The sequence below is a fragment of the Streptomyces sp. WAC04114 genome (assembly GCF_019733245.1).
Taxonomy (GTDB): domain Bacteria; phylum Actinomycetota; class Actinomycetes; order Streptomycetales; family Streptomycetaceae; genus Streptomyces; species Streptomyces massasporeus_A.
In genome coordinates, this window is the sequence record NZ_JAIGQA010000002.1 from 1 (window position 1) to 111,653 (window position 111,653).

Below are 111,653 nucleotides of genomic sequence, written 5' to 3' on the forward strand. Positions count from 1 at the left end.
CGCCTGGTCCGGTACCGGGGGCTGGTGCCTGCGGGCCAAGGAGAGCGACGACGTGCCCGGTCCGGTCGGTCCGCGCAGGATCCGCTGGAGGGCGGAGCCGGCCGCGGTCGCGGTCGCGACAGGCGTGTCCGGTACGGCCGAGGCGGCAGCTGTGGCGACAGGCGTGTCCGGTACGGCGGAGACGGCCGCGGGGGGCGGTGGCGGGCTGGAGATCGGGACCGGCGGGTGCAGTGCGGCGAGGAACCGCAGGGCCGTCGGCGGGACGGGAGCATGGTGCACCACCGGCATGGCCGCGTCCGGCACGGTTGCGGGCGGCGTCGGTTGCTGCTCAGGGGGTGATGATCCGAGGGGCCCGGAGTCGGGCATCGGCGGCTCCTTGCTGCGGTGGGGTGGGCGCTCCGTTGCGCGCGGAGGTGACCGGAGGTGGACCTGGCACGCGGATCAGGGCTTCAGTGAGGCCTGGGGGCGATCTGGACGTTCTCCATCACGCCGAGTGCGTCGGGCAGGAGCACCGCGGCGGAGTAGTAGGTGGTGACGAGGTAGGAGATGATCGCCTGTTCGTTGATGCCCATGTACCGCACGGCAAGACCCGGTTCGTACTCGTCCTGCAGCCCGGTCTTGCGCAGGCCGATGACGCCCTGGTTCTTCTCGCCGGTGCGCATCGCGATGATGGAGCTGGTCTGCTCCTTGCTGATGGGGATCTTGTTGCAGGGCAGGATGGGGACCCCGCGCCAGGCGGGGACGGACTGTCCGCCGAGGTCGACGTGGTCGGGGTAGAGGCCGCAGGCGTTGAAGCCACGTCCGATCGCGGCGATGGTCCTGGGGTGGGCGAGGAACATCTTGGTGCCGCGTCGGCGGCAGAGCAGATTGTCCATGTCGTCCGGGGTGGGCGGGCCGGAGTGGGGCTGGATGCGCTGCTTGAAGTCGGCATTGTGCAGCAGCCCGAACTCGCGGTTGTTGATCAGCTCGTGTTCCTGACGCTCCCGCAAGGCCTCGACGGTGAGCCTGAGTTGCTCCTCCGTCTGGTTCATCGGACCGTTGTAGAGGTCGGCGACCCTCGAGTGGATCCTCAGAACGGTCTGGGCCACGGAGAGTTCGTATTCGCGCGGCTCGAGTTCGTAGTCGACGAAGGTGCCCGGCAGGTCCGCCTCGCCGACATGGCCTGCCGACATCGCGATCTCGGCCTCGCCGTGCTTGTTCTGCCGGTGGCGCGCGCGGGAGCGGTAGGTGTCGACGTGAGCCTGCAGGATGGGCGCGGAGGCCTGGACGGCGGCGAAGTCGGCGCGGGAGAGGGTGAGAAGGGTGCCGGAGGTCTGGGCGGTGACCGTGCTCTCGTGGCGGGCGTCGGGGTCCAGCAGGGCGTTCTCACCGAAGCGGTCACCGTCCGCGAGCACCCCGAGGGCGATCTCGCCGCCGTACTTGCCCTCGGAGGTCTGGCTGAGCCGGCCGTGGGCGATCAGGTGGATCCGGTCCGCGGGACCGCCGCGCTCGGCGAGGACGTCGCCGGCCGCGAAGTCGTGCTGTGTGCAGCGGTCGGCGAGTGCGGTGAGGACGTCCGTGTCCTCGAACCCGCGCAGCAGGGCGAGTTCGCCGAGTTCCCTGGGGATCACGCGGACCGTGGCGCCCTCCTGGACGAACTCGATGCACCCGTCGCCGACGGTGTGTCGCAGCCGCCGGTTGACCCGGTAGGCGCCGCCGTCGGCCTCGACCCAGGGCAGCATCCGCAGCAGCCAGCGGGAGGTGATCTCCTGCATCTGCGGGACGGACTTGGTGGTGGTGGCGAGGTTGCGGGCGGCGGCGGTGCTCAGGGACTGCTGCGGCGCGGCGCGGATGGTCTCGGCTTCCGGGATGCTGTCGACGGTCATCGGAGGTGGTTCTCCTCGCACAACGGGGCGCCCGACGCACACGGGTGCGCCGACCGGGAGACTAGGGAGGGGTGGGCAACTAGCGGGAGGAACCACGCGGATCCGCCCACCTGCAGAAGCTATCCACTGGGTGGGCCGTATCCACCGGGGAGACGAGATGCTTACCTCGAAGCAGTGACAATTTGTTGAATGCGGTTTATCGGCGTGTGCGGTGAGATCACCGCCTTCTCGCTCGCGAGGCGCTTGAGTCTCCGGCGACTGGAAGGTCCAGGGTTTCCCCATGGATGACGAACACCCCGACGTGCTCACCATCGGCCGGCTCGCGCGCCGCACCGGACTTTCGGTGCGCACCCTGCGCTTCTGGTCGGACGAGGGAGCGGTGCCTCCCGTGGCCCGCTCCGCGAGCGGCTACCGGCTGTACGACGCCGGGTCCGTGGCCCGCGTCGAGCTGGTCCGCACCCTTCGGGAGCTGGGCCTCGGGCTCGACGAGGTGTGCCGGGTGCTGAGCGGCCGGACCACGGTCGCGGAGGTCGCCGACGCGCATGTGGCGGCGCTCGACGCGCAGATCCGCTCCCTGAAGGTGAGCCGGGCCGTCCTGTCCACCGTGGCGACACGTGGTTCCACCGCCGAGGAGACCGCACTGATGAACCGGTTGGCGCGGCTTTCGGCCGCCGAACGCAAGCAGGTCGTCGACGAGTTCAAGGAGGAGGTGTTCGGCGGTCTCGACGTCGAGCCGCGCGTGCGCGACCGCCTCCGCGCCTACAGCGTCGACCTGCCCGACGATCCGACCCCCGAGCAGGTGGACGCCTGGATCGAACTGGCCGAGCTGGTGCGGGACCCCGGCTTCCGCGCCCGGCTGCGCACCTGGATGGAGCTCAACACGCCCGTACCGGGGCAGGGTCGTCCTCCCGGGGCGTCCATCTGGTGGGCCCGGCTGGTCGTGCAGACCGTCGCGGCAGCCCGAAGGCGCGGGGTCGCCCCCGACGGTCCGGAGGCGGCCGGCATGTTGTCCGAGCTGTTCGGAGACGCCGACCGGGCCGCCGTACTGCGCAGCTTGGAGGCCGGGACCGCGGCAGGAGCGGAGCGCTACCGCACGCTCGTCGCCCGGGTGCGCGGGCAGGGCGCGTCGCCCGACGCGACCGAGGAGTTGGCGTGGCTGAAGCGGGCCTTGCGCACAGCAGATCCGGCCTGACCGGCTGCGGCGCGCGGCGGACTCGGGTCAGCCTGCGGCGCGCCACCATGCGGGAGACACGCTGAGGCTCCAGACCTCACCCGCCTGCCTCCCGGCGTGTTCCTCCGCGCGGACGAAGATCCTCACGCCCGACTCGGGCACCCGGTAGCGGCGCATGTCTTCCGGCGTGCCGTCCTCGTCCGGCTCGGGTTGGAGCGAGCAGCCGAGCCCGGCGATCGCGGCGGCCAGGTCCTCGAAGCGCGTCGAGGGCGCGAAGACGCCGTACGCTCCGCGCAGGCCCGCCGGTACGGACGCCTCGGTGTCCCGCCGCAAGCGGTGCACCTGCACACTCACCCCGAAGCAGGACCAGGCTCCGGCCTCCTCCTGGAAGGACAGTTCCACGAGCCCGTAGTCCCGGCGCAGCAGGCTTCCGTCCTCGGCATCGAGGAAGTCGGTGCCGAGCTTGGCCTCCCATGCGGCGGGCTGCGTGCCGATGCCCAGGCCCAACACGTGGCCGCGGGTGGCGACGCGGGCGTAGAAGTCCAGGTCGGACATCTGCGTCCTCCCTCTTGTTCTCCCTCTTGTTTCGCTCAGCACCCTGGCATCACCGTCCGGACATTACCGAGCGGTAGCTTATCGCCCCGATGTGCCCGGTGCGCAGCGGGAACGCCCCCTCCCGCCGGGGTGCGTAACATGCTCCGTATGCAGGTGCCCAGTACATCCATGCGTGGCGAGATCGTCATACGCAGGGCGGTCGCCCGAGACGTCAAGCGGCTCACGCGGCTCGTGCGCGGCTCGCGTGCCTACGAGGGACAGTACGCGGCGATGGTCGCGGGCTACCGCGTCGGGCCCGACTACGTCGAGGCGCATCGGGTGTTCGTGGCCGTCGACGCCGATGACGCGGGCCGGGTGCTTGGCTTCTACTCGTTGGTCCTCGTGCCGCCGGAACTGGACCTGCTCTTCGTGGCGGACGGGATGCAGGGCCGTGGCATCGGGCGGCTGCTCGTCGAGCACATGAAGTCCGAGGCGCGCGCGGCAGGCCTGGACCGTGTCCGGGTGGTGTCACATCCCCCGGCCGAGGGCTTCTACCGCAGTGTGGGCGCGCTCCCCACCGGGACCGTCTCCGCGAACCCGCCCGCCGTGGCCTGGGACCGGCCCGAGCTGGAATTCTTGATTCAGTAGTCGCCGACCGAAGCCTGGCCGTGGGGCGCTCCCACTCCGAGCACATCGAGCATCGCCCGCCGGCCGTCGCCGTCGTCGGCGACGGCGACGGCGTCGGCGAACTCGAGGCTCCTGGGGTCGACCAGCACGTCACCGTCGTCCACCACGGCGAACGTCCGTCAGCGTGAGACGGGCTTCTTGCCCTTCTGCTTCACGCGCGCGTGCCCCGGTCGTTGGTCGTGGCCCTTTGCTCCGCCCTTCCCCACTGCCTGGCCCACGGGGTGGGTGGTGGGCGGTGAGCTGTCAACGGGCCGATTTTCACGGAACGTTGGTGCGGCGTCCCGCAGCGGCTGAGCGGAGGCGGAGGGGCTGCGCGAAGGCCCGGTGGCCGGGGCGGAAGGCCGGTCGTCGTCGTGAGCCGTGGTGCCCGGGCGCGTGGAAGGGGCGACCGGATCAGGGGCGGACCGGGCCGCTTCACCCGTGGTGTCCTGGTGTGAAAAGCCCTCGGTGACCACCAGGCCGGCGGCGGCGAGGGCGGCCAGCGCGGCCGCCGCCCCTCGGGTTCGAAGGCGGCCGCGGAGGGAGGCGGAGCGGGGCAGGTCCTGACGGAGACCTGCTGAGGCGTGCGAGGCAGCGGGCGCCTTCGCGGCCGGCGACAAGCTCCGGTGTGTGCGGTCGGCGGAATCCGCGGTCGTGGGAGGCACGGCGCTGAGCGCCGGCCGGGCCACGGACGCGACAGGGTTTGCCGGACTCGTTCCGGCAAGACGGGTCAGGGCTCGGGCGCACGCGCGGGCCGTGGGGCGCTCCTGCTCCTCCAGGCTGGTCATGTCCCGCAGCAGGCCGGCGAAACCGTCGGACAGGGAATCCGGGAGGACCGGCGGGCGGTGGAGGCGCGCTATGGCGGCCTCGAGAGGGCCGCCGTCGTACTCGAGTCGGCCGGTGAGGCATTCGAGGAGGACCAGGCCGAGGGCGTAGACGTCGGCGGGCCGGCCCACCGGTCGGCCCAGCACCTGTTCGGGAGAGAGGTAGGCCGCGGTGCCGGTCATGGTTTCGGTGGCGGTGCGCGTGGTCGCGTCCAGGAGCCGGGAGATGCCGAAGTCCGTGAGATGGGGGCGGCCTGAGGAGTCGAGAATGATGTTGGACGGTTTGACGTCCCGGTGGACGATCCCCACCTCGTGGGTGTGAGCCAGCGCTTCGGCCAATCCGGCACCGAGCGCCGCCGCCGCTTCGCACGACAGGGGCCCCTCGGCGATGCGGGACTTCAGGGTGCGTCCGTCGATCAGCTGCATGACCAGGAAGGCGTCGCCGTCGTGGTGTCCGGCGTCGAAAGCGGTCACCAGTCCCGGATGCTGCAATCGGGCGAGGATCTCGGCCTCGCTGCGGAAGATCTCCTCCGTGTCGAAGCCGGTGCCGGGGCGGAACATCTTCACCGCGACCGGCCGCCGCAGTCGCAGGTCGAACCCCCGGTGCACGTCGGCCGCCCCACCCGAACCGATCAACGCGTCCAGACGGTAGCGGCCCGCCAGGATCCGGGCACAGCCCCGAACAGCCCGGGTGTCCCGCACCTCGCACAATGCCACGACGATCTCCCCACTCCGCACACTCGCACCACCCAGCCCCCCGATGCCGAAGGGCCGCCGCACGCAAGTACCCACCCGTCCGGCGTTTGCACCCTCTCCGTGGTTCCTCCATGCCGCCGCATCCTGCCCTGCCGTCGCGCCGCCGGACCCTCCCCCGACGCACGGAGCCATCTTCGCGCGCGGGCTGCGGGAGTTGGTGCGGCTGTCCCTCGTGGCGCCAGGGTGGCGGGACGCTCCCGGGCGGACGGACGGGAGCGCCCGGGCCGTCGCCGACGAGTACCGGGACGACGTACCCGACTTCGACAGGCGAAGGGACCGTGGGGCCCGGGCTCTTGGTCTCGACCCGGTCCGAATGCCGTCCGCGGCGACGGCCCTGGCCCGGCTCGTGGAACTCAGCCGGGGGCCCGTGGCCGCGGAACATCTGGTCGTCGGGTACGACGGAGATCCGCTCGGCCCTCTCTTGTCCCGCACCCTTGGTGTCTCGCCCTCACCATCCTCCCGCTCGACGACGGCGTCCCCGGGTCAGCTCGACAACTCCAGAAGGCGCTGCATCAGGTGCTGTTCCTTGTCCGCGGCCTCGTGTACGAGTTTTGACGCGCTGTGGAGGGATTCCCGTGACGACGCGACTCCCGCCTCGTTCAGGAGGCCGGCTACCTCGGTCCACTTCTTCGAGACCTCGCGGTACGCGTCCGAGACCTCCTGGTACTCGCCGGTGCCGGTGATCTCGGCGGTCTCCGCGAGGAACTCCGCCCACATCGTGCGGAACAGGCCGCCGCCGGTGCCTGCGTCCTCCATGATCGTGCAGATCTCGGGAAGGCTGTCGGCGGGCGAGTCGAGGTCGTCGAGCCATTGCGGCATGAGGTCCGCGACTTTGTGCATGCCCTTGTATCCGAAGTTGGAGATCGGCGGGTTCAGAAATTCTTCCGCCGACTTCTTGATGCCCTTGCGTGCGGCTTTCCCCAGATCGGGAAGGCCGCCCTTCGGGAGATCGAGGGTGAAGGCACGATTGCGGGAACTCATCGGCCCCCGGGCGTTCCGCGCTTTCGCGAGGGATTCCCCGGAGCCCCATTGCAGGCCGAGCGGCCGGGTTTCGACCAGTGCGAAACGGTCGTCGTCATGGCCGACGCAGGCGACATAGTGGGCCGCGAACCGGAAGTCGTCGGTGGAGTAGTCGAGGAAGTAGCGGTCGAGCTTGAGCCCGACGATGGTTCCGGATTCAAGCTCGGCCAGCAGATGTTCCTTCGCCCGCTTCACCGACGACGTCTCATGTACGGACAGGCGCAGTTTCAGCGCAGTCGCGAGATTCTCCGTCAGCGTGTCGGGCTTGATCCGGCCACCGATGAACGGGGTCGGCATCTGCTTCGTCCGCCAGTAGATGAACGACAAACCACCGGCGAGTCCGAAGATGAGCGATTCCGACAAGTCGACCTCTCGCTGCCGCAAGAGATTCACGAGGGTGGTCGACTCGCAATGATTGCCGACGTACGGATCTTCTTCTAAAAGCGACACTTGTTCTCGTCTCCCTTCCTTCGCGTAGAGCGTAGCGCAAGCCCCTGAAGTGCGATTGCGGACGCCGGAATCAGGGAGGTCTTCACTCGTTCAGATTCGCGAAACGAGGAAGTTACCGAGGAACAGATGATCCATCTCGGTCTTGAGGAAGCAGGACAGGGCATCCGTCGGCGAGCAGACGATGGGTTCGCCGGCGACGTTGAACGAGGTGTTGATCAGGCAGGGAATCCCGGTCAGCTCGGTGAACTCCCTCAGCAGCCGGGCGAGCAGGGGGTTGCTCTGCTCGGTGACCGTCTGGATCCGTGAGGTGGCGTCGACGTGGCAGGCGCCCTGGATCTTTTCCTGGTACTCGGGCCGCACCGGAACCACGAAGGTCATGTACGGCGAGGACGTCTTCTTGCCGAGCTCGAAGACCTCGGGCGCCAGGTGCTCCAGGACCACGGGGGCGAAGGGCCGGAACTGCTCGCGGTGCTTGATGCGTTCGTTGATGATGTCCTTGATGTCGGGGAACTTGGGGTTGGCCAGGATGCTGCGGTTGCCCAGGGCGCGCGGACCGTACTCCATACGCCCCTGGAACCATCCGATGACGCAGCGCTCCTGCATCAGGGTGGCGGCCTCCCGGGGCACGTCCGCGGGGTCCAGCTCTCGCCAGACGACCTGGTCGGCGTACTGCTGGAGGGCCGTCTGGATCTCCTGGCCGTCGTAGCTCGGGCCCAGGTAGGGCGAGGTGTCGACCCGGGGCGGTGTGCCCGCCTGGCCACTGGCGAACAGCGCCGCGCCGATGGCCACGCCGACGTCGCTGGCACCGAAGCTGACATCCATCTGGGTGAAGCGTGAACACTCCAGCAGTTTGCTGTTGTTGACGCAGTTCAGGGCGAGTCCGCCCTCGAAGATCACGCGCGGCAGGTCGCTCCGGGCTTCCAGCGTCCGGATCTGGCCGGCGGTCACGGTCTCCAGCATGTGCTGGGCCGCACTGGCCACGCGGACCCGGTAGTCGAACTCCTCCCGGTCCTCGGCGCTGCCGCCGAAGATGCGGTCGAAAAGCTCGTAGTAGGCGGGTACGGCGTTCGCCGGATAGGGAATCCTGTACGTACCGTCGGGGCACATCTCGACCACGTGCTCCAGGAACGGGTTCGGCTCGGGCGGCGGGCCGTAGCCGGCCAATCCCATCACCTTGTACTCGTCGTTGTTCGGGACGAATCCGAGGTAGCGCGTCACCACGGAGAAGAGCATCGCCAGGGAGTGCCGCGAGTCGATGGTCATGTCGTCGAAGATCTTCACCTCGCCGTCGCGCACCTCCCCCATGATCGCCGACAGCCATTCGGCGCGACCGTCGCTGACCAGGAAGGCCGCGTCCGAGCCACCCGACAGGTGGTATCCGGTCATCAGATGCGCGATGTGATGCGGGACCCGGACGAGCTTCTCGGGGCTCAGCCGATGGCCCGTGTACTCGAGGAAGTCCGCCTGGGTCGCGGCCTCGCTGAACATCGCCTCATGGGTCTCCGCCAGACGCCGCAACCGCGCGAACTTCTGCTCGACGGACGCCTCGCGGTCTTCGGTGATCTCGGTGATCATCTTGTTCAGCACGTCCTGCGAGAACTGCCAGGAGAAGGCGAACGTGTCGACGTCGTCGAAGGTTATGCCGGCCGAATCCAGGCACCAGCGCATCGCGTTGACCGGGAAGCTCGACGTCTTCTTCTCCCGGTTGAGCCGTTCCTCCTCGACGGCGGCGACCAGCTTCCCGTCGATGACGAGCGCGGCGGACGAGTCATGGCCGTACAGCAGGTGGCGGTCGATGCCGGTGGCGCGAAAGAGGCGTCCGAAGATTTCCGCAGACTTGCCGAATCCGTTGTAGCCCAGAACGATCATGAGGAGCTCCTTTCGCTATGGCCAGATCGTGAGGTAGTCCGAGATCACGGTGGATCGCCGGAAACCCGCGTCGAGCACCGCGCCGGTCAGATCGGCACCGCTGAGGTCCGCGCCGTCCAGGTTCGCCCCCACGAGGCGGCAGCCGTTCAGCTCGGCCAGAATGAGGTACGCCTCGCACAGATCGGCGCCTTCGAGATTCGCGCCCCTGAGGTCCGCGGACATCAGATACGACTCGGTCAGCACGGCGTCCGTGAAGTCCGCGTCGGCGAGTTCGGCGCCCTGCAGGTCGGCGCCGTGCAGCCGCGCCTTGCGCAGGTCGGGGCGGAAGGGGCCCTGCGCCCGGCGCCGGCGGGCGTGCTCGTTCCAGCGTCGGGGGCCCTGGAGCAGTACGGTCTCGTCCTCGGTGGGCATGTCTGTCGACCTCGCGTCTACAGGGTGGTGAGCGCGGTGAGCGCCCGCTTCTCGACGTCCATCGCGGACCGGGCCGTGTCCGCCACGGCGTCCACCAGCGTCTTGAGATCGTCGCGGGCGGTGGCGGCCCCCGCTGCCAGCAGGGCGGATCCCAGGTTCGACCAGAGCCGGCCGCTGTCGAGGAACCGATCGGCCGCGTCGGCGTAGCGCGTGTCGCCGGTGCTCTCGGCGACCCTCGTCAGGTAGCGGCCGATCATCGGGCGGAACAGCCCGCCGCCCGTGCCGAAGGATTCGATCTGCCGCCCCAGGTGCAGCAGTTGACGCGCCAGCGCGTCGGTCCGCACCACGTGGCCGGACAGGTCCACGTCCTCGACCTCGCCGTGCTTGGACTGCGGCCAGGACGCCGCCGTCGTGGCCAGCAGTTTCATCCCGGGGATGCCCAGGTTCCGGCTGCCCGGCTTGAGCACCTCGCGGCACAGGGTGCGCACGGCCACCGGGCCGACGCGGTCCAGCTGTGGGGTTCGCCGCGGCGCGCCGAGGACGTACACCTTCCAGTCCGGGTTCAGTGGCGGCGAGTTGCGGCTGGACCGGGCCGCCTGCAGCTCGGCCGCGCTCACGGTGACGGGTTCGTCGAACGCCGGATCCGACACCTCGAACGCGTCGGTGCCCAGTGGGCGGACCACGTTGACGAAGTATCCGCCGAAGGAGGTTCGGCCCTCCAGACCCCAGTACGGGAGCATGCCGAGGTCCACCCGGGTGATGACGGCGGGTGCCGATGCGAGCAGCCTGGCCAGGCCGTCACCGGACTTCGGCGTGTGCGCGGCGACCTCGACGCCCATCAGCCGGGCCGCCCGGAGCGGCATGATCGCCTGTTTGCCGACGACGATGTCCGGCGCGTTGCCGTTCGCCGGGAAGAACGAGAAGCCGAAGCCTCCGTCCAGCCCGAACACGATCTCCTCGTCGACGTCGTAGCCACCGGCCGCGAGGACGGCGCATTGGCAGGCCGACTCGCAGTGGATGCCCCGCCGGTGGGCGTAGCGGCCGGACTCGTTCATCGCGTCACCCCTGTCCCAGTGCCATCAAGGACCGGCGCAGCGGCGGGTCCATCTTCTCCACCGCGTACCGGAACGTGTCGCGGGGCATCTCGGTGTGCCAGGTGCGCAGGAACTCGGCCACCTCGTCGGGGTGGACCTCGGCGGTGACCTTGAGCAGCCAGCCCGAGCCCTTCTGCACATAGGTGTCGTCGTCGTGCATCAGCCGGACGCAGTTGTCGAGGACGTGCGACAGCGGCAGTTCGAAGACCGTACGGCCCACTGTGCGCCGGACGAACTTCACGACGGCCACGTTCGCGGCGCGTCTGGCCCACGGGGAGGCGGACTCGGCCCAGCTCCGGGTCCGTGGGATCAGCTCCAGGTGCCCGAGGAAGAACGGGTAGAGCAGCTTCAGGCACATGTCGTCGCACTGAGCCCAGTTGGACACATACGTCTCCAGCCAGTGCCGGCAGCGGTCCAGCAACTCCTCGCCCAGTCCGGTCCTGGCGACCTTGTGCAGGACCGCGAAGCCCAGAAGCACCTCCTCGTGGTACTCGGCGTGCGCCAGCAGCTCCTCGGCGAGGAGCAGCCGGGTCGCCGCGGGAGTGTCGCGCCGGTCCCGGAACCAGTCGGTCGCGATCTCGACGACCGCGGCGTTGCCCACCCCGAGGGCCCGGATCTCGTGCGGGAAGTAGCGCTGCATGCGCACCGCGAAGTCCGGGTCGGCCTTGGCCGCGAGGGTCTTCGACAGCTCGTGCGCGGCGGTTGGAACATTGATCACTTGGTGCCGATCGTGAGTTTGAGCGGCTGGGCGGTCGGCTTCGGCGCGCGTTCCAGCCGGGGCTTGCCTTGCATGACGTACTCGTATTCCTGGTGCATGTCGGCGACGGCCTGAACGGTTTCCGTCGAACGGTCCGTCAGGTTCTGCCCGCCCAGGCCCCACCACAGGTACCAGTTCTTGTGGCTCAGGTAGGCGTCGCGGACGAAGTCGAGCGTGTCCCGGTCGGCGAGAATCGCCGGCTCCACGTAGAAGGCGGGGACGAACGTGCCCTGGCCCTCCCGCAGGATGCCGGCCTTGACGGCCTGGCGCTGCAGCTTGGTGCCGCTGAGGATCCGGATGCCGAGGTTGGCGTAGATCTGGGCCGGGTTCAGGTACCGCTCGGTGAAGCGGATCGACTCCCTCAGTGCCTGCGGGGTCTCCCCCGGCCCGCCGAGGAACACGCAGTGGGTGTGTTCGATCGGGCTGGCCGTGAAGAGGCGGTCGATCTCGAGGACGCGGGCCATGTCGAAGCCCTTCATCAGGTCCGCCAGGGCCTCGTCGGTGAGGGCGTCGGTGCCGAGGTCCACCCGGATGCAGCCGGCCGCGTGCAGCAGCTTGACGAACTCCGGTGTGATCGCGTTGGGCGTCAGCTGGCAGTACCAGGGCACGTCGAGCTTGGCGCGGATCATCTCCTCGCACACCTCGGCCGCGTACTCCATCGGGTAGTTGAAGGTCGCGTCGACGATCTCGAACTCCCGCACGGCCGGGTTCTCCGCCATCGCCCGCTGGATCTCGCCGACGACCTCGGCCGGTTCCTTGAACCGGTCGCCCTTGCCCTCGGTCTTGCGGATGATGCAGTAGGAGCAGAACAGCTTGCAGCCCCGTTTGGTCTGCAGGGTCTCGATGGCCGGCTGGTGGTCGCGGGTGAGGTCGGAGGCCGCCGAGACGCCCTCCTCGAAGTACCGGGGGTCGTACACGGACCGGTCGGGTTCGAGCGCGCCCAGGTCGAACGCCTGACTCGACTGGTTCTGGCAGAACTTGCCGTTGTCGTCGAGGTAGCAGAGCCCCGATATCGACTCCGGCCGCCCGCCGGACTCCAGGTAGTCCAGCAGCTGGACGATTCCGGCCTCGCCCTCACCGGCGATGCCGTAGTCCGGCTGGGCGTACTCGAAGAACGACAGCGGCTCGACCGAGAAGCCGGAGCCGCCGAGGACGACGGTGGCGTTGGTGTACTTGCGCACGCACTGGACGATCTTCTCGGTCATGGGGCCGAAGAAGACCGGGTCGATGAACGTCAGGTTGTCCAGGTTGCGCACAGCGATGCCGACCACGTCGTAGGTCCCGGTGGTCAGCTTCTCCCGGACCGCCTTGAGCTCCCGGGACTCCCAGAGCAGGTCGAGGACGTCGACCTGGTGTCCGGCGTGCTTGAGCGCGGCGCTGATGTAGGCCATGCCGATGGGCAGCGCCGGCCGCGGTACCCGGATCTTGTTGGTGGAGATGAGCAGTACGCGCATGGGCCTTCACTCTCGTCAGGACTGCCAGTACGTCGCCGGCTGCAGGTCGCCGCTCAGGGTGGCTTTGGTGCGGTAGCGGCGCATACGGTCCAGGTCGACCTCGACGACTCCGACGCCGGGCTCCTTGCCGAGGTCCACCATCCGTTCGTCGCCGTCGACGAAGTCGAATCGCTCGGCCTCCAGGAACAGCGGGTCCGCCAGGACCTGGCTGCGCCCCATGTAGCCGAATCCGGCGTACAGGTTGTTGCCGATGCCGGACGCGAACGCCACGACGCACTCGGCGTCCACGGCCCTGACCGGCAGGCGCATGTTCGCCACGTAGGCGAACATCTCGGGTACCAGTGCGGAGCACACGATGATGTCGACGCCGCGGCGGCAGTACTCCCGCGCGACCTCCGGGAAGTTGATGTCGTAGCCCTGCATCAGCCCGATCCGCCCGAACTCGACGTCGAAGACGGGGTATTCGGATCCGCCGCTGAGGTAGCGGGCCTCCAGTTCGTGGCAGTGCACGCGCCGGTAGTGGCCGAGCAGGGTTCCCTCGGGGCCGCACAGCACCGAGGTGCTGTAGTACTTGCCGTCGTCGCCGCGCTCCAGCAGGCCGGCCACGATGTGCACGCCGGCCTGCTTCGCCTGCTCGCGCAGGAAGTCGGTCTCGGGTCCCGGTATGGTCACCGACACGTCCGCGACCTCCAGGATGTTGCCGGAGGTGGAGAACGCCTCGGGCAGGCAGATCAGGTCCGCTCCCTGCGCGACGGCCTCGCCGATGTAGTGCTCGGCGCGGCGCAGGTTCTGCGCCGGCTTGCCGAGCTTGGACTCCATCTGGACGACGGCGATCTTCGTCCCGGGCATCAGGTGCTCACCGGTTCGAGGGGACGCGAGGAGATCACCAGGCCGAGGTCCTCCTCGACCACCTGCCAGTCCGCGAGGCCGGCCTCCTGGAGCAGCTCGGCCGCCTCGTCCCGGGTGTAGGCGGCCTGCAAGGAGCGCATGAACTCGTCGCCGCCCTCCTTCACGAACTGCAGGATGAAGGTGATGTGCCCTTCCTCGGCGTGCCGGTTCATGTCCTCGATGATCACGACACCGTCGGGCTTGCAGATCCGGGCGCACTCCTTCAGCGTCTCGACCGGCCGGCGCCAGCGGTGCAGCGAGGAGAACGAGAACACGATGTCGGCGGAGTCGTCCGGGAAGGGCAGCCGGTTCAGCTTGGCCATCTCGAACTCCACGTCGCCGGCGCTGTTGGCCCATACGGCGAGTGTCAGGTTGTCCTCGGCGACGTCGACGAGGTTCTGGTTCTCCTCCACCCCGGACACCGCCAGGTCGGGCAGCTTGCCCGCCACGTGGAGGGACAGCAGGCCGGTGTTGAAGCCGACTTCAACGAGGTCGGTCATCCCGTCGCGGACGTTGGCCATGATGCGGTCGCTCGGCCGCTTGTACGCCATCAGCGCGGAGCGGCGCATGCCGAGGTCGTAGAAGCGGACCTTGTCGATGTCGTCGTGCGGGGACGGCTGGGGCACCCGGTCGGTCAGGTTCAGCAGTCGGGCCTCAGTGGTGGTCACAGCCGGCCTCCTCGTCCTTGGGCCGCGTGGTGATCTGCAGGGGAATCGGCTGGCTGGAGATGAAGTTGGAGATGTCCGCTCCCAGGTGCTGCGGGTAGCGCCGGAATTCCGGCGAGTAGAACGCCTTGGAGATGTTGTCGAGGTAGTACCAGCCCTTGGGGCCGGTGACCTCGATGCCGTTCTCGTCGGCGGTGATGAGTTCCTTCTCGATCAGGTCGTCGATCTCGGCGCGGAACATCTCCATGAAGTCGACGCCGTGGATGCGGCGGAATCGCTCCCGGTTGACCCGGCCGGCCTTGACGCCCAGCACCATCGACCGCCGGATCGACTCAGACTTGGTGATGTGCTTGCCCATGGAGATCGGCAGCCGGCCCTCCATCACGGTCTGGATGTAGCGGCCGATGTCGGGCTCGTTGAAGTACCAGTGGTCGCGCAGGTGGCCGGTGGCGGTGGGGCCGAGGGGGATGATGGGGATGTCCTCGCTCCACGACGTCTCGCCGTACTTGGGCTGGAAGCCGGGCTTGGCGAAGCAGTCGCCGTAGTAGCCGAGGAAGCCGGCCTTGGAGAGCTTCTCGGCGGCGAACAGGAACATGTCGTCGACCACGGCCTTCTCCGGGACCGGCGGCAGCTTCCTGCGCTTGGTGGAGATCTGCGCGAACTCCATGTACGTGTAGAAGGAGATGCAGGTGACCCCGAGTTCGATGGCGACGTCGAGGCTGTGCTCCCAGCTCTCCATCGTCTGCCCGTTGATGCCGTGCATCAGGTCGATGTTGATGTTCTCGAATCCGCACCGGCGCAGCAGCCGGATGCTCTCCTTGAGCATCTCCGGGTCGTTCGGGCGGCCGATGTTCTTCAGTTCCTCCGGGACGAAGGTCTGCACCCCGAGGCTGATGCGCCGGATGCCGCGTTCCAGCAGGACGGTGGCCTTGCGCTCACTGATGTCGACCGGTGTGGTCTCGATGGAGAAGTCCGCGCCCTCCTCGACGTCGAAGCTGCTGAACATGTGGCCGAGCAGATCGTCGAGTTGCGGGGCGGTGAGCGCGGTCGGGGTTCCGCCGCCGATGTAGCCGAGGGTGATGACGTGGTCCTGGATGTAGGGCCGCTCGGCGTAGTTGGTGATCTCCGTCTTCAGCGCGTCCAGATAGGTGCGGGTCAGGTCGCGGTCGGTCTGGTGCTTGATGTACGGGCAGCTGAAGCAGAGCCGGTTGCAGAAGGGGATGTGGACGTACACGCCCATGGGCTTGCGCGTGAACACCTCCTCCTCGTTCACCGGCACGTGCTTGGTGGGGTACTGCCGCACCCACTCGCTGTCGCGCTCCGGGTACTCCTTCCAGAACGGCATGCTCGTGGTCGTGGTGGTGATGCTCATGCGATGTCCTCCGGTTCGACTTGGTCGACGATGGAACGGACGACGTCCGCCAGAGTGGGCTGGAAGTAGGACGCGGAGCGCAGGGCGAGGCCTGCGGCGTGGGCCCGGGCGACCACCTCGGCCAGAGTGCCTTGGTGGTCACCGTCGGTCAGGTCGAGCCGCACGCCCTGGTCGACGGTGCGGACGGAACGGACGGCGCCGCCGGCCTGCGCCTCCTGCCCGGCCCAGTCCTGCAGCCGTTCGAGGTGGGACTCGGTGAAGGCCTCCAGGATCAGGCTGGAGCGCTCGCCCCACCGGGTGACGGCGTCGAGCGAGGCGTCCTTGATCTGGCGGCCCTGGTGGAGCACCACGACGGAGTCGGCCAGCGCGAGCAGTTCGTCGCGGTGATGGCTGGCGAACAGCACGCCGACGCCGTCCTTCTTCAGGCTCCCCAGCAGCTCCAGCAGCGTCTCGCGGGCCGTCGGGTCCAGGCCCGTGGTCGGCTCGTCGAGGATCAGCAGGTCGGGGCGGTGCGCCACGGCGCAGATGACGTGCAGCTTGCGCTGGCTGCCGCCGGAGAGGCTGCGCACGTACTGGTGGCGGTAGCGCTCCAGGTCGGCCAGGGCGATCAGCTCCTCGTAGCGGCCGGGGTCGGCCCGCCGGAGCTTGAGCTGATGTTTGACATACGTCTCGACGCTGACGCCGTCCGGGAGGTCCTTGGCCTGCTGGACGTATCCGATGTGGCGGCCGACCTGCCCCCAGCGGCGGGGCGGGGTGCCGCAGATGCGGACCTCGCCGCCCGACGGGCGCAGCAGCCCGGCGACGAGGCGGATCAGTGTGGTCTTGCCGGCGCCGTTGGTGCCGATGATGGCCACGCCCTCGCCGGCGTTCACCGAGAAGGTGAGGGAGCGCAGGGCGAAGTCGGGGCTCACGCGGTGGTCGAGCCGGGAGACCGACAGGACCGGCGCTGCGGTGCTCGGGGTGTCAGCCATGGCCGATCCTCCTGCGGAAGGCCCAGGCGGCGATGGAGAGGGCCAGGAACGAGTAGGCGACCGCCAGCACCGATGCCCCGGTGGCCGAGACGTCGGGCGAGGTGGCGGCGCGGAAGATGTCGACGTGCACGGAGAGGGGGAGCCGGGCGAAGACGTCGCCGAGCGTCCCGAGGTTTTCGAGGGGGAAGAAGATCCCGGCGAAGTACATGAGCGGGATGACGATGATGTTCACGACGGCCGGGAAGGAGATCTCGTTGGTGTACGTCGCGATGAGGATCCCGAGTCCGGCGAAGGCCGTGCAGGCGGTGAAGAAGCCCAGGACGAACAGCGGCACCGACTCGATCCGGGCGTCGAAGACCCCGACGCCGAGCAGCAGCACCAGGACGAACTGGAACAGGCACTTGAGCACGACCCCGACGATCCGGGCGAGCAGGAACCCGGAGTACGACAGGGGCGAGAGGATCAGGTCCTCGATCGTGCGGCGGTTGCGGTCGATGATGACCGTGTAGCCGACGGTGTAGGTGCAGCTGAACATGATGCCGGCGCCGATGATGCCGGGGAAGACGAAGCCGAAGTAGTTGGCGGCCGTCGGCGCCGGGCTCACCATCTGGTCGGTGGCGGCCCCGAAGGCCAGCACCATCGACACCGACGTCAGCAGCGTCGACACCGCGAACAGGCGGTTGTCGAAGAACTGCCGCATGTCCATCACGACCAGCCCGAGCACGTCGCCGAGCCAGCCGGACTCCGGCTGCATACGCGTTGCCCTCATCAGGCGGGCCCCCCGTGGTTCGTGGTCCAGGTCGAGCGCAGGTCGTCGTGGAACGGCAGTCCGGCGCGGACCTTGCGCCGCTGCCGCCAGTGCACGTCCGCGTGGATCACGGCTTCCTGGCTGCCCGGGTCGGCCTCGGCGAGGATGTCGGCGTCCCGGTCCTCGCGGGCGTCCTGCACCAGACCGTCGACGATCATGCTGCGGCCGACGTAGCTCATGTTCGCGAAGCGGTTCTCCCCCACCCCGCTGGCGAAGACCAGCGCGCACTCGTTGTCGGCGGCCCGGGCGCGGCACAGGGAGCGCACCGGGTGCGAGAACGGCCCGAAGAGGTTGGCCACGCAGACGACGAGGTCGGCGTCCTGGGCGAGGTACTGCCGGCTCGCCTCCGGGAACCGCAGGTCGTAGCTGACCTGGAGGCCGATCCGTCCGACGGGTGTGTCGATCACTTCGCCGGGCGAGCCGGTGGAGATGTACTCGGACTCGCCCACCCATACGCAGGCGCGGTGGTACCAGCCGAGCGGGTCGCCGCCGGGGCCGACGAGCACGGCCGCGTCGAAGACGTCCCGTCCGGCCGACAGCAGCACACCCGCGGCGATGTGCATCCCGAGGGTGCGGGCCTGCTCGGCGAGGAACTCGACGACCGGGCCGTCCTCGGTGGTCGCGTCGGTGCGCAGCGTCGGGAAGTTCAGGCCGGTGGCGAACGTCGCCGGCAGGCACGCCAGGTCGGCCTCGCGTTCTCGTGCGGTGGACAGCAGTTTGGCGGCTCTCGCCAGGTTCTCGTCCCGCTGTCCGGGCTCGATCCGCAGCTGCAGGGCGGCGAGCCGGGTGCGGGCGCCACGGAAGAGGCTCATCGCGGCGCCACCTCGGCCGTGGCTTCCTTGCACGCCCGTTCCAGCACCGGAAGGAACTCGTCCACCATCGCGGGTGTCACGTGCCGGGTGACGACCAGCCGCAGGGTTTCGCCGAATCGCTTCGACGTGGAGACGATCCAGCCCTTCGACTCCAGCAGCTGCGAGATGCGGACCGCGTGCGGCATCCGGACCACCACGATGTTCAGCTGCGGTTCGGCGAACAACTCGTGCCCGGCGGCGCGCAATCCGTCCACCAGGTACTTCGTCACCTCGAAGTTGGTCCGCGTGAGGTCGCGGAAGCCGTCGCGCCCGAGGTGCTCCAGCACCGCGTAGGTGGACACCGCGGCGGCGCCCGGCCGGGTGCCGAGCAGGGTGTTGTGCACCGGCGTGTCGATGAAGAACGAGTCGACGGCGAAGCGTCCGGCGTCCTGGGCGCCGCGGAACAGGATCGCCCCGGCGGGGACGTTGGCCAGTCCGTACTTGTGCGGGTCGATGGTGATCGAGTCGACGCCGTCCACGGTGAAGTCGAACTGGGGCAGGTCGTGGCCGAGTTCACGGGCGAAGGGGATGATGAAGCCGCCGGTGGCCGCGTCCACGTGCAGGTGCACGCCGCGTCCCGCCACCACGGGTCCGATCTCGTCGACCGCGTCGACCACACCGAACTCGCTGCTGCCCGCCGTCGCGACGACCGCGACGGTGTGCTCGCCGATGCGCCGGGCCACCTCGGCGGCCGGCAACCGCAGGGAGTCGTCGACCGGCACGATGACCGGGGTCAGCCCCAGCAGGCCGAAGACCTTGGTGAAGGAGAAGTGCACGGTGCTGCTGACGACGACTTCGGGCCGGTCGGTCAGCCGTCCCCGGGCGCGCGCCGACTCGCGGGCCACCAGCATCGCGATCAGGTTCGCCTCGGTGCCACCGGACACCAGACTTCCCGACCCGCCGGGGTTGCCCATCAGATCGAGCAGCAGTGCGACGACCTTGCGCTCGATCCGCTTGGTGCCGCGGAAGATGCGCACGTCGCCGAGGTTGGTGTGGGCCGCGGCGGACGCCATCTCGACGCCCAGCGGATGGGGTTCGGTGCAGATGGAGTTGAGCACCCTGCTCCAGGGCACGTCGTCCGCCATCTCCGTCGCGATCCGCCGTCGGACGTCGGAGGCGGAGGCACCGGCGTTGCGCATCTCAACTCACCTGCGCCGTCAGGTCCGCGTACAGCTCCGTGCGGCGCGCCCACAGCCCGAACCAGAGGGTCTGCTGGAAGCGCAGGTCGGGTTCGCGCAGGTGCCGGATCCTCTCGACGTCCCAGGGCGCCTCGATGACACCCTCGTCGGTGCCCGCCTCGGCGACGAAGCCCTCGGGTGCCGCCACGGCACTGCCCCCGCCGCAGCGTTCGCTCAGCGAACCGGCGAAGGCGACGGCGACGGTGTTCAGGGTCGCGATGCCCCACACGGCGGCGCGCTGCGACGCCTGCTGCCTGCCGTCGAGGGACCCGGCGACCAGCAGCAGCTCCGCACCGGCCAGGCATTCGATGCGTGGCGGTTCGACCAGCCAGAAGTCGGGGCCGAGGAGCACCCCGACGTGTCCGTACGGCGTTTCGACGACGGGGAAGTCGTCACCGGTGCCGGTCGTCCCGTCGGGCAGGACGGGCCGTTCCACCCGGGCGCACTCCGAGCCGCTCGGGTCCAGCAGCCTGGCCACCTGCGCCAGCCCGCCGCCCGGCCGGGTCTCCGCCCACGATCCGGTGAGCACGTAGGTGCCCCGGGTCCGCGCCAGGGTCGCCAGCCGGTCCAGGCACCGTTCGTGCAGGGGCCTGGGCAGCGCCTGGACGTCGCCTGCGGTCGTGAACGCGTTCTCGGGGAGGACGACGAACGACGCCTCGTCGGTCACCCGGCGCTCGAGATCGTCGAGTACGGCGGAGGCCGTCGCCTCGGGGGTCGCCCGGCGGGCGTGCTGCGCTACGAAGATGGTCACGAACGAGTCCCCTCATGTGTGCTGGTCCCGGCGGCGGGCCGGCCCCGGTCCGGGCCGCCGCCCCCGGACAGGCTGGCCCGCAGTTCGGCGGCGAGGTCCCGGTCCGCTCCGGCGTACGGGGTGAGCAGCGCCCGGTAGGCGTCGGGCCTGCGGAGTTGCTGCCAGCGGCGGCCGTCGCCGTCCGCGGGCTCGTCGATGTCGACGACGAGGGTCTCCGGCTCGTCGCTGCCGGCCTGGGCGAGCACGCCCTCCGGGCTCGCGACCAGACTGGTGCCGGCGAAGTGGATCTCCACGAGCCGGTCGCCCCGTTTGCCGCGGACGACTCCGACCGAGCTCGCGTAGACGATGTTGACGTCGTTCAGATACGCCGCCGTGCGCAGGGCGTTCACCATGAGCGGCTGGTTCTGCCCGAGTGTCCCGCCCGGGACGAAGATCGTCCGTGCGCCGGCGAGCGCCAGCAGCCGGACGACCTCGGGGATCCAGAAGTCCGAGCACACGGCGATGCCGATCTGCCCGAACTCGGTCGACAGCACGCCGAGTGCGTCCGTCTGGCGGCACACCACCATCTCGTTGCCGAAGGGGTGTGCCTTGATGGCGCGTCCGGTGATGACGCCCTGCCGGCCGATCAGCAGGGACGTGTTCCGGTACATGCCGTCCTGCAGGTCCTCGACGAGCGACCCCAGCAGGATGTGCGTGTTGAGTTTGCGGGCCAGGGACTGGAAGCCGTCGACGATCGGCCCCGGGATCGGGGTGTCGGTGAGTCCCTTCAGCCCGTCCTGCCCGGGCATGTACCACGGCGGGCCGAGCAGGAACTCGGGAAAGCACACCAGGTCGATGTCGCCGGCCGCGCAGACGTCCTCGATCGCCTGGTAGGCGTTGCGCAGGCCGTCTTCGTGATCGTCGACCCACTGGGTCTGTACTACCGCTACCCTCATGCGTCTTGTCTCCTCGGGATGCCACCGGGTGGATGGGCCGCGGCGACTGCGCGCCGCGGCGGGGTGCGGGTCATGACGGGGCGGTACTCCAGTCCTGCACGCCGACGAGCGTGACCTCGGCCTTGACGCCGAGCGCCTCATCGATGGCGCCGCGGATCGCGCGCCGCATCGCGCCCGCGTCCACCGCGCCGGAGTCGGCCACGGCGCAGGTGACGTGGAAGGTGCCGTCCCGGACGGTGCAGGCGAAGTGCGGTGCGAGCCTCCTGTGGCCGAAGACGATCCGCTCCACGTCCAGCGCCGAGACCAGCCCGTCCGGTCCGCGTACCGCCGAGGCCACGCTGCCCAGCGGCACCAGGACCCGGCTCGGGGAACCGCAGGCGCAGCGGCGCTCCGCCGGCCACAGCTCGACGACCTCACCGGTCGGTGAGCCGTCCAGGATCAGCTCGCCGCGCAGACCGCCGCGGACCTCCGCCCGGAGGCGGTGGTCGCACAGGTGCAGTGCGCCGTGGTCGCAGGCCACGGCGACCGTCGGTGTCGACGGCGTCCCGTACAGCGCGGAGGTCTTCGCCGCCCAGGCGGCGCCGATGCGGTCGAGGCGCTCGGTGGAGCAGGCCTCCCCCACGCAGACGATCGTCCGGATCGTGGAGTGCGCGGGCCGCTTGCCCAGCGACGTCGCGAGACCCGCGAGCTCCGCGGCGAAGCTCGGCGAGCACACCAGGGCCGTCACCTCGTACTGCTCGATCAGCCCGAGCAGTCGCGGCATCGGGCAGATGGTCCCGCTCGTCCCGACGCTGATCACCGAGGCGCCGACCATCTCGATCACGCGGTCCACCTCGGCGCCGATGAACGACAGTTCGTACGGCACGGCCGAGACGACCACGTCGTCCTCGGTCAGCAGGCGGCCCAGTGCCAGCGTCAGGTCGATCTGGTTGCGGATCCACTCGTCGCGGGTCAGCACGATCGGCTGTGCCTCGCCCGTGGCGTCGACCCGTTCGCCGTACCGGGCACGGAGCGACGCGTCACCGTCGTCCGCCGCGGTGCCGGGGTCTCGGGTGAGCAGTTCCAGGAACTGTTCGTAGTGCGTCGCGAGCGACGTGGTCGTGGTCACCTGGCCTCCGCTTCCCGGGCGAACCGGCGCCACCCGTAGTCGTCGAGAGCGCTGTCTCCCCGTTCGGCCCGGAGCAGGGGCCGGCGGTCGGTGCCGCCCTCCATGTCGACGCTGACGACCGTCGCCAGGACGAACTCGTGGTCGCCGATCCGGTAGGTCGATTTCAGGCTGCAGTCGATGGTGCCGACGGCGCCGGAGAGCCGCGGGCAGCCGTTGGCGGACGGGGTCCACGCGAGGGCGTCGAAGCGGCTGTCCGGCCTGCCCTGCGAGAAGGCGTCGGACACCTCGTGCTGGTCCTCGCCGAGGATGTTCACGCAGAACCGGCCGGTGTCCGCGATGGCGTTCCAGCTGGTGCTGCCCGAGCGCACCAGGAAGCCGATCAGGGCGAGTTCGTCGGAGACGACGGTGAGGGAGCCGATCACCAGTCCGTACGGTGTGGGTCCGTTCCGCTCGGACTGCCGTGCCGTGCCGGCGACCACCGTGACGGCCCGTGGGAGAAGCTCACCGATGACCCCGAGGTCCGGCGCCGCACCCGGCTGGAGGCGTCCGGCGGGTTCGGGCACCGGCGTGGCCGCGCCGGGTTCGTCACGCAGCCGGCGTACGAACTGTCCGGTCACGCTCGCCGCGTTGTCCGCGAGGTCCTCCGGTGTCCCGCTGTGCACGATCCTGCCGCCCTCGCGGCCGGCGCCGGGTCCCAGGTCGATCACCCAGTCGGCGATGTTGATCACCTTGAGGTCGTGTTCGATGACCACGATGGTGTTGCCGGTGGAGATCAGGCGCTCGAAGAGGGCCAGAAGGTGGCGGATGTCGGCGGCGTGCAGGCCGCGCGTCGGCTCGTCGAAGATGAACAGCGTGCGGCTGCGGCGTTGTTTGAGCAGCTCGCCCGCCAGGTTGAGCCGCTGCGCCTCGCCCCCGGACAGCGTGGTCGTCGAGCAGCCGAGTTGCAGATAGCCGAGGCCGAACTCGCGCAGCACGCCGAGGGCTTGGACGACCTTGGGGCTGCTCGTGGCGTCGAACCAGTCGAGTGCGTCCTCGACGGTCATCGACAGCACGTCGTGGATGTTCTTGTCGCCCAGCCGCACCTCGAGGACGTGCTCCTGGAAGCGTCGGCCCTCGCACTCGGGGCAGACGATGAACTCGCTCTTGAAGAGGGTCATCTCGATCTCGGCCAGCCCGAGCCCCTTGCAGGACTCGCACCGTCCGCCGGCGACGTTCGGGCTGAACTCGCCTCGGCCCAGGCCGCGCTCGACCGCGTCGGCGCTGCCGGCGAAGGCGTCGCGGATGTGGTCGCTGATGCCGATGTAGGTGACGAGCGTGCTCCGGCTGGAGCGGCCGATCGGCCGCTGCTCGACGTAGATGACGTCGTCGAGGGCTTCGGCTCCCCGGATGCCCGTGCCTTCGGCCGCCGCGCCCGTCGATCGCTGGGCGATGGCCCGGGATACCGATGCGTGGATGCCGGCCACCAGGGAGCTCTTGCCCGCGCCGGACACGCCGGAGACGCAGGTGAGCCCGCCGAGCGGGAACGTCGCGGTCTGGTCGACCACGTTGTTGCGCGTGATGCCGCGCACTTCGAGCCAGGACGCTTCGGCGAGCTCGGCCCTCGCCCGCGAGGGTCCGCCGGACAGCATCGCGGTCGCCGTCGGCGAGTCACCGGAGTTGAGCAGGTCGGCGAAGCGGCCCTCGAAGACGATCTCGCCGCCGCGGGAGCCGGCCCCGGGCCCCAGTTCGACGACCCAGTCGGCGGCACGGATCACCGACTCGTCGTGCTCGATGACGATGACGGTGTTCCCGAGATCGCGCAGCCGTCGCAGTGAGGTGAGGATCTTCCCGGTGTCGGCCTCGTGCAGACCGGCGGTCGGTTCGTCCAGGACGTACATGACGCCGGTCAGGTCGCTGGCCAGGTGCTGCGCCAGCAGCAGCCGTTGCAGTTCACCACCGGAGAGGGTGATGACCGGCCGCTGCAGTTGCAGGTGTCCGAGTCCGACGTCGTCGATGTTCGCGCTCTGTTTGACGATCGCGGAGGCGAGTTCGCGCACCTGCGCCGGCACGGCACCGGACGCCAGTCCGTCGCGCAACCGGGTGATCGAGCGAGACAGTTCGTCGCTCTGGAAGTCGTGGAAGGTGTGCCCGGCCACCGTCGCCCTGAGCGATTCGGGGCGCAGCCGCCCTCCGTTGCACCCGGGGCAGACTTCCCGTCCGAGGTAGTTGGTGAAGGCGTTCTTGCGGGCGGCCGACGACGCGTTGCGGTAGGCGCGCTCCAGGAAGCCCAGGATGCCCTCGAAGCGGAAATCGTTGGTGACCTTGCGGATCTTGAGGGTGTAGATGGTGTCCGAGCCGTGCAGCACCTTCTCGGTCTGCTCCGGGCTGAGCTTCTCGAACGGCAGGGAGAGGTCCAGGCCGATGTCCGCGGCCATCGCCTCGAAGGCCTTGCGCACGTTGGGAACGGCGAACGTCCCCGGGTCGGCGCCGTCCCAGATCTCGGTGAGGGTCTTCGACCGGTCCGGGATGATCTTGTCCAGCGAGAAGCCGACGAGTTCGCCGATGCCGTCGCACTGGAGGCACTTGCCTTCCTTGCGGTTGGGGCTGAAGTGCTTCGCGGAGTGCGGTTCGGCGAAGCAGCCGCAGTCGTCGCAGAACAGGTCCGGACCGGTCGGGCGGAGACAGGCCGGGCAGACCGGCCGCGAGCCGGCGCCGAACAGCAGCCGGTACAGCCCGTCGAGGCCGGTGAGGGTCCCCACGGTCGAGCGGGGATTGGAGTAGCCGCCGTCTCGCTGGCGCAGGGCCACCGGTGGCTGGGTCCCCGCGATCCGGTCGAACTGGTAGTCGCCGTCGCCCATGTCGAGGGACTTGCTGGACAGGGCGCCCAGGTAGAGCGTCTTGGAGTGTTCGAAGAGGGTGTCGATGACCAGGGACGACTTGCCCGATCCCGAGACGCCGGCGGCGACGACCAGCTTCCCCTTGGGGAAGGAGACGTCGACCGACTTGAGGTTGTGGGTCGTGACGCCTTCGAGCCGGATGCTGTCGAGACTCATGTGGTGTCGTTCCGCCCTTCGGCCAGGTCGCGGGCCTGGGTTTCGCAGCGCTGCAGGTCGGGATAGCGGGCATAGAGCATCGAGCGGACCCGGGCGGGATCACCGCGGTTCCACGTCTCGTAGAGCTCCTGGCGCATGCCGAAGCGGTCGACGGCGAGATCGGCGGCGAGGCGGAAGATCCGGGACTTCTCGTCCACGCTCGTCTCGCGCCCGCACATGTAGGTGTCCAGCACCCGGCGCAGCTCGGCGGTGCCGAGATCGGCCTCCGAGGGCTGCATGATCAGACCCGACGCGCCGATCTGCCGGATGATCTCCGAGCCACGGGTCGAGAAGCGGCCGGCGACGGCGTCGAGCGCCGCCGTCGAGCCGGGGGCGAGCAGGCCCGAGGTGGTGGGCCGGCACTCGGCGTCGATCGCGGCCAGGCCGAGCCGGACGATCTCGACGTACGAGGTGAGCTCGCCAAGGAGGTCGGTGACCTGCCGGAACTTGTCGACGCCGATCGCCTGGGCCAGGAGCGAGGCGACCCCGAGCATGGTGCGCAGCCGGTGGTAGTAGCGCACCTGGCCGGTGTAGAGCGACCACTTGTTCAGCTCGCCGAACCCGCGGACGGCCGCCTGGGAGTCGTCGAGCAGGAAGACCCGGTCCATCGGAATGAACACGTCGTCGAACACCAGCATGGCGTCCTGCTCGTCGTAGCGCGCGGACAGGCCGCCGGAGCCCTCGGCGTACGACGAGCGGCACAGGACGCGCAGGCCCGGTGACGCCAGGGGGGCGGCGAACCAGCAGACGTAGCTGGGGTCCTCGCGCAGGTAGTTGGCGGGCGAGAGGTAGATGAGCACCTCGTGGGCGTACGGCGCCAGGGTGGCGATCTGTTTGGCTCCCCGTACGACGATGCCGTCGGCGCCTCGCCGCACCACCCTGAGGCCCAGTTCCGGCCGTTCGGCGGGCGTCGCGGAGCGGTCGATCTGGGGGTCGCCCAGACCGTGGGTCAGCGTGAGGTCGTTCTCGCGGCTGTAGTGGTAGTAGTTCTCCGCGTTGCGCCCGAACTCGGGGTCGACCTTGGCCAGTTCGAACCGGTAGTCGTACAGGCCGACCACGACGTTCGACATGAAGTCGGGTATCCGGGAGAGCTGGCCGTGGGAAGCCTCCGCCCACCGGTGGGAGTTGGCCCATTTGCGGGCGAGGTCGTCCCGGTCGGCCGGTGCCAGGTACGACAGGCTGACGAGCCGGCCGGAGGTGTCCGACCGGTGGAGCATCTCGTCCGCCCGGTCGGGCCGGTGCTGGGCGTCGTAGAGGCCGGCCAGCGTGGACAGCATGGGCCGAAAGCCCGGGTCGCCGGTCACGTCGACCCGGCGCCCCTCGCACCAGACCTCCCGCTCGTCCTTGAGGCTGGCGATGTACTCGTCCCCCCGCCAGGCGCCGCCGGAGGTGCCCGGCAGGAGGGCCGTGTCGCCGGTGGGCTTGTCAGAGGCTGTGGATCCTGTGGTGGTCACCGTCCGCGCTCCTACGGGTTCCGCTCGGCCGCACCGGACCGGAACGGCTGGTAGCTCTGCTCTTGCACCTGGGGGAAGTACTCGCGTGTGGCCTCGCCCACGACCCGCATCAGTTCGGAGTCGAGGGAGCTGGGGTCGGTGATGAGCTTGACCATGGGCGAGTCCGGCACGGCGTTCGTCAGCGGCGTCCGGCGGGCCCGGTGGATCGTGGCCAGCGAGTGCTGGGCGTTGGCCGCGTCCCGCATCTTGTAGACCGCCTGCGGCCCGTCCGGGATGCCGATCATGGACTTGGTGCCGCCGCTGCCCAGGCAGTTGCGGGGCATGTGCAGATGCTCGTGGCGCCACTGCTGGTGGGCGGAGTGCAGCTTGAACGCCTGGTCGACCACGGTGTGCCGCAGCCAGCCTTCCGGGTCGTCGTGGCGGTGTGCGTCGACGGCCCGGACGGTCTCCTCGAGCGAGGAGCCGCCGAGCGAGCTCAGCCAGGCTTCGAGGTCGTTCCACATGTGCTTGAACAGGTCCCGGAACATGTGCTGTTTGATCGACAGCGAGTGTGTACCGCTCGCGGGCCCCAGATTGGTGCGGAACTCGTGGTACTCCCCGGTGGCCAGGTGTTCGGCCATTACCCGCTGCGCGTCGACCACCGGATCGAGCAGCTCCCGGCAGGCCGTCAGGTGCTGTGCCGCCCGGCTCAGCTCCGATGCGCGGAGGGCCCGGATCGCGACTTCGAGGTGGTCGTTCGCCTCGGCGCAGAGGATCTCCGGGACTTGGTGGAGGGCGACGAACTCGCCGTGCAGGGTGCCCGCGTTCAGCTCGGTCGCGGCGACCGCGCGCGCCAGTGTCTCGGCGGAGATCAGCTCGTCGGTGCTCCGGCTTACCCCGATGGGTACCGAGGTGAGGTCGCTCTCCCACTTGGTGGCGTCGTGGCAGCCGACCCGGATGCCGTGCAGCACGCGGTACAGCGAGTCGTCGATGCTCCTGGTGGCGATGGTGGAGCGGGTCAGCTCGGGTGCGCCGGCCAGCAGCGAGCCCTTGGCGACGTCCTCCAGCCCCCGCAGGGCGTCGACATAGGCCGCGTAGCCGGCGGACTCGGAGATGCTGACGGCCGTGGCCCCCGCGGACACGCCGGCTCCGTAGATGCCGCGGGCGCCGCACATCACCGTGCCGAGCCTGCGCAGCAACCGGTGGAACCCGACGGCCCACTGGACGTACCGGGAGGCGGCCGGGATGTCGTCGGCCAGCAGGCACACCCGGGTCCTGTTCGCCAGCCGTGCCAGGTTGAGCAGACAGACCTCGGACGCCTGGAGGACGGCGCACACCGTCGAGTCGTACGTGCCCTCCGTGACTCCTCGTGCGGCCCGCGCCTCGCCGAGCAGGTCGATGCGGTGCAGTTGGTCGTAGCTCTCGGCCACCGGTCCCAGTTCGGTCATCTGCCGTCGGCCGGCGCACATGTCGGCTTCTACTGGATCGTCCAGGCTTGACATTGCGCCATCACTCCCCGCTGGGTGCCGCTGAGTACCGGATCGATTCGGTGGGACAGGATTCGAAAGCGTCGAGGACCCGCTCGAGCTCGTCGGGTGTCCCGGGCTGTTTGCACACGTAGTGGACGTCGTTGTCGAGGTCCGCGTCGAAGTTGTCGGGCGCCAGGTCGTTGCAGAGCTTGCAGTCGATGCACGTGTCATCGATCTCGAAGCGCCCGTCGATCGGAATGCGCGTGGGAAGCGGCAGTTCAACCCTCACCGTCAGTCCCTCCTCCCCCGTAGGCACTGAAGTTGCGCATCGTCGGTTTGGCCGAGGTTCGCAGTGCCGTCTCGAACCGGTCGGTGTCCAGCACACGGAATCGGGTGGCCGCTCCGAGGCGGTCACGGACCGCGGCCTCGATCGACTTCCGGGTCGCGTCGTCGGCGCCCGTCGGCGGCAGGGCGATCTCCAGGGCGTCGCCGTCGATGTCGAAGGCGAAGTAGTACGGCTCGGTGGTCATGGCGCCCAGGACGATGTCCTCGACCTCCAGCTGGGAGGTCCAGCGCTCCCCGAGCGGGATCCGGTCGCCGATCCGGCCGCGGTGCTGCAGCCGGCGCAGCGGGGAGCCGCAGGCGCACGGCGCCGCCTCGATCCGGCACACGTCGCCGGTGCGGTACCGCAGCAGCGGCATGGCCCGGCTCGCCAGCGTCGTCACGGCCAGTTCGCCGACGGAGCCGTCCGGCAGCCGCTCGCCGGATGCCGGATCGACCACCTCGAAGAACGTCCGCGTCTCGACCAGGTGCAGTTCGCGCTCGCGGCAGAACATGGCCAGCGTGTTGGTCTCGGTCATGCCGAACATCGAGTACGCGACGGCGTCCCACTGGTCGGCCAGGCGCCGCTTCTTGGCCGGCGACGCGCCCTCTCCCGCCATGAGGATCTTCGAGACGGCGAGGTCGCGCCGCGGGTCGATGCCGCGGCGCCGGGCGATCTCGCCGAGGAACAGGGCCCGCGTTCCGGAGCACACCAGGGTGGTGGCGCCGGACCGCAGCAGGGCGTCGACCATCCGGTCCGGGGTGCAGGTCGGTGAGGCCGCGCCGAGCGGCACGATGGTGCAGCCGAGGATCTCGATCGCACGGTCGAGGTCCTGGCCCACCCCGGCCAGCTCGTACGGGACGGCGATGGCCGCGACGTCCCGCTCGTCCAGGACGGCGGAGAGCAGCCCGGCGACGGTGAGGTTGTTCTCCAGCCAGTCCGCCATCGTGAAGAACGCGGCGATGGGGCGCCCGTTGCCGGTACCGGAACTCTCGTCGAACCGGATCACCTCACGCCGGGGAACGGCGAGCATGCCGAGCGGGTAGGCGGCGGAGAGATGTTCGCGCGTCGTGAAGGGCAGGGCCTCGAACGCGTGCGGGCGGCCCTGCGCGACGGCACGGGCGACCTCGGCCGGGACGTGGCCGGCGTAGAAGGGTGAGTTGCGGCAGGCGTGCTCCACGGTCGCGGCGAGCGCCTGAGCGGCCCAGGTGTCGAGCGCCTGCCGGTCCAGTGAGGTGACCGCGGCGACCTTGCGTGCGATGTCGACGCGGGAGACGAGGGTGTCGCGCAGTGTGCCGCGCGGGTCGTGGCCGGCCGGCCGGGCGAGCGTGGTCATCGGGACGCCTCCTCCAGCCTCGCCATCGCCGTACGCTCCTCGGCCGCCAGGCTGCCGACGATCGAGGCGGCCTCGTCGAGTGAGCTCCGGGCACCGGCGTCGTCGGCGTCGCGCAGCAGGTTCGCCACGTCCGTCCAGCGCTTGGCGATACGGCGGTACTCGACGGCGAGCTCGTCGTAGGCCTCGACGCCGGTCAGCTCGTGCGCCTCTTCCAGGAACTGCGCCCACAGCGTCCGGAAGAGTCCGCCGCCCGTGCCGCCTTCCTCCATGCTGGTGCCGACGGCGCTCATCGCCGCCACGGGATGGTCGAGCTTGTCGTGCCACCCGCGCATGAGGGAGCCGGCCTTCGCGATCCCCTTGAATCCCATGTTGGTGATCGGCGGGTTCAGGAAGTCCTGTGCGGCGGCCAGGATCGAGGCCCGGCAGGCCTTGGCGAGGATCGACTCGTCGTACCCGCCCGGGTTCACCCGGACCGACAGGTGGCGCGAGGACATCGGTCCCTTGGCGGACCGGGCCCGGGCCATGCTCTCCCGCGAGGTCGACTGGACACCGAGCGACCGGGTCTCGACGACGACGAACCGGTCGTCCTCGTAGCCGATGCAGGCGACGTAGTGCGCGGCGAAGTGGTGGTTCTCCCGTGCGTAGTCGAGGTGGTAGCGGTCGAGCTTGAGGCCCACCACATCGCCCTCGTCGAGAGCCTCGATCAGCGTGGCCTCGGCCTTCGCCGGTGAGGAGGTCTCCTGCGCCCGCAGCTCCAGGGAGAGGGCGTCGGCCACGTTGCGCATGAGGTGGTCGGGTTTGACCCGGCCGGCGAGGAACGGGCTCGGCATCTGCTTCGAGTGCCAGTACAGGAACGACAGCCCTTGTCCCAGCCCGAAGATGAGCGGCTCGCTCAGCTCGATGTCGTGGTTGCGGAGCATGTTGAGCAGCGCGGTGGATTCACAGTGTTCGCCGGAGTGCGGCGAGATCTCAATGACCGCCATCGCCGTGCCCCGTTCCGCCGCGCGGCGCCTCGTAGACGATCTCGAGCACGGAACCGCTGTCGTTGTTGCGCAGGTGCCCGTAGGTGTGGCCGAGTTCGTCCGCCTCGGTGAACGCGATGTTCTCGAGGTGGTCGACGTCCCGGTCGAGGACGTCCAGCAGGTAGCGGACGTCGGCGTCGGTGTGCACGTCGATGGCGACGTGCGACATGAGGCGTCCGCGCTCGCCTGCGGGGCGGTCCGCCCAGGGGCCGAACCGGCGGCAGGCGAACATCTCGATGACCCGTCCGTCGGTGAGGGCGATCGAGTTCCACCATCCCGGCGTGCCGTACTGCCGGGGCGAGATGTACGACGGCCCCATCTCGACGGTGGTGATCTCGCCGGACGCCCGGAGGTCGTTCAGGTGGGCGTTCCAGCCGAACACCTCGTCGTCGTTGTCGTAGTCGCCCATGTAGATGCCGACGTGGTTGACCCCGGCGAACTTCTCGACGACGTGGTCGGGCGCGTATCCGCACCAGGCCGACAGGTACTGCCCGCAGTCGAGGTCCCGCCAGGTGCTGGACGTCTGGAGGATCTCCTCCCAGGCCCGTCCGAAGCCGGCGCGGTCGGGGAAGCGCCCGTCGCGCGTGGCGGTGATGGCCGGCGAACTTCCCGCGAGTGCGTTCATGGCGCTTCCTTCCTGCCCGTGATGACGATCCCCATCTGCACTTCCGTCACGACGGCCGTGTCGAGCGCGGTGCCGCGCAGCAGCTCTTCGATCTCGCTCTTGACGTACGAGGAGCGGATCGAGGTGCGAAAGCCCGGGCGCATGTCGGCCGCGATGTTCGCCTTCATGAACTGGAACGTCGTCCGGTCGACGTCCCTGCGCAGATCGGAGACGCAGTACCGGCCGCCCGGCCTGAGCACGCGGTGCATCTCCGCCAGGGCGGTCCCCGGATCCGCCCATTCGTGCAGTGAGGACGCGCTGATGACGTGGTCGAAGCGGTCGTCCTCGAACGGCAGGGCCAGCACGGTGCCGCATTCGTAGCCGCATCGCTCGGCGACGCCGTAGCCCGTGGCGTTGATGCCCGCGCGCCGGAGCATCGCCGGTGAGATGTCGAGGCCGACGAGCCGGGCGGAGTCCTCGGCCTGGGTCAGCCATTCCAGGCCGAGGTAGCCCGGGCCGCATCCCAGCTCCAGGACCTCGCCGGTGGTGATCTCGGCGGCCAGGATGTCGTCGATCTTCTCCTGGAGCCAGCCGTTGTCCCGGATGTGGCGCTGCATCTCGTCGTATTTGAGGGCCAGTTCGTCGCCCTGCAGGCCCTCGTCGGTCTCCGGCACCCGGGCGGCGACGGTGCCCCGCGCGCTAGCCACGACCCGGCCCCAGCCGCCGTATTCCCACTGCTACACCTCTCATCGTCGCGCTCCCCATGTGCACGTCGGAACGGTCGTTGCCCGTCAGGAGATTGACCGAGGATCTGAGCGACTCGTCGACCGAGGCATCGCCCGGATACCACCATCCGGCGTCCGCCATCACGACGTTCGGTGCGACGGAGTCGGAGATCTTGACCGTCATGCGCACTCCGCGCGCACCGGTCCGCGTGAAGAGGTCCACCTCTTCACCGTCTGTCAGCCCTTCCCGCTCAGCGGTGTCCGGATGGACGGTCACCCGCGCCGTGCTCTGGCCGCGCGAGGTGGTCGGAAGTTGATGGAACTCGGTGTTGTAGAACTGGCGCGGATGGGCGCTGGTCATCACGTACGGCAGGGCCGGGTCCGGCTCCGGTGGGCGCCGGAAGACGGGGAACGCCTCGTAGCCCATGGCCCGCAGCCCGTGGTTCATGAGGTTCACGCGTCCGGACCGGGTACGGAATCCGCCGTCGCGGTACTTGCGGTATCGCTTCTCGTTGCGGATGTAGCCGATCTTCGTGAACTGTTCCCAGGTGAGGTCGATGCCGGCCAGTTTCGCGTCGAGGGCGGCTTCCAGCGAGGGGAAGAAGTGCTCGCCCAGGCCGAGCCGTTCGGCGAGCTGGAGGATGATCTCCTCGTCCGAGCGGCAGCCGTCGACCGTGGCGATCTTCTGCCGTGCCGCGATGTAGGAGTTGAACTCGACGATCTGGTCCCGCTCCAGCCAGCTCGACGTCGGCAGGACGACATCGGCGTAGCGGGCGGTCGGCGTCATGAACAGGTCGCACACGACGACCAGGTCCAGCTTGTTCATCGCCTCGCGGACCAGCTCGGTGTTCTCGTGCGAGGCCAGCATGTTGCTGCCGAAGATGAGCAGCGAGGTGATCGGGTACGGCGCCCCGGTCACGATGGCCTCGTGCAGGTCCCCCGGCGCGACCCAGCCGGACATCGAAAGGATCTTGTGCTTGTCCCCGCCGATCCGCTTCTCGGCCTGCTCTTCCGGGAGCAGGTCCGAGCGTGGGAAGGCACGCCGGCCCTCGATCGGCATCGGCTCCCAGATCACGTCGCCGCCGGGGGCGTCGATGTTTCCGCAGATCGCGGCGAGGATGGCGATGGCGCGGTGGGTGTCGAAGGAGTTCTCGTTCTGCGACAGACCGGTTCCGGCCTCGATGCACGCCCGTGAGGCGAGGGCGTAGGAGCGGGTGGCTTCGTGGATGAGCTCGGGTGTGAGTCCGGTGATCCGCGCGACCCGCTCGATGTCGTACGCCTTCACGTGGGCGGCGAGTTCGTCGAAACCGGAGGTGTGCGCGGCCACGAAGTCGTGGTCGTACCAGCCCTCGTCGATGACGGTCTTGATCATGCCGAGGGCCAGTGCGCAGTCGGTGCCCGGCTGGATCGCCAGGTGCAGGCTTGAGCGGGCGGCGGTCCGCGTGCGTCGCGGATCGACGGTGATGACGCGACTGCCTCGTTCGACGGCTCGCAGCAGCTTGACGCCGATCACGCCGTCCGAGTGGGTGCTGGGCTTGTTGCTGCCCCAGAGCAGGACGACTTCGGGGTCGCCGTCGTAGTCGCAGAAGGTGAAGGCGCCGTACGTCATGATCGAGGCCATGACCCGCGGGTAGAAGCACACGTGGGCCGGACCGACCACGTTCGGCGTCCCGATCGCGTTGGCGAGCCGGAACACCCATTCCTGGTAGTTGCGGTCGGTGCCCTGGCCGAGGACGACGGACTCGGGTCCGTGCCGGCCGATGGTCGCGGCGAGTTCGCCGGCGATCCGGTCGAGGGCGGTGTCCCAGCCGACCGGTTCGAACGTCCCCGAGCCGCGCGGGCCGGTCCGGACCAGCGGCGTCGTCAGCCGGTCCGGGCTGCGCAGCAGGTCGAGTGAGGCCTTGCCCTTGATGCAGAAGTAGCCCTCGCTCGTGGGATTGTCGGGGTCCCCGTGGATGTCGGTGGGGACACCGTCCGTGAGCTCGACGATGGCGCCGCATCCGCCGTGGCACATACGGCACACGGACCTGGCCCGGGTGATCGTCAAGCCGGCTCACCCGCCCGTTTGGCGGCCGACACGAGCAGCCTTTCGAAGGCGGCCTTTTCGGCGTCGGCGATCGAGTGCAGCAGGGACGCGACGGCTTCCAGTTGCCGTCGCCCGTCGTCCGCGTCGCGGTAGGCCATCAGCAGGTCGATGGCCTGGTCCCACTGCCGCTGCACAGCGCCGAAGTCCTTCACGAAGGGGTCGAGTTCGGGGTCGTCGTACCGCCGGCGGGCCTCCAGCAGGAACGCGCGGTAGAGCTTGCGGAAGTTGGCTCCGCCGGTTCCCGCGAAGCGCCAGAAGCGGCCGACACCCGGCACCGTCTCGTCCGGGGAGGCGAGGGTGTCGCTCCATCCGGCGATCTCGGAAGCCGCCCGCCGCATGGCGCGCAGACCGAATCGGGGACCGCGGTCCTCGGTCATCCGCTGCGCGGTCAGCCGGATGGCGTTCCAGATCTGTTCGCGCAGGACCGCGTCGGTGTCGGTGGTCAGACGCTCCGGCAGCTTCTCGACGTACAGGTGCAGGTGGGGCGACGGCATGAAGCCTTCGTCGGAAGCGCGGGCTCGGCGCAGCGACTGCGTCGGGAGGGTCTGTGCCCCTCCCTGCTGATCGGTGTCGACGACGTGGGCGAAGGAGTCGTCGAGCCCGTACACGGCGATGTAGTGCGACGCGAAGTGACTGCGGGACGAGAAGTAGTCGAGGTGGAAGATGTCGACGGACACTCCCACGACGTGTCCCGCGGCCAGCAGTTCCGTCGCTGCGGCGGAAGCCGATTCGGGGTCGGGTGAGCGCGATTCGCGCAAGGTCGCACCCAGGGCCGCGCAGGCGTTGCGGGACAGCAGGGCCGGCTCGATCCGGCCGGTGAGCATCGGCGTGCCGCGACCGGGATCCGGCGCGTCCCAGTATTGGAAGTCGATCCCCTGGCCGAGGCCGAACAGCATGGCTTCGGATATTCCGGCGCCGGCATGGTGGAGCATGTTGCGGAGGGTGGTCGTCTCGCAATGAACGCCGAGCTGGGGCTGAAATGTCGCCAAGCGCATATGGCTTCCCAATCGCATGGAGCGAAGATGCCGTGAACGATGGTGCGGCTATGCGTCGAGCAGGACTTCGTTGTATCCCTGCAGATCAAGGAATCCGGAACCGCTGGCCAGGACCACGATCACCGGTTCGGCGTTCTCCGCGTCGGCCTTCGCCACGACGTCCAGGGCCGCGGCGACCGCGTGACCGGCCTCGGGGGCGAGCAGCAGGCCTTCGGTCTGCAGCAGTAGCCGGCCGGCCTCCAGCGCCGTCCGCTGGTCGAAGGCGACGGCGTCCAGGACGCCCTCGCGCCGGAGCAGGCTGACCAGGGCGGAGCTGTGGTGGTTGCGCAGGCCGCCGACGTGATTGGGCGGGGGGATGAAGCTCTCCCCCATCGTGTAGCCCAGCACCTCGGGCGTGTAGCCGCCCAGGTCGGTGCGGCCGTATGCGTAGACGCCCTGGGTGAGCCGGGGCGCCGCCGTGGACTCCGCGGCGAGGAAGCGGAGGTCGGCTCCGTCGGCCTTGGCCCGCAGGTGAGGGCCGATGAGACCACAGAGGTTGCTTCCGCCGCCCGAGCACGCGATGAGGTGGTCGCCGCGCCCGTCGACGCCCAGGTCCTCGCCGTGGGTGGTCTTCAGCTGCTGTGCGACCTCGAGCCCGAGCAATGTCTGATGGAGGTAGACGTGTGGCATCCCGCTGCCGGCGAGATACGCGGCGGCGGGGTTGCCCAGGGTGTGCTCGATCGCGTCGCTGATCGCGGTGCCGAGGCTGCCGGGGTGGTCCGGGTTCTTCCCGAGGATCTTTCGTCCGATCGCCGTGTGGGTCGACGGCGACGGCCGGACCTTGGCCCCCAGGAGCTCCATGTAGTGACGCCGGTAGGGCTTCTGGTCGAGCGAGCACCTCACCATGAAGATCTCGGCCTGGAGACCGAACATCTTCGCCGCGAGCGCGACGCTCATCCCCCATTGGCCCGCCCCGGTCTCGGTGACGAGGGTCGTCCGCCCCTCTTCGGCCGCGTAATACGCCTGGGCTATGGCGGTGTTCAGTTTGAAGCTGCCTGTGGGAAGGACGTCTTCACGCTTGAGGTAGATTCTCGCGCCGGTACCGAGATGCTTCTCGAGCCGGTGCGCCCGGTGCAACGGTGTCGGCCGGCCCGCTTGCCGCAGCCGCTCCGTGACCGGCTCGGGAATGGCAATCCATTGCTCGTCCGAACCGTTTTGCTCGACGAGGACTCGCGGCCGAATCTTGGCCGCTATTTCCGTCGCCGTCGGGCTTCCGGAATCCCTGATTTCGGGCATGGGGGCCGGCAGATCCGCCAGGAAGTTGTACCAATGGGTTGGCATTCCCGGTAATGATGAACCGCTAGGAACAATGGGTTGAGGCACGGGTGACTGCTCATGCCCAACTTGGCCAGGACTATACGAAGTCACGTTCCCCCCGCACCCCGCTTCAAAATTGTGTGAGTCAGCGTACAAACCGTTCGAGCACCGCGCAACCGTTTGAACTCAAGTCGCACATTCAACAATCGCGGCGGAACACAGAAAGGCTTTTCCTGCCGAATCTGTTACGCCGGCGTTTCACACGGCCGCCCCGGAGAATCCAGGAGATGATCTCGACGGAATCAACCGGAAGCGACGAATCCGCGGCGTCGGCAATGACGTTTGACGAGCCGGCCGGACATCTACGCGTCAGCTTCCCGGGAATTGATCCGCTCCGTCAACGATTCCGCCAGGAGCTGCCAGCTCTCGGCGTGGTGCCGTGCCAGCTCGGCGATCAGGGGTGCGCAGTGGATCGGGACGCTGCTCGCCATCGCCGCCCAGTCGTGGGGCTGTGTGGCCGAGGGGTCCAGTGTCCGCAGCAGCTTCCGGCCCACCTCGGTGAACCGGAGCGAGGGGTCGGCGCGCAACCGTCTCACGGCCAGTGGGAGGTCCGCGTTCCCCGCCTTGGGACGTTTCACGAGCGCAGGGCGGCCGGCTCCGGGCTCCCGGACCGGCCCGTCGCCCGGCTGCTCCGTCGGCGGCGGCTCCCCCGGAAGTGCGCGGGCCCGCTTTCGCGCGTCCTTCGCCGTGGTGAGCGAGATGCCCGCGGCACGCGCCACCTCCTGCGCGGACGCGCCGGGATGCGCGGCGAGGTACACCAGCGCGCGGCTGCGGCCCTCGGCCGCCGCGAGGGGGTAGGCCACCCCGTCTCGCCCGACTCGCACCGCGGTCGGGTGCGGAAGTTCCGCACCCGACCGTCGCCTGAGCGCCGCGACGGTCTTGTCCGACAGGCCGACGACCCCCGCCAGCCGCCGGTTGGACCACTCCGGGAAGTCGGCGAGCATGTGCAGGGCCGCAGCCTTGCGGTCGGCGAGGGAGAGCGGCAGTCCGTGGTTGCTGTTCAGCTTGACCGCGAGCACGAAGGCCTCGCGCTCGTCGCCGTTGAAGAGCACGGCACTGATGTGCGTGGCGCCGCTGTTCTCCACCGCCCTGAGCCGGTGCACACCGTCGATGACGGTCATCGTCTTGCGGTGAATGACGATCGGCGGCAGTTCGGAGCACACTTCGGCGAGCGCGTCGATGTGCCGTGGGTCCTCCCCGACGGTGCGGAGTGAGCCCACGACCGTGATTCTGCTGATCGGCACCTGGGTGATGTCCGACAAGCGTCCGCCCAGATGCGGGTCCATACGGCGTAAGTGCTGTTGCACCGGCTTCTGTACGGATACGGAGATGTGGTCCATCGCTCTTCCTCCTCAGCAATCCCATGGGACCCACCGGCTGTCGTACGACTCATCCGGTTGCGGATGTCGTCAGGCAGCGCGGCGAACCACGGGCCGAGGAAAGGAAGAGCCGTCATGGTCCATCGGAAAGGTGAACAACATCGAGTCTCCCCCGTGACGCAATGCCGAGAACCGACTCCCGAACCCTGTCAGGAGGATCGGATCGGTGCAAGGCTTCTGTCATGCCGTCCTGTTGACGAAGCCGCCACTTTCTTGATCGCTGATCGAGTGGCGACCGGAGTGCAAAGCTCCCCCCGCGGGCGGAATGATCGGCTCCCCTCGAACGGACGGAAATATCCCCGCAGTTGGACGCATGATCTGCCGTGGCGCTCCGGACCGCGCAGCCAGTTCTCTTGGCCTGCGTGAAGAGCAAAGGAGAGATCGTGGAGACGACGGAAGCCGCCGATTCACAGGTAGTTCCGTGCGATCCAGAAAATGTTCAAAATTCGACCAGTACTCCGCTCCTTCGGCGCCTCTTCGGTGAATTCACCTACCGCGTCATGATGTCGCTGGTGGGGCTGACGGCGGGTGCCGGGGCGTTGTACCGGGGTTGAGCACCTGTGCGCCCTGCCGGCGCCCTCCCGTTCGGGTACGGGAGGGCGCACGGTCGAGCGCATGGGGGTCGGCGGGGAAGCGTGTGAGGGTCGAGGGGACGGCACGGACTGCCCGAACGGGGAGGTGCTCGACGTGGGGGCGGACGACCCCCGGTGCGAGGAGTGCCGGCACCACTGGGAGTTGGACGCGTTGGAGCCGGAACGCAGGGCGGTTGAGGACGAGGAGCCGACGCGGCCGTTGGGCGCTCCGGGCGAGGCCGGTCACGACAGCGCCGCCTGGAGCCCCCCTTCACGGTCGTGCGCTACCGGCACGGCCGCCCCGGTCAGTGGTCGGAGTAGCTGAAGTCCCCCACGGTCCAGGCACTGATGTCCTCGATCGCGACGCGGAACATGCCGCCCGTCTCGGGGATTCCCACAGTGCCTTGCAGAATCCGCGCGACATGGAAGTGCAGATGCGTGGGCGGTCCGTCCTCCTTCTCCGGGCTTTCGAAGGCGGCGGAGAACTCACCCAGGCGGGGGGAGTCCGTCAGCACCTCCGACACCCGCTGCCGCCACATGGCTTCGGGGGCCAGTCGACCGGTGATGACGGCACCACCGGTGACCACGGTCAGGGACATCTGGCTGCTCTGCCCGGACTCCACGCGGGCGGCGATGTCAACGATCAGCTCGTCAGGCTTCGACATGAGAGCGGATTCTATGCTCCGGGCCGTCGCGGTGGTTCGGGTGGTGCCACCAACGGGAGCCACCAACGGGTCGGACAGGCGCGTACGGGTCTCTTGCGCGGACTCACGGCGCCACCCGCCCGGTGGCCGGGCGGCACGCGACCGTACGTCCGCTCGTCGCCCGACGGGACATGTCCGGGACCACCCTCCCTCGGCTCCGGCGCGGGTCGCCCCACGGGGATTACCGGTCGGTAACTTATGGGGTATGGCATAGAACATGCAAGACCTCCCCGGCCGAAGGGGCTTTTCCGGTGATCTTCTTGCGCTGCCGCACGCCTCACGCCCCGCGGCGGGTACGTCGTCTGCGCACACGACGACGTCGAGACGTACGAGGAGACAGCCCATGTACGCAGTGATCCGCCGGTACGAAGGGTGACCGAGCCGGCCGAGGCCGGACGTCGGGTGAACGAGGAGTTCTTGCCCCTGCTCCGCCAGGTCCAGGGTTTCGTGGCCTACTACTGGGTCGATGCCGGGGACGGGGTGATGGTGTCGACGAGCGTCTTCCAGGACCGGTCCGGCGCCGAGGAGTCGACCAGCAGGGCGAAGGACTTCGTCCGGGACCGGCTGGCCGCGCTGCTCCCCCAGCCGCCCCAGGTCACCGCCGGCGAGGTCGTGGCCGCTTCGTAGCGGCCGCACCACACCCGGCAGGCCCACCGAGGTTGCCGGCCCGTCTTACGATTCCCCCGACTGCGGCGCGCGCCGGGTGCGCCGAACGGGAGGGGATCCGGTTCATGGAGAACAGACGTGGCCTGTACGGCGGATGGAGAACGGGGGCGCTTCTGATCGCCGTCGTCGGCATCGCTGCTGACGGTGACGCCCGCGACGGCGCACGGGGCGGCGCCCGGCGACATCAACGGTGACGGCTACCGCGACGCCGTGCTGCCCGCGCCGGGTGCGAACGTCGCCGGCAAGTCGGGAGCCGGTGCCGTGGTCGTGCTCTACGGGGCGAAGTCGGGGCTGTCGACGTCCCGGCGGGCGGTTATCACGCAGAACACGGCGGGGGTGCCGGGTACGGCCGAGACGGACGACCGCTTTGGTGCCGCGACCGCGACGGCCGATCTGAACCGGGACGGCTACGCGGATCTGGTGGTCGGCGCCCCGAACGAGGACACCGCACGCGGCCGTGACGCCGGCACCGTGTCGGTCCTGTGGGGCAGCAGGAACGGGCTGACGTCCGGCACCGACCTGCCGACCGCGACTCCCGGGGCGTTCTACGGCAGAGACCTGGCAGCGGTGAGTGCCGGTCCCGGTGAGAGGACCGAGGTGCTCGTCGCCGGGTACGAGGGGGCGATGCACTTCACGGGGCCGTTCACCCGCGGCGGCACCTACGGGGAGGCCGTGGAGAACCGGGAAACCCCCTCCGTGCACAGCGTCGCGCTGGGCGAGTTCGGCCCGGCCGGCTCGCTGGACGAGGTGATCGTCACCGTACGGATGAGCGACTTGAGCGGCGGAGAGGTGTACGTCAACCCCGTCATCGCAGGCGCGCAGCAGAAGGGCAACGGCCTGCTCGCGGCCGCCGGGGACGTCAACGGTGACGGACACGCCGACCTCGTCACCGCGGACCCGGACGAGCCGGACGGCGCAGCCGACGGTGCGCGCGGCGGCCGCCTGCTCGTCTGGTACGGCTCAGCACGTGGCATCGCACGGGAAGCCGAGCCGGTGCAACTCACCCAGAACACCCCCGGTGTTCCCGGGGCGAGTGAGAAGGACGACGGATTCGGCAGTTCCCTCGCCGTGGCCGACCTGAACCGGGACGGACTGGCGGACATCGTGGCCGGCTCGCCGGGGGAGGATACGGGCACGGCGAACGCCGGGCAGGTGACGGTCGTCCCCGGCCGCCGCACCGGCGCTCTGGGCGACGGCGCCTACGCCTTCACCCAGAACACCGCCGGCATCCCGGGAGCCGACGAGACCGAGGACGAATTCGGCACCACCGTGGCCGCGGGCGACATCGACAAGGACGGCAGGCCGGAGCTCTTCATCAGCGCCGTGATGGAGAACTCCTCCACCGGAGCGGTCTGGGTTCTCCCGGGCGGCTCCGGCGGGCCGACCGCCAGGGGCAGCCGGATGATCACCTCCTCGTCCGTGGGTCTCCCCCAGCGGGAGAACACCCAGTTCGGCGGCACCGCCCTTCTCGGATGATCCGGCGCGGGCGCGTCGTCCGCCGTGGAGTCAGCTGGTGGTGAGCATGCCCTCGCGCAGCCGGGCCAGGCAGCGCGAGAGCAGGCGGGAGACGTGCATCTGGGAGACGCCGAGGCGTTCGCCGATCTGGGCCTGGGTGAGTTCGTCCGCGAAGCGCCATTGGATGATCTGCCGGTCGCGCTCGTCGAGTGCGGCGATCATCGGTGCCAGTGCGTGGAAGTCCTCCACGAGTTCGAGAGCCCGGTCGTCGACGCCGATGAAGTCCGCCAGGGCCGTCTCGCCGTCCTCGCTGCCGCCGATCGCCGCGTCCAGGGAGGTGGAGTTGTAGCCGTTGGAGGCCAGCCGGGCCTCCCTGACCTCGTCCTCGGGCAGGCTCATCAGCTCCGACAGTTCCTTCACCGTCGGGGTGCGGCCCAGGCGGCTGCGGAGTTCCTCGGTGGCGCGGGCGAGTTGGACGCGGGCCTCCTGCAGCCGGCGCGGAACGTGCACGGCCCAGGTGGTGTCGCGGAAGAACCGCTTGATCTCGCCGACGATGTAGGGGATGGCGAAGGAGGTGAACTCCACCTCCCGGGTCAGCTCGAACCGGTCGATGGCCTTGATCAGGCCGATCATGCCGACCTGGACGATGTCCTCCATCTCCTCCGGCCCACGGCTGCGGAACCGCCCCGCCGCGAAGCGGACCAGGGACATGTTCATCTCGATCAGCGTGTTCCGTGCGTACTGGTACTCGGGCGTGCCCTCCTCCAGCGCCGCGAGCTGGTCGAAGAACAGGCGCGTCAGCTGCCGGGCGTCCTTCGGTGCCATCCGCGAGGGCTCGGCGACCTCCGGCAGGCCATCCACGTCCGTGTCCGTCTTCGCCGTCGTCACTGTCGCCACGATGCTTCCCTCCCCTATCACTGCACGCTGTCGGCCTCCCGCGGGCTGACGAACGCGCGTGTACCCCGGCATGTACAGAGCATGCCCCCTTCCGCGATCCGGAGTGAAGTCATTTACTTGTCTCCCCTTGACGATCAAAGCGCCGCAGGCCCTTCCCTTGTCATGCCCTCATCTGAAATCTTGCGTCGACCCATTCGACCCACGGCCCGGCGGGCACCACCCCTTGCCCCGGGCTCTCGGAGGATGCTGTGACCACCCCCCGCATATCCCTGCGCCGTCTCAGACGGTCGCTGCTGTCCGTCGCCGCCGCCGGAGCGGCCCTCGCGCTCGCCACGCCCGCCGGAGCCGCCGACGTGGACACCGGCCTTCCGCCCGGTCCGGCCGTGGCCCGCGCCGCCGTGCCCGCAAAAACCGCCGCCGGGTGGGCCGCCGGGACCCGCTCCTACCTCGTCGTCACCGCTCCCGGTGACACCACCGCCGCCCGCAACGCCGTCGCGGCGAGCGGCGGTTCGGTCTTCGCGCACTACGACGCGATCGGCGTCGTGGTCGCCCACTCCTCGTCGGCCGGCTTCGCCGCCGCGATGCGCTCCGTCGCGGGCGTGCAGAAGGTGGGCGCGACCCGCACCTCGGACGTCCCCGCCGACGCCTACTCCCCCACCCTGCCGGCCGCACCCGGGCAGTCGTCGACCACGCTCACCGAGACCGCGCGGTGGGACATGACCAGGATCAACGCCGACAAGGCCTGGGCCGTCAGCACCGGCTCGCCGTCCGTCACGGTGGGCGTCCTCGACACCGGAGTGGACGACCGGCACCAGGACATCGCGCCCAACTTCGACACGGCGGACTCCGTCTCCTGCGCCTACGGCAAGGCCGACACCCGGGCCGGCGCCTGGCGTGACGTCGGCAGCCACGGCACGCACGTCGCGGGCACCATCGCCGCCGCGAAGAACGGCAAGGGTGTGGTCGGCGTCGCGCCGGGCGTGAAGATCGCCTCCGTGCGCATCGCGGAGCCGAGCACGAGCATGTTCTTCGCCGAGAACACCATCTGCGGCTTCATGTGGGCCGGTGACCACGGCTTCGACGTCACCAACAACAGCTATTACACGGACCCCTGGATGTTCAACTGCCCCGACGACCCGGACCAGGCGGCCATCATCGAGGGCGTGCGCCGCGCCCAGGAGTACGCGGAGGGCAAGGGCTCGCTCCAGGTCGCGGCAGCAGGCAACTCCAACTACGACCTGGCGAACAAGCGCAGCGACAGCTCCAGCCCGAACGACTCCACGCCCGTCAACCGCACCATCACCAACGCCTGCATCGACATCCCGACGGAACTGCCGGGCGTGGTGACCGTGGCGGCGATGGGCAACGGGAACATCAAGGCGTCGTACTCCAACTTCGGCCGGGACGTCATCGACGTGGCGGCCCCGGGTGGCGACGGAGCCTACGGCGTCTACTCCACGCTTCCCGGCGGCAAGTACGGGAACATGAACGGCACGTCGATGGCCTCCCCGCACGTCGCCGGTGTCGCCGCGCTGCTGAAGAGCGCCGATCCGGCCGCCACCCCCGCCGATCTGCGCGCGCGGCTGGGGACCCAGGCCACGGACACCGCGTGCCCGTCCGACAGCCGCTGCACCGGCACCACGGCGAAGAACGCCTTCTTCGGGGAGGGCCAGGTCGACGCGCTGAAGGCGGTCGGCGGCACCACCCCGCCGCCCGGCCGGTACTTCGAGAACACCGCCGACGTCACCGTCGCCGACAACGCCACCGCGGAGTCACCGCTCACCGTGACCGGTGTGGCGGGCAACGCCCCGGCCGCGCTGAAGGTCGGCGTGGACGTCAAGCACACGTACCGCGGCGACCTGGTGCTCTCCCTCGTCGCCCCCGACGGCTCGGTCTACTCCCTGGAGGACTTCGCCGACGGTGACAGCGGGGACGACGTGGTGAAGACGTACACGGTGGACGCCTCGTCGGAGACCGCGTCCGGTACGTGGAAGCTGCGTGTCCGCGACATCGCGGCACAGGACACCGGACGCATCGACGCCTGGAACCTCACCTTCTAGCGGGAGGCTCCCCCCGAGTCCGTGAACTCCTCGCGGCAGGGCTGCGTCAGCGCCTCGCCGCGAGGAGCAGGACCGGGGATGCCCCGCGCCCTCACCACGTCACGGGCAGCTCCAGGGGGAAGCGCCGGATGGTCCGGGTGTCCCAGAGCACCTCCTGGGCCGGTACGGCCAGCCGCAGTTCGGGGAGGCGGGTGAACAGGACCCCGATCGCGGTCCTGAGCTCCGCGACGGCGAGAGTGCTGGCGACGCAGTGATGGCCGCCCCAGCCGAACGTCATATGAGGGTGGGAGGCGCGGTCGACGTCGAGGGCGTCGGGATCGGCGAACACCTTCGGGTCCCGGTTGGCCGCCAGATAGGAGACGTGCACGAAGTCACCGGCGCGGATCAGCACTCCTTCCAGCTCCACGTCCTCCAGCGCGACGCGCGGGATGCCGACGCCCTTGCGGAAGGGGATGTGCCGCAGGAGTTCGTCCAGCAGCCGGGGAAGCCGTTCGGGGCTGCGCCGCAGCAGCTCGTGCAGCTCGGGGCGGGTCAGCAGGGTGTAGGCGATGTTGCTGATCTGGCAGGTGGCCGTGTCGTTGCCGCTGAGGATGAGGGTCAGTGCCAGGACGGCCAGTTCGTCGTCGCTCAGGGGCTCCTCCTCTTGATCGCCGGCGGCCAGGGTGGTGATGAGGTCGCTGCCCCCGTCCTTGCGGCGTTCGGCGACGAGCGTGGTGAAGTAGGCGCGCAGGTGCTGTTTGGCCTCGGCCGCCGTCTGCCGGGCTTCGGGCGCGGTGGTCAGCATCTGCTGAGTGCGGAGCAGCATGAGGGGCCGGTCCTCGTCGGGTACGTCCAGCAGTGCGCAGATGGTGTGGTTGGGCAGCGGCTCGGACAGGCCACGGGCCAGGTCGGCCGGCGGACCCTGCGCGACCATCTCGTCCACGAGCCGGTGGGCCACCTCTTCGATGGCCGGCGTCATGCGCTTCACGCTGCTCTGGGTGAAGGCCCGGGCGGCGGCGTGGCGCAGCCGGGTGCCGCGCGGCGGGTCCATGACGTTGATCGATTCCGGGGAGACGATCGGCTCGGGAGTCATCCGGGGGTAGTCGCGGCCGACGATGGCGGCCCGGCTGAACCGGGGGTCGGTCGTCACCTGGCGTACGCCGTCGAAGGTGGTGACGAGCCACGCCTCGGCCTCGCCGTAGGGGAGCCGGATACGGCTGACGGGGCCGCGGGCCATGAGCTGTGCGAGGGACGGGTCGAACTCGAGTTGCTCGCTGTGGTCGAAGGGGCAGGCGGCGGTGTGAGCCATGTGTGCTCCTGAGTCCGTGCGGTGGTGCGGCCATGTGGGCGGAACCGGTCGGCACGGGCCACGGCCGCCCCGCCCGTGGGGGACATTTCGCATAGTGCGGCAGAGCGCCGCTCCATGCATCCAGTGCCGGGGCAGACGGCAGAAAGCGGGGAGACGTGCCCGATCCCACCTCTCGGACACCGCAGCGGCCGACCGTCGACGTGCTGGTCGTCGGTGGCGGTCCGACCGGCCTCACCCTCGCGTGCGACCTGGCCAGACGCGGCGTGCGGACCCATGTCGTCGAGGCGAGCGACCGGCTGCCCGCCGGTTCCCGCGGAAAGAGCCTTCAGGCACGCACGCTGGAGGCGTTCGACGACCTCGGCGTCATCGACGCGGTCAAGGCGGCCGGTGCCCCCTTCCCGCCCATGCAGACCTGGCGCGACGGCGAGCGCGCGGGCGAGTGGCGGCTGATCGAACCGGACCCGGAGGCGCCGGTGTCGGGTCAGCCGCAGCAGTGGCTGATCCCCCAGTGGCGCACGCAGGAGATCCTGCGCGATCGCCTGCTCGAACTGGGCGGAACGCTGGAGTGCGGTGCCCGGCTCGTGTCCCTGACGCAGACGGACACGCACGTGAGCGCCGAGGTGGCGCAGTCCGACGGCGGTCGTCGCCTGATGACGGTGCCTTACCTGGTGGGCGCCGACGGCAGCCACAGCTCGGTGCGCGAGTCCCTCGGCATCGCCATGAAGGGCGAGGACCGCGGGCTGCGGTCGGCGGTGGTGGCGGACGTGCGCGTGCGGGGCCTGGACCGCGATCACTGGCACATCTGGCCCGACGACCCGCCGGGTGAACTGCTGCTGTGCCCGCTGCCGGGGACAGCCGACTTCCAGCTGAACGCCAAGATCACGGGCGATGAGTTCACCGCGACGGCCCAGACCGTGCGCGATCTGGTCGCCGAGCGGACCCACCTGCCCCCGGACGCCGTCACCGAGGTGGTGTGGAGCTCGTTCTACCGGCCGCGCACCGCGATGGCCGAACGCTTCCGCCAGGGGCGCGTCTTCCTCGCCGGGGACGCCGCCCACCTGCACCCGCCCGGCGGTGGCCAAGGGCTGAACATCGGCGTGCAGGACGCCTACAACCTTGGCTGGAAGCTCGGCCAGGTCATCACAGGCGGCGCCCCGGTCACGCTGCTGGACAGCTACGAAGCCGAGCGACGGCCCGCCGCGGCGGGCGTCCTGGACCTCAGCACCCGCCTGTACCGTGCGGGCCGCAAACCCGAGGACGACAGGCAGTCACGCTTCCGGGGGAAGGTCTGCCACCTGCTGTCGGTGCACTACCGCGACAGCGAGCTCTCGGCCGACACCCGCGACTTGCGTTCCCCGACGGGGGTACGGGCCGGCGACCGGGCGCCCGACCTCCCCTGCGTCACCGCCGACGGCCCCTGCGCGCATCTCTTCGGCCTGCTGAGAGGCCCGGACTTCACCCTGCTGGCGGTGAACTGCGCACCGCCCCGCGCGACCCCGGGTGTCCGCACCCATCACGTGACGGGCGGGCCGCTCGCCGAGGAGCTCGGCACCGGGCTGTTCCTCATCCGCCCCGACCACCACATCGCACTGGCCGCCGACAGCCCCGAGCAGGTGGGCCGCTATCTGGCGCGGATCGGTCTGACGAGCGGCGAGGGATAGCGGGTCGTCGGGATGCGGCCCGGCCTCAGCACAGGACGCGCAGCGCGCCGGGCAGCACCCGGGCCGTGACCGGAAGGGCGGCCTCGATCTCGCCGTCCGCGCCGTAGGGGAGGTCCCGGTCGGCCTCGATGCGTATCTCCCGCCCGCGCAGGACCCGCACCTGGGGGCGGTGGATGTGGGCGCCGGTGTCGAGTTCCTTCATCAGGGCGAAGAACAGCCGGCGCGGCGCGTCGCGGATCATCACGACGTCGAGGAGGCCGTCGTCCAGCCGGGCCTCGGGAGCGATGCGGCGCGCCGATCCGTAGTAGCTGGAGTTGGCGGCGACCACGGTGTAGCCGGTGCAGGTGTGTTCGCGGCCGTCGACGGTGATCCGGTAGCCGACAGGGCGCCAGGTGCTGATGGCACGCAGGGCGCCGGCGTAGTAGGAGGCCGAACCGCGCAGCAGGCGGGAGCGGTTGGCGTGGAGGTTGGCCAGCGCGTCCACGCCCGCGTAGACGCTGCCGAGTACGACGGTGCCGGCGTGGACGGACGAGGTGACCTCGATGGTGTCCACGGCACGCGGTGTGCCGTGGAGCAGCACGCGTGCCACGCCCTCGGGGTCGCCGGGCAGGCCGAGGGCCCGGGCGAAGTCGTTGCCGCGTCCTGCCGGGACCATGCCGAACAGTGCGCCGGTGCCGCTGAGGGCCCCGCCGATGCTTCCGGTGATGCCGTCACCGCCGACGGCGAGCACGACCCGGCCGCGTTCCCCGGCGTGCCGGGCGAGTTCACGGGCGTGGGCGAGGCTGCGGCTGTACTCGGTCTCCAGCTCTGCGCCCGCCTCCCGCAGCAGACGGGCCACCTTCAGCAGCGCCGCAGCGCTGGTGGCTCCGCCCGCGGTGGGGTTGACGACGGCGGTGAACTGTCGCATCGATGTGCCTCCGGGCTGACGGGTGGTGCCGGGCTGTCGTCTGGTGGGTGGTGCGTGTTCGGGCGGGGTTCGGGGCCGCGGTCAGTCGGTGGGCAGCAGCACGCCGGGGTTCAGCAGACCGTCCGGGTCCAGGCACTGCTTGACGGCCCGCAGGGCCGCGACGCCCAGGTCCGTGGCCTCCCGGACGTACCAGTCGCGGTGGTCGGTGCCGACCGCGTGGTGGTGGGTGATGGTGCCCCCGGCGGCGAGGATCGCGTCGTTCGCGGCGTGCTTGGCGCGCGTCCAGTGCGCCACGGGGTCCTCGCCCTGGGCCGAGACGACGGTGAAGTACAGCGAGGCGCCGTTCTCGTAGACGTGCGAGATGTGGCACATGACCAGGGGCGGGGTGCCGTTCGCGGTGAGTGTGGCGGTCAGCGCGTCGCGGACGCCCGCGTAGAGGCCGGGCAGCCGGGACCAGTAGGCGGCGGTCTCCAGCGTCTCGGCGAACGCTCCCGCTTCGAGGAGGGAGTCGCGCAGGTACGGCGCCGAGTAGCGGCCATGGGCCCAGCGCCGTCCTGGTTCGTCGCCCGCGAACTCGCCGCCGCAGTCGGTGAGTACGGCTGCGGCGGCCGCCCGGCGCTCGGCGGTGTCCTCCTCGGTGCCCTCGAAGCCGACGACGGCGAGGCATCCCGCGCTCTGCTGCTCGGCGGCGGCGCCGATGGCATCGGGCTGGGCCAGGCCGATCAGTGTCTCGGTCTCGTCGGAGAGCCGCAGGACGGTGGGGCGCGGGCCGTCCTGGGCGAGCCGGCGCAGGGCGGCGCTGCCCTCGGCGAAGGAGGCGAAGCGCCATCCTTCGTAGCGGCGGGTCTGCGGGACGGGCCGGACGCGGACGGTGACGGAGGTGATGACGCCGAAGGCGCCTTCCGAACCGAGCAGCAGGTGCCGCAGATCGGGGCCGGCGGCCGAGCGGGGCGCGCGGCCAGTGTCGAGGGTTCCTCCGGGCGTGGCGAGGGTGAGGCCGAGGACCATCTCGTCGAAGCGGCCGTAGCCTGCGGAGGCCTGGCCGCTGGAGCGGGTCGCGGCGAAGCCGCCGATGGTGGCCCACTCGTAGGACTGCGGGAAGTGGCCGAGGGTGAAGCCGTGTTCGGCCAGGAGCGCCTCGGCCTCGGGGGCGCGCAGACCCGCTTGGAGGGTGGCGGTCCGGGAGACGGGGTCGAGGTCGAGCAGCCGGTTCAGGTGCCGCAGGTCCAGGGCGACGAAGGGCGCCTTGCCGGAGGGGGCGAGACCTCCGACGACGGAGGTGCCGCCGCCGAACGGGACCAGGGCGAGGCGGTGTTCGGCGCAGACGCGGAGCACGGCGAGCACCTCGCCATGGCTCCGCGGGAGGGCCACCGCCGCCGGGGCGTCGGCGGTGTCACCCGCGCGCAGGCGCAGCAGATCCGGGGTGGACTTGCCGCGGGTGTGCCGGACACGGCTCTCGGTGTCGGTGCGGACGTCCTCCGCCCGGTCGCCGAGTGCGGTGCGCAGCGCGTCCAGGGCGGCGCCCTCCAGGGCGGGAGTGGAGATCTCGATCTCCTCCAGCCGGGCTGACGCCGTGGGCTGCGGCTTGACGCCGAGCCAGTCGCGCAGCAGCCCGGTCACGGTGTCGGGCAGCGCCGTCGCCCTGGCCGGGTCTCCCCAGCCGTTCCACAGCATGTCCACGCCTGTCGTCCTCACCGGTCGTCGGGGTTGCCGCTGGAGCGGCCTCGGGCGTTACACTGTTACACATGACGCCTAATCGTCACAACAGCTCGGCCCAGCCGAACTCCGCCGACAACGACGTGGTGCTCGACGCCGTCCGCGACTGCGTCCTCGCCGTCGGGGTCCGGCGGACGACCATGACCGACGTGGCCCGTCGCGCGGGCCTGTCGCGGATGACGCTCTACCGCCGCTGGCCCGACGTCCGCTCCCTCGTCGGCGACCTCATGACGCGCGAGTGGATCGCCGTCGCGACCGGGTCGATGCCCGAGAGCCGGCCGGAGCTCGGCACGCGTCCGCCGCTGATCGACGGCCTGGTCGCGGGGGTGGAGGCGTTCCGCGCCCACCCGCTCTTCCAGAAGATCGTCGACGTGGATCCCGAACTGCTCCTGCCCTACGTACTGGACCGGCGCGGCGCGAGCCAGGAAGCCCTGCTGGAGCTGCTCGCCGGGGCACTGCGCGAGGGGCACGCCGACGGTTCGGTGCGCGAGGCCCCGGCCGAACGCCAGGCCCGGACCGTGCTGCTGATCCTGCAGTCCTTCGCCCTGTCCCTGCGCACCATGACCGACGAGGACGACGCCGAGCTCACCGCAGCCGCGTTCCTGGCCGAACTGCGCACCGTTCTGGAGAGGACCCTCACCCCATGAGCCAGACCGCCGTCCCGGCCACCGGGGCCTCCTTGTCCGCAGCCCGGCGCGCCCGCGAGCTGACCGAGGCGACCGACGGCCGCGTGGTGGACGTGCTGGTCGTGGGCCTCGGCGCGACCGGCGCCGGAGCCGCCCTCGACGCCGCCGCCCGCGGTCTGGACGTCGTCGCCGTCGACGCCCACGACCTGGCGTTCGGCACCTCGCGCTGGAGCTCCAAGCTCGTCCACGGAGGGCTGCGCTACCTGGCCTCGGCGCAGTTCGACGTCGCCCACGAGAGCGCGGTCGAGCGCGGTGTGCTGATGGAGCGCGCGGCGCCCCACCTGGTGCGTGCCCAGCCGTTCGTCCTGCCCCTGACCGGACTCGTCTCGCGCGGGCAGGCCGCGCTGGCCTGGGCCGGCTTCCGGGCGGGCGACGCCCTGCGGCTGTCGGCCCGTACGGCTCGGGCCACGCTGCCCGCCCCGCGTCGGCTCTCGCCCGTCGAGACCCGGCACCTGGCCCCGGCACTGCGCCCCGGCGGGCTGCGGGGCGGCCTGCTGTCCTGGGACGGACGGCTCACCGACGACGCCCGTCTGGTGACCGCCCTCGCCCGTACGGCCGCAGCGCGCGACGCCCGTGTGCTGACCCGTGTCCGGGCCCTGGAACTCACCGCCTCCGGCGCCCGCGTACGGGACGAACTCACCGGCGAGGAGGGCGAGATCCGGGCCCGTGCGGTGATCAACGCGTCCGGCGTGTGGGCCGGGGACCTCGTGGACGGCATCCGGATCCGGCCCTCCCGCGGCACCCACCTCGTCCTGCGCTCGGAGCACCTCGGCCCGCTCCCCGCCGGCCTGCACATCCCCATCCCCGGCGAGACCAACCGCTTCGTCCTCGTCCTGCCCCAGGACGACGGCCGGGTCTACGTCGGACTCACCGACGAACCCCTCGACGGACCCGTCCCCGACGTTCCCGAGGTGCCCGAGACCGACATCGGGTTCCTGCTCGACGTCCTCGGATCCGTACTCGACGTCCCCGTCCGCCGCGGCGACGTCGTCGGGGCGTTCGCCGGCCTGCGCCCCCTGCTGGACACGAGCGGGACGGCCCAGGGCGGCGCCGCCTCGCGCACGGCCGACGTCTCCCGTCGGCACGCGGTGCTGACCTCTCCGGACGGCGTGGTCAGCGTGGTCGGCGGCAAGCTCACCACGTACCGCCGGATGGCCGAGGACGCCGTGGACGCAGCGGTCGAGGCACGCGGTCTGGCCGCCGGCCCCTCCCCCACTGCCGCGCTCCCCCTGGTCGGCGCCGCGGCCCCCCGGGCGCTCGCGGCGCTGCGCGCGCCCCGCCGCCTCATCCAGCGTTACGGCACCGAGGCACCGGCGGTGCACGCCCTGGCGGGGCAGGAGTCGCGGCTGGGCGAGCCCGTCGTCCAGGGCCACCCCGTCACCGGGGCCGAAGTGCTGTGGGCGCTGCGGCACGAAGGCGCCCTGGACGAGGCCGACCTGCTGGACCGGCGCACGCGCATCGGACTGGTCCCGGCGGACCGGGCCGAGGCGCTGGAGGCCGTGCGCGCTCTGATGGGAGAAGCGGCACCGCTCGCGTGAGGCGGCCGTGGGGGACGGCGGTGCGTGCGCTGACGCAGGCGGGCGGCTCCACTCTCACCCGCACCGGGTGAAGCCGCCCGTTCCTGCCGCGGGCACGCTGAAGAGGACCCGATCCGAACCGTTCGGAGGCTCCTCTTCCCTGCCCCCTCCGGCCCCTGAGCATCGAAACCGAGGCGCAAGATGACCGCCACACCCACTCAGACGTCACACAGGGCGAGGGACGATTGGGCCACCGGCCTGACCGCCTTCGCGGCCGTGATGCTCTTCCTCGTCGGACTGCTCGACCTCTTCCGGGGCATCATGGCCATCGCCGAGGACGACATCTTCGTCACGACCCGCAACTACGTCTTCGAGTACGACCTGACCGGCTGGGGCTGGATCCACCTCGCCCTCGGCGTGGTCGCCATGGTCGTCAGCTTCGGGCTGCTCAAGACGGCGATGTGGGCCCGCGTCATCGGTGTCGCCATCGCCGGGCTCGTGATCATCGCCAACTTCCTCTCCCTGCCGCAGTACCCGGTCTGGTCGATCGTGATGATCACCATGTCCGGCTTCATCATCTGGGCCCTGTGCGTCGTACCGCCCGAGAACCTTCTCGAACCGTCCGAGGACGGTTCATGGCGCGCCCACGACGACGCGTACCGTCCCACGGCCGCCCCCCGGCCTCCTCGCTGAGGGGCCAGGGGCGACCTCCGAGGAGGCTCGGTCCGCCGTGCGCACCGGCAGGAAGGCTGGGATGCTGAGGGTGGAAGCGCTGCCCATGACGTGGCCCTGACCCGACAGGGGTGATGAGCGCCGTGTCGGACATTCCTGCGCGTGCTCGAGCATCCGAGGTTCCCGTCGTTACGCCGCTGTCGCACACCGATCCCCTGGGCAATCCGTTCCTGCGCACACGGTTCGCCCTCCCCGCGAGGCCCCGCACGTACCTGCGGCGCCCGCGGCTCGTCGACCACCTCGATCAGGCCTTCAAGACTCCGCTGACCCTCCTCAACGGCCCGGCCGGTGCCGGCAAGACCCTGCTGGCCGCCGAGTGGGCCTCCCGGCAGAGCCCGCCGGTCGCCTGGCTCTCCTTCGACGGCGGAGACCACCGCCCGGGGCTGTTCTGGGCCTACGTTCTGCAGGCCCTGCGCGCCGGCGGTGCCCCGCCGTCCGATGCGGTCGGGACACCCGTCAACGCCTCCCGGGTGGGCCGCAGGCTGCTGTCCACCCTCGCCTCCGAGCTGAACGACCGCGAGCGGCCGGCGCTCCTCGTGCTCGACGAGTACGACCGCGTGACCGACCCGAAGATCGCGGAGCAGTTGGAGTTCGTCCTGCACCACGCCGGCCGGGGACTGCGCCTCGTCCTGGTCACCCGCACCGAACCCCTGCTCCCGTTGCACCGCTACCGGGCGGTCGGCGAACTGACGGAGATCCGCTCCGCCGAACTGGCCTTCACGCCCGAAGAGGCCGCCGCGCTCCTGGAACTGCACGGTGTGAGCGTCCCGATCGAGGCGGCGCGGAACCTGGTCGACCGCACCCGGGGCTGGGCCGCGGGTCTCAGCCTGTCCGCCCTGGCCGCCCGGGAGAACTCGGACCCCGAGCTGTATCTGAAGGAGTTCGAGGCGGACCGCAGCACGGTCGCGGACTTCCTGCTGGCCGAGGTCCTCAAGCGGCAGACGCGGGAGACCCAGGACCTCCTGCTGCGCGTGAGCGTCCTGGACCGCTTCTGTCCCGATCTGGCCAACGCGCTGACCGAGCGCATCGACGCCGAGCCTCTCCTCGCCGGCCTGCACCGCGAGAACGCGTTCGTCGAACGGCTCGGGCACTCCTGGTACCAGCTCCACCCCTTGTTCAGGGAGATCCTGCGCGCCCATCTGCGGGTCCGCCTGCCCGGGCTGGAGCCCGAGCTGCACCGACGGGCCGCCCGGTGGCTGCGTCGGCACGGCCACCTGCCGGAGACACTCGCCCACAGCGCCGCCGCGGACGACTGGGACCTCGCCGCCGGTGCCCTCGTGGACGACCTCGCGATCGGACGGCTCTTCACGGGCCCGAACTCGCACGACCTGGCGCAGTTGTTCTCCCACATGGGGCCCGAGGCGAGAAGCCCGGCCACGGACCTGGTCCGCGCCGCCCACGACCTGTCTCACCACGACCTCGATCACGGTCTGGCGAGCCTGCGCCACGCCGAGGAGCAGCTCGCCGACGACGACCGCGGCCTCGCGGCCGCCCGGCTGAGCTGTGCGCTGCTGGAAGCTCTGGCCGCCCGGCTGAACGGATGCCCGCCCCAGGTGGAGAAGGCCGCCGAGACCGCCGCCGAACTACGGCAGGAGGTACCGGCGCACCTTCTGGACAAGCATCCCGAACTCACCGCTCTGCTGTTGACCCATGTGGGCTCGACCCTCCTGTGGGCCGGGCGTTTCGAGGACGCGCGGGCCGTGTTGAACACCGTGGCCGAAACTCCCGGCGGGCCGTCCACCGAGGCGCCCCGGGAAGAGGCCATGGGGCACCTGGCCCTGCTCGACTACCTCAACGGCTGGCCCGGCCGGGCGGAGCGCAAGGCCTTGGCGGCGGTGTCCGAGGCGGACCGGTCCGGCCCGCCCCAGCCGACGGGCTCCGTGATCGGACGACTGGTCCTGGCCGCGGTGGCCGTCGACCGCAATGAGCTGGACCGGGCCCAGGCCCTCATCGACCAGACGGCGGATCTCCCGTTCGAGGCGCGCGATCCGGTGACGGCGGCGGGGCGCGCCCTCGCCGCGGCTCGCCTCCTGATGGCCCGGGGGAAGATGCGAGCCGCGGTCGAGGCGGTGGCCCCGGCCGTCCCCGCCGCCGTGACCTCCCCGTGGGCGGCGAGCCAGGAAGCACTCGTCACCTCGGCCGCCCACCTGGCGGAGGGACGGCCCGACCGAGCCACCGAGGCGCTCCGGGCGGTCTCCGGGGAACAGCCCGTGTGCGCCGTGGAGGCCGCGTCGATCCAGCTCGCCGCACGAGGTACCGAGGCGGCCTTCGACCTGCTCGACAGCATCCACGCCGAGGAACGCACCGGCCCCGCGGTGACCGTGAGGGCAGCGCTGGTGAGGGCCCGGGCCGCCGACGCGGCGGGAGACACGGCGACCGCCCGCAAACTCCTGGCCCAGGCGCTCCTCGACGCCCGGCGCGAACGGCTGAGGCGTCCGTTCCTGGACGCCGGAGCGTGGATCCGGCCCCACATGGCCACGGCGTCGCTGCACCATCTGGCGGCGGGCTGGCTCATGCCCGCTTCACCGCTCCCCCGTGAGCGGCCGGGACCACCGCCCCCGCCCGCCCCGCTCGTGGTGGTGGAGCTGAGCGCGCGCGAACACGACGTCCTGGAGCGCGTGGCCCGGATGATGTCGACGGAGGAGATCGCCGCCGACCTCTACCTGTCGGTGAACACGGTGAAGACCCACCTCAAGAGCGTCTACCGGAAGCTGGCGGTGAACCGGCGCGGCGAAGCGGTCCGCCGTGCCCGCGACCTCCGGATGCTGTGAGCCCGCGCCGGTGCGGGAGTCCGGCCCCGGCCCTCTCCCCCCTCGTGGGTGAGGCGGGCCGGGCACGCTTCGGGGTGCGATGGGGGAGCCGGCGAGTGCGCCGGTGCATGCCCGGGACTCCCCGGCCGTACCGGGCCGACTCGGCGAGGTGGACACCGTGAAGCGCTGGCGGGCTCCGATCATCCTCGGTGTCCGTTGCAGGGCCTCAAGGCGGCGATCCCGGCCACCGGCGGCATCGCCCTGGCCCGTTTCCTCGTCACACCGCACCTGCCGGCCGCCCGGCAGAGCCGGCCGTAGGAGCGGGGCCCCGAGGCTCCGGCCGGAGCGACCGGGTCGACACTCTGAGGCCACAGGGGGCCACTCATGTCCAGGACCACACCCGCCCCGGCCGACCGCAGCAGGCGACGGGCGGAGCGCCGGGCCCGCGCGGACTACACGGGCGGCGTCTACGGTTCGATGCTCGCGGCCTCCGTGGTGGTCGGCGCCGGCTCCCTGGGATCGTTCCCCCGGGCCGAGATGGTCGTGCTGCTGCTCCTCACCGGCGTGGTCTTCTGGATCGCGCATGTGCACGCCCAGCTGTTCGGGGCGCGCCTGGCGCAACAGGCCCCGGACCGCCGCCTCGTGATGCACGTGTGCCGCGACGAGTGGCCCATCGTCAAGGCCGCCGTCCCGCCGGCGGCCGCGGTGGCGGTCAGCCCGTTCCTGGGGCTGGACGTCCGGGGGGCGCTCTGGCTGGCTCTCTGCGTCGCCGTGGTCGGCCAGGTCGGCTGGTCCGTGGCCGCGGCGCGTCGCGCCGGTGCGTCGCCGCGGCTCATGGCCGTCACCGCGTCGGTCAATCTGCTGCTCGGCCTGCTCATCATCGCGGTCAAGATCGTGCTCATGCACTGATCCCGGCGTCCGGCACTGGGCGGGTCACCTACTCCGGGTGAGGTTCGAGGGGGCACGGAGGTGGACGATGGCGAATAGGGCGCCGTCCGCCTGTCCCGGGAAGCCGTGGGAGGACAAGTTCGTGCGCTACGAGATCCGCGTCGAGGGACACCTGTCGGAGACACTGGCCAAAGCCTTTCCGGAGCTGGGCCATGTGGTGATGGCCGGCCAGACGATCCTGTTCGGCCCCGTCGTGGACGATGCGCACCTGTTCGGACTGCTGGCACGCTGCCAGTCACTGGGACTGCGGGTCGTGGAGATGCGGCCGGTGCCGGAGTGAAGCGGCCGTCCGCGGCACACGCGTCCCAGGAGGTCTCCGCTCCACCGCCGTGGGGGGCGCCCGCGGCTCACCCACGGAGGGTGAGCCCGGCACCGGCGGCAGGCGGGACGCTGAAGCCGGCGGGTCCATCGACCGGGCCCCGTCGCATTCTTCGGCAGACCACCGCACCTCGATCACACCAGGAGGAGCCATGACCACGTCGCGTGGTCCGTCATCGCTCCCCGGGCAGGAGCGCCACTCCGACGGAGCGGTCCTCCTGGCTACGGGCGACTCCGCGTACGGCCTCGCGCGGCTGGGACGTTCCTGGACCTGGCTCCTGGGCTCGGCCGTGGCCACGCTCGTACCGGGCGTCCTGATACTGGTCTGGCCGGAGGCGACCCTGCACGTCCTGGCCGTCCTCATCGGGCTGTACCTGCTGGTGAGCGGGGCGTTCCGGTTCGTGGCCGTCTTCGGCCGGGAGGAGCACGGAGAACGGCTTCCGGCGCTGATCCTGGCCGTGCTCTACGTCCTGGCCGGGGTGCTCTGCCTGCGGAACCCGCTGCAGACGATCGCCGCGCTCTCGCTGGTCGTCGGGGTCGTCTGGCTGGTGTCCGGGATCCTCACCCTCTACACGGCCGTCGCCGCGAAGGACCTGCCGCACCGCGGCGTCGTCCTGGGCGCCGCGGTGCTCGGCATCGTCGCGGGGATCGTAGTGCTCGCCCTTCCGTCGGAGTCGGCCCGCGCCCTGACCCGGCTGCTCGGCCTGTGGCTGATCCTGCTGGCCCTGGGCGAGACGGCGGTCGCCCTCGCGTGGCGGGCCGCGCTCCGCAATGCACACGCCGGCGGGGTGACGCGGCCCCACGGGGACGGCCTGACCTGACGTCCGCCCTCCACCGCACGATCACCCGTGCCGGGTGAGGCCCGTCGTGCCCTGCCGGGCCCACGCTGAGGGCAGCACGCGCCGGAAGCCCGGCGCGCACCGGAAACGGAGGAAGACATGAGCGCACAGACGTATCTGGCGTACGACTACCCCCTGCTGAGCGTCTTCTGGAGCATGCTCCTGTTCTTCCTGTGGATCATGTGGTTCGTTCTGCTCTTCCGCGTGGTGGTCGACATCTTCCGTGACGACGACATGAGCGGCTGGGCGAAGGCCGGCTGGCTGGTGCTCACCGTCCTGCTGCCCTTCCTGGGCGTCTTCATCTACGTGATCGCCCGCGGGAAGGGCATGGGCCGCCGTGAGATCGCGCAGGCCCGGGAGCAGCAGGAGGCCTTCGACGCCCGCGTCAGGCAGGCCGCGGGCACCGAGGGCCGAACCAGCAGCGTCGACGAACTCGCCAGGCTGTCGGAGATCCGCGACCGCGGCGCCATCACGGACGACGAGTTCCGCAAGGCGAAGGAACTCGTCCTGGCCGGCCACGCACCGTCCGGCCCCTCGGGCTCCGCCGCCCACGTCTCCGATCGTTGAGCGTTCTCGTCACACGAGCCGAGTCACACGAGCCGTCACCCGAGCCGAGTCACCCGAGCCGAGGCCCGCACCATGACCGCGACATACACCCCGCCCACACCGTCGGCGAAACAGCAGTGGGCCACCGGCCTGGCCGCCTTCGCGGCCGTGATGCTCTTCCTGGTCGGGCTGCTCGCCGTCTTCCGGGGTATCTCGGCCATCGCCGAGGACGACGTCTTCGTCACGACCCGCAACTACGTCTTCGAGTACGACCTGACCGGCTGGGGCTGGATCCACCTCGCCCTGGGCGCGATCGCCCTGATCGTCACCGTCGGGTTGTTCCGGATGTCGATGTGGGGGCGTGTCGCGGGCGTGGCCATCGCCGGGTTGGTGATCATCGCCAACTTCCTCTCCCTGCCGCAGTACCCGGTCTGGTCGGTCGTGATGATCGCGCTCTCGGGCTTCATCATCTGGGCCCTGTGCGTGGTGCGGGCCGACAACCTCTACGACCTCTCCGAGGAGGCCCCGCCACGCGACCTGTGACACGAAGGGCAGGCAGACAGGTGCAACGACAGGTCCGGCACCGGACGGCCCCCACCGGGGCGGCGGCCGCCACCATGCGCGGGGGAAGCCCCGGACGGGCACGCCTCGCCGTGCTCGCCCTGCTGGGAAGCGTCCTGGTGCCACTCGTCACGGCCGGCCTGAGAAGCGTGCTGTGGGTACTGGCCGGAATCGCCGCGCTGGCGCTGGCGGCCATCGGGGTGTGGTGGATCCTGGCGCACACCGGAGTGGCCCGTGTGCTCGGACTGGTCCTGGCAGTGGCCGCGCCGGCGGCCGTCCTGGCCCTGTACGCGGCGGCAGGCATGCTCTGGGCGGCCTGCGTGTCCCTCGCGCTGTGGGGGCTCGCGCTCGCGATGGCCCGTAGCGCACTGCCCTCCGGCCACACCGCCTCCGGACAGACGGCGACCAAGGCGCCGCGCCACCCCTGGGTCCTGATGAACCCGCGTTCCGGTGGCGGCAAGGTGGGCCGTTTCGACCTGGTGGACAAGGCCAGGGCGGCCGGTTGCCGCGTGACGCTCCTCGACGGGAACCAGGACGTCACCGAGCTGGCGCGGCAGGCCGTCGCCGACGGAGCGGATCTGCTGGCCGTGGCAGGGGGTGACGGCACCCAGGCCCTGGTGGCCGAGGTGGCCGCGCGTCACGACCTGCCCTTCCTGGTGATTCCCGCGGGCACCCGCAACCATTTCGCCCTCGATCTCGGCCTCGACCGCGACGATCCTGCGGCGGCTCTGGAGGCCCTGGCCGAGGGCGTGGAACTCCGTATCGATCTCGGGTTCGCCGCGGACCGCGTCTTCGTCAACAACGCCTCCTTCGGGACATACGCGTTCGTCGTCACCGATCCCGCCTACCGGGACGCCAAGGCCCGCACGACCCTGCGCACGCTCCCCGGTCTCCTCACCGGCGAGGACGCTCCGAGGCTGCGGGCGCGGGCCGACCGGACGCACATCGACGGACTCCAGGCCCTGCTCGTCAGCAACAACCCCTACGGACGCGCCGTCGACGCCGCCAACCCCGGGCGCAGAGGGCGGCTGGACTCGGGACTGCTCGGCGTGGTGTGCGTGCGCGTGGGCAACGCCGCCCAGGCGGCGGGTCTCGTGCGCGGTCCGGGTTCCGGGGGAGGTCTGATCCGGCTGAGCGCCGCGACGGTCGTCGTCGAAGCGGACACGGACACCCTGCCGGCCGGCATCGACGGAGAGCACGTCGTTCTGCCGTCACCCGTGGTGTGCCGCATCGCGCCCGGCGCGCTCCGGGTGCGCGTGCCACGCCGCCGCCCCCGCACCTCGCGGGTCGGTGACGGGACGGCCGACTGGCCGGCCGTGGTGCGGCTGGCGCTGGGCCCCCCTCGGCCCCCGTGACGCGCGCGTCGGCCATGTGCGCCCCGTACGGTTGAGTGACGGAATCCTCCCCCGCACGCACGCACCCACCCGATACGGGAGCACGCATGCACCACCGGTCCGGCGCCCCCGACGACGACTCCGGCGCACTGTTCGGACTCGACGCCCTCACGGCTCGACCGGACGCCGCCGACCGGCGTCCCTCCTTCCGCTCCTCCGCCGCGGCTCGCCGGCTGCTGCCCGTGCGCGAGATCTACGCCGAGCCCGCGGCGGCCGCGTCCCCTCGCGGGAGGCAGATCAGCGCCCGGTTCCCCGACGCGCGGGTGACGACGGTGGAGTCCCACTGGCGTCTCTCCGGGCTGCACGGCAACCAGGGCAACATCGAGCGCTGGGTGCGCGTCAAGGGGGAGACGCTGGTCCTGGGCGCGCGGAAGACCCTCACCACACGCCCCAACGGCCGGTCGGCGGACTGGATCGCGCCCGGCGCCTCCAACGGCTGCGCGATGGCCTGTGCCTACTGCTACGTCCCCCGGCGCAAGGGGTACGCCAACCCCGTCACCGTCTTCACCAACATCGACCGGATCATCGCCCACATCGCCCGGCACGTGGCGCGGCAGGGGCGCAAGCCCGAGCCGAACCAGTGCGACGCGCACTCATGGGTGTATGACATCGGGGAGAACGGCGACTGCTCGGTGGACGCACTGATCTGCGACAACACCGCGGATCTGGTGCACGCCTTCCGGCAGTGGCCGACCGCCAAGGCGTCCTTCGCCACCAAGTTCGTCAATCCCGACCTGCTGGCCCTCGACCCGCGTGGCCGCACCCGTATCCGGTTCTCGCTGATGCCGCCGGACGACGCCCGGCTGCTCGACGTGCGCACCTCGCCCGTCGCCGAGCGCATCGGCGCGGCGGCCGATTTCCTGGACGCGGGGTACGAGGTCCACTTCAACCTCTCCCCCGTGGTCGTCCGCCCCGGCTGGGAGGCCGCCTGGGCCGAGTTGCTCGTCCACCTCGACGACGTCCTGCCCCGGCGGGTGAAACAGCAGGCCGCGGCGGAGGTGATCATGCTGACCCACAACCGGGACCTGCATGAGGTCAACCTCGGCTGGCATCCCCGCGCCGAGGACGTCCTGTGGCGCCCGGAACTCCAGCAGGCCAAGCGCTCCGAGAACGGCGCCCTCAACCTCCGTTACCGCAACGACGTCAAGGGTGAGGCGGTGCGGACCCTGCGCACCCTCATCGACCACCACGCGCCGTGGCTGCGCGTGCGCTACGCCTTCTGAGCATCTCTCACGGCCCGCGCGTCGCCCGAATGCCGGTGATGGGAGCAGCCGCCGACGGGGCAGTCAGTCCTACATGAGTGATCACCACGAGGGACCGGACGCAGCCCACCGCCGTCCACCCGGCATGACCGACGCCACCGTCGAGGCTCTGGGGGCCTTGTCCAAGGCACTGGAGACGACCGAGCGTGCGCGCGGTCACCTGTACGCCTTTCACCAGCTGACGGGCGGGGCCGACTTCGAGCTGGACCGCGCGTTCGACCTCATGCACGCGGCCGGGCATCCGCAATGGGCGGAACGGATCCGCCGCGAGATCACGGGGCGCAATGTCATTCCGGGGCACTGGACCTTCCAGATCATCGAGGCCTACGACGCCACCTACTACGAGCCGTTCAAAGCCACGGAGCGCCAGGCGCGCCGGGACCTGGCCGACGGCAGGGACCACCTTTACGAGGCCGAGCTCAAGGAAGAGCGCCGCACCCGTGGGCACCCCGATCACACGGCTCTGCCCGACACCGCACCGCGGGGCTGAGAGGTCCTTCGGGGCGCCGCCCCGCACGACCCGCTGCCCTGTCGGCAGGGCCACGCCGCCGGATGGCCCATCCCACCGATTCTTGACCTTTCTGGACATAACCTGCGCGGTATGAACAAATGCCATATCGCATACCTGGCGTGCGCTGCGGCGCTGCTCGGGACGGGCCTCGGGGCCGCTCCGTCGACCGCCGGCCACACGGTCCATCTGGTGAAACCCGGGGAATCGATCCAGAAGGCGGTGGACAGCGCCCGGCCGGGTGACACCGTTCTGCTGGCCCACGGCACCCACCACGGAAGCGTCGACGTGACCACGCCCGGACTCACCTTGCGCGGCATGGGCCGCGGCACGGTGCTCGTACCGGAGGCGGGCGCGGGCACCACCACCCTTCCCGCCGGCACAGCGGGCACCGCGAGGGCCGCCGGCAGTTGTGCCGCGGCCGGCAACGGCATCTGTGTCGCGGGCACGAAGGACCACGGCGTCGACGGTGTCACCATCGCCTCCCTGACGGTGACCGGGTTCGCCAAGACGGGCATCCACGCCAACGAGGCCGACGGGCTGACGGTGCGGAACGTCACCGCGGTCCGGAACGGGGTGTGGGGCATCGCCACGGAGCGCTCGGCCCGTGGGGTGTTCCGCGGCAACACCGCCCGGGACAACGGCGACGCGGGCCTCTTCCTCGCCAACACGGTGAAGGAGGAGGAAGGCGCCACGGACACCGGGGGGACGGTGGTGGAGCACAACCGGCTGGAGGGCAACCGGATCGGCGTCACCGTCCGCCGGCTGCGCAACCTGACCGTCGCGCGCAACCACCTCACGGGCAACTGCGCGGCGGTGTTCGTCGTCGGCGACGAGAACAAGCCGAAGGCCGGCCTCGTGACCGTGCGCGAGAACCGCATCGAGCGGAACAACAAGTCCTGCCCGAAGACCGCCCGGCTGGACGCCCTGCAGGGGTCCGGCATCGTCCTGACGGGCACCGAGGACAACCTGATCACCCGCAACGTGATCAGGGACAACGTCGGCACGTCCCCGCTCTCCGGCGGCATCGTCGTCTTCAAGAGCTTCGTCGGCACGCCCAGCGAGCGGAACCGGATCAGCGACAACCTGCTGGAGGGCAACTCCCCGGCGGACCTGGTCAACACGGACCCCGGCGAGGGCAACACGTTCCAGGGCAATTCCTGCCTGTCGTCCAAGCCCGCCGGTCTGTGCTGACCGCACACCGGCACACGCCCCCGGCGTGCCTGAGAGTTCCACGACTGTTCAGTGATCACTCTGCTCGATCCAAGGAGAAAGGCGGCACATGACGACCACTCAGCCAGCTCCTCCGCCGTCCATGCGACTGCGGGAACTCGCGTTCGGGGCGGCGTGTGCCGCCGCCCTGCGCGCGGCCGCCCGGCTGGGCGTCGCCGATGCCCTCGGTGACCAGCCCATGGCCGTGGAGGACATCGCGGCCGCGGTGAAGGCCGAACCCGGCCCGCTGCGACGGGTCCTGCGGGCCCTGTCCTGCTACGGCGTGTTCGCCGAACGCCCCGACGGGACGTTCGCGCACACCGACGTCTCCCGGTTGCTGCGCGAGGACGACCCCCACAGCCTGCGCGCCATCACGCTGTGGTGCACCGAGCCGTGGACCTGGGACGTCTGGCCGAAGCTCGACGAGGCCGTGCGTACCGGCCGCAACGTGGTGGAGGACCTGTACGGCAAGGAGTTCTTCCCCTACCTCAACGAGGACGCCCCGGAGTCGGCGGACGTCTTCAACCGCGCCATGACGACCTCCAGCGTCCAGTCGGCGCAGGACGTCGCCGCGTTCCTCGACCTCACGGGATGCACCTCGGTCGCCGACATCGGCGGCGGCCAGGGGCACGTGGTGGCGAGCCTGCTGGACAAGTACCCGGACCTGCGCGGGACGCTGCTCGACCTGCCCCGGGTGGTGGAGAACGCCGTCCCGAGACTGCGCACGGGCGGCGACCTCGCGGACCGCGCCCAGGTCGTGCCCGGCGACGTCCGGACGGCCGTCCCGGTGAAGGCCGACGTCTACGTCATCAAGAACATCCTGGAGTGGGACGACGAGAGCACCACCCGCACGCTGCGCAACGTCCGCGAGGCCGGCGGCCCCGGGACACGGGTGGTGGTCATCGAGAACCTCGTCGACGACTCGCCCTCCATGCGGTTCAGCACCGCGATGGACCTGCTGCTGCTGCTCAACGTCGGCGGGGCGAAGCACACCCGGCAGAGCATGGTGGACCGGCTCACCGAGGCCGGCCTGGTCATCGACGACATCAGTCCGGTCAACCCCTATCTGCACGCGTTCGACTGCCACATCCCCGGCTGAGCCGACCGCGTACCGAGGGGCCCGGTGATCCCGGGACTCCCTCCATGCAGACAGACCGGCGGCCGCCGGGTCCGCGACGCTGCGGACCCGGCGGCCGTCGAGTGCCGGCTGCGGTCAGCCGCCCGGCTCGCGCTCCCAGAGGTAGAAGCGCTGCGCCATGGCGTCCTTCGGGGAACGCCAGGTGTCCGGGTCGTACGCGCTGACGTACGCGGACAGGCGCTCGCTGACGTCCCGGAACTCGGGATGCCCGGTGATCTTGGCGATGGCCGGTCCGGGATCCCGCTCGGCCTCGATCAGGTGCATGTACACATCGCCGAACTGGAAGAGGCTGCGCCGCGTCACGCCGACGAGGTGCGGCAGCTCCCCGCGGTCGGACTCCGCGAAGATCTTGGCGATGTCGGGCGCCGATCCCGGGGCCATCCGGGCGACGATCAGGGCTTGGTGCATGGGACTGGTCTCCGTCCGGCTCAGCGGCTCATACCGGGACTCGCACCGCGTTCGGCGGCGATCTTCTCGATGCGGTCGCGGATCAGGCCCATCTGCACCTTCGAGTTGCGGTTGATGTTGTCCGTCATCCACTCGTCGTCGACCGGCGCGTCCGGCTTCATCGCGAAGTCCTGCGTCCAGACCATCCGCGTACCGGCCGGTACCTCCTCGTACCGCCAGTGGATGTTCATGTGGTCGAAGGGGCCCGTCTCGACGCGGCGGGCCTTGACGGTGAGCGTTTCGCGGTCGGGCTCGCGCTCGGAGACCCAGCTCCACACGGTGCCGTTCTCGTCCGGGTGCATCGTGAGCCGGAAGGTCGTCTTGTGACCCTCCCGGGAGATGATCTCGACGGAGGCGTACTCGCTGAACAACTGCGGCCAGTTCTCCAGGTCGTTGGTCACCTCCCAGACCAGGTCCAGGGGGGCCGCGATGGTGATCTCGTTCTGCGTGTGTCCGGTCATGTCACGCTCCTGCCAGAAGGGCACCGTTGACGAGGTCGAGGAACTGCCGGGGCGTCTTGGAGCGTTCGGCGTCGGTGGGCATCGGCGTGCCGTACCGGTTCTCCAGCTCGCCCACGATGCCCAGCAGGCCCAGCGAGTCGACACCGAGCTGCTCGAAGGCCGTTTCGTCGCGGCGGAGTTCCTCCGGAGTGACGGTGACACCGGTGCACTTCTTCATGAGTTCGGCGAGTTCTTCCACAGTGATGCGGTCATTCATGCCATTTCCCTTCCTTGCCTGTTCCGCGCCGCCTCAGGACGAGGCGTCGGTGGCGCCGTGCCGCAGCACCAGCGCCGAGTTCGACCCCATGAGCCCGCGGCTCAGCACCAGCGCCGTGCGTACCTCGGCGGTACGGGCCCGGCCGGTCACGAGGTCGAGGTCGTGGCAGATGTCGAAGACGTTGGGGGTGGGCGGGATCAGACCGTGCTCCATAGAGAGCACCGCCGCCGCGACGTCCATCAGCGGTGCCGCGCAGTAGCCCCGGCCGATCCCGGTCTTCGGCGCGGTGACGGGCACCCGGGTGCCGTGGGCCCCGAGGGCGTCGGCGATGGCCAAGGCCTCGGCGCGGTCCGCCTCCGGTACGCCGAGGGCGTCGGCGAAGACCACGTCGATCTCCTCGGGGGCGCAGTCGGCTTCCGCCAGAGCGCCCCGGACGGCCTGGGCGAGCCCTTCCCGGGTCTCCTCCCAGCGGGAGGCCCCCGTGAAGGTCGCCGCGTGTCCGGCCAGGTGGGCCCGCACCGGCGCGCCCCGTTCCCGGGCCGTGCTCTCCGTCTCCACCACGACCATGGCGCCGCCCTCGGCGGGCACGAACCCGCAGGCCGCGCTGGTGAACGGGCGGTAGGCACGGGTCGGGTCGTCGACGGTGCTGAGTTCCTCGTAGCCGAGTTGGCAGACCATCGAGTACGGCGCGATCGGCGCCTCGGTCGCGCCGGCCACGATCACGTCGGTGCCGCGCCGTACGGCCCGTGCCGCGTGGGCCAGAGCGTCCAGGCCGCCGGCCTCGTCGGCCGCGACGACCGAGCAGGGACCCTTGAAGCCGCGGCGGATGGAGATCTGCCCGGTGCTGGCGGCGTAGAACCAGGCGATGGACTGGTACGGGCCGACGAAGCGACTGCCCTTGCCCCACAGCTGCTGGAGTTCACGCTGTCCGAACTCGCCGCCGCCGGAACCGGCCGCGGTGACGACGCCGACGGAGAACGGCACCTCGTCGGTCACGGACCGGGGGAGCCGGGCGTCGTCCAGCGCGAGGTCGGCCGCGGCCATCGCGAAGTGCGTGAACCGGTCGGTCTGGACCAGGAAGCGCTCCTCGATCGCAGCCGACGGGTCGAAGTCGCGGACCTGGCCCGCCACCCGCAGCGGCAGATGCTCGCAGCCGTCCCGGGTGACGCGGTCCAGGACGTTGATGCCCTCCCTGGTGGACTTCCAGAAGGTCTCGGTACTGGATCCGTTGGGCGCGACCACACCGATTCCCGTGACGGCCGCGCGCCGTGGACGAGGTTCGCTCATCGTGACTTCTCCCTCGGCCGGTTCATGACCACCGCGGACTGGAACCCGCCGAATCCGCTGCCCACCGAGAGCACGCTGTCGAGCTTGCGCTCACGGGCCACGCGGGGGACGTAGTCCAGGTCGCACTCGGGGTCGGGTGTCTCGTAGTTCGCGGTCGGCGGTACCACCTGGTGGGTCAGGGCCAGCACACAGGCGACGAGTTCGATCGCTCCGATGGCGCCCAGGGAGTGGCCCACCATCGACTTGATGGAACTCATGGGGGTTTGGTAGGCGTGCGGTCCCAGGACCCGTTTGACCGCGGCGGTCTCGTGACGGTCGTTCTGCTTGGTGCCCGAGCCGTGCGCGTTGACGTAGTCGACCCTGGTGGGGTCGAGCCGTGCGTGGTCGAGGGCGTCCTCGATGGCGCGGGCCATCTCCAGGCCCTCGCTGGTCAGGCCCGTCATGTGGTAGGCGTTGCCGAAGGTGGCGTACCCGCCGATCTCACAGTACACGCGGGCGCCGCGGGCCCTGGCGTGCTCCAGCTCCTCCAGGACGAGTACGGCGCCGCCCTCACCCATGACGAAGCCGTTGCGGTCGGCGTCGAAGGGGCGTGAGGCGTGGGCCGGGTCGTCGTTGTTGGGGGAGGTGGCCTTGATGGCGTCGAAGCAGGCCATGGTGATCGGGGAGATCGGCGAGTCCGAGGCGCCGGCGATGCAGATGTCGGCGCGGCCCTCCTCCACGGTGTGGAAGGCGTACCCGACCGCGTCGAGTCCGGAGGTGCAGCCCGTGGACACGGTCTGCACCGGGCCGCGCGCTCCGAACCGCTCCGCCACCGTCGAGGCGAGCGAGCCGGGCGTGAAGGCGCGGTGCAGGTCGGGGCCGGCTTCCCGGTGGTCCACGTCCCAGCGCTGCCCGCGGTGGCTGACCAGGACGTAGTCGTTCTCCAGCCGGGTGGTGCCGCCGACCGCCGTGCCGAGTGAGACGCCGACCCGCCACGGGTCCTCGGCGGCGAGGTCGAGACCGGCGTCCCGTACCGCTTCGTCCCCCGCGACCAGGGCGAACTGGATGTAGCGGTCGCTGCGTTCCGTCTCCCGCTCGTCCAGGCCGTGGGCGGCGGGGTCGAAGTCGCACTCGGCGGCGATCTGCGAGCGCAGGCTGGACGGGTCGAAGAACGTGATGGCCCGTGTCGCCGTGCGTCCGTCCGCCAGGAGGTCCCAGAACGCCGGCACGCCTATGCCGCCGGGAGCGACGACACCTATGCCGGTGACCGCCACGCGCCTCGTCATGACCGGACCTGACGTCGTTCGGCCGCCTCCGCTCCCACCACCGCGGACTGGACGTCGGTCTCCTCGGTGTCGACGTGGCCCAGCGGCGGACTCGGCGCCAGGGGGCCGAGGTGGAAGACCAGCCGGGCCTCCACGTTGCCGACGTTGCGGAAGCGGTGGCGCATGTTGACGGGGATCAGCAGCCCCTGCTCGGGCTGGAGCGGGTGCGGCTCCCCGTCCAGGTCCACCTCGAGCTGCCCGCACACCACGTACACGAACTCCTCGGAGTACGGGTGGTAGTGCTCACCGATGCGGTCACCGGGCTCGATGAGGGCCACGCCCATGAATCCACTGGTGGCGCCCACCGCGGCCGGAGTGAGCATGGCGCGCAGGTCACCGCCTCGCCGGCGGTTGGGCTCGACGTCGCTCAGGCTCACGATGTTGGGACGAGATGTGATCACGGGTTCCTCCGTTGAGGTGCTGCACCAACGCGGGAGAGGCGGCACCGCCTCTCCCGCCGGATGGCGAATCAGGCGTCGGGCGACCGGCGGTCGGTGACGAGATCCATGCGCGCCAGTTCCAGCAGGCGCGCGAGGCTGCCGTCCTTCGACGCGACCACGTCCATGCCCGCGGTCTCGTCCAGCAGCGTCGTCAGCTCGGCCACCTGCGCCGAGTCGGACAGACCGAGGATGTGGCCGGGGTCGGCCGCCTCGAGTCCGCCGTGCACGTCGATCAGCCGTACGACGACGTCGTCGCGCTGGAAGATCGTGCTCCGCAGAACGGGGCTGCGCGGGTCGTCCGCCGCCGTCTCGTCACGATGGGCCAGGAGTTCGGCGAGCTGCATCCCGCGCTCCGGCCGCGCCGGGTAGTACAGGGCGTACCGCTCGGCCTGCGCGTTCTGCCGGTCCGCCATCACATGGTGGACGGCCGGCAGTGCGGCCCTGGTGAAGAAGACCCGGGCGGACTCGGGGTCGCCCAGGTCCCGGTCCTGCTCCAGATGGGGGTTGATGGCCTCTTCGACGGCCCGCACCTCGGGCTGCCGGGCGACGTGGCGCAGCGCGGCCAGCAGGTCGCCGCGCACCTCGACGGCCCGCACCACCCGGTTGCCGTGCATGAACAGCGAGGTGCGGCACAGGCGCGTGGTGTCGTCGACCTTGGGCTCGGGCGAGTCGTAGTCGGCGAGGATCTTGGCGACGATCTCCTCGCTGCCGGGCTTCACGGTGAAGGTGAGCGCGTGCCGGATCACGCCGTCGCCGATCCGGGGCGCCGTCTGGAGCCTGCGTGCCTGGTCGGCGCCCGCCGCCGGGCCGCCGGTCTCGCGGACCACGTGGAAGCGCAGTGACCGGGTGTCGCGGACGCAGCTGTGCAGCGGCTCCACCATCCGCACGTGCTCTTCGCTGTTGACCCAGGCCAGGAAGGGCGGGGCGCTCTCCCACTCGCTGGTGATGAGCCACTGGGACGGGTTCTCGATCGACTGGCACAGCTGGTCGCTGACATGCCCGGGCACGGACGCGACCTGATTGCACAACTGTTCGTAAGCTTCGAGGAACTGGTGCTGGGCCCCGTCGTGGACGTCGACCAGGAGGACGACGCGCAGCCGGGAACCGTCGAACACGGACTGGGAGACATGGTGCGACGCCTGTCGCGCACGCGAACCTTCCACCCGTTCGGACGTGGTGGTCATCCCGCACATCTCCTTCGCGGAGGGGAAAGTGAGCACCGGTCGCGATGGTGCGACGTCGGCGTTCCTCGATCCTGTGGCCGTCCCCGCACATCGCGCGACTCGGACGGCGTACGCGAGTGACGGGGCGGGAGGCGTCCGGTACGGGAAGAGCCCGGACGGATCAGGCGATCCGCGCGATCACGGCCTGCCGGTCGCACTCCCCCGCACAGGTGACGCGGGCAGCGGCGGGGGGGGGGGGGGTGGGCCCCGCGCGCCGCCGCCCCCCCCCCCCCGCCGGTGCGCTCGGGATCTCAGGCGACTGCCAGCGCGGTCCTCAGGACCTGGTGCAGTACCGCCTCGGCGTCCGCGTCCGGCCCCTGGGACCGCCACGCGACGAACCCGTCGGGCCGGACGAGCACCGCGCCCCCGGGCCCCGTGCCGTGGCGCTCGGCCCAGTCGGCGTCGTCCTCCGGCACCAGGTCCGCCGGTGCTCCGCTGCCCACCCGGTACGACGTGAGCGGGAGGGACAGCTTGTCGGCGAGGCGCACGGCTGCCTCGTGCCACTCGTTCGGCTCAGCGGCGTCACTGAGCAGCACGAGGGACCGCTCGTACAGGTCGAGCGTCGAGAGCCGTTCGTCGCCTCGGCGCACCCACAGGTGAGGCGCCCTGCTGCCCGGTCCGCCGCTCAGGTCGAGGCGCTCGGGCACCACCGGCACCGCCGGATCGGCGCCGACGACGGCGCCCTGCGGGTAGCGGTAGCCGAGGGCCACGTTGAGGATGCCCTTCTGGGGGCCACCGCCGCCCGCTCCGGGGGGCGGGGCGAATCCGGGGTGGCTGTGTTCGGCCGACCGGGCCGCGGCCCGCGCGCTGGTGGCCTCGGCCACGGGGCGTCGCTCGGCGTCGTACGTGTCGAGCAACTCCTCCCCCGCCCAGCCGTCGATGACCGCGGCCAGTTTCCAGGCGAGGTTGTGCGCGTCCTGGATACCGGTGTTGGAGCCGAAGGCCCCGGTGGGGGACATCTCGTGCGCCGAGTCGCCGGCCAGGAAGACACGTCCCGACCGGTAGCTGCGGGCGACCCGCTGTGCGGCGTGCCAGGGCGCCTTGCCGGTGATCTCCACATCGAGGTCGGGGACCCCGACCGCGCGGCGGATGTGCTCGACGCATCGCTCGTCCGTGAACTCCTCCAGGGATTCGCCGTTCTCCGGGTGCCAGGGGGCGTGGAAGACCCAGTTCTCGCGGTTGTCCACCGGCAGCAGGGCGCCGTCGGCCTCGGGGTTCGTCAGGTAGCAGACGATGAAGTGACGGTCCCCCACGACGTCGGCGAGACCGCGGGAGCGGAACGTGAGGCTGACGTTGTGGAACAGGTCGCCGGGCCCGCTCTGGGTGATGCCCAGCTGCTCACGCACGGGGCTGCGCGGGCCGTCCGCGGCGACGAGGTAGTCCGCACGGATGGTGGTGTGCTCACCCGTCTCGCGGCTCTTGACGACGGCTGTGACACCGGTGGGGTCGCTGTCGAACGACATCAGCTCGGTGGAGAAGCGCAGATCGCCTCCGTGCTCGCGGGCGTGGTCGAGCAGCACCGGTTCGAGGTCGTTCTGGCTGCACAGGCACCAGGCGCTGGGGCTGAAGCGGGCCAGGCCGCCGCCCGGGTCGATGTCCCTGAACAGCCACTCGCCCGCGTCGCCGACCAGGGTGGGCGCCTGGAGGATGCCGTGGTTGACGGCCAGGGTGGCGGCCGCGTCCTTGATGCCCTTCTCGACGCCCGCCACCCGGAACAGTTCCATGGTGCGGACGTTGTTGCCGCGGCCTCGCGGGTGGATGGAGGTGCCCGCGTGGCGCTCCACCAGCACGTGGGGCACGCCCAGCCGTCCCAGGAACAACGAGGTGGACAGGCCGACCAGGGAGCCGCCCACGATGAGGACCGGGACGCTGAGGGTGTCGGGGCCCGTCCGTCCGGCGCGTTGGTTCATCACTCTCGCCTCCAGCGCATCGATGCCGCCGACCCGGCCGGATACGGCGGAGATCCTCATGCATGCCCCGGGAAGCTGACGGCGGCTCAGGCTTCACCCGCCTGCGTCGCGACCCGGGCGGGTGACGGTGGGCGCGGGGCGTGGGCACGGCCGCCGCTGATGTCACGGGGCCGGTGATCGGGGGACCGAACCCGGCGCGGGGCCGTGCCCGGCGGCGTCAGTAGATTGGTGGCCACCGACCCAGGAGATGCCTTGTGCCCGGCCGCCCCAGCGTTCTGTTCGTGACCGATCTCGCCTACCCGGCCCGGGGGCGGCGCTACGGCGACGAGGACGTCTTCCTGTCCTCGCGGCTGCGCAGCGACTTCGACCTCGCCCTGTGTCACCCGCTGGACGCGGCCGCCCTCATGGACTCCTTCGACGCCGTCGTGGTCCGCAACAGCGGCCCGGTGCTCCACTACCAGAGGGAGTACGACGCCTTCCGGAACCAGGCCCTGGCGCGCGGCACCCGGGTCTACAACCCGCTGTCGGGCCGGGCGGACATGGCCGGCAAGCGGTATCTGCTGGATCTGACGGCAGCCGGATACCCGGTCATCCCCACCGTCGACCGGCCGCAGGATGTGGACCTGCTGCCCCGGACGGAGCAGTACGTGGTCAAGCCGAAGGCGGGGGCGGACTCCATCGGCCTCACCTTCGTCACCCGGGACCGGCTGGACGGCCTCGCCTACGGCGACGTGCTGGTCCAGCCCCGCGTCGACTTCCGCTACGAGGTGTCGTTCTACTACGTCGACGACGCCTTCCAGTACGCCCTCCACGCCCCCGATCCCGACCGGCGCTGGGTCCTCGAGCCCTACCTGCCCACGGAGGCCGACCTCGGCTTCGCCCGCCGCTTCATCGACTGGAACACCCTCGATCACGGCATCCAGCGGGTGGACGCCTGCCGTACCCGGGAGGGCGATCTCCTCCTGGTCGAGCTGGAGGACCTCAACCCGTACCTGTCCCTGGACCGCGTCGACACCCCGACCCGCGACGCCTTCGTCGCCGGCATGACGAGCTCCCTCCACCGGTTCCTGGACGCCTCACCGCGCACCTAGGTGTGCTGTTCGGAGAGGTTGGTGACGCGGGGCCTGGCACGCGCATCTGCCGCGCGGTCACCAGCCACCATCGGGACCATCCGGCACGTCATCAACGACCGCGGTGGCCCGTCGAACTCCTCGGCCAACGTGGCGCACCTGGTGAGCTACCCGTGACCCGGTTCGCCGCACGGCTGCCGTTCCTGCCGGCCTGGGCCCGGTGGCGGGTGCCACCGGGCTCAGCGCGTCACGCGGTGACGGAGATGGACGACCCCTGAGCTGAAGGTGCGCGTCTCGACGAGCTCGAGATCCACCCGGCGCTCGTCCCGCGGGAAGAACGGGAGGCCACCGCCGACCAGCACCGGGTAGACCACGGCCCGGTACTCGTCGATCAGTCCGGATGCGGCGGCCTGCGCGGCGAGGTTCGCGCCGCCCAGGGCGATCTCCCCCTCCCCCGGCTCGGAACGCAACCGCTCGATCTCCTCCGCCAGTCCGCCGGAGGCCAGGCGGGCATGGCCCTGCACCGACGTCAGCGTCTTGGAGAACACCACCTTCGGGAGCGGATTCCACAGGGCGGCCCATTCGAGCTGCGCGTCGTCGAGCGAATCCTGATCGGCGGTCTCCCAGTACAGCATCGTCTCGTACAGCCGTCGCCCCAGCAGATGGACGTCGACCTGCCGGATCCCGTCGATCCAGAAGCGGAAAACATCCTCGTCCGGCTCGGTCCAGTCGAAGCCGCCGTCCGGTCCGACGATGTAGCCGTCAAGTGAAACGTTCATCGAATAGGTCACGCTGCGCATCGGAAGTCCTCCTGGGAGACAACGCTTCCATCCATTCTTCACACAGATCCTCGAATTCTTTACGAAAGGCCATCGGCGACTGCGGCACCGGCCCGCCCTTCTTCTGCTCCCCCGCCGAAACGTTCGAACGATCTGCTCTACCCTCATGTGCGTGGCCGATCAGCGCTATTCGGCCTCCGAGGGGATCGGCGGAGTCACCTGCGCCGGTAGGACCACCGGAGCAGAGCTCGGATGCAGGCGTTGGCTCGCCTGTCAGGAGGACCGTTGCACCAGGACCAGCGGGCAGACCGGCCCGGAAGCCACGGAGAGCACGAGATCCAGCGCGAGTTGGCCACCACCGGCCGCGCCGATCGCTTCTACGACGAACAGGTGCTGGACCGGCTGAACGCCAGGATGAGGAAGTTCGTGGCCCGGCAGGAGATGTTCTTCCTCGCCACGTCGGACAGCCGCGGTGAATGCGACAGCACCTTCCGGGCCGGCCCGCCCGGGTTCCTGCACGTTCTCGACGACGCGACCCTCACCTACCCGGAATACCGGGGAAACGGCGTCATGGCGTCGCTCGGCAACATCCGCGAGAATCCGCACGTCGGTCTCCTGCTCATCGACTTCTCCGTGGATCGCATCGGCTTGCACATCAATGGCCGGGCCCGCCTGATCCCCGACGAAACCATGCGCCGTGACCATCCCGCCCTGCCGTTCGATCCGTTGCCGGGGCGCCGCCCCCAGATGTGGGTCGAGGTCGAGGTCGAAGAGGCGTACATCCATTGCTCGAAGCACATACCGAGGCTGGCCAAAATGCCACTGCGGCCCCGGACCGAAGACAGAGAGCCCATGGCCCAAGAAGGCGAACAGGCCTGGGGCACGGACGACGTCAAACGCAAAGGTGGCGACTATTTCGAAGCGGCGAAGGCGAAAAACAGTCAAACCGTGCGGTGATTCGGGCCGGATCCTGAACCACCGCCAGGTCCCTCAGGCCCGCCGGCATCGCAGCCCGGGAGGCCCCGGACGCGCATCGCGGCGGGCGCCCGCCGACCGGCTCGGGGGCGCCCTGCCGCCGCCCTGAGCATGGGAAGGCCGGGAGCCCTGCCGTGCGCGGGACCGGCCGCTGATGTCGACCCGTGCACCGTCCGGGCGCCGTAGCCGTCCCGTCGTGGAACAGTGGAAGAGGGCATGGGCCGGGAGCCCGCGAGGGTGCGGGCGGAGTGAGGAGGCCGGGATGCGGCTCCCTGTGCTGGTGGGTATCGACGGGTCCGAGCGGGCCGCGGCGGCGGCCGATCTTGCGGCGCGGGAGGCGGCGCTGCGCGGCGTCCCGCTGCGGCTGCTGCACGCGTCTCCACAGCTCCCCGGTACCGGCGTTCCGGATCCGGCCCTGCACCGGCTGCGCGACATCGGCGCCCAGTGGCTCCAGCGGACGGTCGCAGACCTCGCCGACCGTCACCCGGACCTCCGGGTGGAGAGCGTGCAGTCCGACGACGCCCCGGCCGAGGCGCTCGTCGACGCGGCAGGTGATGCGGGGCTCCTCGTCGCCGGCATGCGCGGAACGGGCGGGTTCGAGGGGCTGGCGGTCGGCTCGGTGGCTCTGCGGGCGGCGGCAGCGGCCCCCTGCCCCGTCGTGCTCGTCCCGTACCGCCCCGGCTCCTTCGCGGAGCAAGGCCCCGCAGCGCATGGCACCGGCCAGGTCGTCCTGGGCTTCGACGCGCACCGGCCGGTCGGTGAGGTGGCCGACTTCGCGTTCTCGGCGGCCGAGGCTCACACCGCGCCGCTGCACGTGGTGCAGGCCTGGGCCTTTCCCGCCGAATCCGTCTCGGCACGGACCCTGGTGGTGACCGAGGAGGACCGGGCGGACTGGGAGGACCAGGAGGTGCTGCGGCTGTCCGACGTCCTGCGCCCGTGGCAGGAGAAGTATCCCGGTGTGACCGTCGGCAGCGATCTCATGCTGCTCCACCCCGCGGAAGCACTCCTGAATGCCTCCACTGGTGCGGACCTGCTCGTCGTGGGGCGCCGCGCCGGGGCAAGGGCGGCAGAGGGCCGTCTCGGGCCGGTCGCCCACGCCGTCCTGCACCACGCCCGCTGTCCGGTGGCGGTCGTGCCGCACGGAGGGTGACCGCTCAGCCGTAGAAGGCCTGGAACTCGTCGTACAGCGACGGATCGACCACCTTGTTCTGCGCGGTGGCATCCGCGAGGGGGACCCGGACGATCCGCGTACCACGCAGGGCGACCATGCGGCCGAAGTCGCCTTCCTTGACCGCGTCGATGGCATGCAGTCCGAACCGGGTGGCGAGCCACCGGTCGAAGGCGCTCGGTGTGCCACCGCGCTGGATGTGGCCGAGGACCGTCGTACGGGCGTCCTTCTGGGTACGGGCCGAGATCTCCTGGGCCAGCCACTCTCCGATGCCGGACAGCCGCACATGGCCGAACTCGTCCAGGGACTGGTCCTTGACCATCAGCTGTCCCTCCTTGGGGACCGCCCCTTCGGCCACGACGACGATCGGCGCGTAGTTGATCTCGAACCGGCGTTTCACCAGCTCACAGACCTGATCGATGTCGAAGGGCCGTTCCGGGACGAGGATCACGTTGGCGCCGCCCGCGACGCCGGCGTGCAACGCGATCCACCCCGAGTGCCGCCCCATCACCTCGACCACGAGGGCGCGCATGTGTGACTCCGCGGTGGTGTGGAGGCGGTCGATGGCCTCCGTCGCGATACCGACGGCCGTGTCGAAACCGAAGGTGTAGTCGGTGCCCGAGACGTCGTTGTCGATGGTCTTCGGCACACCGACGAGGTTGATCCCCTGCCGGCTGAGCTCCGTGGCCGCCCCCAGCGTGTCCTCGCCGCCGATCACGACGAGCGCGTCGATCTCGTGCGAGGCGAGGGTGTCCTGTACCCGTCGCAGCCCGTCCTCGTGCTTGAACGGGTTCGTGCGGGAGGAGCCGAGGATGGTCCCGCCACGCGGGAGGATCCCCCGGACAGCGGCGACGTCCAGCGGAACGATGTCGTTCTTGAGCAGGCCGAGCCAGCCGTCCCGCACCCCGACGAAGTCGAACGCGTATTCCTGGACGCCCTTGCGGACGACACTGCGGATCACGGCGTTGAGGCCGGGGCAGTCACCGCCGCCGGTCAGTACTCCGACCCTCATGGGCTTTCTCCCATCCGCTGCGCAGCTCGTCCGCCGGCGCTCCTCACGGCGCCCGGAGACCGCGGTCGGTCCTCGGAACCGCCGCCTCCCCTCCAGCCTCCCTCGATTCGATCTGCGATGGCCACTCGGGCGGGCCCTTCCGACGACGGTCCGTGCTGTCGCCGCCGGCGGGGCGGTACGTCGTGCGCGGGCCCCGGCAGGACAGTACGGTGCAGGAACGGAGGCCCGACGGCACCGCGGCGTGCGGAGGCGGCATGACGAAACAGCGGGCGGCGAAGGTGCCGCGCAAGGCGTACGAGAAGGAACTGCTGCGCCTGCAGACGGAGTTGGTGAAGCTCCAGGAATGGGTGCGCAGCGAGGGTGCCCGGCTGGTCGTGGTCTTCGAGGGGCGGGACGCGGCCGGCAAGGGCGGGACGATCAAGCGGGTCGCCGAGCACCTCAACCCCCGGGTGGCGCGGATCGCGGCACTGCCGAAGCCCACCGAGCGTGAGCGCACCCAGTGGTACTTCCAGCGGTACGTCGAGCACCTGCCGGCCGCCGGGGAGATCGTGCTGTTCGACCGGTCCTGGTACAACCGGGCCGGTGTCGAGCACGTGATGGGCTTCTGCTCGAAGGAGGAGTACCAGCTCTTCCTGCGCCAGTGCCCGATCTTCGAGCGGATGCTGACCGAGGACGGCATCCTGCTGCGCAAGTACTGGTTCTCGGTGAGCGACACCGAGCAGCAGGAGCGCTTCCGCCGGCGTCTGGAGGACCCGCTGCGGCACTGGAAGCTGTCGCCGATGGACCTGGAGTCGATCAGCCGCTGGGAGTCGTACTCGCGGGCGAAGGACGAGATGATGGTGCACACCGACATCACGGAGGCCCCGTGGTACGTCGTCGAGAGCGACGACAAGCGCCGCGCCCGGCTGAACATGATCGCCCACCTGCTGGACTCGGTGCCGTACCACGAGGTGCCGCCCCCCGTACTGGAACTGCCGGACCGCCCCCCGTCGACCGGCTACCAGCGCCCCCCGCGTGACCTGCAGACGTACGTCCCCGACCACGCGGCCCGGCTGTGAGGCGCATCGGTTGCCTGCCCTGCGGTCATCGGCCCTCTCGGTGAGCATGTGCCTCGGCGAGGAGGAGGTAGCTGCTGGCGGTCCAGGTGTAGGCGCGGTCGCGCAGGCCCGTTCCGGTGAGCGCGTCGAAGTTCTCGGCGAAGCCGTGGGCTTCGCACAGGGCGCGGAAGCGGGCGCTGATGTCGTCCGCGAGGCGTTCGTGGCCGGCGCGGCGCAGGCCGTCCTCGATGAGGACGGTGGCGGGGGCCCAGATGGGGCCGCGCCAGTACCCGTCGGCGAGGTAGTGCGGTGAGCTGGGCAGCTCGGTGGCGAGGCCGTACGGCGTGAGGTGGGCCTTGATGTGGTCGGCCAGCGTGCCGCTGATGTCGGCGGGCAGGTGTTCGCCGAGGACGACGGGCATCAGATCGAGGAGGCTGGAGCTGCTCCAGGTGTCCCCGGTGTCGACCGCCCGGGCCACGAACCGGTCGGTGGCCCAGAGCCGGCCGAGCAGCGCCGCCTGCGTCTCCTCGGCCGCCCGTGTCCACCGGTGTGCCTGGTCCGGCTTGTCCAACGCGGTGGCCAGGTAGGCCAGTTCATGCAGCTGGAGGACGAGGAAGGCGGCCAGGTCGGCGCTTTCGACGACCCGAGCGGGGTCGAAGGTGGTGGCGTTGTCCCAGCCGCTGTCGTTGCCGTGCTGGTAGTGGGGCAGGTCGGCGCCGGGGGCTCGCCGGGCGGTGAGCCAGAAGTCCGTCCAGCGTTCCAGCCGACTGTAGGTCTCGGTGAGCTCGGCGTGGCCGGGAGGGGTCGGCAGGCGGCGGCGCAGCCGGCCGAAGGTCCAGCCGTGGATGGGCGGTTTGACGAAGTTGTAGAGGACTTCGGAGTGGGTGACGGAGTCGGGCAGGGCGCCGCTGTCGTCCTGGTGGTCGAAGGGCAGGGCGAACTGGTCGAGGGCCAGGTCGGGGTAACCGGGTGCGAGGGCGAGGGCGTTGAAGCAGTGGTCCCAGCTCCAGACCTTGTCCATCCAATGCTTGGACATCAGCACCGCGGGCCGGGTGACGAGCCCGGTGGGGCGTACGGTCGCCGACCAGACGACGTAGGCGGCGAGTTCGGCGGCGGGGGTGGCGGAGGAGCGCCACGGGGCCACCCGGTCGACGAACTCCGCGAACGAGCGCCGCTCGGCCTCGGTGATCGCGTCGAACGTCGCCGGGGACGCGTACGGCGGGCGGGCGGTGTCGAGTTCCTCGATCGCGATCTCCCAGGGGCCGGACGCCTCCGCGGCCACGGTGAGGCCGCGGTGGCCGCCGCCCAGGGTCTGGGTGCCGGCGTCGGTGACGGTGCCGGACAGCACGGTGACGCGGTAGCGGCGTCCGGTCTCGTAGGAGGTGAACACGTGCGCGTCGGCGGCCGGGTCGCGGAAGAAGTACGTCCCGCTGAAGGGGGTGAGGGTCCGCGCGGCCGCCTCCACGCCGATGCCCAGGCCGCTCCCCCGCAGGCGCACGGTGCCGGGCGACTCGTAGGAGAGGTCGATGCGTCCGACCGCGCCGATCCAGCTGAGCAGGCCCGGTGTGGTCTCGACGCGGGCTTCGGCCCGGTCGCCCGTCGCCGGGTCCAGCGGGACGAGGCGCAGGACGGCGTGCATGCCGTTCTGGTGCGAGACGAGATGGAGGTCCTCGGCGTAGGTCTTCTCCGCCACCACGGGTGAGATGTCGAACCAGGATCCGTGGGTGCTGAACGGGATGTCGTGGACGGAGAAGGCCGGGCCGGATCGGGCGGCGGTCATGGCGCTGACTCGTTTCTCGAGCAGGGGTCACCGGTCGGCCGGCGTGCAGGCCGCTCGGCGGTGACGGGGAGAGTGAGAGGGGTCGGCCCCGGTTCAGTCCTTGACGGCCCCGGCGGTCACTCCGGCGGCGACGTAGCGCTGGGCGAGGACGAGGATGACCGCGGCGGGCAGCGAGGCGACGACGGCGGTGGCCATGATGGCGTTCCACTCCTGGTTGTTGTTGCCGATGTAGTGGTAGATGCCGAGGGTGATCGGCTCGTGGGGGCCGCCGCCTGCGAGGGTGCCGGCGAAGACGAAGTCGGACCAGGACCACAGGAACGCGAACAGGGACACCGTGACGACGGCGTTGCGGCTCATCGGCAGCACGACGGACCAGAAGGTCCGCAGGGCTCCCGCGCCGTCGGTCTTCGCAGCCTGGAGCAGCTCGCCGGGGATGCCGGACATGAACGCGGTGAAGATCAGCACGCCGAAGGGGACGGCCAGCGTGGAGTCGGCGACGATCAGGCCGGGGACGGACTGCAGCAGGCCGAGGCTGAGGTAGATGGCGTAGAAGCCCATCGCCATGATGATGCCGGGGATCATCTGGGCGGCCAGCAGGACGAAGTTGAGGATGCCGCCACCGCGTGGGCGCAGTTTGGCCAGGGCGTAGCCGGCGGGGGCGGACAGGGCGATGGTCAGGACGACGGTGCCCAGACCGATGACGAGGCTGGTGCCGAGGTAGGGCAGCTGCTCGTGGAGGACCGTGCGGTAGCCGTCCAGTGTGCCGTGCGTGGGGAAGAGGTCGGGTGGGCTCTTGCGCATGTCCCGGTCGGGTGTGAGGGACACGTTGAGCATCCAGTAGACCGGGAAGAGCATGATGGCGGTCAGGAGCAGCCCGAGGGCGGTCTTCCACCATGTGCGGCCGGTGCGTCGGTTCATGACAGCGCCTGCTTTCGCTGGACCTTCACGTAGATCAGGCCGAACACCAGGGCGGCGACGACCAGCAGGTTGCCGACGGCCGCGCCGGGTCCGAAGGCGGGCAGGAGATTGCCGAAGCCGAGCTGATAGGACCAGGTGGCGAAGGTGGTCGACGAGTCGGCCGGGCCGCCCTTGGTCATGATCCAGATGATGTCGAAGACCTTGAGGGTGTAGATCAGGCCGAGGAGCAGGGTGATCGCGGACACCGGCCGCAGCAGCGGGAAGGTGATGCGCCAGAAGCGCTGCCAGGCGTTCGCGCCGTCGAGGGCGGCGGCCTCGTACAGGCTCGCGGGGATGGACTGCAGGCCGCTGTACAGCACGACCAGGTTGAACGGGACACCGATCCAGATGTTCGCGATGATCACCGAGATCAGCGACCAGGAGGGTGAGGTCAGCCAGTTCACCGGGTCGATGCCGAGGGCGTGCAGGGCGGCGTTGACGACGCCCGATTCACTGTTGAGCATCCACGACCAGGTGGACGCCGACACGATCAGCGGCAGCAGCCACGGCACCAGGAACAGCGCGCGCAGGGTCGCCGACAGCCGGAAGTGCCGGCTGAAGAAGACCGCGAGGGCCAGACCGATGGCGTACTGGAAGACCAGGCAGACGGCGGTGAAGAGCGCGGTGTGGAGCAGGGCGGGGGCGAAGGTCGGGTCGTCGAGGACGGTCCGGTAGTTCTCGATGCCGGTGAAGGGCGCGTTGCCCTGGACGAAGGAGCGGACGGTGTAGTCGCGCAGGCTGAGGTCGAGGTTGCGGTAGAGCGGATAGGCGTAGAAGAGGGCCAGGTAGAGGGTCACCGGGGCGAGGAACCCCCAGGCGGCCCACTGCGGGGAGGTGGGACGGCGCCGGGCGCGCGCGGGTGCCGGGGGCGGGGTGGCTGTGGCCGCCCCGTTCCGGGCGTGCGCGGACAGGTGGTCCGGCGGTTGGGTCGTCTGCTTCATCGGGCCCTCGTCACTTCACCGCCGCCTGCGCCGAAGTGAGGGCGTCCTCGGGCGACTTGGCGCCGCTGAGGGCGGACTGGACGGCCTTCCACAGCTGCTCGGAGATCTTCGGGTACGTGGTGCCCAGGTCGTCGCTGGTGCGCCCCTTGGCCGCCTTGACCGCCGCGACCCAGGGCTTCAGCTCGGCGTCCGCCTCGACCTGCTTGGCCTGGACCTCGCTGGTGGGGGCCACGTAGGACAGGGTGGTGTCGGTGTCGTACAGGTTCTGGGTGCTGGTCAGACAGGTCGCCAGCTTCTGGGAGGTGGCGTAGCGGCCGGTGTCGCCCTGGGTGGGGATGGTGACGAACTCGCCGCCGGTCGGGGCTGCGGCGCTGCCTCCGTCGGCACCCGGCACCGGCAGGACGCCGTACTCGAAGCCGGCCTTCTTCGCGTTGGCGAGCTGCCACGTCCCGTTCTCGGCGAAGGCGTAGTCGCCGCCGGCGAACTCCTGCCAGCTGGTGGTCTGGGTGTTGTTGATGACGGAGTTGGGTGCGTAGCCCTCCTTCAGCCAGTCCTTCCACAGCGACAGGGCGGATACGGCCTGCGCGGAGTCGAGTTCGGTCAGCTCGGCTCCCGCGCCCCAGAACCACGGCAGGAACTGGAAGCTGCCCTCCTCCGTGCCGATGGCGGAGAAGGTGATGCCCTTCTTGCCCGCCGCCTTCACCTTCGCCAGCGCCGCCGTGAGCGACGTCCAGTCCTTGACCGAGGCCATGTCCACCCCGGCCTCCTTCAGGACCCTCTTGTTGTAGTAGAGGGCGAGGGTGTTGGCGCCGATCGGGGTTCCGTAGGTCTTGCCGTCCGACTGGCCGGCGGCGAGCAGGTTGGGGTCGACCTTCGAGGTGTCGAGCTTGTTGTCCTCGGTGCTGGTGAGCACGCCCGCCTCGGCCAGCGTCGACACCACGGGGTTGTCGACGATGAGGACGTCCGCGGAGTTGTCCTGCTGGGCGGCCAGCAGCGCCTTGTTCGCCAGATCGCTGGTGTCGTAGCCGGTCCTCTTGATCTTCACCCCGGCCTTGGCGCCGCACGCGTCCAGCAGCTTCACCCAGGCCGAGCCCTTGGCGAACTGCGGGTACGGGTCCCAGACGGTGTACGCGCCACTGTCCGAGCCCTTCGCGTCGGCGCTGCCCGACCCGGCGGAGCAGGCGGCACCGGTGACGGCGACGACGGTCGACAGGGCCACCGCGGCGAGCCGGCGCCTTGAGGAGCTGTGCATGGCGGGTCCTTCGTTCTGGGCACACGGGTGCCGTGGGAGTGGTGGCTGGGGGGAAGCGGGCATGCCGAACCGGCGAGGGTGAGGTCGGGTGCTCGTGAGGAGGGAGAGGGGTGAGGGGGCTGCGCTGTGCGGTCAGGCTGCGGGGAAGGATGTGCCGGTCGCGGGCCCGGTGCTGGCCCGCAGCGAGATCGGCGGTGTGAGCAGGTGATGGCGGCCCGGCGCGGCGGGGTGCTCGATCCGCTCGACGAGCAGGCCGACCGCGCGACGGCCCATCTCCTCGGCCGGTACGTCCGCCGCGGTGAGCTGCGGGGTGACCGTCTCGGCCCACCGGCTCGCGACGACTCCGGTGACGGAGAAGTCGCGCGGTACGTGCCGGCCCGCCTTCGCGAGCCCCCGGTACAGGCCGCCCAGTGCGGCCTCGTTCAGTGTGACCAGGGCGGTGGTGGCCGGGTCGTCGTGCAGGATCCGCTCCAGGCACGCCTGGCCGGACGCCGCGTCGTCCCCGCAGCAGTACGTCCTTACCGTGAGCCCGCGCTCGGCCGCGGCCTTGGTGAAGCCGTCCAGGCCGCGGTGGGCGGACTCGTACCCGGCGCGCAGCAGTTGCTCGGGCCGGTTGACGAAGGCGACCCGGCGGTGGCCGAGGTCGGCGAGGTGATGGACGCAGGCCGCGGCGAGCGCGGTGTGGTCCAGACTCACCCACCAGCCGTTCTCCGGGTGGGCGGTGCGGCCGATGGCGACGGCGGGGAAGTCCAGTTCGGCCAGGTGGTCGACCCGGTCGTCCTCCAGCCTGATCTCCATCAGGATCGCCCCGTCGACCCTCCGCTCCCCCAGCAGGCGCTGGAACGAACGGTCGCTGTCGGCACCGCTGGGCGACAGCAGCACGTCGTAGTCGTGCACCGCCGCCGCCTCCACCACGCTGCCGATGAAGTCCAGCTGCATCCCGGTGTAGTGGTTGCCCGCGGGCGGGAAGACGAGGCCGAGGGTGCTGGTGCGCCCGTTGGCCAGGGCTCGCGCGCTGGCGTTGGGCCGGTACCCCAGCTCGTCGATGACCTGCTGGATCTTGCGACGGGTCTCCTCCGACACCGAGCGCTTGCCGCTCAGCGCGTAGGACACGGTGCTCCGCGAGACACCGGCCCGCTTGGCGATCTCACCGATGTTCACGGGGGCTCCTTGCTCGAACCGGTTCGACGCCTCGGGGGAGAGAGCGCTCGCCGGTCATGAGGACGAGGGGGTGGAACGGGGTGCGAGGGCCGGCAGTCGAACCGGTTCGCGTGAAGCGACGGTAGGAAGCGCCCGAATGCCTGTCAACACCCCGGACCACACTTTCTCCACGTACTCCGGGGCCGTACATCTCCTTGTGCCGGAGGGATTGCTGGCCGGGTTCCCCGGTGCTAGCTTCGCGAACCGGTTCGACACAGTGATCCTTCCGGCAGACCCGGGCTGCTTCCTTACTCCCAAGGAGGCGAGCGGCCGTTGCCACCGTCCGGAGACGTGCCTGCGCCCCAGGGAAATCGAACCGATTCGACCGACGACGACATCGACATTGCCACGCACCCTCGCCGGCCCCCCGTCCACGAGCAGCCGACCGGGTTCGGCCGCCCAGGCCGCCTACCGCCCGGCACGGCCTGCTCCCGGAAACCTCTCCTCCCGGAACCCTCCACTCCCGGACCCGCCCACTCAGAGATCGAGGACGCCATCCATGCCATCCGCTGACAGATCCGCCCGGCGACGAGCACCCGCCGCCATGACGCTCGCGCTCGGCGCGGGCCTGCTGGCCGCACCGGCCGCTCCCGCACAGGCGGCGGAGGCGCCCCGGCCCGCCGCCCGCTACACCTTCGACCAGGACGACATGGCCTCCGGGAAGATCACCGACAGTTCCGGCAACGGTCTGACGGCAGACCTGGTCAACGGCTCGACCGCCCGGTCCGTCGAGGGCACCGGCGGAGGCAAGGCCCTCGCCCTGCCCGGCGGCGCGTCCGACTCCAGCGGCGCGTACGTCCGTCTGCCCCGCGCCGTGGTCGGCGACGCGGCCGACCTGACGGTCTCCGCGCGCGTGAAGTGGAGCGGCGACAAGTCGCCCTGGCAGCGGATCTTCGACCTGGGCACGAACACCACGAAGTACCTCTTCAGCACGCCCTACAGCGGCGGCGGGCTGTTCCAGACCTCCGTGACCACCGGTGGTGGCGGCGCCGAGGCCCAGGTGCGTGGCTACGCGCCGCTCCCCGCGGACGAGTGGCGGACCGTCACCGTCACCCTCGACACCTCCGCGGGCCGGCTCACCACGTACCTCGACGGCGTGGCGGTCTCCTCCGCCGAGACCGGCATCAAGGCCAAGGACCTGCTGGACGCCTCGGCCACCGCCGCCGGGTACATAGGCAAGTCCCTCTACCCGGACCCGCTGCTCAAGGGCGCGATCGACGACTTCACCGTGTGGCACGCCGCCCTGAGCCCCGAGCAGGTGGCCGGTACGGTCGGGGCCGTGCCCACCCTCCAGCAGCTCTCGAAGACCTCCTTCGAGGCACGTACCACGACCGGGACGGCCCCGTCGCTCCCCGCCGCCGTCCGAGCCTCCTTCTCCGACGGCTACGACCGCGACACTCCCGTCACCTGGGACGCCGTCCCCGCCGAGAAGTACGCCGCGCCGGGCACCTTCACGGTCGCCGGGACCGCGGCCGGACGCGCGGTCGAGGCCAACGTCACCGTGGTCCGCGAAGGGCAGCTCACCGTCGACCTCGGCTCGAACACCGGCGCGTTCCACGGCGGCGCCTCCGGCACCCTCTACGGCCTGTACGGGCCGGACGTCCCGACCAACAACCTCATGGAGGGCATGGGCCTGCGCACGGTCTCCACCAAGGCGCAGGACGGTCCGCAGCACCCCGGTGCCGATGCCCTGGAGGTGGTGAAGCCGCTGGCCGACTCCACCGACGGTGACGTGTACATCTACATGACCGACATCCACCGCGGCTTCCCCTACCAGTGGCCGGGCGACACTCCCGCGGAGAAGCTCAAGGGCTACGAGGAGAAGATCGCCCAGCAGGTCGACCAGGTCCTCAAGTTGCCCGAGCAGTACCAGGACAACATCGTCTTCGTGCCGTTCAACGAGCCCGAGGGCAACATGTTCGGCACCGGCGAGTGGAGCTACGACAAGGTCAGCTGGCTCGACGACCCGGACGACTACTTCGCCGCATGGGACCAGGTGTACCGGCTCATCAAGGGCAAAATGCCGAGCGCCCGCATCGCCGGACCCAACACCAGCGTCCTGTACGACCAGGTGAAGGGCTTCCTCAACCACACCCTGGCCGCCGGCACCCTCCCGGACGTCATCACCTGGCACGAACTGAGCCACCCGGAGGCGGTGCGCCGGAGCGTCGCCACGTACCGGGCGTGGGAGAAGGACCTTTTCAAGGGCACCGGCAAGGAAGGCACCCAACTCCCCGTCAACATCAACGAGTACGCGTTCAACTACCACACCTCGGTGCCCGGCCAGATGATCCAGTGGGTGTCCGCGATCGAGGAGTCCAAGGTCGACGCCGACATCGCGTACTGGAACATCGACGGGAACCTCTCCGACTCCGCCGTGCAGTCCAACCGCGGCAACGGCCAGTGGTGGCTGCTGAATTCATACGCCTCGATGAGCGGGCACACGGTGAAGGTGACCCCACCGTTCCCCGGCGAGAACTACACCATGCAGGGCGTCGCCACGCTCGACCAGAAGAGGAGGCAGGCCCGGCTGGTCTTCGGCGGCTCCAGCGGCAAGGGTCACATCACCTTCGCCGGTGTCCCGGAGAAGGTCTTCGGCCGGCGCGTGCACGCCTGGGTGCGGGAGATCGAGTGGAGCGGGCAGGTCGGCGACTCGTCCGGCCCGAAGCTGCTCGCCGAGTCGAACCTGAAGGTCGGTGAGGACGGGACGGTCGCGCTCGACTTCGGCGACGGCGCCCTGCCGAAGCTGACGGAGTCCTCGGCCTACGAGGTGGTGCTCAGTCCCGCCGGCGAGGCCAAGGGCACGCAGGTCCCGCCCGTGCGCTGGCAGTCCTCGTACGAGGCGGAGGACGCCGCGCACAGCGGCTCCGGCTGGTCGAAGAACGGGCCGGAGGGCTCGCCGCGTGACGTGTCGAAGTTCTACACCTCCGGCGGCTACGACGTCGGCGGCCTGCGCACCGGCTCGGACGTCGCGCTCGACTTCACCGTGGACGTGCCCGAGGACGGCACCTACGACCTGAGCGTCTTCGCCAACTCCCTCAACACCTTCGACAAGGTCACGGAGCAGGGCCCGACCAACGTCTTCCTGCGGGTGGACGGCGAGGCCGGCAGCGAACAGGAACTGCACCTGCCGCTCGGCTACAAGTGGGTCGTCTGGGACCACACCGACACCAAGGTGAAGCTCACCAAGGGCAGCCACACTCTGACGCTCGCCGCGCGGAGCGCCGACGGCAAGCGCGCCACCCAGGGCGACGCGATCGTCGACCGCCTCGCCCTCTCCCTCCCCCGCGCCACGGCGGAGACGCAGGTCCACGAGGGTGAACTGGCCTGGCCGGCCAGCGGCGCACGTCCCGTCTACGACCTTCCGAAGCCGGCGGCGACCGGCTCGGGCGCGGTCCGCCTCGCGAAGGGCCAGAGCGCCACGTTCTGGGTGTACTCGCCGGCCGACCGCGAGGCCACACTCCAGGTCGACACCCTCGGCGGAACCGGCGCCCGGCTCTCCGTCAACGGCCACGACGTCCTGCGCCTGGCCAAGGGCAGTACCCGTGCGGCGGTCTCCCTCTCCGGCGGCGTCAACAAGGTGACCGTGACCGGGGGCCCGGTCACGACCCTCGTCGACCGCCTCACGGTCACCCCGACCGAGGGCGCGCTGCCGACGCGCGCCTACGAGGCCGGGGACGCGCGGCTCGCCGGCTCGGCCACCCTCACCCCGCTCTCCCTCGCCACCGCCGGCACGGCCATCACGGGTATCGGCGGCGCCCCCGGCAACGGCAACACCGCGACGTTCACCGTCACGGCGGACCGGGCCGGTCTGTACGCCCTGCGCATCCGCTACTCCAACCCGGAGCAGTCCGAGGCCACCCACTACAACCCCGACCCGCTCGCCCGCCACGCCGACATCAGCGTCAACGGCGAGGACGCGCGGCGCGTCGGTTTCCCGCACAGCTTCCATCAGAACAACTTCTGGGAGCTGACCGTCCCGGTGCAGCTGAGGAAGGGGAACAACACGATCGGCTTCCGCTCCGAGGAACTGCCGAACTTCGACGGCACCACCTACGCGTCGGACACGTTCCCGGGCGTGCTGCTCCGCTCCCGCTACGCGCCGCTGATCGACCGGATCACCGTCGCGCCGTACGCACGGCAGGTGCGCTGAGGCAATACTCGGCTGAGGTCATTCCGCCGCTGAGGTCATCTCCTCCGGGAGCGCCGTGAGGCGCACGGACTCCGTGTAGCGGTTGCTCGTCGTCCCTGACAGGTGTCAGGGACGACGAGCACGTCCGGGCCCTTAAGGTCGCCGCAGGCAGGGCCGACCGGGCAACGGGCGGCTGCGCCGCATACGTTGTCGCGTTTCCGGTGAACCCCGGGCGGCCCGGAGCTGCCGTGGGGTCGGTGAGGAGCAGCCCGTGCGGTTCGACCGGCGTCTTTCCACCGTCGCGACTCTTCTCCTGGCTCTGGCCCCATGCCTTCCCACCGCCCGGCGCTACCTCGCGGTTTCAGTCGAGACAGAACTCGTTGCCCTCGATGTCCTGCATCACGATGCACGACTCGTTGTCCTCGTCGGCCTCCAGCAGTCGCTCGCGTACCGCGCCGAGTGCGACCAGTCGGGCGCACTCGGCCTCGAGCGTGGCCAGGCGCTCCTCGCCCACGAGACCGGTGCCGACCCGTACGTCGAGGTGCACCCGGTTCTTGGCGACCTTGCCTTCCGGGACGCGCTGGAAATACAGGCGCGGGCCCACGCCCGTGGGATCAAGGGCCACGAACCATGCCCCCCGCTCCTCGGGCGGCAGTGAGCGATTGAAGTCGTCCCACGTGGTGAAACCCTCCGGCGGCGGCGGTACGACGTACCCGAGCACCTCGCACCAGAAGCGAGCGACTCGCTCGGGTTCCGCGCAGTCGAAGGTGACTTGGATCTGCTTGACCGATGGCATCGCGCCACCATAACAACCGGTCCTGGCGCTCAACTCGGGTTTTCGATCAGCGTGTTGATGCCGAGAGGGTCCGCGCCTCGCCCGGAGCGACCGTCACGTGAAGGTGACCCGCATGTGGCCCTCGGCCAGGACTTCGAGCACGAGCGCGACCAGGTCGTACGGTTCGCCCTCGGGCGTCAGGACGTGGGACAGGTGCTCGCGCGCGGCCTCGATGTCCCGCCAGAGCAGGGTCGCGGGGGCGGTGTACCCGAACGTGCCGCGCAGACAGTCCGCGAGGGCGTCCACGCAGCCGCCGAAGTAGCCGCCCGGCCCGTTGACGGCCTCGCCGAGGGCCAGGAAGAGGCTCGGCTCGTCGGTGATGTGCCGGCCGTCCAGCTCGTATACGCGTCCGGCCGGCAGGGCCGCGTACGGCAACCGGCAGCCCCGCTCGCGGACGAGATCGAGCCACGCCTCGCGCTGCCGGGTGTCCAGGCCGGCCCAGAGGCCGGGGGTCTGCGGCGGCCCGGCGAGCCAGCGGTCCCAGATGGGACGGGCATGGCCCGGGACGGGCGCGTCGAGCTCTTCGTCGAGTTCCAGGTCGATCAGGTCCGGCCCGTGCGCGGACGGGCGCCAGGCCCTGATCGTCGGCCGCAGCAGCCGGTCGGTGAGCGGCTCGCCGCTGTCGTCGCGTATCCGCAGCCAGGCCTCGTCCAGGTTCAGCGCGCGCCGGGTGCCCGTCGCCAGTGCCTGCCGCAGCCGGCCGCTCGGCGAGAGGCCCCGTAGGACGAGAGAGGGAGCGGCTCGCTCGTCGGGCAGGACGCGTGCGAACTCCCGGCAGGAGCCCAGCCACCGGTACCGGTCATGCAGACGGACCAGACCCCTGTGTCCCTCGGGCGGACCCAGATAGTCGTCCATACCCGTGAGGACGAGAGCATCCCCCGGACGCCGCCCCGGGAGGCTCTCCGCGTCCTCCAGCAGCCAGGCGTCCAGCGTCCTGTCGTCCGGCACCAGCCACACCCGGTGCCCGACCCAGCCGCGCACCTCGGCATCGTCCGGCACCCAGCCGAGGAGTTCATAGGTCGCCCGCCGGGGCTCCCTGAAGAGTCCCTCCACCTCCGCGCAGACGCCCCAGACGTGGCCGTTCCCCGAGTCCGTCAGGGCGTATCGCCCCTGCTCACGCTGCCCCCTGCCGCCATGCACGGGGGAATCATGCCCGGATCGGGAGGACACCGCGAACCATTTCGCGCGAGGGCGGGATGCGCGGGTGCACCGCCCGACCGCGGCCGTGCCGGCGATCGGGCGCGACGCGAGGTGGGCGCAGCGATGATTTTCACCAGCGCGCCGGGTCTACCGGTACGAGGGTCACCGCAGACCGCCGCCGGAGAAGAGCGCCGGTCTCGCCACTGCCCGCTCACACCGATCGACCTCACGTGAGGAGCACGACATGACCGCCACCTACACGTTCGACGTCTTCTCCAGCCTCGACGGCTACGGTGCCGCCGGCGGCAACTGGACCGGCTACTGGGGCAAGCAGGGGCCCGAGCTGCTCGACCGCCGCCTCGCCCTCTACGGCGGAGAGCAGCGGATGGTCTACGGGGCCAACACGTTCCGGGCCTTCACGGAGATGCTGGCCTCGAGCACCGAGGAATCCGACGTGCGGGACCCCTGGGTGACGCGGATGAGGAACCTGCCCACGACAGTGGTGTCGACGACGCTGGAAGGCCCCCTCGACTGGCCGGACGCTACCGTGATCAGCGGTGACGCCGTCGATGTCGTCGCCCGGCTCAAGGCGGAATCGGACGTGCCGTTGCGCTCGCACGGCAGCCTGTCGTTGAACCGGGCGCTGATGGCCGCCGGCCTGGTCGATCGCCTGCAGGTGACGCTCTTCCCCGTCATCACCGGCCGGACGGGGTTGGACCCGGTCTTCCGGGACGCGGCCGACTTCGATCTGGAACTGGTCGAGCATCGCACCCTCGACGGTCACATCCAGGAGCTCATCTACCGGCCGGCCCTCCATCGACCGGGGCCTGGGTGACGACACGGATCGAACCATCGTCGATCGGCGCAGTCGGTGGAGCACAGGACGACGACTCGGCTGAACCCGATCAGACCTGCCCGGTAGCCTCACGCCATGGACGGACTGCCCGCGAGTGTGGACCGCGACATCCTGGCGCACCGGAGCATCGCCGCGATCGCGACGATCCGCGAAACCCTGGGCTGCACGGTTCACCAGGCTGTCGATGCCTACGCGCAGCGGTACGAGGAACTGCGCCGCGATCGGCCGCACGACTTCCGGCACGAACCACGCCGCGATCGGCCGGAGGACGTCCGGCCGATCGCGGAGGAGTAGGCCGAGGACGGCCGCGGCCCGGTCTCCCGCCCTCAGGCGTTGGCGTGCCGACGCCAGGCCGTCCGCCGGGGAGCGGCATGGTGCACGGGCTCCTCCGTACGGTCGGCCTGCCGACGCCTCAGCCACAGCGCCGTCAGGCCCAGCAGAGCGGCGAAGACCACCAGGAACGCCACCGACACCCACATCGGCCGGCCCCCGGGGTCGTCCCATCCCGCCGATACGGCCGAAGTCGCCCACAGGACGGCACCCCCGGCGTAGAAAGTGCGCATCCGGCGCAGCTGCCGCAGAGCGCGTACGGATTCAACGTGATCGGTTTCCGAAGCCATGCCGACGCAGGTACCCCGGAACGCGCTCCTTATCAGCCTCGGTGTCGCGCTCCTGTGGCCGGAGGCGGACGACCGGGCACCACCCGTCGGCCGGACTTGGTGGAAATCTTCCTGACCTGCTGCCGGGTGGGTCATAGTCAGGGGCTGCCATGGAAGGGCCGGGGTGTCCGGCCAGGGGGTCGGGGGGCCTGTGAGCGACTTTGACCGGATCTTCGAACCCCGGTACTCGGCGACCGAGTTGTTCACCAACCGTGTCGACGAGTACACGGCCTTCGCCACGGCACTCCGTGTGCACGGCGAGCGCATCCGCGCCGGCTCCACGGCCCTGGGGCATCCCGCTCGCCGCAACGTCCTCTCCTTCTACGGCGTCGGAGGCATCGGCAAGACGGAGCTGTCGCGGCGTCTGGAGTCCTGGCGCTGGACAACGACGCGACCGTCCTGTGGCGCAGAACCCTCATGGGCCGCAGTACACCGGCCGAATGTGATGCCGTCCTCTCCGAGGCCGACCGGTACGGCGAGACGCTCACGATGCGCACAGCCCTCGCCGCCAAGCTGATCTGCCAGGCGGGCGACATCTCCGCGGCCCAGGACGTCATCGCCCAGACCGACAGCGTCATCAGGACCGCCTCGGGGCTTCGCGGATGGCGCGAATGGACGAGCAGAACGGTGTTCGGCCTGCGCCAGGCCGACCGCGCCTACCTCGATCAGCTCCATGAGACATGGCTGTCGAGGAACACCCCCTGGAGCCTCAACTCACACGTGGTCGACCGCTTCTTCGTGTTCGCCGGCTACCCCGCCCGCTACGGCCCCGTGCACGTCATCCCCACGGAGGACCCCGCGACAGCCGATCAACGCCGGCACTCCACGATCACGTCCCTGCTCGAAACCTCCCAGCACGGGCCGAGCCAGGCGTAGGCGTCAATCCGATGGCCCGAGTGGGTACTCGGCCCGAGTCTGCCAGCGTTCCCCGTCCCAGACGATGAGTTCGACCGTATCGACGTGACACCGCAGCGGCAGCAGCGGCGCGAGTTCGGCCTGCAACGCGTCGTAGGCCACGTCCTGAGTCGTGGGGCCCTCGTGATTCGCGAGCGTCAGGTGCGGGTCGAGTCCAGCACCGAAGATCCCTCGATACGGCACGAGCTGCGGCCAGCGCCGAGTGAGGTCCGCGGTGAGCGCCTTGACGGGGCCGTGTGGCTGAGGGTCGAGGTACAGGACTCCGGGGTACCGGCCGAACTCGGCGAAGGTCAGGGCGAAGGAGGGATGCCGGGCGAAGAGGCGGGACAGTTCACGCTCGACGAGGTCGTTCATGCGGTCCTGGTGCAGGAAGGGATAGAGGACGGTCACATGGGCGGGAAATCCGGCCCGCACCAGCGGATCGGCCTCACGGATCTTGATGGTGAGCGCGGTGTCCCCCGCTGTGTCCGGCCACCCGTCCGACTCCTGCTCACTGTCTGCCCGGCCCTCGTCTGCGATCAACACGCTTCATGATCACAGGCGGGATGCTTCGTGATCAAGGTGGTGTGGCCCGGGGGTCAGCACGCTTCCGACATGGGCCTTCCGCGGGTTGGCACCGGCCGAAACGAAGTCGACGGCGGTCACTGCGGTATCCGATCATGTGCTCATGCCGTTGCGAGACACCCTTGCCCGAGTCAAGGCGGACCTGGCCGCCGGCCGGGTTCCCGTCGCGCGCCAGCGTCTGCGCGGGCTGGTGTCGTCGTACCCGAACGACCTGCCGTTGCGCCGTCGCTTGGCCGAGGTCTACCGCCTGTACGCGGAGCCTGCCGAGGCGGGCCGTTGGATGTATCTCGAGCAGGACCGGGACGAGGCGGAGACCGCCGCCTTCGAGGCGAGGTACCGGACAGCTCCGCAACGCATGCGGGCCCTCGCCTGGCAGGGCCCTGAGTCGCATGCCCGGACCGCCTTCGCCAGAGAGCAACTGGCAGCGGTACGAGCAGCCTGCTCCGAAGCCCTGGGGCGCCCCGTCGACTGGGACACGAAACCGTCCGACCGGCAGGAGGACAGCGGGGGAAACCCGCTCACCGATTTCCTGGCAGGGGCAGGGTGCCTGGTGGCGGTCCTGGCCTTCGTCGCGATCTGGGTGAACGGACTCGTCGCCCTCTTCGACTGATGTCTCCGTCGAGCACGCCCGAGACCGCTCTGCCGCTCACGAGCTCCCGGCGTGGTGGTCCAGCAAGCGCGTGAGCAACTGGACGAACTGGTCGCGTTCGGCCGGAGTGAGAGGGGCGAGGAGCGTGTCGTGGAGGTCGTCCAGGAGCACGTCAAGGCGGTCCAGGTGGCGGCGGCCTCGGGGGGAGATCGTGATGACGTTGCGGCGCCGGTCGGTGGGGTCCGGCGTCCGCTCGACCAGGTCGCGCTCGGCCAGTTCGTTGAGCACACCGACCATGTCGCTGCGGTAGATGCCGGAGCGCCTGCTCAACTCCGCCTGGCTGGCCGGGCCGAACTCCCGCAGTGAGGCGAGCACGGCGTAGTGCCACTTGCGGGCGTCGGCCCGGGCCAGCCCTTCGGTGATGAGCCGGTCCGATCGCACGGTCAGTTGGGACAACAGCCGGCTCGCCCGCCGCCGCAGCCTGTCGGGCGTCTTGAGGGCGTCCGCGTCGGTCAGGTCGGCGGCCTCGGCTCTGGTCATGGCATCAAATCTACCGTTGTGTTAGTGCCACTAACGATGTACGTTCACTCGAACCTTTGCATCGTTAGTGCGACTAACGCTGATCGAGTGGCCGACAGGAAGGCAGAACTTGCCCATCAAGACACTGCAGATCCCCACCACGGACGGCAGGGCCGACGCCTTCTCCGCCTTCCCCGACCGGGGCGAACGGCACCCCGGGGTGCTGATGTACGCGGACGGCTTCGGCATCCGGCCCGTGCTGCGGGAGATGGCCCGCGAACTCTCGGAGCACGGGTACTACGTGCTCGTCCCCAACGTCTTCTACCGGCACGGCCCGGCACCGGTGATCGACCTTCCGGAGCACATCGGAGAAGAGGTCCGGCCCGCGATCTTCGCCCGGCTGATGCCCTTGATCGAGGCGCACACCACCGAACGCGTCCTGAGCGACGCCGACGCCTACCTCCGGTTCCTCACCGCCCAGCCCGAGGTCGGCGCCGGGCCGGTCGCGGTGACCGGCTACTGCATCGGCGGCCTTCTGGCGATGACCACCGCCGCGGCCCACCCCCGCGAAGTCGCCGCCGTCGCCGGATTCCACGGCCCCGTGAGCGCCGACGGCCCTGAAGGCCTGCGCCGGCTGCTGTCCAAGCTCACCGCCGAGGTCCACCTCGGCCATGCCGAGTCCGACCTGACGCCCGAAGCCCTCGCCGAACTCAACCGGGCGCTGGATGCCGCAGGTGTCACCTACACCTCCGAGATCTACCCCGGCACCGTCCACGGCTTCACCATGTCCGACACCGACGCCTTCGACCCCTCCGCGCTGCGGCGCCACTGGGACCGTCTGCTCCCTCTCCTGGAGCGCACGCTGCCCACGAGCTGACACACGGCCGGGCACGATTCGAGTGATCGACGTGTCGGGCATCCGGACGGTCCCGCGTCCTCACCCCTCAGGGGCTGTCCCCTCGGTAGTGGAAGCGGCACGTCACTCCGGGGCCGAGTGCACGGGGCTCGCCGGGGCCGGGATCGTACAGCGCGCGGCCGCCGGGGAACTGCCCGAGTTCGGTGGGCAGTGCGGCACCCGTGCCGATCTCGTCCGGCGTCCAGCCCGTGACGTCCAGCAGCAACCCGTCCAGCGGCCCTCCGACGAGGTGGGCGTAGGTCTTCCCGGAGCGGGGTCCCGGGTCGGGGTCGTCGTGGTCGTGGCCGTAGACCCGGCCGCGCAGCAGTTGCTCGTCGCCGTTCATCCGTCCAGCGTTACAGCCACCACTGACATTGATGCTGATACTCGGGTTCCGGTGGTCGTGACCCGGGCACTGACTGACGCTCTGCTGGGCTGTCGTCGCGTTGTTCTGTCCGGTCGCCGGCCATCGCAGGGGCCAGGGGCGGCGCGGAACACGCATGGTCCACACCCGGTCGGCGGCGTCACGGACGGCGGGCAGGGGCATCTGCCGGGTACGGCCGAGCGCCAGGGCGATCGCCGGTCACCCAGCCGCACGCTGTTCGTGCCGGCCGGACCGGCACGAACAGGAGGGGCGGCGAGGTCGCGTCACGCGACGGCGGTCCCTTCGAGTTCGACCAGCTGGCCGAGGACGGCCAACCGTGTCACCCCGAGCATCGTGGTGGCCGGCGCGACCCCGGCGGCGCCCAGGCGCGACGCCAGCACGCCGTAGTGGGGGAACAGCAGATCGACGTCGGTGGTGTAGACGTTGAGCCGGACGAGGTGCGCGAGGGACATGCCCGCCTCGGCGAGCACGGCCTCCAGGTTGTCGAGGCTGAGTGCCAGCTGTGCGGCCATGTCCCCCTCGTGCCGGGGCTTGCCGTCACCGCTCATCGCGGTCTGCCCGGAGCAGTACAGGGTCCGGGTGTGCCCGGTGACCATCTCGCCCTGGTTGAAGCCCATTTCCAGCGACCATGTCACCGGGTTGATCGCCGTGCGTTCCACTGCCACATCAGCTCCGTTCGTCTCATGGGAGTTGGACGTCCACCGGCGCGGCAGGCGCCTTCGTCGTCGGTGCTCAAGAGCCTGCCAACGAATCACGACACCCTTGGTCATGTATTCGATAGGGTCCTCGCATGCGCGCCGATCGGCTGGTCTCGCTGGTGCTGCTGCTGCGTCAGCGCGGTCGGCTCACCGCGGACACGCTCGCCCGCGAGCTGGAGGTGTCCACCCGTACCGTGCTGCGCGACATCGAGGCGCTGTCCGCAGCCGGAGTCCCGGTCTACGCCGAACGCGGGCGTAACGGCGGCTTCGCGCTGCTGCCCGGCTTCCGGACCGAGCTCACCGGACTCAACCACGACGAGACCGTCGCCCTGCTGACCGCCGGATCGGGGCGCGGCGAGCGGGTGTTCGGCCTTGGCGCGGCGCTCACCTCGGCGATGCGCAAGGTGACCGACGCGCTGCCCGAAAGCCATCGCGCCACCGCGAGCGACGCGGCCCGGCGTTTCCTCGTCGAGCCGGAGACCGACCTGCTCTCACGTCGGCCGGTCCCGGAGGAAGTGGGCGGCACGACGATGACCGAGATCCGGCATGCGGTGCTCGCCGGACACCAACTGCGCATCCACTACGCGGCGACGGGCCAGGCGCCACAGTGGCGCACGGTGGACCCGATCGGCCTGGTGACCGTGCGCGACCGGAGCTACTTGCTGGCCACGAGGTCCGGGGCGGACCGCACGTACCGGTTGTCGCGGGTACTGGCCGCCGAGGAGCTTTCCGAACCGGCACGGCGACCGGACCAGGTCGATCTGGACCGGGTCTGGCGGGAACGCTGCGCGCAGTTCTTGTCCGGCGACCACATGGCCGTGCTCGTGCGGGTGGCCCCGCGGCGGCGGGAGGAGTTGCTGAGCAGCGCCGTGGCCGTCCGCGCCGTGACACCCGACCCGGACGGCCGGCTGCGGCTGGAGGTGACGTACCAGGATCTGCGGCACGCCGAATGGGCGCTGTGGCAACTCGGCACGGATGCGGAGGTCTTGGCCCCGGGGACGTTGCGCACCGCCCTGCGCGACCGCGCCGCCGCACTCGCGTCCCTCTACGGCGACGTGGTCTGAGCCGGTGGGTCACCGCGGTGAGTCAACAGGATCGTGTCCCGGGACGATGATCCGAGCGAACCTCATCCGTTCAAGGGTTCGCAGCAGCCGTCAGGCGCGCTTTCCGGCGTTGAAGCGCGCCTTCTTCTGGCGATTCCCGCACGTGTTCATTTCACACCATTTGCGGGTACGGCTTTGGCTCGTGTCGAAAAAGGCCGCTCGGCAGGTCGGCGATGCGCACAAGGCCAGTTTTCCGTCGCGTTCGCCTGCGATGATACTGATCGCGTCGGCGGCGATGACACCCAGGGCATCCTCCACACAGGAGGCCGAGCTGAGTCGCCATTGCCGAGTGCCCTCGGGCGTCAGGATGGCCGCGGCCCGGCCCTGAGCGCTGCGATCGTTGATGACCTGTACAGCAGATGCAGGGAGATCTTCCTGGCTCGCGGCCGCCGTCAAGGCAGCGTGAATCGATTCCCTGAGTTCCCGGGCGAGTTCGAGCTGGGCGATGGTGCAGGAGTCCACGGCGAGGCCGCTCACCGTCAGCCAGTCGACGAGTCGCCGGGGCACCGGAATGCGCTCCACGGCCTCTCCACGACGCTCGGTCAAGGTCGCCGTGAAGCTAGTCGCCAGCACCTTGCCGAGACGGAAATCAGGGAACCGATCATGCATGGAACCACCTTAGCCGGTTGCCGGCCGACATCGAGGCGTGCTAGAACCGCCTTAGCCGGTTCTCAGCAGGTCCGTGCCGGTTCCACGACGACCAGGAGGCCCCATGCCCGGCGACGTGCACGCATTCGAAACCCACGCATCCGAAGCCGACCTCGACGATCTGCGCGCGCGTCTGACCGCAGTGCGACTACCGGAGCCCGAGACGGTCCGTCGCGCCGCGTCCGGTCGTCACCGATGGGAACAGGGCGTTCCGCTCGCCGACCTCGTCGATGTCGTGAACTACTGGCGCACCGCGTACGACTGGCGGGCGTTCGAGGAACGCCTCAACAGCATCGGCCAGTTCCGCACGACCATCGATGGTCTGGGAATCCACTTCCTGCACCGCCGATCCGCGCGCACGGATGCCACTCCTCTGATCCTGACGCACGGCTGGCCGGGCAGCATTGCCGAATTCGTCGACGTAGTGGACGAACTGACGGATCCGAAAGACGCAGACGCGCCGGCGTTCCACGTCGTGATTCCGTCGCTGCCGGGCTTCGGTTACAGCGACAAGCCCGACACCACCGGGTGGGGAACGGAAAAGATCGCGGCCGCGTGGGTGGAACTCATGGGAAGGCTCGGCTACGACACGTTCGCGGCCCACGGCGGCGACTGGGGAGGCAATATCACGACGGTTCTCGGCGGCAGGTTCCCGGCGCACGTTCTCGGCATCCACACCACGTTCGCGGAAGTGCCGCCCGGACTGACGACGGAAGGGCTGACGGCCGTCGAACGCACATGGGCCGCGGAGACCCGCGACTTCTGGCGCCACCGCGCCGCGTACGCGAAACAGCAGGCGACCCGGCCGCAGACCATCGGCTACTCGCTCGTCGACTCCCCAGTCGGCCTTCTCGCCTGGCTCCTCGACAAGTTCGCCGAGTGGTCGGACACCGAGGACAGCCCGTTCGAGACGATTTCCAGGGACCGTGTTCTCGACGACGTCACCCTGTACTGGCTGACGCGGACCGGCGCATCGGCGGCCCGCATCTACTACGAAAGCCACAACTCCCTCGATCCCGGACTCCGGGTCGACGTCCCGTCGGCGATCACCATGTATCCCCGCGACATCGAGAAGTGTCCACGCGTTTGGGCACAGGAGCGGTACCGGCGGATCGTCCGATGGGGGTCGCCCGAATCCGGGGGACATTTCCCGTCACTTGAGGTTCCCGAGCATTACGTCAGGGATCTGCGGGAAGGCCTCGCGGCAGTGCTGGCCGCTGGTCGGTGACCACACGCACGAGCACAGCGGACTGAGCACGTCCGAGTACGCCAACTCCATCGCGGCACTGGACGCATGGGTCCGCGGTGGCAGGAAGCCCACCCCGGCCTCGATCGCGGCCTCCTGCCCCGCGTTCGACGCCTCGTACGGCACGGGCTGCTTCTACGAGCCGGCCTTCACGCCTGCTCCGTATGCCACCCGCGTGAACCCGCGCCCCGGTGGTCTGAACTGGCCGGCCCTCTGGGCCCACCAGGAGAAGAAGCGGAGCCGGCTGCCCTCGGTGGGCATCGCGCCCTGAGCTGACGGACGGTGCCGAGACTTGACCCGGTTCACGTTCCCGTCCCGGCATGCCGTTCCAGGCAGTCCGTGTCTGTGCTGGTCAGCGCCCGTTTCAGTGTTCCGGCGTCCCGAAGTGACCGCCTGATGTGGCGGGTGGGACAGACCGCGGAAGAGGCTGAGGCCGTCCAAGCAGCTCGCTGGACAGCCCACTTCACACCATGGAGATCTCGATGCGTTCGCGCCTTGCCGCCCCCTCCGCCCGCCTCGCCATCGCCGCAGTCGCGGCAGTGGCCGTCACCGCCACCGCGGCCGGCACGGCCACCGCCACGGCCGACAGCCGAAGTGCCACCGTGCGGGCCTGCGCAACCAAGGACCTGAGCTTCAAGGTCAGCCTGAAGACGCAGGCGGGCGGCTACTACCTCGTCACGGCCAAGGCCAAGTCCGGCATCACCTGCTACCTGGAGGGCGTCTTCCCCTCCGCGTCCTTCGGCTCCTCCGCCGACACCGAGGTGGCGCCCGCCGAGCACGCGGTCAGCGACAGGGTCACCCTGTCCGGATCCACCGCCGCCTACGCCGGCATCAACCCCAAGACCACGAACAACGACTTCGGCAAGGAGTTCGACTTCCTCCACCTGTCCGTCGCGGGCGACGAGACCAACGCCGTCACCTTGCCCCTTCCCGAGACCGCCCTGGTCGACCACCCCGTCGCCACGAACTGGCACGCCGACCCCGCCGACGCCGTCCCCTTCGCCAACTGACGCTCCGCGCCGGGCATCTCGCGCCCACGCCCCCGGCCGACGGGATGCCCGTCGGCCGGGGGCGCAGCGGCTCTTCGGCCGCGGAGGCCTTTTGCCGTAACCGCAACATTGCGTGCCGAGCCACACGGGTCGTGGCAAGACTGAGGGCACACCGACACAGGGAGGCCTGATGAGCACCGCCGATGCGGTCACGTTCTGGGACGACGTCTACGCGGGCCGCCCCGCAGCCGTCGGCCCCCGCCCCAACGCTCGCCTCACCGAGACGGTGACGGGCCTCGGCCTGCCGCCCGGTGAGGCGCTGGACCTCGGATGCGGTGAGGGCGGCGACGCGCTGTGGCTCGCCGGGCTGGGGTGGCGTGTCACCGCGGTCGACATCTCGGCCGTGGCCGTCGAGCGGCTCACCGCCCTCGCCCGCGCTCACGCCCTGGGCGGCCGCGTCCTCGCGGCGCGGCACGATCTGCAGGAGTCCTTCCCACCCGGCGCATTCGACCTGATCTGCGCCCACTACCTGCACACCCCCTTCGGCCTGGACCGTTCGGCCGTCCTGAGAACGGCCGCTCAAGCGCTGCGGCTCGACGGACGGTTGCTGGTCGTCGACCATGGATCGACCGCGCCCTGGTCGTGGAACCAGGATCCCGGCCTTCGGTACCCGAGCCCGCGGGAGGTCGCCGCCGGCATCGGTCTGGACCCGGGGACATGGACGGTCGAGCGGGCCGACGCACCCCGCCGGATCGCGACCGGCCCGGACGGGCGCACCGCCGAGGTCACCGACCACGTACTCCTGATCCGCCGCACCGCCTGACGGAACGGAGCATCCGGCACGAGTAGCACAGGCATCGGGCATCGGACTCGGGCATCGTCGATCCGAACGCGTCAGGCGATCTCGTCGTCGGTGGCGAGGAGGGTACGGCCGGCCGCGAAGAGCCGCGCGCAGCGTTGCGTCATGGCTTCGGGTGACTGGTCGGGGTGGTTGACCCACCAGCGCACCAGTGCGGTGCACAGGCCGCGCCACGCGTAGGTGAGGGCGTCCGCGTCCAGCGGGTCGCCGGATCCGGCCGTCCGCAGGAAGTCGGCGCTGCCGGTCGCTGCGAGGTCGTCGATGGCGTGGCGGTAGTGCGCCGCGCGGCGGGCGGCGTCGCTGTCGGGCGGCAGCGTGGCGTCGTAGAGGACGAACCACGCCTCGCGCTGCCCGTCGAGCGCGGTGAACAGGGCGTGCAGCACGCGCAGGGCGGTGGGTCGGGCCGCGGGGGCGGGTTCGGCCATGGCGGTGCGGATGGCGTGCAGGAGGCGCTCGCCCACGGGGTTCAGGCAGGCGAGGTAGAGGTCCTGCTTGCCGCCGAAGTAGTGGTGCAGCAGGGGCTTGGTGACGCCGACCCGGGCGGCGACGGCGGCGACGGTGGTGGCCTCGTAGCCGTGGCGGCCGAACTCCTCGGTGGCCGCCGCCAGGACCTGTTGTTCACGGATGGCCCTGGGGACTCCCTTGGTGCCCGCCTTGGAGGAGGGTGTTGTCATGGGCTTCATATTACCCTACGGTAATTTTCCGTAGGGTAAATTCACCGGCCTTGCAGGGAGCACACGCATGCCCGCCTCACCCCCCGGTCACGGCACCTCCCGCACTCGCTCGTGGTGGGGCTGGGGCTACGCCGACTCCCACCCGGACGACGCCGAATGCATCGCGATGGGCGCTCTGTTGCCGGGCACCCTGTCCCGCCCGTTGCCGATCCCCCGGGTCGCCGACCTGGCGATCGCCCGACCCGGGGTGACGCCCCCCTCCTCGCTGGCGCACCTCGTCAGCACCGACCCCGAGGCGCGCGCCGCCCACGCCATGGGCAAGGCCTACCGCGACATCATCCGGGCCCTGCGCGGCAGGCCGGGCCGGATCCCCGACCTGGTCGCCCGACCGACCGACGACCGGGAGGTGGCCGACCTGCTGGACTGGGCCGGCGGACAGGGCGTGGCCGTCATTCCCTTCGGTGGCGGCTCCTCGGTGGTCGGCGGCGTGGAGTACCGCGGTGACAGCCACCGTGCCGTGCTGTCGCTGGACCTCACGTCGATGGACCGGGTCCTGGAGATCGACACCGTCAGTCGCTCGGCCCGCATCCAGGCCGGGGCACTCGGCCCCGTGCTGGAGGAGCAGGTGCGGCCCCACGGTCTCACCCTGCGCCACTTCCCGCAGAGCTTCGAGTTCTCCACGCTCGGCGGCTGGCTGGCCACCCGAGCCGGTGGCCATTACGCCACCGGCCGCACCCACATCGACGACTTCGTGCAGTCCCTGCGGGTGATCACGCCCGCCGGTTCGAACACGTCCCTCCGGCTGCCCGCGTCCGGTGCCGGGCCGTCACCGGACCGCCTGTTCCTCGGCTCCGAGGGTGCGCTCGGGATCATCACCGAGGCGTGGATGCGCCTACAGGAACGCCCGCGCCACAAGGCGTCGGTGTCGGTGGCGTTCGCCGACTTCTCCCATGCGCTGGAGGCGGTGCGGGTCATCGCCCAGTCCGACCTCTCCCCCGCCAACTGCCGCCTGCTCGATCCCGGCGAGGCTCTGCTGTCCGGCGCCGCACAGGACGGCTCCTCGGTCCTGGTGCTGGGGTTCGAGTCCGCCACCGGACGCGTCGACGACCGCCTCGCGAGCGCCCTGGAGCTGGCGCGGGCTCATGGCGGCCGGGGCGGACCGCCGACGGCGAACGGGGGCGTCGCCCCGGCAGAGCGAGACGCACCGGCCGACGCGGCGGTGAGCGCCTGGCGTTCGGCCTTCCTGCGCATGCCGTATCTGCGCGACGGCCTGGCCCGCATGGGGGCCGTCGTCGACACCTTCGAGACCGCTGCCACCTGGGACAGGATCCCGGCCCTGATCGACGCCGTCCGCACCGAGGTCGGCTCCGCCGCCCTGAAGGCCACCGGGCACCCGGCCACCGTCAACTGCCGTCTGACGCACGTCTATCCCGACGGTGCCGCGCCCTACTTCACCGTGGCCGTCGCCGGCCGCCCCGGCGAAGAAGTCGCCATCTGGGACGACATCAAGGCTGTCGCGAGCGACGTGCTGCACCGCCACCGCGCCACGATCACCCACCACCACGCCGTCGGCCGGGACCACCGCCCCGGCTACGACCTCCAGCGCCCCGAGCCTTTCGCGCTGGCGCTGCGCGCCGCCAAAGACGCCCTGGACCCGCATCGCATCCTCAACCCGGGCGTACTGATCGACTGACGGCACAAGGCCTTGCCCTCCCCGACAGCGACCGTGCCCGAAGTCGCAGTCGCTGTACGGCAGTCGATCCGCCGCCCCGGGACGCCGGGCGTGTCAGAATGCCGACATGATTCTGATCCGAAAGGGCAATGCCGCGTAGGCGTCCGAAGGCCGTCCGCGCCGAGCGGTGGCGGCCGCCCAAGCACCTGCCGGTTCGCCGGATTCCGCACGTGTCGGCTCGAACTCGGGCAGCGGTACGGCGTGTTGAGGCCGAGCACCTGTGGCCCGACGGCGTCGCTGTCGCCCTCAGCCGCTTCGAGCATGCCTTCAGACAGCCGGGGCGCTGTCTGAGCGGCCCTTACGAGAGTCCCGGCATCGAGATCGAAGACGGCCGGGACGACCTGGACGAGGTCCTGCGGCATCTGCCCCGAGGAGCCCGCGCGGATCTCGGTCGTCTGATGGCCCGCATCGACGCGGAGTTCGAGCGCCGCACGCTCCCGGATCCGGGATGGGCGAGCGAGTGGACGGCGGGACGTTGGTGGTGGTGGCGCATCAGGGAACGGTGACGGCGGCCACCGTCCACGTCTCCGGGCGATGTCGGTGGCCCGTCGCACATGCCGGCAAAAGCCGTGCGCGCAGGTTCGAGATCCGGAACTCAGTCGTACTCGCGGAGCAGGTCCTCGATGCGGCGGTTGGCGACGTCCTGCCGCCCGTCGAGGCACCTCGCGTAGCGGGTCGGCGCACCTCGACGCTGTTGGCGGCGCGCTCGGCCATGCAGGTCGGGTCGACGGCGGCGTTGAGCCACGTCGACAGCGCCGAGTGCGTGCTCACGACGGCGGAAAACACGTACTTCTTCAACGCGTACCTCGGGTGATCGGCGGCTCGTGGGGGAGGCCGGGAGGCGTTACTCCCCAGTAGGTCAGCAGAGTCAATAGACGCCCAGGAATCGGTTCAGGGCCGATGACCTGCAGATTCGCTCCACGTCGTAGCGTTAGTGACCGCGGCCGTTGCTGACCGGCCTCCGTGTCTCCGGCCGCGCATGACACAGCCTGCCGGTGCTGAGGTCGGGCCCCGCCTCGTCCCTGAAGCGGGGCTCAGCCGGCTGTGGGCTGCGTGGACCCGCCTCGCCAGATCTGCCATGTGCGCAACCGTGACCTGCCGCGTTGCCTGGGTGGCAAGGGGCCTCCGGAGCCGTGAACGCTTTGATCTTGGGCAGAAGGTGGGAGTGATCTTGCTGTTGTCCCAAGAGGGGGGATGTCGTGACAGTGCCTGCGCCTCGTTCGGCGTTTGCGAAGAGCCGCCGCTACCGGTTCGACCTTCGGTCGACGGCCCTGTTCTTCGTGTTCCTCGCGGTGCTCGTGAGCCTCCTGGGCCTCGCCGCCCGCGTGGCGGCGGGCGCTGTCGAGCGGCGTCCGGCCTGGGTGTTCGTGCTGGCCTTGATAGGTGTCGCAGGCTGTCTGGGCCTGCGGCGCCGGTGGCGCGTGGCGGGAGTGGCACGTCGGGCCGCGGTCGCGCTCGACGAGGCGGCCAGGGAAGCGGCCAGGCACCTGGAGGCTCCGGCGGTGTCCCGTCCGCCGACGGCAGCCGAGGACGAAGTGGCCGTCGTCGACTACGCCGCCCTGACGCCGGAGGAGTTCGAGGAGGCGATCGCCGCACTCTGCGAACGCGACGGCTGCTCCGGCGTCGAGGTCGTGGGCGGCGCCGGTGACCTGGGCGCCGATGTCCTGGCGGTGACACCCGACGGGCGCCGGATCGTCGTCCAGTGCAAGCGCTACGACGAGTCCCACCGGGTCGGGTCCCAGGATCTCCAGCGTTTCGGCGGCACGTGCTTCACCGTGCACGAAGCCGATGTCGCCGTACTGGTCAGCACCTCTGACTTCACGGCGCCCGCGCTGGAGTACGCCGAGCAGTGCGGGATCCTGTGCGTGGACGGGGAAAGCCTGGAGGCGTGGACGGACGGCACCGGCCCCCGCCCCTGGGACGTGGCCCCGGAGGCCGGGACGCCCGGCTGCGAGACGGTCGGCGCCGGATTCTGAGCGGCGCGCTGCCCGGCTCGGTGGCAATTCGCATGATCGGGCACAGGGCGGACATGCAGGCTTGCGCGGTGATACGTGAGCCGACCGTCAGGACGGCGCGGCCGAGGACATTCGCGGCTTCGACGGCGCCCTGGACCTGGCCCGGGCCGACGGTCCGCTCACCGCCCTGGGACTGTTGCGGGGACGCCGGGCGCGACGCCCGGCTCGACTTCGACCTGCTGCAGCACTGGCAGCGGCACGTCCTGGGCACGTCACAGCCACCGTCCCTGCGCAGCCGGCCGGCGTTCGCGAAGGGCGGCCGGGAACGCTGCGGCATCGCCCGCGGCATCCGAGCCCGCCTCGATGCCTGCCTGGCCGAGGGCACCTACGACGCGGCGCGACCCCTTCCCCTGACCGCTCGTGCCGCACGCGTCTACCTCGACGTCTGCTTCTTCCACCCCTTCGACTGCGGCAACGCCCGTTGCGCCTTCCTCGCGCTGACCTCGTGCTCGCCCGCGAAGGCATCGCCCCCGACGGGGTCGTCCTGCTGCGCCGTGTTTTCTTCCGGGACGACGAGCCCAAGGACGCGCTCGCCCTCGCGTCGTACGTCGACACGCACATCTCCGAGACCCGGCGCCATGCCGCTTCCCCCGATCGAGTGGCAGGAGTCCGGCGCTAATCCGGGCGCGGCGGGGTAATGGATGTCGACCAGCACCCTGTTGCGAAGGAGCCGAGGATGACCGACGAAGCCTATTTGTTCCTGCTCGACGACGCGTCCGCGCAGCTCGGCGTGGTGCCGACCGCCGTCGGTGAACTCGCCTGCATGGAGACTCCCGCCGTACGCGCATGGCTCCACGCCCAGGGAAGCACCCCGACCTCACCGCACCTGCGCCTGCTCCCGCCGGAGGAGAGGGCGGCCGTGCCCGAGGGGGCGGAACGCCTGCCCGTTCCGCTGAGCGAGGAGGAGTTGGTCCGCCTCCGCCACCACCTGGTGCCGGAGCCGCTGGCCCAAGTCGAGGAGGAACTGCTCGCCTACCGTGACAGTGCGGACGGGCGGGACGGCCTGATCGGTCGAGCACTGGCCGCCGGTGTGGCACCGCACCGCATCGTCGAACTGACCGGGGTGGATCCCGCGACGGTGACCGCTGCCGCGAGCAGGTGAACGACGTCGCGGGCACGCCGTGCGCCGTGTCCGTTCCAACATGCGGCCCCGCCGGGTGAGCAACACCGGGCGGGGCCGTTCTGTGTGTCTGCCCACCCCATGTGGCACCACGTGGCACCACCTGGCGCCATCTCGGGCCCATGGGGACGCCGCCCAGGCAGTGACACCACAGCACCCCAGGACGCCACCACCACGTTTACGCAGGTGAGAGGGGCCCCCGCGGGGTTACGACCCACAGGTGCGCCATAGAACCTTGCCATGGCGCCATAGTGGTGCCATGATGACGCCATGGACCTCACCCCGTACGTCGAGACCCTTCGCCGCGAACTCGCGGTGGCCGCCGAAGCCGGTGGCCACGAAGCGCGAGAGCTGGCCGAGAGGCTCACCGCCCCCCTGGAGTCGGCGACGCGCCTGACCATGCTCAACGTGCTCTCCGCCGCGATGGACGAGATCACCCGTGAGCTCGCCCCCGGTTCGGTCGACGTACGCCTGCGCGGGCTCGACCCCGACTTCGTGGTGACACCGCCACCCGCCCCGGCCGGCGCTCCCGCCGAACCGACCACACCCCTCGAACCGATCAAGGCCCCGGGCGAGGGCGACGAGGGCGGCACCGCGCGCGTCAATCTGCGCCTGCCGGCCCACCTCAAGGCCCGCGCCGAGGAGGCCGCGTCCCGCGAGGGTCTCTCGGTCAACGCGTGGCTGGTGCGCGCCGTGTCGGCCGCGGTCGACGGCGGCACCCGGCCGCGTACGACGGAGAAGACCCAGAGCCTCGGACAGAGCTTCACGGGTTGGGTTCGCTGACCGCGACCGGCGGCCCGCAGCACCTCATCCACAGCACCTCATCCACAGCACCTCACGACACCACGTCCCACCAGCGGGGACGTTCGATGACCCAAGAGGACGGGACAGCCATGCCTTCTTTCGACACTCCTGAACCCATCACCGCCACGGCCCACGTGGAGGCCGGGTCCATCCAGTTCACCGCGGGCGACCGCGTCGACACCGTCGTCGAGGTACGCCCCCGGGACCCGAAGAAGGACCTGGATGTACGGGCGGCCGATCAGACCGAGGTCGCGTACGCGGGCGGCGCACTGACCGTCAGGACGCCCAAGTCCGGCCTGTTCGGTCGCACCGGCACCGTCGATGTGACGGTCGAACTGCCCGCCGGCTCCCACGTCGACACGACCGGCGCTTGGACCCAGGTGCTCGGTGAGGGACGGCTCGGCGAGGTCCGCGTGAAGACCTCCTCCGGTGACGTCCGGTTCGACGCGACCGGCCCGCTGAAGCTGACCGCCTCCCACGGCTCGATCACCGTGGACCGGGTCGACGGCGCGGCCGAGATCACCACGAGTTCCGGCAGTCTGCGCATCGGCCTCGTCGACGGCCCCGCCGTCCTGAAGAACTCGCACGGCACCACGACCGTCGACGTCGCGACCGGCGAGCTGCGGGTCAGCGGCGCCAACGGTGACATCGAGATCCGGCGCGCCGAGGACGCGGTCACCGCCACCACCGCCCACGGCACCCTGCGTGTGGGCGAAGTGGCCCGCGGGACCGTCCAGTTGGAGACCAATTACGGCGCCATCGACATCGGCGTCCGCGAGGGCACGGCCGCCTGGCTCGACGTCAGCTCGGTCTCCGGGCAGGTGCGCAACACACTCACCACGTCCGAGGCCCCGGAGAAGACCGAGGACACCGTCAGGGTCCGCGCCCGCACCAAGCACGGCAACATCGACATCCGCCGCGCCAAGGCCTGAGCACCACTCCCCCTCAACTCCCACCTCCCCAGCCCACTTCAGCCTTCGAACGGGAGGGCACATGCCTTCTTCTGTCATGTCCACATCCAGTCAGGGCCACGCCTCGGCTCCCGCCGTCTCCGCCGTGGGTCTGCGCAAGTCGTACGGCGACAAGACCGTCCTCGACGGCCTCGATCTCCATATTCCGGCCGGATCCGTGTTCGCGCTGCTCGGGCCGAACGGCGCCGGCAAGACCACCGCCGTCAAGATCCTCTCCACGCTCATCACGGCCGACGGCGGACAGGCACAGGTCGCGGGCCACGACATCGCCACGTCACCGGACGGGGTCCGGGCCGCGATCGGGGTCACCGGGCAGTTCTCCGCGGTCGACGGCCTGATCACCGGCGAGGAGAACATGCTCCTCATGGCGGACCTGCACCACCTGCCCAAGCGCGAGGGCCGCCGCATCGCCGCCGAGCTGCTGGAACGCTTCGACCTCACCGACGCCGCGAAGAAGCCCGCCTCCACCTACTCCGGCGGCATGAAACGCCGCCTCGACATCGCCATGACCCTGGTCGGCGACCCCAGGATCATCTTCCTCGACGAACCCACCACCGGCCTCGACCCCCGCGCCCGCCACAGCATGTGGCAGATCATCCGCGACCTCGTCACCGGCGGCGTCACCGTCTTCCTCACCACCCAGTACCTGGAGGAAGCCGACGAACTCGCCGACCGCATCGCCGTCCTCCACAACGGCACCCTCGCCGCCGAAGGCACCGCCGAGGAACTCAAGCGGATCGTCCCCGGCGGACACGTCCGGCTCCGCTTCACCGACCCTGCCGCCTACCGGAACGCCGCCACCGCCCTGCACGAAGTCACCCGGGACGACGAGTCCCTCACTCTGCAGATCCCCAGCGACGGCAGCCAGCGCGAACTGCGCGCCATCCTCGACTGGCTGGATGCGGCCGGCATCGAAGCGGACGAGCTGACCACGCACACCCCCGACCTCGACGACGTGTTCTTCGCCCTGACCAGCGACCGGCCCAACCAGCCGAACCAGCCGAACCAGCCCGAGGAGGCTGCCCGATGAGCGCCCTCTCCCTCGCCCTGCGCGACTCGTCCACCATGCTGCGCCGCAATCTCCTGCACGTGCGCCGCTACCCGTCCCTCACCCTGAACCTGCTGCTCAGCCCGATCGTGCTGTTGCTGCTCTTCGTCTACATCTTCGGCGACACCATGAGCGCCGGTATCGGGGGCGGCGGCGGGGGCCGGTCCGAGTACCTCGCGTATCTCTTCCCGGGGATCCTGATGCTGACCATCGGCGGCACGACCATCGGCAGCGCGGTGTCCGTCTCCATGGACATGAACGAGGGCATCATCGCCCGCTTCCGCACGATGGCGATCCACCGCGGCTCGGTGCTCGTCGGGCACGTCGTCGGCAGCGTGATCCAGTGCGCGATGAGCGTGGCCCTCGTCGGCGCCGTCGCCGTCGCCATCGGTTTCCGCTCCACCGACGCCACCGCGCTGGAGTGGCTCCTGGCCTTCGCGCTGGTGGTCCTGATGTCCCTCGCCCTCACCTGGATCGCCGTCGGAATGGGCCTGTCGAGTCCGAACGCCGAGGCGGCCAGCAACAACGCGATGCCGCTGATGATCCTGCCGCTGCTGTCCAGCGCCTTCGTGCCGGTCGACGCGATGCCGGGCTGGTTCCAGCCGATCGCCGAGTACCAGCCGTTCACCCCGGCCATCGAGACCCTGCGCGGCCTGCTGCTCGGCACCGGGATCGGCCACAACGGATGGCTCGCCGTGGCCTGGTGCGTGGGGCTGGCCGCGCTCGGCTACCTCTGGTCCAAGTCGCTCTTCGACCGCGACCCGAAGTAGACAAACACGGCCGGCCCCACTGCGAAGGCGGGGCCGGCTCAGCGGCTGCGGGTGAAGACCTTGTTCTCCGTGGAGCCGCCGTCGCACAGCTTCTTCTCGTCGGCCGTCATCTTGCGGGACTTGACGACGACCGCGCTGTGCTTGCCGTCCGTTCCGTTCGGGGCGGGGCCGGTAACCGTGTCGGGCACGAACCAGTAGTAGTGACCCCACTTGGGGTCGTCGTAGTGGGTCTGCCAGGTGCCGGATATCTGCCGCATGACCTGGGCGCGTGAGATCCAGCCCACTTCTCCCGGCTTGACGGACACGGTGAAGGAGCTCGTCTCGGTGTGCGAGCTCTGCCAGGTGTAGTTGTACGTCGCGGTCACGCTGGCGGTGATGATGCCCTCGATGCCACCGCCCACGGTGACCGAGCCGCCCACCGAATGGGAGGAGCCCACGGTGTCGGCCCATGACATCGACTGGGAGGCGGCCGAATCGGTGCAGTTGAAGAGCAGTTCGGAGACCTGACGGGGCTCACCGAGATAGGCCTTGCCGAGTTCCGGGGAATTGAAGCTGCACTTGCCTTCACCGGAAGCGCAGTCGGCCATGATCTGCTCAGCGGTGGGCTGTTCCTCGGCCGCGGCCGGCACGGCCGTCGCGATCACCCCGAGTGCGGTCGCCGTCAACGCGAGCGTGCGACTGCCGTACCGCAGGGCGTGGTTCATCGTCATCGTTGGTGCCTCTCACCATTGCGTGGGGGGAGAGTGACCGTAATGGCCCTGGTTCCGGCAGGGGTTGCGGTCACCTTGTGATGCCAACGAGGCTCACGTAATCAACATCCCAACTACACCAAGAGATGGCAAAGTTGTAATTGATTCCGAAACTGATGAATGGCCGACTTCGAGCACCGCAGATTGTTTTGGGAACAGCTCGCAGGTCAGTACGACAAAGCCGTCGGCACCACGATGGGATCGTGGTGCCGACGGCGCACGGAAGGCCGGTCAGCTGAGCGGTTCGAGCGTGAGGTAGGCCTGACGCGGGTTGCCGTCGTGCACCAGTGATTCGTGGTGGCCGACGTCGTCGAAGGCGAAGGCGTACGCCTTCCCGTCCGCCATCTGGGCGTGGATCGCGCGGGCGTAGTGATTGGTGACGGCGTCCTTGTAGAAGTCGGCCGCACCGGCGTCGGGCTGGTTGGGGTTGACCAGCAGTGTGGACCGGTTGAAGCCGGCGCACAGGGTGCGCGAGATCGGGCCGCGCACCTGGTCGTTGGGGGCGTCCAGCCTCCGGTGACAGCCGAAGACGGAGGAGGCGTCCGGCTTCTGGAAGCTGGTGACGACGGCCCCGGCACTGTTGGTGAAGTTCAGGACGCCGCCGGAGACCCGGCCGAAGTACTTGGTGCCGGGCTGGTCGGCGAACGGGGTGACCGTCAGGGTGGAGCCGGCGTACTTCTGCCAGACCCGGTTGATGTAGTCGTCC

Annotated in this window: 107 protein-coding genes and 3 pseudogenes (1 of these 110 running past the window's edge); 45 read left to right on the plus strand and 65 right to left on the minus strand. The window is 70.4% G+C overall.

Annotation, left to right across the window (positions count from 1 at the left end; all coding sequences use genetic code 11):
• Positions 1–366: pseudogene (locus K4G64_RS00880) on the minus strand (2-methylisoborneol synthase); the annotation flags it as partial.
• 83 nt (positions 367–449) lie between these two features.
• Positions 450–1,865, minus strand: a complete 1,416-nt coding sequence (locus tag K4G64_RS00885) for a family 2B encapsulin nanocompartment shell protein (protein ID WP_221754090.1) — start codon at positions 1,863–1,865, stop codon at positions 450–452.
• A 280-nt stretch (positions 1,866–2,145) separates the two neighbouring features.
• On the opposite strand from K4G64_RS00885, the gene K4G64_RS00890 reads away from it, so the two are divergent.
• The gene (locus K4G64_RS00890) at positions 2,146–3,057 is read left to right on the plus strand and encodes a MerR family transcriptional regulator (protein ID WP_221754091.1); all 912 of its coding nucleotides are present in this window, start codon (positions 2,146–2,148) and stop codon (positions 3,055–3,057) included.
• A gap of 27 nt (positions 3,058–3,084) precedes the next feature.
• Here the strand turns inward: K4G64_RS00890 and K4G64_RS00895 are convergent, their stop codons facing one another.
• Positions 3,085–3,591: a hypothetical protein gene (locus tag K4G64_RS00895; RefSeq protein WP_221754092.1), complete on the minus strand. Its 507-nt coding sequence runs from the start codon at positions 3,589–3,591 to the stop codon at positions 3,085–3,087.
• Between the two features lie 147 nt (positions 3,592–3,738).
• Here K4G64_RS00895 and K4G64_RS00900 point away from each other — a divergent pair, with 147 nt between their 5' ends.
• Complete coding sequence (locus K4G64_RS00900) at positions 3,739–4,218, plus strand: GNAT family N-acetyltransferase (RefSeq protein WP_221754093.1); 480 nt, start codon at positions 3,739–3,741, stop codon at positions 4,216–4,218.
• Here K4G64_RS00900 and K4G64_RS00905 read toward each other — a convergent pair.
• From K4G64_RS00905 to K4G64_RS01050, 30 genes are all read right to left on the minus strand, one after another.
• Entirely contained in the window at positions 4,212–4,361 is a 150-nt protein-coding gene (locus tag K4G64_RS00905) for a hypothetical protein (protein WP_221754094.1), read from the minus strand. The genes K4G64_RS00900 and K4G64_RS00905 overlap by 7 nt on opposite strands.
• Before the next feature lie 15 nt (positions 4,362–4,376).
• On the minus strand, positions 4,377–5,777 hold the full coding sequence (locus K4G64_RS00910) for a serine/threonine-protein kinase (RefSeq protein ID WP_308122171.1): 1,401 nt from the start codon (positions 5,775–5,777) through the stop codon (positions 4,377–4,379).
• A 522-nt stretch (positions 5,778–6,299) separates the two neighbouring features.
• Positions 6,300–7,286 (minus strand): BtrH N-terminal domain-containing protein, encoded by a 987-nt coding sequence (locus K4G64_RS40950; protein ID WP_221754096.1) that lies wholly within the window; start codon positions 7,284–7,286, stop codon positions 6,300–6,302.
• Positions 7,287–7,376: 90 nt separating this feature from the next.
• Positions 7,377–9,155 carry a carbamoyltransferase C-terminal domain-containing protein gene (locus K4G64_RS00920; protein ID WP_221754097.1) on the minus strand — a complete coding sequence of 593 codons (1,779 nt, stop codon included), beginning with the start codon at positions 9,153–9,155 and terminating at the stop codon, positions 7,377–7,379.
• A gap of 15 nt (positions 9,156–9,170) precedes the next feature.
• Positions 9,171–9,566: a pentapeptide repeat-containing protein gene (locus K4G64_RS00925; protein ID WP_031106464.1), complete on the minus strand. Its 396-nt coding sequence runs from the start codon at positions 9,564–9,566 to the stop codon at positions 9,171–9,173.
• 17 nt (positions 9,567–9,583) lie between these two features.
• A complete protein-coding gene (locus K4G64_RS00930) occupies positions 9,584–10,621 on the minus strand; it encodes a BtrH N-terminal domain-containing protein (protein WP_221754098.1) in 1,038 nt (345 codons plus the stop codon).
• 4 nt (positions 10,622–10,625) lie between these two features.
• Positions 10,626–11,378: a DNA alkylation repair protein gene (locus K4G64_RS00935; RefSeq protein WP_308122172.1), complete on the minus strand. Its 753-nt coding sequence runs from the start codon at positions 11,376–11,378 to the stop codon at positions 10,626–10,628.
• Positions 11,375–12,871: a B12-binding domain-containing radical SAM protein gene (locus tag K4G64_RS00940; RefSeq protein ID WP_221754099.1), complete on the minus strand. Its 1,497-nt coding sequence runs from the start codon at positions 12,869–12,871 to the stop codon at positions 11,375–11,377. The genes K4G64_RS00935 and K4G64_RS00940 overlap by 4 nt, the downstream gene beginning before the upstream one ends.
• Positions 12,872–12,886: 15 nt before the next feature.
• Positions 12,887–13,720, minus strand: a complete 834-nt coding sequence (locus tag K4G64_RS00945) for a carbon-nitrogen hydrolase family protein (protein WP_221754100.1) — start codon at positions 13,718–13,720, stop codon at positions 12,887–12,889.
• Positions 13,720–14,427 carry a class I SAM-dependent methyltransferase gene (locus K4G64_RS00950; protein WP_221754101.1) on the minus strand — a complete coding sequence of 236 codons (708 nt, stop codon included), beginning with the start codon at positions 14,425–14,427 and terminating at the stop codon, positions 13,720–13,722. The genes K4G64_RS00945 and K4G64_RS00950 overlap by 1 nt, the downstream gene beginning before the upstream one ends.
• Positions 14,414–15,796, minus strand: coding sequence for a coproporphyrinogen-III oxidase family protein (locus K4G64_RS00955; RefSeq protein WP_221754102.1), 1,383 nt, complete (start codon positions 15,794–15,796; stop codon positions 14,414–14,416). The genes K4G64_RS00950 and K4G64_RS00955 overlap by 14 nt, the downstream gene beginning before the upstream one ends.
• Positions 15,793–16,767, minus strand: coding sequence for an ABC transporter ATP-binding protein (locus K4G64_RS00960; protein ID WP_221754103.1), 975 nt, complete (start codon positions 16,765–16,767; stop codon positions 15,793–15,795). The genes K4G64_RS00955 and K4G64_RS00960 overlap by 4 nt, the downstream gene beginning before the upstream one ends.
• On the minus strand, positions 16,760–17,536 hold the full coding sequence (locus tag K4G64_RS00965; RefSeq protein ID WP_260459824.1) for an ABC transporter permease: 777 nt from the start codon (positions 17,534–17,536) through the stop codon (positions 16,760–16,762). Before K4G64_RS00965 ends, K4G64_RS00960 begins: the two co-directional genes overlap by 8 nt.
• Complete coding sequence (locus K4G64_RS00970; protein WP_221754104.1) at positions 17,536–18,387, minus strand: carbon-nitrogen hydrolase family protein; 852 nt, start codon at positions 18,385–18,387, stop codon at positions 17,536–17,538. The genes K4G64_RS00965 and K4G64_RS00970 overlap by 1 nt, the downstream gene beginning before the upstream one ends.
• Positions 18,384–19,565 (minus strand): tyrosine decarboxylase MfnA, encoded by a 1,182-nt coding sequence (gene mfnA, locus K4G64_RS00975; RefSeq protein WP_221754105.1) that lies wholly within the window; start codon positions 19,563–19,565, stop codon positions 18,384–18,386. Before mfnA ends, K4G64_RS00970 begins: the two co-directional genes overlap by 4 nt.
• A gap of 1 nt (position 19,566) precedes the next feature.
• On the minus strand, positions 19,567–20,355 hold the full coding sequence (locus tag K4G64_RS00980) for a carbon-nitrogen hydrolase family protein (protein ID WP_221754106.1): 789 nt from the start codon (positions 20,353–20,355) through the stop codon (positions 19,567–19,569).
• Complete coding sequence (locus K4G64_RS00985; RefSeq protein ID WP_221754107.1) at positions 20,352–21,290, minus strand: carbon-nitrogen hydrolase family protein; 939 nt, start codon at positions 21,288–21,290, stop codon at positions 20,352–20,354. The genes K4G64_RS00980 and K4G64_RS00985 overlap by 4 nt, the downstream gene beginning before the upstream one ends.
• Before the next feature lie 70 nt (positions 21,291–21,360).
• Complete coding sequence (locus K4G64_RS00990; RefSeq protein WP_221754108.1) at positions 21,361–22,398, minus strand: AMP-binding protein; 1,038 nt, start codon at positions 22,396–22,398, stop codon at positions 21,361–21,363.
• The gene (locus K4G64_RS00995; RefSeq protein WP_221754109.1) at positions 22,395–25,430 is read right to left on the minus strand and encodes a flavin reductase; all 3,036 of its coding nucleotides are present in this window, start codon (positions 25,428–25,430) and stop codon (positions 22,395–22,397) included. The genes K4G64_RS00990 and K4G64_RS00995 overlap by 4 nt, the downstream gene beginning before the upstream one ends.
• The gene (locus K4G64_RS01000; RefSeq protein WP_221754110.1) at positions 25,427–26,923 is read right to left on the minus strand and encodes a 4-hydroxyphenylacetate 3-hydroxylase N-terminal domain-containing protein; all 1,497 of its coding nucleotides are present in this window, start codon (positions 26,921–26,923) and stop codon (positions 25,427–25,429) included. The genes K4G64_RS00995 and K4G64_RS01000 overlap by 4 nt, the downstream gene beginning before the upstream one ends.
• A gap of 11 nt (positions 26,924–26,934) precedes the next feature.
• Positions 26,935–28,404, minus strand: coding sequence for a hypothetical protein (locus K4G64_RS01005; protein ID WP_221754111.1), 1,470 nt, complete (start codon positions 28,402–28,404; stop codon positions 26,935–26,937).
• Positions 28,405–28,411: 7 nt separating this feature from the next.
• Positions 28,412–28,660: a ferredoxin gene (locus K4G64_RS01010; RefSeq protein ID WP_062924746.1), complete on the minus strand. Its 249-nt coding sequence runs from the start codon at positions 28,658–28,660 to the stop codon at positions 28,412–28,414.
• Positions 28,650–30,029 (minus strand): phenylacetate--CoA ligase family protein, encoded by a 1,380-nt coding sequence (locus tag K4G64_RS01015; RefSeq protein WP_221754112.1) that lies wholly within the window; start codon positions 30,027–30,029, stop codon positions 28,650–28,652. The genes K4G64_RS01010 and K4G64_RS01015 overlap by 11 nt, the downstream gene beginning before the upstream one ends.
• Positions 30,026–31,012, minus strand: coding sequence for a BtrH N-terminal domain-containing protein (locus K4G64_RS01020; RefSeq protein ID WP_221754113.1), 987 nt, complete (start codon positions 31,010–31,012; stop codon positions 30,026–30,028). Before K4G64_RS01020 ends, K4G64_RS01015 begins: the two co-directional genes overlap by 4 nt.
• The gene (locus K4G64_RS01025; RefSeq protein WP_221754114.1) at positions 30,999–31,676 is read right to left on the minus strand and encodes a hypothetical protein; all 678 of its coding nucleotides are present in this window, start codon (positions 31,674–31,676) and stop codon (positions 30,999–31,001) included. Before K4G64_RS01025 ends, K4G64_RS01020 begins: the two co-directional genes overlap by 14 nt.
• Positions 31,673–32,362 carry a class I SAM-dependent methyltransferase gene (locus tag K4G64_RS01030; protein ID WP_221754115.1) on the minus strand — a complete coding sequence of 230 codons (690 nt, stop codon included), beginning with the start codon at positions 32,360–32,362 and terminating at the stop codon, positions 31,673–31,675. Before K4G64_RS01030 ends, K4G64_RS01025 begins: the two co-directional genes overlap by 4 nt.
• Positions 32,355–34,427 carry a molybdopterin-dependent oxidoreductase gene (locus tag K4G64_RS01035; RefSeq protein WP_260459825.1) on the minus strand — a complete coding sequence of 691 codons (2,073 nt, stop codon included), beginning with the start codon at positions 34,425–34,427 and terminating at the stop codon, positions 32,355–32,357. Before K4G64_RS01035 ends, K4G64_RS01030 begins: the two co-directional genes overlap by 8 nt.
• A complete protein-coding gene (locus K4G64_RS01040; RefSeq protein WP_308122173.1) occupies positions 34,424–35,479 on the minus strand; it encodes a BtrH N-terminal domain-containing protein in 1,056 nt (351 codons plus the stop codon). Before K4G64_RS01040 ends, K4G64_RS01035 begins: the two co-directional genes overlap by 4 nt.
• 30 nt (positions 35,480–35,509) lie before the next feature.
• Positions 35,510–36,781, minus strand: a complete 1,272-nt coding sequence (locus tag K4G64_RS01045; RefSeq protein WP_221754229.1) for a TrpB-like pyridoxal phosphate-dependent enzyme — start codon at positions 36,779–36,781, stop codon at positions 35,510–35,512.
• Between the two features lie 338 nt (positions 36,782–37,119).
• A complete protein-coding gene (locus tag K4G64_RS01050; RefSeq protein ID WP_221754117.1) occupies positions 37,120–38,157 on the minus strand; it encodes a ParB/RepB/Spo0J family partition protein in 1,038 nt (345 codons plus the stop codon).
• Positions 38,158–38,579: 422 nt separating this feature from the next.
• Between K4G64_RS01050 and K4G64_RS01055 the strand changes: the two genes are divergently transcribed.
• Entirely contained in the window at positions 38,580–38,750 is a 171-nt protein-coding gene (locus tag K4G64_RS01055; RefSeq protein WP_221754118.1) for a hypothetical protein, read from the plus strand.
• Between the two features lie 323 nt (positions 38,751–39,073).
• Here the strand turns inward: K4G64_RS01055 and K4G64_RS01060 are convergent, their stop codons facing one another.
• On the minus strand, positions 39,074–39,433 hold the full coding sequence (locus K4G64_RS01060; RefSeq protein ID WP_221754119.1) for a hypothetical protein: 360 nt from the start codon (positions 39,431–39,433) through the stop codon (positions 39,074–39,076).
• Between the two features lie 411 nt (positions 39,434–39,844).
• Between K4G64_RS01060 and K4G64_RS01065 the strand changes: the two genes are divergently transcribed.
• Both K4G64_RS01065 and K4G64_RS01070 read left to right on the plus strand, forming a co-directional pair.
• Positions 39,845–40,099, plus strand: a complete 255-nt coding sequence (locus K4G64_RS01065) for a hypothetical protein (RefSeq protein WP_308122174.1) — start codon at positions 39,845–39,847, stop codon at positions 40,097–40,099.
• Positions 40,100–40,282: 183 nt separating this feature from the next.
• Positions 40,283–41,614 (plus strand): FG-GAP repeat protein, encoded by a 1,332-nt coding sequence (locus tag K4G64_RS01070; RefSeq protein WP_308122175.1) that lies wholly within the window; start codon positions 40,283–40,285, stop codon positions 41,612–41,614.
• Positions 41,615–41,644: 30 nt separating this feature from the next.
• Here K4G64_RS01070 and K4G64_RS01075 read toward each other — a convergent pair whose 3' ends face one another.
• Entirely contained in the window at positions 41,645–42,490 is an 846-nt protein-coding gene (locus tag K4G64_RS01075; protein ID WP_221754120.1) for an RNA polymerase sigma factor SigF, read from the minus strand.
• Between the two features lie 248 nt (positions 42,491–42,738).
• Here K4G64_RS01075 and K4G64_RS01080 point away from each other — a divergent pair, with 248 nt between their 5' ends.
• Positions 42,739–44,550, plus strand: coding sequence for a S8 family serine peptidase (locus K4G64_RS01080; protein ID WP_308122176.1), 1,812 nt, complete (start codon positions 42,739–42,741; stop codon positions 44,548–44,550).
• 91 nt (positions 44,551–44,641) lie between these two features.
• Here the strand turns inward: K4G64_RS01080 and K4G64_RS01085 are convergent, their stop codons facing one another.
• Positions 44,642–45,838 carry a cytochrome P450 gene (locus K4G64_RS01085; RefSeq protein ID WP_221754121.1) on the minus strand — a complete coding sequence of 399 codons (1,197 nt, stop codon included), beginning with the start codon at positions 45,836–45,838 and terminating at the stop codon, positions 44,642–44,644.
• 155 nt (positions 45,839–45,993) lie between these two features.
• Between K4G64_RS01085 and K4G64_RS01090 the strand changes: the two genes are divergently transcribed.
• Entirely contained in the window at positions 45,994–47,499 is a 1,506-nt protein-coding gene (locus K4G64_RS01090) for an FAD-dependent oxidoreductase (RefSeq protein ID WP_221754122.1), read from the plus strand.
• A 25-nt stretch (positions 47,500–47,524) separates the two neighbouring features.
• Here K4G64_RS01090 and K4G64_RS01095 read toward each other — a convergent pair whose 3' ends face one another.
• Positions 47,525–48,406 carry a diacylglycerol kinase family protein gene (locus tag K4G64_RS01095; RefSeq protein ID WP_221754123.1) on the minus strand — a complete coding sequence of 294 codons (882 nt, stop codon included), beginning with the start codon at positions 48,404–48,406 and terminating at the stop codon, positions 47,525–47,527.
• A gap of 81 nt (positions 48,407–48,487) precedes the next feature.
• Positions 48,488–50,086: an FAD-binding oxidoreductase gene (locus K4G64_RS01100; protein WP_221754124.1), complete on the minus strand. Its 1,599-nt coding sequence runs from the start codon at positions 50,084–50,086 to the stop codon at positions 48,488–48,490.
• 65 nt (positions 50,087–50,151) lie between these two features.
• Between K4G64_RS01100 and K4G64_RS01105 the strand changes: the two genes are divergently transcribed.
• From K4G64_RS01105 to K4G64_RS01170, 14 genes are all read left to right on the plus strand, one after another.
• Positions 50,152–50,769: a TetR/AcrR family transcriptional regulator gene (locus K4G64_RS01105; protein ID WP_221754125.1), complete on the plus strand. Its 618-nt coding sequence runs from the start codon at positions 50,152–50,154 to the stop codon at positions 50,767–50,769.
• On the plus strand, positions 50,766–52,346 hold the full coding sequence (locus K4G64_RS01110) for a glycerol-3-phosphate dehydrogenase/oxidase (protein WP_221754126.1): 1,581 nt from the start codon (positions 50,766–50,768) through the stop codon (positions 52,344–52,346). The genes K4G64_RS01105 and K4G64_RS01110 overlap by 4 nt, the downstream gene beginning before the upstream one ends.
• Before the next feature lie 180 nt (positions 52,347–52,526).
• Positions 52,527–53,018, plus strand: a complete 492-nt coding sequence (locus K4G64_RS01115; RefSeq protein WP_221754127.1) for a hypothetical protein — start codon at positions 52,527–52,529, stop codon at positions 53,016–53,018.
• Between the two features lie 113 nt (positions 53,019–53,131).
• Entirely contained in the window at positions 53,132–55,828 is a 2,697-nt protein-coding gene (locus tag K4G64_RS01120; RefSeq protein ID WP_221754128.1) for a LuxR C-terminal-related transcriptional regulator, read from the plus strand.
• Between the two features lie 363 nt (positions 55,829–56,191).
• Positions 56,192–56,716 carry a hypothetical protein gene (locus K4G64_RS01125; protein ID WP_221754129.1) on the plus strand — a complete coding sequence of 175 codons (525 nt, stop codon included), beginning with the start codon at positions 56,192–56,194 and terminating at the stop codon, positions 56,714–56,716.
• Between the two features lie 121 nt (positions 56,717–56,837).
• On the plus strand, positions 56,838–57,035 hold the full coding sequence (locus K4G64_RS01130; protein WP_221754231.1) for a hypothetical protein: 198 nt from the start codon (positions 56,838–56,840) through the stop codon (positions 57,033–57,035).
• Between the two features lie 190 nt (positions 57,036–57,225).
• The gene (locus tag K4G64_RS01135; RefSeq protein WP_221754130.1) at positions 57,226–57,894 is read left to right on the plus strand and encodes an HdeD family acid-resistance protein; all 669 of its coding nucleotides are present in this window, start codon (positions 57,226–57,228) and stop codon (positions 57,892–57,894) included.
• Positions 57,895–58,011: 117 nt separating this feature from the next.
• Complete coding sequence (locus K4G64_RS01140; protein WP_221754131.1) at positions 58,012–58,479, plus strand: SHOCT domain-containing protein; 468 nt, start codon at positions 58,012–58,014, stop codon at positions 58,477–58,479.
• Positions 58,480–58,551: 72 nt separating this feature from the next.
• A complete protein-coding gene (locus tag K4G64_RS01145; protein WP_221754132.1) occupies positions 58,552–59,001 on the plus strand; it encodes a hypothetical protein in 450 nt (149 codons plus the stop codon).
• 74 nt (positions 59,002–59,075) lie between these two features.
• Positions 59,076–60,374 (plus strand): diacylglycerol kinase family protein, encoded by a 1,299-nt coding sequence (locus K4G64_RS01150; protein ID WP_221754232.1) that lies wholly within the window; start codon positions 59,076–59,078, stop codon positions 60,372–60,374.
• 86 nt (positions 60,375–60,460) lie between these two features.
• Positions 60,461–61,636: a spore photoproduct lyase family protein gene (locus K4G64_RS01155; protein WP_221754133.1), complete on the plus strand. Its 1,176-nt coding sequence runs from the start codon at positions 60,461–60,463 to the stop codon at positions 61,634–61,636.
• A gap of 73 nt (positions 61,637–61,709) precedes the next feature.
• Positions 61,710–62,165 carry a hypothetical protein gene (locus K4G64_RS01160; protein WP_221754134.1) on the plus strand — a complete coding sequence of 152 codons (456 nt, stop codon included), beginning with the start codon at positions 61,710–61,712 and terminating at the stop codon, positions 62,163–62,165.
• A 111-nt stretch (positions 62,166–62,276) separates the two neighbouring features.
• Positions 62,277–63,377 carry a nitrous oxide reductase family maturation protein NosD gene (locus tag K4G64_RS01165; RefSeq protein WP_221754135.1) on the plus strand — a complete coding sequence of 367 codons (1,101 nt, stop codon included), beginning with the start codon at positions 62,277–62,279 and terminating at the stop codon, positions 63,375–63,377.
• Between the two features lie 88 nt (positions 63,378–63,465).
• Positions 63,466–64,494: a methyltransferase gene (locus K4G64_RS01170; protein ID WP_221754136.1), complete on the plus strand. Its 1,029-nt coding sequence runs from the start codon at positions 63,466–63,468 to the stop codon at positions 64,492–64,494.
• Positions 64,495–64,608: 114 nt separating this feature from the next.
• Here the strand turns inward: K4G64_RS01170 and K4G64_RS01175 are convergent, their stop codons facing one another.
• The 8 genes from K4G64_RS01175 to K4G64_RS01210 all read right to left on the minus strand — a co-directional run bounded on the left by K4G64_RS01175 (position 64,609) and on the right by K4G64_RS01210 (position 71,861).
• Positions 64,609–64,941 carry a TcmI family type II polyketide cyclase gene (locus K4G64_RS01175; RefSeq protein ID WP_221754137.1) on the minus strand — a complete coding sequence of 111 codons (333 nt, stop codon included), beginning with the start codon at positions 64,939–64,941 and terminating at the stop codon, positions 64,609–64,611.
• Between the two features lie 20 nt (positions 64,942–64,961).
• Positions 64,962–65,441, minus strand: coding sequence for an SRPBCC family protein (locus K4G64_RS01180; protein ID WP_221754138.1), 480 nt, complete (start codon positions 65,439–65,441; stop codon positions 64,962–64,964).
• Position 65,442: 1 nt separating this feature from the next.
• Positions 65,443–65,697 carry an acyl carrier protein gene (locus tag K4G64_RS01185; RefSeq protein ID WP_097222665.1) on the minus strand — a complete coding sequence of 85 codons (255 nt, stop codon included), beginning with the start codon at positions 65,695–65,697 and terminating at the stop codon, positions 65,443–65,445.
• Positions 65,698–65,730: 33 nt separating this feature from the next.
• The gene (locus tag K4G64_RS01190) at positions 65,731–66,984 is read right to left on the minus strand and encodes a ketosynthase chain-length factor (protein ID WP_221754139.1); all 1,254 of its coding nucleotides are present in this window, start codon (positions 66,982–66,984) and stop codon (positions 65,731–65,733) included.
• On the minus strand, positions 66,981–68,249 hold the full coding sequence (locus K4G64_RS01195; RefSeq protein WP_221754140.1) for a beta-ketoacyl synthase: 1,269 nt from the start codon (positions 68,247–68,249) through the stop codon (positions 66,981–66,983). The genes K4G64_RS01190 and K4G64_RS01195 overlap by 4 nt, the downstream gene beginning before the upstream one ends.
• A complete protein-coding gene (locus K4G64_RS01200) occupies positions 68,246–68,689 on the minus strand; it encodes a cupin domain-containing protein (protein ID WP_030847753.1) in 444 nt (147 codons plus the stop codon). The genes K4G64_RS01195 and K4G64_RS01200 overlap by 4 nt, the downstream gene beginning before the upstream one ends.
• Positions 68,690–68,757: 68 nt before the next feature.
• Positions 68,758–69,912 (minus strand): SchA/CurD-like domain-containing protein, encoded by a 1,155-nt coding sequence (locus tag K4G64_RS01205; RefSeq protein ID WP_221754141.1) that lies wholly within the window; start codon positions 69,910–69,912, stop codon positions 68,758–68,760.
• A gap of 290 nt (positions 69,913–70,202) precedes the next feature.
• On the minus strand, positions 70,203–71,861 hold the full coding sequence (locus tag K4G64_RS01210) for an FAD-dependent monooxygenase (protein WP_260459851.1): 1,659 nt from the start codon (positions 71,859–71,861) through the stop codon (positions 70,203–70,205).
• Positions 71,862–72,115: 254 nt separating this feature from the next.
• On the opposite strand from K4G64_RS01210, the gene K4G64_RS01215 reads away from it, so the two are divergent.
• Positions 72,116–72,952: a hypothetical protein gene (locus K4G64_RS01215; protein ID WP_221754143.1), complete on the plus strand. Its 837-nt coding sequence runs from the start codon at positions 72,116–72,118 to the stop codon at positions 72,950–72,952.
• A gap of 218 nt (positions 72,953–73,170) precedes the next feature.
• Here K4G64_RS01215 and K4G64_RS01220 read toward each other — a convergent pair whose 3' ends face one another.
• A complete protein-coding gene (locus K4G64_RS01220) occupies positions 73,171–73,731 on the minus strand; it encodes a dihydrofolate reductase family protein (RefSeq protein ID WP_221754144.1) in 561 nt (186 codons plus the stop codon).
• Between the two features lie 264 nt (positions 73,732–73,995).
• Here K4G64_RS01220 and K4G64_RS01225 point away from each other — a divergent pair, with 264 nt between their 5' ends.
• Positions 73,996–74,667: a pyridoxamine 5'-phosphate oxidase family protein gene (locus K4G64_RS01225; RefSeq protein WP_260459827.1), complete on the plus strand. Its 672-nt coding sequence runs from the start codon at positions 73,996–73,998 to the stop codon at positions 74,665–74,667.
• A gap of 280 nt (positions 74,668–74,947) precedes the next feature.
• A complete protein-coding gene (locus K4G64_RS01230; protein ID WP_221754146.1) occupies positions 74,948–75,835 on the plus strand; it encodes a universal stress protein in 888 nt (295 codons plus the stop codon).
• A 4-nt stretch (positions 75,836–75,839) separates the two neighbouring features.
• On the opposite strand, the gene K4G64_RS01235 is transcribed toward K4G64_RS01230, so the two are convergent.
• A complete protein-coding gene (locus tag K4G64_RS01235) occupies positions 75,840–76,865 on the minus strand; it encodes a 6-phosphofructokinase (protein ID WP_221754147.1) in 1,026 nt (341 codons plus the stop codon).
• Between the two features lie 254 nt (positions 76,866–77,119).
• Between K4G64_RS01235 and ppk2 the strand changes: the two genes are divergently transcribed.
• Positions 77,120–77,923 (plus strand): polyphosphate kinase 2, encoded by an 804-nt coding sequence (ppk2, locus tag K4G64_RS01240; RefSeq protein ID WP_221754148.1) that lies wholly within the window; start codon positions 77,120–77,122, stop codon positions 77,921–77,923.
• Positions 77,924–77,948: 25 nt separating this feature from the next.
• On the opposite strand, the gene K4G64_RS01245 is transcribed toward ppk2, so the two are convergent.
• The 5 genes from K4G64_RS01245 to K4G64_RS01265 all read right to left on the minus strand — a co-directional run bounded on the left by K4G64_RS01245 (position 77,949) and on the right by K4G64_RS01265 (position 83,993).
• Positions 77,949–79,682: an amylo-alpha-1,6-glucosidase gene (locus K4G64_RS01245; protein ID WP_221754149.1), complete on the minus strand. Its 1,734-nt coding sequence runs from the start codon at positions 79,680–79,682 to the stop codon at positions 77,949–77,951.
• Between the two features lie 93 nt (positions 79,683–79,775).
• A complete protein-coding gene (locus tag K4G64_RS01250) occupies positions 79,776–80,600 on the minus strand; it encodes a carbohydrate ABC transporter permease (RefSeq protein ID WP_221754150.1) in 825 nt (274 codons plus the stop codon).
• Positions 80,597–81,580 (minus strand): carbohydrate ABC transporter permease, encoded by a 984-nt coding sequence (locus K4G64_RS01255; RefSeq protein WP_221754151.1) that lies wholly within the window; start codon positions 81,578–81,580, stop codon positions 80,597–80,599. The genes K4G64_RS01250 and K4G64_RS01255 overlap by 4 nt, the downstream gene beginning before the upstream one ends.
• A gap of 10 nt (positions 81,581–81,590) precedes the next feature.
• Complete coding sequence (locus tag K4G64_RS01260; RefSeq protein ID WP_221754152.1) at positions 81,591–82,832, minus strand: extracellular solute-binding protein; 1,242 nt, start codon at positions 82,830–82,832, stop codon at positions 81,591–81,593.
• A gap of 132 nt (positions 82,833–82,964) precedes the next feature.
• Positions 82,965–83,993, minus strand: a complete 1,029-nt coding sequence (locus K4G64_RS01265; protein ID WP_221754153.1) for a LacI family DNA-binding transcriptional regulator — start codon at positions 83,991–83,993, stop codon at positions 82,965–82,967.
• Positions 83,994–84,531: 538 nt separating this feature from the next.
• On the opposite strand from K4G64_RS01265, the gene K4G64_RS01270 reads away from it, so the two are divergent.
• On the plus strand, positions 84,532–88,185 hold the full coding sequence (locus K4G64_RS01270) for a LamG-like jellyroll fold domain-containing protein (protein ID WP_260459828.1): 3,654 nt from the start codon (positions 84,532–84,534) through the stop codon (positions 88,183–88,185).
• Between the two features lie 340 nt (positions 88,186–88,525).
• On the opposite strand, the gene K4G64_RS01275 is transcribed toward K4G64_RS01270, so the two are convergent.
• Both K4G64_RS01275 and K4G64_RS01280 read right to left on the minus strand, forming a co-directional pair.
• Entirely contained in the window at positions 88,526–88,960 is a 435-nt protein-coding gene (locus K4G64_RS01275; RefSeq protein WP_031106064.1) for a VOC family protein, read from the minus strand.
• 93 nt (positions 88,961–89,053) lie between these two features.
• Entirely contained in the window at positions 89,054–90,139 is a 1,086-nt protein-coding gene (locus tag K4G64_RS01280) for a barstar family protein (RefSeq protein ID WP_221754154.1), read from the minus strand.
• Positions 90,140–90,383: 244 nt separating this feature from the next.
• On the opposite strand from K4G64_RS01280, the gene K4G64_RS01285 reads away from it, so the two are divergent.
• Together K4G64_RS01285 and K4G64_RS01290 are read left to right on the plus strand one after the other, a co-directional pair.
• Positions 90,384–90,974, plus strand: coding sequence for a dihydrofolate reductase family protein (locus tag K4G64_RS01285; protein WP_221754155.1), 591 nt, complete (start codon positions 90,384–90,386; stop codon positions 90,972–90,974).
• A 96-nt stretch (positions 90,975–91,070) separates the two neighbouring features.
• A complete protein-coding gene (locus tag K4G64_RS01290; RefSeq protein ID WP_221754156.1) occupies positions 91,071–91,289 on the plus strand; it encodes a hypothetical protein in 219 nt (72 codons plus the stop codon).
• A gap of 32 nt (positions 91,290–91,321) precedes the next feature.
• Here the strand turns inward: K4G64_RS01290 and K4G64_RS01295 are convergent, their stop codons facing one another.
• Positions 91,322–91,615: a hypothetical protein gene (locus K4G64_RS01295; RefSeq protein ID WP_221754157.1), complete on the minus strand. Its 294-nt coding sequence runs from the start codon at positions 91,613–91,615 to the stop codon at positions 91,322–91,324.
• Between the two features lie 456 nt (positions 91,616–92,071).
• Between K4G64_RS01295 and K4G64_RS01300 the strand changes: the two genes are divergently transcribed.
• On the plus strand, positions 92,072–92,530 hold the full coding sequence (locus K4G64_RS01300) for a hypothetical protein (RefSeq protein WP_221754158.1): 459 nt from the start codon (positions 92,072–92,074) through the stop codon (positions 92,528–92,530).
• A 3-nt stretch (positions 92,531–92,533) separates the two neighbouring features.
• Here K4G64_RS01300 and K4G64_RS01305 read toward each other — a convergent pair whose 3' ends face one another.
• On the minus strand, positions 92,534–93,094 hold the full coding sequence (locus tag K4G64_RS01305; protein ID WP_221754159.1) for a 2'-5' RNA ligase family protein: 561 nt from the start codon (positions 93,092–93,094) through the stop codon (positions 92,534–92,536).
• A 142-nt stretch (positions 93,095–93,236) separates the two neighbouring features.
• Between K4G64_RS01305 and K4G64_RS01310 the strand changes: the two genes are divergently transcribed.
• Positions 93,237–93,743: a DUF6584 family protein gene (locus tag K4G64_RS01310; protein WP_221754160.1), complete on the plus strand. Its 507-nt coding sequence runs from the start codon at positions 93,237–93,239 to the stop codon at positions 93,741–93,743.
• Between the two features lie 36 nt (positions 93,744–93,779).
• Here the strand turns inward: K4G64_RS01310 and K4G64_RS01315 are convergent, their stop codons facing one another.
• A complete protein-coding gene (locus tag K4G64_RS01315) occupies positions 93,780–94,262 on the minus strand; it encodes a MarR family winged helix-turn-helix transcriptional regulator (RefSeq protein ID WP_221754161.1) in 483 nt (160 codons plus the stop codon).
• A 109-nt stretch (positions 94,263–94,371) separates the two neighbouring features.
• Between K4G64_RS01315 and K4G64_RS01320 the strand changes: the two genes are divergently transcribed.
• Positions 94,372–95,118, plus strand: coding sequence for a dienelactone hydrolase family protein (locus K4G64_RS01320; protein WP_221754162.1), 747 nt, complete (start codon positions 94,372–94,374; stop codon positions 95,116–95,118).
• A 67-nt stretch (positions 95,119–95,185) separates the two neighbouring features.
• On the opposite strand, the gene K4G64_RS01325 is transcribed toward K4G64_RS01320, so the two are convergent.
• Positions 95,186–95,482, minus strand: a complete 297-nt coding sequence (locus K4G64_RS01325) for a hypothetical protein (RefSeq protein WP_221754163.1) — start codon at positions 95,480–95,482, stop codon at positions 95,186–95,188.
• A gap of 302 nt (positions 95,483–95,784) precedes the next feature.
• On the minus strand, positions 95,785–96,180 hold the full coding sequence (locus tag K4G64_RS01330; RefSeq protein ID WP_221754234.1) for a RidA family protein: 396 nt from the start codon (positions 96,178–96,180) through the stop codon (positions 95,785–95,787).
• 131 nt (positions 96,181–96,311) lie between these two features.
• Here K4G64_RS01330 and K4G64_RS01335 point away from each other — a divergent pair, with 131 nt between their 5' ends.
• Complete coding sequence (locus K4G64_RS01335) at positions 96,312–97,283, plus strand: YafY family protein (RefSeq protein WP_221754164.1); 972 nt, start codon at positions 96,312–96,314, stop codon at positions 97,281–97,283.
• Positions 97,284–97,373: 90 nt separating this feature from the next.
• Here K4G64_RS01335 and K4G64_RS01340 read toward each other — a convergent pair whose 3' ends face one another.
• Entirely contained in the window at positions 97,374–97,931 is a 558-nt protein-coding gene (locus K4G64_RS01340) for an ABATE domain-containing protein (protein ID WP_221754165.1), read from the minus strand.
• 103 nt (positions 97,932–98,034) lie between these two features.
• Between K4G64_RS01340 and K4G64_RS01345 the strand changes: the two genes are divergently transcribed.
• From K4G64_RS01345 to K4G64_RS01360, 4 genes and pseudogenes are all read left to right on the plus strand, one after another.
• The gene (locus K4G64_RS01345; protein WP_221754166.1) at positions 98,035–99,198 is read left to right on the plus strand and encodes an epoxide hydrolase family protein; all 1,164 of its coding nucleotides are present in this window, start codon (positions 98,035–98,037) and stop codon (positions 99,196–99,198) included.
• 10 nt (positions 99,199–99,208) lie between these two features.
• A pseudogene (locus K4G64_RS01350) lies at positions 99,209–99,487 on the plus strand (hypothetical protein); the annotation flags it as partial.
• Between the two features lie 211 nt (positions 99,488–99,698).
• On the plus strand, positions 99,699–100,226 hold the full coding sequence (locus K4G64_RS01355) for a DUF4232 domain-containing protein (protein WP_221754167.1): 528 nt from the start codon (positions 99,699–99,701) through the stop codon (positions 100,224–100,226).
• Positions 100,227–100,395: 169 nt separating this feature from the next.
• Entirely contained in the window at positions 100,396–101,028 is a 633-nt protein-coding gene (locus K4G64_RS01360; protein WP_221754168.1) for a bifunctional 2-polyprenyl-6-hydroxyphenol methylase/3-demethylubiquinol 3-O-methyltransferase UbiG, read from the plus strand.
• A gap of 71 nt (positions 101,029–101,099) precedes the next feature.
• Here the strand turns inward: K4G64_RS01360 and K4G64_RS01365 are convergent, their stop codons facing one another.
• A complete protein-coding gene (locus tag K4G64_RS01365) occupies positions 101,100–101,738 on the minus strand; it encodes a TetR/AcrR family transcriptional regulator (RefSeq protein WP_221754169.1) in 639 nt (212 codons plus the stop codon).
• A 67-nt stretch (positions 101,739–101,805) separates the two neighbouring features.
• Here K4G64_RS01365 and K4G64_RS01370 point away from each other — a divergent pair, with 67 nt between their 5' ends.
• Both K4G64_RS01370 and K4G64_RS01375 read left to right on the plus strand, forming a co-directional pair.
• On the plus strand, positions 101,806–103,431 hold the full coding sequence (locus K4G64_RS01370; protein WP_221754170.1) for an FAD-binding oxidoreductase: 1,626 nt from the start codon (positions 101,806–101,808) through the stop codon (positions 103,429–103,431).
• A gap of 209 nt (positions 103,432–103,640) precedes the next feature.
• Positions 103,641–103,976, plus strand: a complete 336-nt coding sequence (locus tag K4G64_RS01375) for a hypothetical protein (protein WP_308122180.1) — start codon at positions 103,641–103,643, stop codon at positions 103,974–103,976.
• A gap of 89 nt (positions 103,977–104,065) precedes the next feature.
• On the opposite strand, the pseudogene K4G64_RS39725 reads toward K4G64_RS01375, so the two are convergent.
• Positions 104,066–104,232: pseudogene (locus K4G64_RS39725) on the minus strand (site-specific integrase); the annotation flags it as partial.
• A 437-nt stretch (positions 104,233–104,669) separates the two neighbouring features.
• Between K4G64_RS39725 and K4G64_RS01385 the strand changes: the two are divergent.
• From K4G64_RS01385 to K4G64_RS01415, 7 genes are all read left to right on the plus strand, one after another.
• Complete coding sequence (locus tag K4G64_RS01385) at positions 104,670–105,446, plus strand: restriction endonuclease (protein WP_308122182.1); 777 nt, start codon at positions 104,670–104,672, stop codon at positions 105,444–105,446.
• A 484-nt stretch (positions 105,447–105,930) separates the two neighbouring features.
• Complete coding sequence (locus K4G64_RS39730) at positions 105,931–106,104, plus strand: hypothetical protein (RefSeq protein WP_260459829.1); 174 nt, start codon at positions 105,931–105,933, stop codon at positions 106,102–106,104.
• 57 nt (positions 106,105–106,161) lie between these two features.
• Positions 106,162–106,587 carry a DUF6003 family protein gene (locus K4G64_RS01395; protein ID WP_221754172.1) on the plus strand — a complete coding sequence of 142 codons (426 nt, stop codon included), beginning with the start codon at positions 106,162–106,164 and terminating at the stop codon, positions 106,585–106,587.
• A 288-nt stretch (positions 106,588–106,875) separates the two neighbouring features.
• The gene (locus K4G64_RS01400) at positions 106,876–107,388 is read left to right on the plus strand and encodes a toxin-antitoxin system HicB family antitoxin (RefSeq protein WP_221754173.1); all 513 of its coding nucleotides are present in this window, start codon (positions 106,876–106,878) and stop codon (positions 107,386–107,388) included.
• A 110-nt stretch (positions 107,389–107,498) separates the two neighbouring features.
• Positions 107,499–108,341, plus strand: a complete 843-nt coding sequence (locus K4G64_RS01405) for a DUF4097 family beta strand repeat-containing protein (protein WP_221754174.1) — start codon at positions 107,499–107,501, stop codon at positions 108,339–108,341.
• Between the two features lie 61 nt (positions 108,342–108,402).
• Complete coding sequence (locus K4G64_RS01410) at positions 108,403–109,410, plus strand: ATP-binding cassette domain-containing protein (RefSeq protein ID WP_221754175.1); 1,008 nt, start codon at positions 108,403–108,405, stop codon at positions 109,408–109,410.
• Positions 109,407–110,198 carry an ABC transporter permease gene (locus tag K4G64_RS01415; protein ID WP_221754176.1) on the plus strand — a complete coding sequence of 264 codons (792 nt, stop codon included), beginning with the start codon at positions 109,407–109,409 and terminating at the stop codon, positions 110,196–110,198. Before K4G64_RS01410 ends, K4G64_RS01415 begins: the two co-directional genes overlap by 4 nt.
• 38 nt (positions 110,199–110,236) lie before the next feature.
• Here the strand turns inward: K4G64_RS01415 and K4G64_RS01420 are convergent, their stop codons facing one another.
• Positions 110,237–110,908, minus strand: a complete 672-nt coding sequence (locus K4G64_RS01420) for a hypothetical protein (protein WP_221754177.1) — start codon at positions 110,906–110,908, stop codon at positions 110,237–110,239.
• A gap of 270 nt (positions 110,909–111,178) precedes the next feature.
• Positions 111,179–111,653, minus strand: the end of a protein-coding gene (locus K4G64_RS01425) for a glycoside hydrolase family 64 protein (protein WP_221754178.1). Its footprint extends 743 nt past the window's final position; 475 of the gene's 1,218 nt are visible here — the last part of the coding sequence; its start codon lies off the right edge, out of view; it ends in the stop codon at positions 111,179–111,181.

What these genes read in the sequence shown, in the direction of transcription:
- K4G64_RS01015 (WP_221754112.1), bottom strand. Translation starts at nt 30,029, where the DNA reads ATGACCACGCTCGCCCGGCCGGCCGGCCACGACCCGCGCGGCACACTG.
- K4G64_RS01340 (WP_221754165.1), bottom strand. Translation starts at nt 97,931, where the DNA reads ATGCATGATCGGTTCCCTGATTTCCGTCTCGGCAAGGTGCTGGCGACT.
- K4G64_RS01085 (WP_221754121.1), bottom strand. Translation starts at nt 45,838, where the DNA reads ATGGCTCACACCGCCGCCTGCCCCTTCGACCACAGCGAGCAACTCGAG.
- K4G64_RS01210 (WP_260459851.1), bottom strand. Translation starts at nt 71,861, where the DNA reads ATGAACCAACGCGCCGGACGGACGGGCCCCGACACCCTCAGCGTCCCG.
- K4G64_RS01310 (WP_221754160.1), top strand. Translation starts at nt 93,237, where the DNA reads ATGCCGTTGCGAGACACCCTTGCCCGAGTCAAGGCGGACCTGGCCGCC.
- K4G64_RS01290 (WP_221754156.1), top strand. Translation starts at nt 91,071, where the DNA reads ATGGACGGACTGCCCGCGAGTGTGGACCGCGACATCCTGGCGCACCGG.
- K4G64_RS00930 (WP_221754098.1), bottom strand. Translation starts at nt 10,621, where the DNA reads ATGAACGAGTCCGGCCGCTACGCCCACCGGCGGGGCATCCACTGCGAG.
- K4G64_RS01415 (WP_221754176.1), top strand. Translation starts at nt 109,407, where the DNA reads ATGAGCGCCCTCTCCCTCGCCCTGCGCGACTCGTCCACCATGCTGCGC.
- K4G64_RS01050 (WP_221754117.1), bottom strand. Translation starts at nt 38,157, where the DNA reads ATGGACCACATCTCCGTATCCGTACAGAAGCCGGTGCAACAGCACTTA.
- K4G64_RS01260 (WP_221754152.1), bottom strand. Translation starts at nt 82,832, where the DNA reads ATGCACAGCTCCTCAAGGCGCCGGCTCGCCGCGGTGGCCCTGTCGACC.
- K4G64_RS01295 (WP_221754157.1), bottom strand. Translation starts at nt 91,615, where the DNA reads ATGGCTTCGGAAACCGATCACGTTGAATCCGTACGCGCTCTGCGGCAG.
- K4G64_RS01365 (WP_221754169.1), bottom strand. Translation starts at nt 101,738, where the DNA reads ATGACAACACCCTCCTCCAAGGCGGGCACCAAGGGAGTCCCCAGGGCC.
- K4G64_RS01110 (WP_221754126.1), top strand. Translation starts at nt 50,766, where the DNA reads ATGAGCCAGACCGCCGTCCCGGCCACCGGGGCCTCCTTGTCCGCAGCC.
- K4G64_RS00995 (WP_221754109.1), bottom strand. Translation starts at nt 25,430, where the DNA reads ATGAGTCTCGACAGCATCCGGCTCGAAGGCGTCACGACCCACAACCTC.
- K4G64_RS00945 (WP_221754100.1), bottom strand. Translation starts at nt 13,720, where the DNA reads ATGCCCGGGACGAAGATCGCCGTCGTCCAGATGGAGTCCAAGCTCGGC.
- K4G64_RS01405 (WP_221754174.1), top strand. Translation starts at nt 107,499, where the DNA reads ATGCCTTCTTTCGACACTCCTGAACCCATCACCGCCACGGCCCACGTG.
- K4G64_RS01175 (WP_221754137.1), bottom strand. Translation starts at nt 64,941, where the DNA reads ATGCACCAAGCCCTGATCGTCGCCCGGATGGCCCCGGGATCGGCGCCC.
- K4G64_RS01300 (WP_221754158.1), top strand. Translation starts at nt 92,072, where the DNA reads ATGGGCCGCAGTACACCGGCCGAATGTGATGCCGTCCTCTCCGAGGCC.
- K4G64_RS01160 (WP_221754134.1), top strand. Translation starts at nt 61,710, where the DNA reads ATGAGTGATCACCACGAGGGACCGGACGCAGCCCACCGCCGTCCACCC.
- K4G64_RS01400 (WP_221754173.1), top strand. Translation starts at nt 106,876, where the DNA reads ATGGACCTCACCCCGTACGTCGAGACCCTTCGCCGCGAACTCGCGGTG.
- K4G64_RS01325 (WP_221754163.1), bottom strand. Translation starts at nt 95,482, where the DNA reads ATGAACGGCGACGAGCAACTGCTGCGCGGCCGGGTCTACGGCCACGAC.
- K4G64_RS01145 (WP_221754132.1), top strand. Translation starts at nt 58,552, where the DNA reads ATGACCGCGACATACACCCCGCCCACACCGTCGGCGAAACAGCAGTGG.
- K4G64_RS01250 (WP_221754150.1), bottom strand. Translation starts at nt 80,600, where the DNA reads ATGAACCGACGCACCGGCCGCACATGGTGGAAGACCGCCCTCGGGCTG.
- K4G64_RS01410 (WP_221754175.1), top strand. Translation starts at nt 108,403, where the DNA reads ATGCCTTCTTCTGTCATGTCCACATCCAGTCAGGGCCACGCCTCGGCT.
- K4G64_RS01335 (WP_221754164.1), top strand. Translation starts at nt 96,312, where the DNA reads ATGCGCGCCGATCGGCTGGTCTCGCTGGTGCTGCTGCTGCGTCAGCGC.
- K4G64_RS00900 (WP_221754093.1), top strand. Translation starts at nt 3,739, where the DNA reads ATGCAGGTGCCCAGTACATCCATGCGTGGCGAGATCGTCATACGCAGG.
- K4G64_RS01245 (WP_221754149.1), bottom strand. Translation starts at nt 79,682, where the DNA reads ATGACCGCCGCCCGATCCGGCCCGGCCTTCTCCGTCCACGACATCCCG.
- K4G64_RS01255 (WP_221754151.1), bottom strand. Translation starts at nt 81,580, where the DNA reads ATGAAGCAGACGACCCAACCGCCGGACCACCTGTCCGCGCACGCCCGG.
- K4G64_RS00955 (WP_221754102.1), bottom strand. Translation starts at nt 15,796, where the DNA reads ATGAGCATCACCACCACGACCACGAGCATGCCGTTCTGGAAGGAGTAC.
- K4G64_RS01360 (WP_221754168.1), top strand. Translation starts at nt 100,396, where the DNA reads ATGAGCACCGCCGATGCGGTCACGTTCTGGGACGACGTCTACGCGGGC.
- K4G64_RS00985 (WP_221754107.1), bottom strand. Translation starts at nt 21,290, where the DNA reads ATGAGGGTAGCGGTAGTACAGACCCAGTGGGTCGACGATCACGAAGAC.
- K4G64_RS01020 (WP_221754113.1), bottom strand. Translation starts at nt 31,012, where the DNA reads ATGGCGGTCATTGAGATCTCGCCGCACTCCGGCGAACACTGTGAATCC.
- K4G64_RS00965 (WP_260459824.1), bottom strand. Translation starts at nt 17,536, where the DNA reads ATGAGGGCAACGCGTATGCAGCCGGAGTCCGGCTGGCTCGGCGACGTG.
- K4G64_RS01040 (WP_308122173.1), bottom strand. Translation starts at nt 35,479, where the DNA reads ATGCGATTGGGAAGCCATATGCGCTTGGCGACATTTCAGCCCCAGCTC.
- K4G64_RS01150 (WP_221754232.1), top strand. Translation starts at nt 59,076, where the DNA reads ATGCGCGGGGGAAGCCCCGGACGGGCACGCCTCGCCGTGCTCGCCCTG.
- K4G64_RS01285 (WP_221754155.1), top strand. Translation starts at nt 90,384, where the DNA reads ATGACCGCCACCTACACGTTCGACGTCTTCTCCAGCCTCGACGGCTAC.
- K4G64_RS01170 (WP_221754136.1), top strand. Translation starts at nt 63,466, where the DNA reads ATGACGACCACTCAGCCAGCTCCTCCGCCGTCCATGCGACTGCGGGAA.
- K4G64_RS01420 (WP_221754177.1), bottom strand. Translation starts at nt 110,908, where the DNA reads ATGACGATGAACCACGCCCTGCGGTACGGCAGTCGCACGCTCGCGTTG.
- K4G64_RS01235 (WP_221754147.1), bottom strand. Translation starts at nt 76,865, where the DNA reads ATGAGGGTCGGAGTACTGACCGGCGGCGGTGACTGCCCCGGCCTCAAC.
- K4G64_RS00970 (WP_221754104.1), bottom strand. Translation starts at nt 18,387, where the DNA reads ATGAGCCTCTTCCGTGGCGCCCGCACCCGGCTCGCCGCCCTGCAGCTG.
- K4G64_RS01155 (WP_221754133.1), top strand. Translation starts at nt 60,461, where the DNA reads ATGCACCACCGGTCCGGCGCCCCCGACGACGACTCCGGCGCACTGTTC.
- K4G64_RS01005 (WP_221754111.1), bottom strand. Translation starts at nt 28,404, where the DNA reads ATGTCAAGCCTGGACGATCCAGTAGAAGCCGACATGTGCGCCGGCCGA.
- K4G64_RS01095 (WP_221754123.1), bottom strand. Translation starts at nt 48,406, where the DNA reads ATGCGACAGTTCACCGCCGTCGTCAACCCCACCGCGGGCGGAGCCACC.
- K4G64_RS01125 (WP_221754129.1), top strand. Translation starts at nt 56,192, where the DNA reads ATGTCCAGGACCACACCCGCCCCGGCCGACCGCAGCAGGCGACGGGCG.
- K4G64_RS01140 (WP_221754131.1), top strand. Translation starts at nt 58,012, where the DNA reads ATGAGCGCACAGACGTATCTGGCGTACGACTACCCCCTGCTGAGCGTC.
- K4G64_RS01205 (WP_221754141.1), bottom strand. Translation starts at nt 69,912, where the DNA reads ATGACCACCACGTCCGAACGGGTGGAAGGTTCGCGTGCGCGACAGGCG.
- K4G64_RS01185 (WP_097222665.1), bottom strand. Translation starts at nt 65,697, where the DNA reads ATGAATGACCGCATCACTGTGGAAGAACTCGCCGAACTCATGAAGAAG.
- K4G64_RS01270 (WP_260459828.1), top strand. Translation starts at nt 84,532, where the DNA reads ATGCCATCCGCTGACAGATCCGCCCGGCGACGAGCACCCGCCGCCATG.
- mfnA (WP_221754105.1), bottom strand. Translation starts at nt 19,565, where the DNA reads ATGCGCAACGCCGGTGCCTCCGCCTCCGACGTCCGACGGCGGATCGCG.
- K4G64_RS01180 (WP_221754138.1), bottom strand. Translation starts at nt 65,441, where the DNA reads ATGACCGGACACACGCAGAACGAGATCACCATCGCGGCCCCCCTGGAC.
- K4G64_RS00885 (WP_221754090.1), bottom strand. Translation starts at nt 1,865, where the DNA reads ATGACCGTCGACAGCATCCCGGAAGCCGAGACCATCCGCGCCGCGCCG.
- K4G64_RS01115 (WP_221754127.1), top strand. Translation starts at nt 52,527, where the DNA reads ATGACCGCCACACCCACTCAGACGTCACACAGGGCGAGGGACGATTGG.
- K4G64_RS01135 (WP_221754130.1), top strand. Translation starts at nt 57,226, where the DNA reads ATGACCACGTCGCGTGGTCCGTCATCGCTCCCCGGGCAGGAGCGCCAC.
- K4G64_RS01345 (WP_221754166.1), top strand. Translation starts at nt 98,035, where the DNA reads ATGCCCGGCGACGTGCACGCATTCGAAACCCACGCATCCGAAGCCGAC.
- K4G64_RS01025 (WP_221754114.1), bottom strand. Translation starts at nt 31,676, where the DNA reads ATGAACGCACTCGCGGGAAGTTCGCCGGCCATCACCGCCACGCGCGAC.
- K4G64_RS01275 (WP_031106064.1), bottom strand. Translation starts at nt 88,960, where the DNA reads ATGCCATCGGTCAAGCAGATCCAAGTCACCTTCGACTGCGCGGAACCC.
- K4G64_RS00890 (WP_221754091.1), top strand. Translation starts at nt 2,146, where the DNA reads ATGGATGACGAACACCCCGACGTGCTCACCATCGGCCGGCTCGCGCGC.
- K4G64_RS00960 (WP_221754103.1), bottom strand. Translation starts at nt 16,767, where the DNA reads ATGGCTGACACCCCGAGCACCGCAGCGCCGGTCCTGTCGGTCTCCCGG.
- K4G64_RS00920 (WP_221754097.1), bottom strand. Translation starts at nt 9,155, where the DNA reads ATGATCGTTCTGGGCTACAACGGATTCGGCAAGTCTGCGGAAATCTTC.
- K4G64_RS00925 (WP_031106464.1), bottom strand. Translation starts at nt 9,566, where the DNA reads ATGCCCACCGAGGACGAGACCGTACTGCTCCAGGGCCCCCGACGCTGG.
- K4G64_RS01165 (WP_221754135.1), top strand. Translation starts at nt 62,277, where the DNA reads ATGAACAAATGCCATATCGCATACCTGGCGTGCGCTGCGGCGCTGCTC.
- K4G64_RS01355 (WP_221754167.1), top strand. Translation starts at nt 99,699, where the DNA reads ATGCGTTCGCGCCTTGCCGCCCCCTCCGCCCGCCTCGCCATCGCCGCA.
- K4G64_RS01220 (WP_221754144.1), bottom strand. Translation starts at nt 73,731, where the DNA reads ATGCGCAGCGTGACCTATTCGATGAACGTTTCACTTGACGGCTACATC.
- K4G64_RS00940 (WP_221754099.1), bottom strand. Translation starts at nt 12,871, where the DNA reads ATGCGCGTACTGCTCATCTCCACCAACAAGATCCGGGTACCGCGGCCG.
- K4G64_RS01370 (WP_221754170.1), top strand. Translation starts at nt 101,806, where the DNA reads ATGCCCGCCTCACCCCCCGGTCACGGCACCTCCCGCACTCGCTCGTGG.
- K4G64_RS01230 (WP_221754146.1), top strand. Translation starts at nt 74,948, where the DNA reads ATGCGGCTCCCTGTGCTGGTGGGTATCGACGGGTCCGAGCGGGCCGCG.
- K4G64_RS01395 (WP_221754172.1), top strand. Translation starts at nt 106,162, where the DNA reads ATGACCGACGAAGCCTATTTGTTCCTGCTCGACGACGCGTCCGCGCAG.
- K4G64_RS01195 (WP_221754140.1), bottom strand. Translation starts at nt 68,249, where the DNA reads ATGACGAGGCGCGTGGCGGTCACCGGCATAGGTGTCGTCGCTCCCGGC.
- K4G64_RS01105 (WP_221754125.1), top strand. Translation starts at nt 50,152, where the DNA reads ATGACGCCTAATCGTCACAACAGCTCGGCCCAGCCGAACTCCGCCGAC.
- K4G64_RS01315 (WP_221754161.1), bottom strand. Translation starts at nt 94,262, where the DNA reads ATGACCAGAGCCGAGGCCGCCGACCTGACCGACGCGGACGCCCTCAAG.
- K4G64_RS01120 (WP_221754128.1), top strand. Translation starts at nt 53,132, where the DNA reads ATGAGCGCCGTGTCGGACATTCCTGCGCGTGCTCGAGCATCCGAGGTT.
- ppk2 (WP_221754148.1), top strand. Translation starts at nt 77,120, where the DNA reads ATGACGAAACAGCGGGCGGCGAAGGTGCCGCGCAAGGCGTACGAGAAG.
- K4G64_RS01045 (WP_221754229.1), bottom strand. Translation starts at nt 36,781, where the DNA reads ATGCCAACCCATTGGTACAACTTCCTGGCGGATCTGCCGGCCCCCATG.
- K4G64_RS00895 (WP_221754092.1), bottom strand. Translation starts at nt 3,591, where the DNA reads ATGTCCGACCTGGACTTCTACGCCCGCGTCGCCACCCGCGGCCACGTG.
- K4G64_RS01190 (WP_221754139.1), bottom strand. Translation starts at nt 66,984, where the DNA reads ATGAGCGAACCTCGTCCACGGCGCGCGGCCGTCACGGGAATCGGTGTG.
- K4G64_RS01060 (WP_221754119.1), bottom strand. Translation starts at nt 39,433, where the DNA reads ATGTCGAAGCCTGACGAGCTGATCGTTGACATCGCCGCCCGCGTGGAG.